This window comes from Nitrospira sp. (genome assembly GCA_024760525.1).
Lineage (GTDB): Bacteria > Nitrospirota > Nitrospiria > Nitrospirales > Nitrospiraceae > Nitrospira_D.
The window spans coordinates 3,721,892-3,837,234 of record CP060499.1 but is presented as its reverse complement, the minus strand read 5'-3'; the positions used below and the strand labels follow the sequence as shown (position 1 = coordinate 3,837,234).

At 57.1% G+C, this 115,343-nt stretch carries 102 protein-coding genes (2 of these 102 running past the window's edge); 52 read left to right on the top strand and 50 right to left on the bottom strand.

The annotated features are described in order from the left end of the window. The 8 genes from H8K04_18015 to H8K04_17980 form a co-directional block, all read left to right on the top strand. Window positions 1–513: the 3' portion of a hypothetical protein gene (locus tag H8K04_18015; GenBank protein UVT15674.1), read on the top strand. Its footprint begins 303 nt before the window's first position; only the last 513 of its 816 coding nucleotides appear in the window; its start codon lies off the left edge, out of view; it ends in the stop codon at window positions 511–513. A gap of 94 nt (window positions 514–607) precedes the next feature. Then, window positions 608–1,672 (top strand): PhoH family protein, encoded by a 1,065-nt coding sequence (locus tag H8K04_18010; protein UVT15673.1) that lies wholly within the window; start codon window positions 608–610, stop codon window positions 1,670–1,672. Further along, a complete protein-coding gene (gene ybeY / locus H8K04_18005) occupies window positions 1,672–2,166 on the top strand; it encodes an rRNA maturation RNase YbeY (protein UVT15672.1) in 495 nt (164 codons plus the stop codon). Before H8K04_18010 ends, ybeY begins: the two co-directional genes overlap by 1 nt. After that, window positions 2,163–3,104, top strand: a complete 942-nt coding sequence (gene ftsY / locus H8K04_18000) for a signal recognition particle-docking protein FtsY (GenBank protein ID UVT18035.1) — start codon at window positions 2,163–2,165, stop codon at window positions 3,102–3,104. The genes ybeY and ftsY overlap by 4 nt, the downstream gene beginning before the upstream one ends. A gap of 89 nt (window positions 3,105–3,193) precedes the next feature. Then, window positions 3,194–3,979 carry a response regulator gene (locus H8K04_17995; GenBank protein ID UVT15671.1) on the top strand — a complete coding sequence of 262 codons (786 nt, stop codon included), beginning with the start codon at window positions 3,194–3,196 and terminating at the stop codon, window positions 3,977–3,979. An 11-nt stretch (window positions 3,980–3,990) separates the two neighbouring features. After that, window positions 3,991–6,174, top strand: coding sequence for a hypothetical protein (locus H8K04_17990; protein UVT15670.1), 2,184 nt, complete (start codon window positions 3,991–3,993; stop codon window positions 6,172–6,174). Next, window positions 6,158–7,285, top strand: a complete 1,128-nt coding sequence (locus H8K04_17985) for a PD40 domain-containing protein (protein ID UVT15669.1) — start codon at window positions 6,158–6,160, stop codon at window positions 7,283–7,285. The genes H8K04_17990 and H8K04_17985 overlap by 17 nt, the downstream gene beginning before the upstream one ends. 6 nt (window positions 7,286–7,291) lie before the next feature. After that, window positions 7,292–8,449 carry a phosphatase PAP2 family protein gene (locus H8K04_17980; protein UVT15668.1) on the top strand — a complete coding sequence of 386 codons (1,158 nt, stop codon included), beginning with the start codon at window positions 7,292–7,294 and terminating at the stop codon, window positions 8,447–8,449. A gap of 67 nt (window positions 8,450–8,516) precedes the next feature. Here H8K04_17980 and H8K04_17975 read toward each other — a convergent pair whose 3' ends face one another. The 4 genes from H8K04_17975 to H8K04_17960 form a co-directional block, all read right to left on the bottom strand. After that, entirely contained in the window at window positions 8,517–10,277 is a 1,761-nt protein-coding gene (locus H8K04_17975) for a glycosyltransferase family 39 protein (protein ID UVT15667.1), read from the bottom strand. Between the two features lie 63 nt (window positions 10,278–10,340). Next, window positions 10,341–10,631, bottom strand: a complete 291-nt coding sequence (locus H8K04_17970; GenBank protein UVT15666.1) for a lipid-A-disaccharide synthase N-terminal domain-containing protein — start codon at window positions 10,629–10,631, stop codon at window positions 10,341–10,343. A gap of 73 nt (window positions 10,632–10,704) precedes the next feature. Further along, complete coding sequence (locus H8K04_17965; GenBank protein UVT15665.1) at window positions 10,705–11,439, bottom strand: glycosyltransferase family 2 protein; 735 nt, start codon at window positions 11,437–11,439, stop codon at window positions 10,705–10,707. Window positions 11,440–11,561: 122 nt separating this feature from the next. Next, the gene (locus H8K04_17960; GenBank protein UVT15664.1) at window positions 11,562–12,125 is read right to left on the bottom strand and encodes a hypothetical protein; all 564 of its coding nucleotides are present in this window, start codon (window positions 12,123–12,125) and stop codon (window positions 11,562–11,564) included. A gap of 141 nt (window positions 12,126–12,266) precedes the next feature. On the opposite strand from H8K04_17960, the gene H8K04_17955 reads away from it, so the two are divergent. After that, window positions 12,267–13,706 carry an SAM-dependent methyltransferase gene (locus H8K04_17955; GenBank protein UVT15663.1) on the top strand — a complete coding sequence of 480 codons (1,440 nt, stop codon included), beginning with the start codon at window positions 12,267–12,269 and terminating at the stop codon, window positions 13,704–13,706. 59 nt (window positions 13,707–13,765) lie between these two features. On the opposite strand, the gene H8K04_17950 is transcribed toward H8K04_17955, so the two are convergent. The 3 genes from H8K04_17950 to H8K04_17940 all read right to left on the bottom strand — a co-directional run bounded on the left by H8K04_17950 (window position 13,766) and on the right by H8K04_17940 (window position 15,912). Then, window positions 13,766–14,185 carry an SRPBCC family protein gene (locus H8K04_17950; GenBank protein UVT15662.1) on the bottom strand — a complete coding sequence of 140 codons (420 nt, stop codon included), beginning with the start codon at window positions 14,183–14,185 and terminating at the stop codon, window positions 13,766–13,768. 254 nt (window positions 14,186–14,439) lie between these two features. Continuing rightward, window positions 14,440–15,468: a hypothetical protein gene (locus tag H8K04_17945; GenBank protein ID UVT15661.1), complete on the bottom strand. Its 1,029-nt coding sequence runs from the start codon at window positions 15,466–15,468 to the stop codon at window positions 14,440–14,442. A 129-nt stretch (window positions 15,469–15,597) separates the two neighbouring features. Then, window positions 15,598–15,912, bottom strand: coding sequence for an HPF/RaiA family ribosome-associated protein (locus H8K04_17940; protein UVT15660.1), 315 nt, complete (start codon window positions 15,910–15,912; stop codon window positions 15,598–15,600). Between the two features lie 436 nt (window positions 15,913–16,348). On the opposite strand from H8K04_17940, the gene H8K04_17935 reads away from it, so the two are divergent. From H8K04_17935 to H8K04_17870, 14 genes are all read left to right on the top strand, one after another. Further along, window positions 16,349–16,585: a hypothetical protein gene (locus H8K04_17935; GenBank protein UVT15659.1), complete on the top strand. Its 237-nt coding sequence runs from the start codon at window positions 16,349–16,351 to the stop codon at window positions 16,583–16,585. A gap of 293 nt (window positions 16,586–16,878) precedes the next feature. Beyond that, entirely contained in the window at window positions 16,879–18,528 is a 1,650-nt protein-coding gene (locus H8K04_17930) for an AsmA family protein (protein UVT15658.1), read from the top strand. A gap of 15 nt (window positions 18,529–18,543) precedes the next feature. After that, on the top strand, window positions 18,544–19,347 hold the full coding sequence (locus H8K04_17925) for a mechanosensitive ion channel family protein (GenBank protein UVT15657.1): 804 nt from the start codon (window positions 18,544–18,546) through the stop codon (window positions 19,345–19,347). A 320-nt stretch (window positions 19,348–19,667) separates the two neighbouring features. Continuing rightward, the gene (locus H8K04_17920; protein UVT15656.1) at window positions 19,668–20,771 is read left to right on the top strand and encodes a DUF481 domain-containing protein; all 1,104 of its coding nucleotides are present in this window, start codon (window positions 19,668–19,670) and stop codon (window positions 20,769–20,771) included. Window positions 20,772–21,046: 275 nt separating this feature from the next. Then, window positions 21,047–21,466, top strand: a complete 420-nt coding sequence (gene mscL, locus H8K04_17915; GenBank protein ID UVT15655.1) for a large-conductance mechanosensitive channel protein MscL — start codon at window positions 21,047–21,049, stop codon at window positions 21,464–21,466. 71 nt (window positions 21,467–21,537) lie between these two features. After that, entirely contained in the window at window positions 21,538–22,560 is a 1,023-nt protein-coding gene (locus tag H8K04_17910) for an OmpA family protein (GenBank protein UVT15654.1), read from the top strand. Window positions 22,561–22,764: 204 nt separating this feature from the next. After that, a complete protein-coding gene (locus H8K04_17905) occupies window positions 22,765–24,870 on the top strand; it encodes a hypothetical protein (GenBank protein UVT15653.1) in 2,106 nt (701 codons plus the stop codon). Between the two features lie 9 nt (window positions 24,871–24,879). Then, window positions 24,880–28,215, top strand: coding sequence for a hypothetical protein (locus H8K04_17900; GenBank protein UVT15652.1), 3,336 nt, complete (start codon window positions 24,880–24,882; stop codon window positions 28,213–28,215). Between the two features lie 54 nt (window positions 28,216–28,269). Then, on the top strand, window positions 28,270–30,744 hold the full coding sequence (locus H8K04_17895) for a S8 family serine peptidase (GenBank protein UVT15651.1): 2,475 nt from the start codon (window positions 28,270–28,272) through the stop codon (window positions 30,742–30,744). Continuing rightward, on the top strand, window positions 30,741–34,037 hold the full coding sequence (locus tag H8K04_17890) for a hypothetical protein (GenBank protein UVT15650.1): 3,297 nt from the start codon (window positions 30,741–30,743) through the stop codon (window positions 34,035–34,037). The genes H8K04_17895 and H8K04_17890 overlap by 4 nt, the downstream gene beginning before the upstream one ends. 19 nt (window positions 34,038–34,056) lie before the next feature. Further along, the gene (locus tag H8K04_17885) at window positions 34,057–36,675 is read left to right on the top strand and encodes a hypothetical protein (protein ID UVT15649.1); all 2,619 of its coding nucleotides are present in this window, start codon (window positions 34,057–34,059) and stop codon (window positions 36,673–36,675) included. 22 nt (window positions 36,676–36,697) lie between these two features. Continuing rightward, window positions 36,698–37,510 (top strand): hypothetical protein, encoded by an 813-nt coding sequence (locus H8K04_17880; protein ID UVT15648.1) that lies wholly within the window; start codon window positions 36,698–36,700, stop codon window positions 37,508–37,510. Between the two features lie 21 nt (window positions 37,511–37,531). Beyond that, window positions 37,532–42,850 carry a hypothetical protein gene (locus tag H8K04_17875; protein UVT15647.1) on the top strand — a complete coding sequence of 1,773 codons (5,319 nt, stop codon included), beginning with the start codon at window positions 37,532–37,534 and terminating at the stop codon, window positions 42,848–42,850. A 2-nt stretch (window positions 42,851–42,852) separates the two neighbouring features. Continuing rightward, entirely contained in the window at window positions 42,853–44,589 is a 1,737-nt protein-coding gene (locus H8K04_17870; GenBank protein ID UVT15646.1) for a hypothetical protein, read from the top strand. Window positions 44,590–44,631: 42 nt separating this feature from the next. Here the strand turns inward: H8K04_17870 and H8K04_17865 are convergent, their stop codons facing one another. Further along, entirely contained in the window at window positions 44,632–45,252 is a 621-nt protein-coding gene (locus H8K04_17865; protein ID UVT15645.1) for a pyridoxamine 5'-phosphate oxidase family protein, read from the bottom strand. A 70-nt stretch (window positions 45,253–45,322) separates the two neighbouring features. Further along, a complete protein-coding gene (locus tag H8K04_17860) occupies window positions 45,323–45,697 on the bottom strand; it encodes a DsrE family protein (protein ID UVT15644.1) in 375 nt (124 codons plus the stop codon). 149 nt (window positions 45,698–45,846) lie between these two features. On the opposite strand from H8K04_17860, the gene H8K04_17855 reads away from it, so the two are divergent. Next, complete coding sequence (locus H8K04_17855) at window positions 45,847–46,461, top strand: ABATE domain-containing protein (protein UVT15643.1); 615 nt, start codon at window positions 45,847–45,849, stop codon at window positions 46,459–46,461. 42 nt (window positions 46,462–46,503) lie between these two features. On the opposite strand, the gene H8K04_17850 is transcribed toward H8K04_17855, so the two are convergent. Continuing rightward, on the bottom strand, window positions 46,504–47,586 hold the full coding sequence (locus tag H8K04_17850; GenBank protein UVT15642.1) for a HEAT repeat domain-containing protein: 1,083 nt from the start codon (window positions 47,584–47,586) through the stop codon (window positions 46,504–46,506). A 245-nt stretch (window positions 47,587–47,831) separates the two neighbouring features. Between H8K04_17850 and atpH the strand changes: the two genes are divergently transcribed. From atpH to H8K04_17825, 5 genes are all read left to right on the top strand, one after another. After that, window positions 47,832–48,371 carry an ATP synthase F1 subunit delta gene (atpH, locus tag H8K04_17845; GenBank protein ID UVT15641.1) on the top strand — a complete coding sequence of 180 codons (540 nt, stop codon included), beginning with the start codon at window positions 47,832–47,834 and terminating at the stop codon, window positions 48,369–48,371. Window positions 48,372–48,380: 9 nt separating this feature from the next. Then, window positions 48,381–49,898, top strand: coding sequence for a F0F1 ATP synthase subunit alpha (locus H8K04_17840; GenBank protein ID UVT15640.1), 1,518 nt, complete (start codon window positions 48,381–48,383; stop codon window positions 49,896–49,898). A gap of 146 nt (window positions 49,899–50,044) precedes the next feature. Further along, window positions 50,045–50,923, top strand: coding sequence for an ATP synthase F1 subunit gamma (atpG, locus tag H8K04_17835; protein UVT15639.1), 879 nt, complete (start codon window positions 50,045–50,047; stop codon window positions 50,921–50,923). Window positions 50,924–50,953: 30 nt separating this feature from the next. Continuing rightward, complete coding sequence (atpD, locus tag H8K04_17830; GenBank protein UVT15638.1) at window positions 50,954–52,402, top strand: F0F1 ATP synthase subunit beta; 1,449 nt, start codon at window positions 50,954–50,956, stop codon at window positions 52,400–52,402. A 148-nt stretch (window positions 52,403–52,550) separates the two neighbouring features. Continuing rightward, window positions 52,551–52,973 (top strand): F0F1 ATP synthase subunit epsilon, encoded by a 423-nt coding sequence (locus tag H8K04_17825; protein ID UVT15637.1) that lies wholly within the window; start codon window positions 52,551–52,553, stop codon window positions 52,971–52,973. A 175-nt stretch (window positions 52,974–53,148) separates the two neighbouring features. Here H8K04_17825 and H8K04_17820 read toward each other — a convergent pair whose 3' ends face one another. The 4 genes from H8K04_17820 to H8K04_17805 form a co-directional block, all read right to left on the bottom strand. Continuing rightward, window positions 53,149–53,745: a DUF3365 domain-containing protein gene (locus H8K04_17820; protein ID UVT15636.1), complete on the bottom strand. Its 597-nt coding sequence runs from the start codon at window positions 53,743–53,745 to the stop codon at window positions 53,149–53,151. Between the two features lie 416 nt (window positions 53,746–54,161). Then, window positions 54,162–54,929, bottom strand: coding sequence for a peptidase (locus H8K04_17815; GenBank protein UVT15635.1), 768 nt, complete (start codon window positions 54,927–54,929; stop codon window positions 54,162–54,164). Then, a complete protein-coding gene (locus H8K04_17810; protein ID UVT15634.1) occupies window positions 54,926–55,906 on the bottom strand; it encodes an alpha-E domain-containing protein in 981 nt (326 codons plus the stop codon). Before H8K04_17810 ends, H8K04_17815 begins: the two co-directional genes overlap by 4 nt. Before the next feature lie 73 nt (window positions 55,907–55,979). Continuing rightward, a complete protein-coding gene (locus H8K04_17805) occupies window positions 55,980–57,404 on the bottom strand; it encodes a circularly permuted type 2 ATP-grasp protein (protein UVT18034.1) in 1,425 nt (474 codons plus the stop codon). Between the two features lie 270 nt (window positions 57,405–57,674). Between H8K04_17805 and H8K04_17800 the strand changes: the two genes are divergently transcribed. The 3 genes from H8K04_17800 (at window position 57,675) to H8K04_17790 (ending at window position 59,851) form a co-directional block, all read left to right on the top strand. After that, window positions 57,675–58,679, top strand: coding sequence for an RluA family pseudouridine synthase (locus tag H8K04_17800; protein ID UVT15633.1), 1,005 nt, complete (start codon window positions 57,675–57,677; stop codon window positions 58,677–58,679). Further along, on the top strand, window positions 58,673–59,098 hold the full coding sequence (locus tag H8K04_17795) for a hypothetical protein (protein UVT15632.1): 426 nt from the start codon (window positions 58,673–58,675) through the stop codon (window positions 59,096–59,098). The genes H8K04_17800 and H8K04_17795 overlap by 7 nt, the downstream gene beginning before the upstream one ends. A 321-nt stretch (window positions 59,099–59,419) precedes the next feature. Next, window positions 59,420–59,851, top strand: coding sequence for a GNAT family N-acetyltransferase (locus tag H8K04_17790; GenBank protein ID UVT15631.1), 432 nt, complete (start codon window positions 59,420–59,422; stop codon window positions 59,849–59,851). Between the two features lie 82 nt (window positions 59,852–59,933). Here H8K04_17790 and H8K04_17785 read toward each other — a convergent pair whose 3' ends face one another. From H8K04_17785 to H8K04_17770, 4 genes are all read right to left on the bottom strand, one after another. Beyond that, window positions 59,934–60,563: an outer membrane beta-barrel protein gene (locus tag H8K04_17785; GenBank protein UVT15630.1), complete on the bottom strand. Its 630-nt coding sequence runs from the start codon at window positions 60,561–60,563 to the stop codon at window positions 59,934–59,936. Window positions 60,564–60,737: 174 nt separating this feature from the next. Beyond that, window positions 60,738–61,568 carry a metal ABC transporter permease gene (locus H8K04_17780; GenBank protein ID UVT15629.1) on the bottom strand — a complete coding sequence of 277 codons (831 nt, stop codon included), beginning with the start codon at window positions 61,566–61,568 and terminating at the stop codon, window positions 60,738–60,740. Window positions 61,569–61,584: 16 nt separating this feature from the next. Beyond that, on the bottom strand, window positions 61,585–62,376 hold the full coding sequence (locus H8K04_17775) for a metal ABC transporter ATP-binding protein (GenBank protein ID UVT15628.1): 792 nt from the start codon (window positions 62,374–62,376) through the stop codon (window positions 61,585–61,587). Between the two features lie 48 nt (window positions 62,377–62,424). After that, entirely contained in the window at window positions 62,425–63,366 is a 942-nt protein-coding gene (locus H8K04_17770) for a zinc ABC transporter substrate-binding protein (GenBank protein ID UVT15627.1), read from the bottom strand. A gap of 167 nt (window positions 63,367–63,533) precedes the next feature. Here H8K04_17770 and H8K04_17765 point away from each other — a divergent pair, with 167 nt between their 5' ends. Together H8K04_17765 and H8K04_17760 are read left to right on the top strand one after the other, a co-directional pair. Beyond that, complete coding sequence (locus H8K04_17765; GenBank protein UVT15626.1) at window positions 63,534–64,724, top strand: anhydro-N-acetylmuramic acid kinase; 1,191 nt, start codon at window positions 63,534–63,536, stop codon at window positions 64,722–64,724. A 6-nt stretch (window positions 64,725–64,730) separates the two neighbouring features. Beyond that, window positions 64,731–65,240 carry a DUF2726 domain-containing protein gene (locus H8K04_17760; GenBank protein UVT15625.1) on the top strand — a complete coding sequence of 170 codons (510 nt, stop codon included), beginning with the start codon at window positions 64,731–64,733 and terminating at the stop codon, window positions 65,238–65,240. Window positions 65,241–65,277: 37 nt separating this feature from the next. On the opposite strand, the gene ybgF is transcribed toward H8K04_17760, so the two are convergent. Further along, window positions 65,278–65,769, bottom strand: a complete 492-nt coding sequence (ybgF, locus tag H8K04_17755; GenBank protein ID UVT15624.1) for a tol-pal system protein YbgF — start codon at window positions 65,767–65,769, stop codon at window positions 65,278–65,280. Between the two features lie 276 nt (window positions 65,770–66,045). Here ybgF and H8K04_17750 point away from each other — a divergent pair, with 276 nt between their 5' ends. Then, the gene (locus H8K04_17750; GenBank protein ID UVT15623.1) at window positions 66,046–66,837 is read left to right on the top strand and encodes a right-handed parallel beta-helix repeat-containing protein; all 792 of its coding nucleotides are present in this window, start codon (window positions 66,046–66,048) and stop codon (window positions 66,835–66,837) included. Window positions 66,838–66,872: 35 nt separating this feature from the next. On the opposite strand, the gene H8K04_17745 is transcribed toward H8K04_17750, so the two are convergent. Both H8K04_17745 and H8K04_17740 read right to left on the bottom strand, forming a co-directional pair. Further along, window positions 66,873–67,793 carry a GGDEF domain-containing response regulator gene (locus H8K04_17745; GenBank protein UVT15622.1) on the bottom strand — a complete coding sequence of 307 codons (921 nt, stop codon included), beginning with the start codon at window positions 67,791–67,793 and terminating at the stop codon, window positions 66,873–66,875. Between the two features lie 716 nt (window positions 67,794–68,509). Further along, the gene (locus H8K04_17740; GenBank protein ID UVT15621.1) at window positions 68,510–68,707 is read right to left on the bottom strand and encodes a hypothetical protein; all 198 of its coding nucleotides are present in this window, start codon (window positions 68,705–68,707) and stop codon (window positions 68,510–68,512) included. A gap of 283 nt (window positions 68,708–68,990) precedes the next feature. Between H8K04_17740 and H8K04_17735 the strand changes: the two genes are divergently transcribed. Both H8K04_17735 and H8K04_17730 read left to right on the top strand, forming a co-directional pair. Further along, on the top strand, window positions 68,991–70,220 hold the full coding sequence (locus tag H8K04_17735) for a hypothetical protein (GenBank protein ID UVT15620.1): 1,230 nt from the start codon (window positions 68,991–68,993) through the stop codon (window positions 70,218–70,220). Window positions 70,221–70,294: 74 nt separating this feature from the next. Then, window positions 70,295–70,858: an OmpA family protein gene (locus H8K04_17730; GenBank protein ID UVT15619.1), complete on the top strand. Its 564-nt coding sequence runs from the start codon at window positions 70,295–70,297 to the stop codon at window positions 70,856–70,858. Window positions 70,859–70,905: 47 nt separating this feature from the next. Here the strand turns inward: H8K04_17730 and rsmA are convergent, their stop codons facing one another. Genes rsmA through larC form a run of 5 tightly spaced genes read right to left on the bottom strand, consistent with a single transcriptional unit; the run spans window position 70,906 to window position 75,310 of the window. After that, window positions 70,906–71,709, bottom strand: coding sequence for a ribosomal RNA small subunit methyltransferase A (rsmA, locus tag H8K04_17725; protein UVT15618.1), 804 nt, complete (start codon window positions 71,707–71,709; stop codon window positions 70,906–70,908). A 3-nt stretch (window positions 71,710–71,712) separates the two neighbouring features. Continuing rightward, window positions 71,713–72,033, bottom strand: coding sequence for a hypothetical protein (locus H8K04_17720; protein UVT15617.1), 321 nt, complete (start codon window positions 72,031–72,033; stop codon window positions 71,713–71,715). Then, window positions 72,023–73,105 (bottom strand): 4-hydroxythreonine-4-phosphate dehydrogenase PdxA, encoded by a 1,083-nt coding sequence (gene pdxA, locus H8K04_17715; GenBank protein UVT15616.1) that lies wholly within the window; start codon window positions 73,103–73,105, stop codon window positions 72,023–72,025. The genes H8K04_17720 and pdxA overlap by 11 nt, the downstream gene beginning before the upstream one ends. After that, window positions 73,095–74,096, bottom strand: a complete 1,002-nt coding sequence (locus H8K04_17710) for a sodium:calcium antiporter (GenBank protein UVT15615.1) — start codon at window positions 74,094–74,096, stop codon at window positions 73,095–73,097. The genes pdxA and H8K04_17710 overlap by 11 nt, the downstream gene beginning before the upstream one ends. Further along, a complete protein-coding gene (larC, locus tag H8K04_17705) occupies window positions 74,093–75,310 on the bottom strand; it encodes a nickel pincer cofactor biosynthesis protein LarC (protein ID UVT15614.1) in 1,218 nt (405 codons plus the stop codon). The genes H8K04_17710 and larC overlap by 4 nt, the downstream gene beginning before the upstream one ends. A 210-nt stretch (window positions 75,311–75,520) precedes the next feature. On the opposite strand from larC, the gene H8K04_17700 reads away from it, so the two are divergent. Further along, on the top strand, window positions 75,521–76,072 hold the full coding sequence (locus H8K04_17700; protein UVT15613.1) for a hypothetical protein: 552 nt from the start codon (window positions 75,521–75,523) through the stop codon (window positions 76,070–76,072). Between the two features lie 22 nt (window positions 76,073–76,094). Here the strand turns inward: H8K04_17700 and larB are convergent, their stop codons facing one another. Both larB and H8K04_17690 read right to left on the bottom strand, forming a co-directional pair. Continuing rightward, window positions 76,095–76,850: a nickel pincer cofactor biosynthesis protein LarB gene (gene larB, locus H8K04_17695; GenBank protein UVT15612.1), complete on the bottom strand. Its 756-nt coding sequence runs from the start codon at window positions 76,848–76,850 to the stop codon at window positions 76,095–76,097. After that, window positions 76,847–77,866: an NAD(P)-dependent glycerol-3-phosphate dehydrogenase gene (locus tag H8K04_17690; GenBank protein UVT15611.1), complete on the bottom strand. Its 1,020-nt coding sequence runs from the start codon at window positions 77,864–77,866 to the stop codon at window positions 76,847–76,849. The genes larB and H8K04_17690 overlap by 4 nt, the downstream gene beginning before the upstream one ends. Before the next feature lie 241 nt (window positions 77,867–78,107). On the opposite strand from H8K04_17690, the gene H8K04_17685 reads away from it, so the two are divergent. After that, entirely contained in the window at window positions 78,108–78,902 is a 795-nt protein-coding gene (locus tag H8K04_17685; protein UVT15610.1) for an outer membrane beta-barrel protein, read from the top strand. A 71-nt stretch (window positions 78,903–78,973) separates the two neighbouring features. After that, on the top strand, window positions 78,974–79,330 hold the full coding sequence (locus H8K04_17680) for a hypothetical protein (protein UVT15609.1): 357 nt from the start codon (window positions 78,974–78,976) through the stop codon (window positions 79,328–79,330). A gap of 78 nt (window positions 79,331–79,408) precedes the next feature. Here H8K04_17680 and H8K04_17675 read toward each other — a convergent pair whose 3' ends face one another. The 3 genes from H8K04_17675 to H8K04_17665 form a co-directional block, all read right to left on the bottom strand. Then, window positions 79,409–80,209, bottom strand: a complete 801-nt coding sequence (locus tag H8K04_17675) for a hypothetical protein (protein ID UVT15608.1) — start codon at window positions 80,207–80,209, stop codon at window positions 79,409–79,411. Then, window positions 80,206–81,450 carry a TIGR00300 family protein gene (locus H8K04_17670; GenBank protein ID UVT15607.1) on the bottom strand — a complete coding sequence of 415 codons (1,245 nt, stop codon included), beginning with the start codon at window positions 81,448–81,450 and terminating at the stop codon, window positions 80,206–80,208. Before H8K04_17670 ends, H8K04_17675 begins: the two co-directional genes overlap by 4 nt. Before the next feature lie 70 nt (window positions 81,451–81,520). Beyond that, window positions 81,521–82,564, bottom strand: coding sequence for a tRNA pseudouridine(13) synthase TruD (locus H8K04_17665; protein ID UVT15606.1), 1,044 nt, complete (start codon window positions 82,562–82,564; stop codon window positions 81,521–81,523). A gap of 122 nt (window positions 82,565–82,686) precedes the next feature. On the opposite strand from H8K04_17665, the gene H8K04_17660 reads away from it, so the two are divergent. After that, on the top strand, window positions 82,687–83,520 hold the full coding sequence (locus H8K04_17660; protein UVT15605.1) for a metallophosphoesterase: 834 nt from the start codon (window positions 82,687–82,689) through the stop codon (window positions 83,518–83,520). Window positions 83,521–83,586: 66 nt separating this feature from the next. On the opposite strand, the gene H8K04_17655 is transcribed toward H8K04_17660, so the two are convergent. Continuing rightward, window positions 83,587–83,784, bottom strand: a complete 198-nt coding sequence (locus tag H8K04_17655) for a DUF1902 domain-containing protein (GenBank protein UVT15604.1) — start codon at window positions 83,782–83,784, stop codon at window positions 83,587–83,589. Between the two features lie 120 nt (window positions 83,785–83,904). Beyond that, the gene (locus H8K04_17650) at window positions 83,905–84,540 is read right to left on the bottom strand and encodes a HEAT repeat domain-containing protein (protein UVT15603.1); all 636 of its coding nucleotides are present in this window, start codon (window positions 84,538–84,540) and stop codon (window positions 83,905–83,907) included. 175 nt (window positions 84,541–84,715) lie between these two features. On the opposite strand from H8K04_17650, the gene H8K04_17645 reads away from it, so the two are divergent. The 3 genes from H8K04_17645 (at window position 84,716) to H8K04_17635 (ending at window position 91,227) form a co-directional block, all read left to right on the top strand. Beyond that, complete coding sequence (locus H8K04_17645) at window positions 84,716–86,800, top strand: universal stress protein (protein ID UVT15602.1); 2,085 nt, start codon at window positions 84,716–84,718, stop codon at window positions 86,798–86,800. 246 nt (window positions 86,801–87,046) lie between these two features. Next, window positions 87,047–90,448, top strand: a complete 3,402-nt coding sequence (locus H8K04_17640; GenBank protein UVT15601.1) for an AAA family ATPase — start codon at window positions 87,047–87,049, stop codon at window positions 90,446–90,448. A gap of 56 nt (window positions 90,449–90,504) precedes the next feature. Beyond that, complete coding sequence (locus H8K04_17635) at window positions 90,505–91,227, top strand: MBL fold metallo-hydrolase (protein UVT15600.1); 723 nt, start codon at window positions 90,505–90,507, stop codon at window positions 91,225–91,227. Window positions 91,228–91,413: 186 nt separating this feature from the next. On the opposite strand, the gene H8K04_17630 is transcribed toward H8K04_17635, so the two are convergent. The 4 genes from H8K04_17630 to H8K04_17615 all read right to left on the bottom strand — a co-directional run bounded on the left by H8K04_17630 (window position 91,414) and on the right by H8K04_17615 (window position 94,836). Next, a complete protein-coding gene (locus tag H8K04_17630; GenBank protein UVT15599.1) occupies window positions 91,414–92,274 on the bottom strand; it encodes a hypothetical protein in 861 nt (286 codons plus the stop codon). A gap of 112 nt (window positions 92,275–92,386) precedes the next feature. Further along, complete coding sequence (locus H8K04_17625) at window positions 92,387–93,166, bottom strand: ABC transporter permease (protein ID UVT15598.1); 780 nt, start codon at window positions 93,164–93,166, stop codon at window positions 92,387–92,389. Window positions 93,167–93,175: 9 nt separating this feature from the next. Next, entirely contained in the window at window positions 93,176–94,147 is a 972-nt protein-coding gene (locus tag H8K04_17620) for an ATP-binding cassette domain-containing protein (protein ID UVT15597.1), read from the bottom strand. Continuing rightward, window positions 94,147–94,836, bottom strand: a complete 690-nt coding sequence (locus H8K04_17615; GenBank protein UVT15596.1) for an LON peptidase substrate-binding domain-containing protein — start codon at window positions 94,834–94,836, stop codon at window positions 94,147–94,149. Before H8K04_17615 ends, H8K04_17620 begins: the two co-directional genes overlap by 1 nt. A 189-nt stretch (window positions 94,837–95,025) precedes the next feature. Between H8K04_17615 and H8K04_17610 the strand changes: the two genes are divergently transcribed. Further along, complete coding sequence (locus tag H8K04_17610; GenBank protein ID UVT15595.1) at window positions 95,026–96,156, top strand: carotenoid 1,2-hydratase; 1,131 nt, start codon at window positions 95,026–95,028, stop codon at window positions 96,154–96,156. Between the two features lie 32 nt (window positions 96,157–96,188). Here H8K04_17610 and H8K04_17605 read toward each other — a convergent pair whose 3' ends face one another. Further along, window positions 96,189–96,797: a M15 family metallopeptidase gene (locus tag H8K04_17605; GenBank protein ID UVT15594.1), complete on the bottom strand. Its 609-nt coding sequence runs from the start codon at window positions 96,795–96,797 to the stop codon at window positions 96,189–96,191. 184 nt (window positions 96,798–96,981) lie between these two features. Between H8K04_17605 and H8K04_17600 the strand changes: the two genes are divergently transcribed. Further along, window positions 96,982–98,040, top strand: coding sequence for a hypothetical protein (locus H8K04_17600; GenBank protein UVT15593.1), 1,059 nt, complete (start codon window positions 96,982–96,984; stop codon window positions 98,038–98,040). On the opposite strand, the gene H8K04_17595 is transcribed toward H8K04_17600, so the two are convergent. Further along, on the bottom strand, window positions 98,034–98,519 hold the full coding sequence (locus H8K04_17595) for a hypothetical protein (protein ID UVT15592.1): 486 nt from the start codon (window positions 98,517–98,519) through the stop codon (window positions 98,034–98,036). The genes H8K04_17600 and H8K04_17595 overlap by 7 nt on opposite strands. 62 nt (window positions 98,520–98,581) lie before the next feature. On the opposite strand from H8K04_17595, the gene H8K04_17590 reads away from it, so the two are divergent. Then, window positions 98,582–98,926 carry a hypothetical protein gene (locus tag H8K04_17590; protein UVT15591.1) on the top strand — a complete coding sequence of 115 codons (345 nt, stop codon included), beginning with the start codon at window positions 98,582–98,584 and terminating at the stop codon, window positions 98,924–98,926. Here H8K04_17590 and H8K04_17585 read toward each other — a convergent pair. Then, window positions 98,919–99,542 carry a hypothetical protein gene (locus H8K04_17585; protein UVT15590.1) on the bottom strand — a complete coding sequence of 208 codons (624 nt, stop codon included), beginning with the start codon at window positions 99,540–99,542 and terminating at the stop codon, window positions 98,919–98,921. The two genes, H8K04_17590 and H8K04_17585, sit on opposite strands and share 8 nt — an antisense overlap. Before the next feature lie 288 nt (window positions 99,543–99,830). Here H8K04_17585 and H8K04_17580 point away from each other — a divergent pair, with 288 nt between their 5' ends. Then, complete coding sequence (locus H8K04_17580; protein UVT15589.1) at window positions 99,831–100,568, top strand: methyltransferase domain-containing protein; 738 nt, start codon at window positions 99,831–99,833, stop codon at window positions 100,566–100,568. Window positions 100,569–100,591: 23 nt separating this feature from the next. Here the strand turns inward: H8K04_17580 and H8K04_17575 are convergent, their stop codons facing one another. The 4 genes from H8K04_17575 to H8K04_17560 all read right to left on the bottom strand — a co-directional run bounded on the left by H8K04_17575 (window position 100,592) and on the right by H8K04_17560 (window position 104,276). Continuing rightward, a complete protein-coding gene (locus H8K04_17575; GenBank protein UVT15588.1) occupies window positions 100,592–101,533 on the bottom strand; it encodes a hypothetical protein in 942 nt (313 codons plus the stop codon). 91 nt (window positions 101,534–101,624) lie between these two features. Next, window positions 101,625–101,924: a type II toxin-antitoxin system RelE/ParE family toxin gene (locus H8K04_17570; GenBank protein UVT15587.1), complete on the bottom strand. Its 300-nt coding sequence runs from the start codon at window positions 101,922–101,924 to the stop codon at window positions 101,625–101,627. Continuing rightward, window positions 101,921–102,139 (bottom strand): addiction module protein, encoded by a 219-nt coding sequence (locus tag H8K04_17565; GenBank protein ID UVT15586.1) that lies wholly within the window; start codon window positions 102,137–102,139, stop codon window positions 101,921–101,923. The genes H8K04_17570 and H8K04_17565 overlap by 4 nt, the downstream gene beginning before the upstream one ends. Window positions 102,140–102,320: 181 nt before the next feature. Continuing rightward, window positions 102,321–104,276: an alpha-amylase gene (locus H8K04_17560; protein ID UVT15585.1), complete on the bottom strand. Its 1,956-nt coding sequence runs from the start codon at window positions 104,274–104,276 to the stop codon at window positions 102,321–102,323. 121 nt (window positions 104,277–104,397) lie between these two features. Here H8K04_17560 and H8K04_17555 point away from each other — a divergent pair, with 121 nt between their 5' ends. The 4 genes from H8K04_17555 (at window position 104,398) to H8K04_17540 (ending at window position 107,895) form a co-directional block, all read left to right on the top strand. Then, window positions 104,398–105,084, top strand: coding sequence for a type 1 glutamine amidotransferase (locus H8K04_17555; GenBank protein UVT15584.1), 687 nt, complete (start codon window positions 104,398–104,400; stop codon window positions 105,082–105,084). Window positions 105,085–105,208: 124 nt separating this feature from the next. Next, entirely contained in the window at window positions 105,209–106,384 is a 1,176-nt protein-coding gene (locus H8K04_17550; GenBank protein UVT15583.1) for an LL-diaminopimelate aminotransferase, read from the top strand. Window positions 106,385–106,450: 66 nt separating this feature from the next. Continuing rightward, complete coding sequence (gene folK / locus H8K04_17545; protein UVT15582.1) at window positions 106,451–107,005, top strand: 2-amino-4-hydroxy-6-hydroxymethyldihydropteridine diphosphokinase; 555 nt, start codon at window positions 106,451–106,453, stop codon at window positions 107,003–107,005. Beyond that, window positions 107,002–107,895 carry a pantoate--beta-alanine ligase gene (locus H8K04_17540; GenBank protein UVT15581.1) on the top strand — a complete coding sequence of 298 codons (894 nt, stop codon included), beginning with the start codon at window positions 107,002–107,004 and terminating at the stop codon, window positions 107,893–107,895. Before folK ends, H8K04_17540 begins: the two co-directional genes overlap by 4 nt. On the opposite strand, the gene H8K04_17535 is transcribed toward H8K04_17540, so the two are convergent. The 6 genes from H8K04_17535 to H8K04_17510 all read right to left on the bottom strand — a co-directional run. After that, entirely contained in the window at window positions 107,878–108,324 is a 447-nt protein-coding gene (locus H8K04_17535; GenBank protein ID UVT15580.1) for a PilZ domain-containing protein, read from the bottom strand. The genes H8K04_17540 and H8K04_17535 overlap by 18 nt on opposite strands. A gap of 62 nt (window positions 108,325–108,386) precedes the next feature. After that, on the bottom strand, window positions 108,387–108,818 hold the full coding sequence (locus tag H8K04_17530) for a hypothetical protein (GenBank protein UVT15579.1): 432 nt from the start codon (window positions 108,816–108,818) through the stop codon (window positions 108,387–108,389). A gap of 10 nt (window positions 108,819–108,828) precedes the next feature. Next, window positions 108,829–110,178 (bottom strand): DNA recombination protein RmuC, encoded by a 1,350-nt coding sequence (gene rmuC / locus H8K04_17525; protein UVT18033.1) that lies wholly within the window; start codon window positions 110,176–110,178, stop codon window positions 108,829–108,831. A gap of 132 nt (window positions 110,179–110,310) precedes the next feature. Beyond that, window positions 110,311–112,956: a hypothetical protein gene (locus tag H8K04_17520; protein ID UVT15578.1), complete on the bottom strand. Its 2,646-nt coding sequence runs from the start codon at window positions 112,954–112,956 to the stop codon at window positions 110,311–110,313. A 15-nt stretch (window positions 112,957–112,971) separates the two neighbouring features. Continuing rightward, complete coding sequence (locus H8K04_17515; GenBank protein UVT15577.1) at window positions 112,972–114,309, bottom strand: glycerate kinase; 1,338 nt, start codon at window positions 114,307–114,309, stop codon at window positions 112,972–112,974. A gap of 11 nt (window positions 114,310–114,320) precedes the next feature. After that, a protein-coding gene (locus H8K04_17510; protein ID UVT15576.1) for a lytic transglycosylase domain-containing protein crosses the window boundary here: on the bottom strand, window positions 114,321–115,343 show its 3' portion. It continues 27 nt past the right edge of the window; 1,023 of the gene's 1,050 nt are visible here — the last part of the coding sequence; the start codon falls outside the window, past its right edge — the gene reads right to left on this strand; its stop codon occupies window positions 114,321–114,323.

Here is a 115,343-nt window from a genome sequence, read left to right as displayed (position 1 = left end):
AAGCTTGAGGCACAGGTGGATGCGAACGATCCAGATCATGATCGAGTCGACTTGGCCTTCAAATGGTTTCGCAACGACTCTGTGATCAAAGAGGGAGAAGAACCGTTTCTCGATACGACCGGATTTTCCGCTCGCGACATCCTCACGGTCGAAGTGATGGCCTCTGATCCCACAGGTTCGGGGACTTCCTTAAAATCCAGCCCGCTCATGCTAGGCAACAGTGCTCCAAAGATCGTATCGACTCCTCCTCCATCCGCTGCGCAAGAACGGTTTGATTACGCGGTGAAAGCGCTGGACCCGGATGGCGATCAGGTAACCTACTATCTGGAAATGGCGCCGCCGGGCATGACCATCGGCTCAGAGTCAGGTCATATTGGATGGCTGATCCCAACCGATCTACAAGGTACATTTCACGTCAAGGTCGTGGCGAGGGACGGGCAGGGGGGACTAGCCTCGCAGGAATTCGACTTGACCCTGACGGCCGCAGCCCCTCCTACCCCTTCCGGAGCGTGAAGTTTCATCAAAGATAATACATCTGCTTGTCTCCGAGTTTTCCTGTCTGTTACAATTGCACCAATGACAGTGGGAGGGAGACCACCCCGCGCTCGTGCGTAAGCTCAAATTACGAGAAGGCACCAATACCGCCGTCCTGTTCGGTCATCACGACCGACATCTCAAGTTAATTGAAGACGAACTGGGTGTACGGCTTTCCGCACGGGGTGAAGAACTTACTTTGGATGGCCTTCCTGAAGCTGTCCGTCAGGCAGAACGTATCCTCCTCGAACTCGCATCCCTGACGAACGAAGGTGTTACTCTGCAAGCCGAGGATGTGACTCACGCCCTCAGCGCCTTGCGCCGAACTCCCGAGGCTTCACTCAGAGATGTGCTCGGCCAATCGGCGATGATCGTCACGAAAAAGCGATTCGTCGGTCCCAAGTCTCCGACTCAAAAAATTTACATCGAAGCCATCGAACAGCACGATATTGTCATTGGCATCGGGCCGGCGGGGACAGGTAAGACTTATCTGGCCATGGCTATGGCAGTCAGTGCCTTGATGAACAAGGAAGTGAGTCGGATCATTCTTGCCCGGCCTGCGGTCGAGGCAGGGGAGAAACTCGGCTTCCTGCCGGGCGACATCTATGAAAAAGTGAATCCTTATCTGCGGCCTCTCTACGACGCGCTGTTCGACATGATGGACATGGAACGGGCTAACCGGTTGATCGAGCGAGGCGATATTGAAATCGCGCCGCTGGCTTTCATGCGCGGGAGAACGCTGAACGATTCCTTCGTTATTCTGGATGAAGCGCAAAATGCAACCGCTGAGCAGATGAAGATGTTCCTCACCCGGCTGGGCTTCCATTCGAAAGTGGTGGTGACCGGGGATATCACGCAGGTGGATCTGCCGACCGACCGAGTCTCGGGCCTTATTCAGGTTAAAGAGATACTTCGCGATGTCGAGGGGATCGCCTTCGTCTACTTCGATGAGACAGACGTCGTGAGACATCGACTGGTCCAAGAGATTATCAAGGCGTACGATCGTCATCAGTCGATGAGTGGTGATCCTCGATCGACTCGCGAGCCGGGTCCCGCGTCGCAGCGTCAACCCTCAAACCCACGCAAGTCTCCCGCCACCAGCCCGTCGTCTCGCGACCTCTCCGGAAGTTCTCATTGATGGCTGTCTATCTTCGCGTGAGCCTCACGCGACTTGCCGTCCGGCAGGCTTCCTTGGTACATCTGGCCGAGCGTGTGTTGAAGGCGGCCGGAGAGCCGAAGTCGGAGTTGAGCCTAGAGTTGGTAGGGGACGTACGCATACGCCGATTGAATCGTGAGTATCGCAAGCAGGATCGAATCACGGACGTGTTGGCTTTCTCTACCCGTGAGGCCGTCTTGCCCGGAGGCGTGTGTCCTGCGACCGGTATGCTCGGCGATGTCGTGATTTCCTTACCGACTGCGGTTCGCCAAGCAAGGGAAGGCGGACGATCGGTCGACGATGAGCTCGCCATGCTCTTGGTACATGGAGTGCTTCATCTTTGCGGATACGATCATGAACGAAGTGCGCGCGAAGCGGCGCGAATGTCGCGTCGTGAACGAGCCGTTCTTGGAATGATTGCTCCCGTGCCTTGCCTCGTAACCGGGCGTGCCGGACGGCCCACAAAGGATCGCTGAGAATGGGATGGTTTCAACGACTGAGCGAAGGACTCGGCAAGACACGACATATCGTGCAGCAGTCGCTGGATCGCTTTCTTGGACGGGCGCCGGACCAAGAGCTTCTTGAGGATCTTGAAGCGGCCCTCCTCACTGCTGATCTGGGCGCTCGGGTCGTCGATCGCGTGATGCGGCAGGTCAGTGAGGAAACACGCGGGGCAGAGGCGAAGACCTCGGAAGGGCTTCAGAATGTCCTGAGCCGGTCGCTTTACGGCATATTGAAGACGGGATCGGGGCCGACACTGGAACAGCTCATCAATGAAGGCCCCAGACCGTTTGTCATCCTGGTCGTCGGGGTGAATGGTGTCGGAAAAACGACCACGATCGCCAAGATCGCACAGCGGGTGACGCAGACTGGGCGTCGCTCACTGCTCGTAGCCGGGGATACCTTTCGGGCCGCCGCCATTGAACAATTGCAAGTGTGGGGCGATCGGGTCGGAGCGGAGGTGATTCGCCAGCGCCACGGCGCCGATCCTGCGGCAGTTGCGTTCGATGGAATCGTCGCGGCCAAAGCCAGGAAGGCGGACGTGGTGTTGATCGATACAGCCGGCCGCTTGCATACGAAGTCAAATCTTATGGATGAACTGCGGAAAGTGAAACGGGTGATTGGCCAGGAATTGCCCGGTGCCCCACATGAAGTGTTGTTGGTGTTGGATGCCACCGTCGGGCAGAACGCGCTGTCCCAAGCCCGTCAGTTCCATGAAGCGGTGGGCGTCACGGGGCTGGTTCTGACGAAGCTGGATGGGACTGCACGAGGCGGGATCGTCGTGGCGATTGCCGACGAATTGAAGCTTCCCCTTCGTCTGATCGGTGTAGGGGAAGGAGCCGAGGACCTGCAAGACTTCAATGCCGAAGCGTTTGTGGCGGCTCTGTTCGGACAGCCGGCTTCCTGCTCATAAACCACGCCTTTTCTTCTCATTGTCCCCGGTGTCGTGCTATTCTTTTTTTCGCGGTGAGCATCGTTTCAACTTGAAGAGGGTCGGCAGCGATGAACAAACTCTTGATCGTGGACGACGATCAAATGAACTGCGATTTGTTGCAGAACGTGTTCACCCGCCTAGGGTACCGAGTCATCTCGACAACCAGCGGACGAGAAGGCCTTGGTCTATTTCGCGCCCATCGTCCGAGGGTCACCCTCCTGGACCTGCGGATGCCGGAGATGGACGGATTGACTATTTTGAAGGAAATCCGGGCAATCGACCCCCATGCGCCGGTGATTATCCTGGGGGGCGGCGCGACGGAAGTCCAAGAGAATCAAGCGAGAGCCCTGCGGGCTACCGATTTTATAAGGAAAGGGTTGTCACTGGACGTTCTTGTCGAAGCCGTCAATCGAATCGCACAGCTTCCTCCACAATCGACCAGCGCGCCACTCCAGCATGATAACGGAAGCGTGATTCAGCAGATCGATGAGTCGATCTTGGTGGTAGACGACGAACCGCTCGTGTGTGATCTGCTTGTCCGGTTCCTAAGCCTGCGCGGCTATCGAGCACTCGGTGTCAAGGATGGGCATGATGCTCTGCGGATGGTAGAAGATATGCCGCCGGATGCGATCCTGCTCGACATGATCATGCCCGGACTGCCGGGAATCGATGTGCTCCGTGCTCTGCGTGAGAAAGACTACTCGGGTGGCATCATCATTATGACCGGCAGCCAGAACGAAGAGTTGCTCCAAGAAGCCTGGAAGCTAGGTCCCCAGGAGATTCTTCTGAAGCCGGTCGATCTCGAACGCCTCCTGACCGCGATCCAGCTTGTACTCGTCTGCCGCGAGTGTTAAAAAGTTTCCTGATGTCTATCGGGAAACTGGCCGTTCGATCTTGCCTCATTAGTCTTCTGTTGATTTCCGTCGTCTCAGTTCGGGACGCTTCGGCCCTGCCATCCAACGAGGATGTCGCACTCGTTCACCACGATCTCTCGGTCCAGATCACCCCCGCTGCTCATGAGTTGGCCGCGAGTGATCGGATCGAACTCGAGGTTGATCCGCGTGTAACGTTCGTCACATTCACGCTGGCTCATACGCTGACCATCGAGTCGATTGCGATGGGAATGTCGGGCGACGTCGTTCCGTTCACGAGGAAACAACTCCATGGGACTTCCGCCCAGCATGTCAGTGTGACGCTTCCCAAGGACCATAGCCGGAAGCTGACATTGGTCTGGACGTATCGAGGCCAGATCAATGATCCGCCGAAGGAGCCGCGTCACTTGCGGTTTGTCACACCCAGCGAAACCGCGGGACATATCGGCTTGGAGGGCGTGTACTTGAGCGGTGAAAGCCAATGGTACCCCGATGTCACCGGCTTACTCAGTACGTATCGGGTGACGACTCGGATCCCCCAGGACTGGAGCGTGGTCGCGTCGGGACGGAAGGTCGCGGAAACGACGAACGCAGGCATGGTCTCCTCGACGTGGGTCGTCCAAGATCAAACTGAAGCGTTCACGTTCGTCGCCAATAAGTTCGTGGTCAAATCCCGGGAATGGAACGGTCCGGTCGGGCAGCGGGTGGAACTCTTGACCTATTTCTTTCCCGACAATGCCGGCTTGGCGGATGAGTATCTCGAGGCGACGGCAAAATACCTCGACGCGTATGTCCGGATACTCGGTGACTATCCTTTCGAGAAATTTGCGGTGGTTGAAAATTTTTTCCCGAGCGGGCTTGGTATGCCGTCGTTCACCCTCCTCGGCAGCGGCAGCATCAAGCGGCACTACGTACAACCCTATGCGTTGGGCCATGAGATCGTCCATTCCTGGATCGGGAATTCGGTGTTCAATCGCGATGATCACGGCAACTGGGTTGAGGGATTGACGACCTACCTGGCCAATTACTACTGGCACGAGTTGGTTCAGGATCCCACGCAGGCGTTTGAGCAAAGACGAATGATGCTGCAAGGGTACAATCTCTACGTGAAACCGGACGAGGATTATGCCGTGGCGCAGTTCCTCAGAAAACACGACGAGAAAGACAACGCCATCGGATATCAGAAATCGGCCTTCGTGTTTCACCTCCTTCGGGGAGAGATCGGGGATGGGCCGTTCTGGCGAGCTGTGAAGACCTTCACCGGCCGATATCGCAATCGCCCGGCTGATTGGAGCGGACTCGAGGAGGTCTTTTCTCAGGAAAGCGGCCGAGACTTGCGCTGGTTTTTCGAACAATGGGTCGAGCAACCCGGTGCCCCGGCACTCTCTTTGGGAGATGTCCATGCCCAACGTGTGAAGGGTGATGGTGAAAAAGAAGCTTGGAAGCTGACCGTCCGAATTCAACAGACTGGAAAGCCTTTCCGGATGGCGATTCCCATCCGCATCGTGACGAAGGACGCAGTCGAACTCAGGTCGGTCACACTGAGTCCTTCGCAGACGAGCGCCGCCGAGTTCGTCCTTCCGGATCAGCCTCTACGGGTGGAACTCGACCCACAGTTGATGACCTTTCGCCGGTTGGCGCGGAGCCAACTGCCGCCGATGCTGAACGGCTACGTAACCGACCCGCACAAGACAGTGATACGGGCGTTTTCCGACCCGTCCTCTCCGTTGCAGCAAGTCGTGTCCCGCATCGCGGATCGAGAACTGCCGGAATCGAAAAGAGCGAAGGTCCTGTCCATGAAAGAGAATGCTCTTCCGCGTGAAGGGTCGGTCCTCGTGCTGGTTGAGGGGGATCAGTCTCAAACAGCTCAATCGGTCGTGCAGGAATCCTGCGGCGACCGGGTAGCCCTCAAGGATGCCGGTTTCCGGATCGATGGCCAGGCCTATGACGGACCAACAATGGCAGTGCTGTTTTCCTGTCCTCGGGTGAATGTGCCGGGTAGCGTCATCACGGTCATGTATGGTGCCACATCCGGCGCAGTCGAAAAAGTTGCGAGACTCTTGTTTTATTATGGCTGGCACAGCTATGTGATTTTCCAGGATGGAACCGTGACGAAACGAGAGGTGTGGCCCGGTGAATCGGACGTGAAGGAGGTCAGGATTGAAACGACGTCATAAGGCTGGAACAATTTGGGTCTGGAGTCTTTGTGTACTGGTCGGCATTCCCGCCTATGGGCAGACGGCTGATCAAGAGAAGACAGCCTCGGTTTCATCACGGTCCGTAGAACGCCACCTGGCCAACATTCGTCAGCTTACATTCGGACGTCAGAACGCCGAAGCCTATTTCTCCTTCAGCGGCACCAAATTGATCTTTCAATCGACAAACAATTGGCCGAAGAATTCGCAAGCGGCCACCTCGAAGCCGGCCGATACCGGGCTGGGATGCTATCAAATGTATGTGATGGATCTGGAAACCGAAGCTGTGCAGCTGGTCAGTACCGGTGCGGGGGCGACGACATGCGGGTATTTTTTCCCCGGTGACGGGCGGGTGCTTTATTCGTCCACTCATGCCGCCGGCCCCGGTTGTCCTCCGAAGCCGAAACGGGACGGAGCGTATCGCTGGGCGCTCGATGACTACGATATCTATGCCGTCGGTCTTGACGGACAGCAGACACAGAGACTGACATCGTCTCCGGGATATGACGCGGAGGCTACCATCGCGCCCAATGGGAAAACCATCGTGTGGACGTCGGTGAAGGACGGGGATCTCGATCTCTATGCCATGAATCTCGACGGTACGGATGTTCGACGTCTTACGGATGACGTCGGCTACGACGGCGGGGCATTTTTTTCACCCGACAGCACACGAATCGTCTATCGAGCGGCTCATCCAACCGACCCAATGGAAACGGCGAAGTATCAGGACCTGTTGGCGCAACGGCTGGTTGAACCCGGTCAGCTTGAAATTTTTGTCATGAATGCCGATGGGTCAGGAAAAAAGCAGGTGACGTCGACCGGCGCCTCGAACTTCTCTCCTTATTTTCACCCGGACGGCAGACGCATCATCTTTTCTTCCAACATAGAGACGAGAGGGAATGGAGGCCGGCCCAGTTTCCATCTCTATCTGGTGCGTGACGACGGAACCGGGCTGGAACGTCTGACCACGGACGGTCACTTCAATAGCTTTCCCATGTTTTCACCGGACGGAAAACGCCTTGTGTGGGTATCCGATCGCAATGCGAAAGCACCGGGCGAGTTCAACGTGTTCCTGGCCGACTGGGTTCCTTGAGGCGCGGTGATCGGCGATGAGCGAGTCGTGACCGGCTCCGGGGATTTCAAAGTCCTCGTTCCAGATCGCATTCCGATGAACGTGCTGTCTCAACCATCCTGGAAAACCGCTTCATCGCTCGCTGCATTCGGTTGCGCAGGTGCGGCACTGATCATCAGTTTCCTCGGCTTGGCTCAGTTTGATCTGCCTATCATCCGCTATGTGCGATCGGTGACGATTCATCTCCCCTGGGATCAACTCACTGTTCCGTGGATGGCCTTCACCAGTAATACGGGAGACTGGATCGGCCAAGGATGGCATCTGGCGGCCATGAGCATCATGCTCCTCGCCGCCGCATGGGCCTTCGAAAAACCCACCATCAAGATAGCCGCCGTCCAGTCGCTGATCGCCCATGGGATCGCGGCCGTACTGGCGAACGGGATCAAGCATCTCATCGGGAGGCCTCGACCGAAGTTCGTCCATTCGGGCGATTGGCAGATGACCTTTTCATGGACATCGGGGCTCGACTCCTTTCCGTCGGGGCACAGCACGGCCAGTTTCGCGGTTGCGACGGTTCTGGCCAAACGATTTCCCCTCTTCGGGCCGTTGTGTATCGCGGCGGCGGCTTTCGTGGCCCTCAGTCGTGTTCTTCGCGGATCACATTTTCCGACCGATGTCGTCGGAGGGGCGATATTGGGCGTCCTCAGCGGGTTCCTTGCCGCTGCCCCGTGGCAGCAGTGGCGCACCTCACTGCAAGATGGGCTACGGCATGCGGCGATTGGAACCTCAACTCTATTTGCCCTACTCTGGGCGTTATCCCACCGAATGGACGATGGAATCGTCGGTGTTCTATTCGTCGTTCTGGGTGCAGTCGCAATCGTCGGTGGCTTGTGGCTCAGGCGAACCTATTGGTTCGGCGGGAAAGCATCGGTAACAAATCGGCACATGAATACCTCCACGCTGATTATGGCATATGGCCTGGCCGCGATGACGACGTCGCCGCTTGTGCTTTCGTCTGTGGGATTCTCCTGCCTCGCGTCCTGGTTCCATGCAAGAAACCGTTTCCATGAGTCCGGCGAGAAATCGCCTGGCTGGTCGGTGATGCGGGAAGGCGCCCTGCTGGGAGGGCTGGCCCTTGCCGTTCTGATTCTCGTTGATGCCCGCGGAGTCCTGCCTTTTCAGTGACTGCTGCCGAGAAAGCGATCAGGAGGTTTCTACTCTCTCATCTGAGCGATGACGCCCTCGTCAGAGGCTAGTGACCGAGAGTTTTTGGCGGGGTCGGCGAAACTGTATCTGCGCCCTGGGGAACGGTGACCATCTGTTGATTGCCCAACAACACATAGCCATAACGTTTCAGAATCGGCTGAAAATTTGCTGCCTCTTTCGGCAAGGCGTCTTGAAACGATTCCGGCAGCAGGATCATCGTACGACCCTCTTTGCTCAAGGCCGTGCGTAGCCGGGCGGTTTCGCCGGATGGGATGAAGATCACCGGCCGCCTTGCGTAGAAGGCGATGGAGGGCCTCGTTGTGCCGAACGTGACGAGCTGGTCGGTTGGATTCAGGTTGAGTCCTGCCGCATAGGCCAACTCTTGCGGCGGAGCGATGGCATATCGATTGAGACCGGGCACAACCGCCAGGATAGCGAGTAGAAAGACACTCGCAAGCGCGCCTCCGGCAACCCCAAAGGCCAAGCCGCGTCTGTCGTCGTTCAGTCCGAAATATCCGATCAGTCCCATGGCCACCACAACGATGGCTGCGCCGATATAAGGACCGATACCCAAATCGAATTGAGCGGCGAGAGGAAACTCTTTAATCATCTTCCCGGAGAATGTGTGGAACAAGGACGGGGCGCTTGCCAACGCGAGGGCGACCAGATAGCCGATCCCCATCATGAAGTGGATCGACCCGCGGAGTCCTTTTGTGGAAGGTTCCTTCAAGCCTTGAGCCCAATACAATGCAGCCAGAAGCGCGCAGGCCGGAAACAATGGGCCGATATAGTGGGGCAGACGGGTGGATGAGAGACTAAAGAAGATGAACACTCCGACAATCCACAGTGCCGAGAACCATTCCAATTCGTTGCCGGACCCTAGTGGTTCCCTCGCTTCAGGGGAATCGTCCTTGTGGTTTCCAGTCGAACGGGATTCCCGCCAGCTCCCATACGCGCGATAAAACGCGGCAGGCAGAAAAGCGCTCCAAGGGTAAAAGCCGAGCAACAAAACGGGAAAATAGAACCACCATCCTCCTCCGTGCCCTTCCATCGGACTGAGAAATCGTCCCACCGTGTGGACCTTTGCCTGAGAGGAGTAGGCATCTCCATGGATGAGGAACATGGCGGCGTACCACGGACCGGCCAAGACGACGAACAGCAAGGTGCCGAGGATGGGCGCGCCTCTTTGCCAAAAGAGCAACCATTGCCGCGTCGCGGCGAGGTAGAGCAGGGCCGTGATCAGGGGTACGGCGAATCCCACCGGTCCTTTCGTCAAGGTTGCAAAAGCCATCCCGGCATAAAAGCCCCAGATCCAATGACGTCCAGCGCCTGATTCGTGGAGGCCGAGCCAAAAGCCGTAGAGCGCCATGGTCGTAAAGAAGATCAAAACGCTATCGGTGATCGCCATGCGTCCAAGCGCCAGCATTTCGATGTTCAGCAGCAACATCAACGCGCCGAACAGACCGACGGTTGGGCCGCGCAGCCGGGAGAGAAATAGATAGTGCATCAGGATCAACGCCACCCCAAACAGGGCCGATGGCGCGCGTGCGGCAAACTCGTTCACGCCGAACAGATGGTAGGACACCGTCATCAGCCAGTACACGAAGACCGGTTTGGCGACGCGCAACTCGCCATTGAAGGTCGGGGTGATCAGATCACCCGAGGCAAACATTTCACGGCCGGCTTCCGCATTGCGGCCTTCGTCTCGATCCGTCAGGCCCATACTGCCGAGGCCGATAAAAAAGAGCAGCCCCGACAGGAGCAGAAGCAGCAGCAGCTGTACTGATTGAGAAGGGGTACGATCCATGGAGACGTGGTCGCTATCCGTGAACGACGGAACGGGTCCGCCTGCGGCTGGTGGCCCGGTTTCTCATGTCTGAGGCCCGGACTGGTTCTTGGTTTGATCCGCGCGGTAAATCAGGGCCAGGTTGCGCAGATACACAACCGCCCCAAGCCCTTGTCCGGAAATAAACACAGGGTCCATTCGATAGATCGCATAGGCAAGCGTGATCAGTCCTCCAATGAGACTCATATACCAAAAGGAAATGGGCACGCGGCTTTCCGAGCTTCGCTCGGACGCGATCCACTGCACCAACCAACGGCCAAAAAAGAGCCCTTGGCCGAGGAAACCGATACCGAGCCAGATTGTTTCAGTCGTCATGAGGTGTTGGAACGGCAGCCATCATCGTCGTTTCTGACCGCAAAGGCGTTCGGTTCGGTCGTGGTGGCTCACATCACTTGTCACGAAATTTGTAGAGCAACACGCGGTCCTGCATCCATCGCACCGCGATCAGATCATACAGCGACTTGATCAGACGGTTGCCCATGCCGTACTTGGATACCCCATGGAGGCGCGGATAGTGCCTGACCGGCACCTCCGTCACCGTGAATCCATGCATCAAGGCAAGCGCAGGAAAGAACCGGTGCATCCCTTCAAAGAGCCGGATCCGCTCCAAGACAGGCCGTCGGAAGATCTTGAGCGGACAGCCAGTGTCGTGCATGCCGTCATGGGTAAAGATATTCCGCACCCGATTCGCAATCTTGGACGAGAGTTTCTTCACCATGCCGTCTTGCCGCTGTTGCCTCCACCCACACACCACGTCATGCGATGCCGTATAAGGGAGGAGTTTCAAGATGTCTTCGCTGTCTTGCTGGAGATCGCCGTCGATCTGGATGATGATTTCCCCGGACGATTGGTGAAAACCGGCTTCCAGCGCGCAGGTTTTGCCATAATTTCGGTCGAAGTGGAACACCCGCACATTGGAATGTTCGCGCGCCAACCGGTCCAGCTCGTCGCTGCTGCCGTCGCTGCTGCCGTCGTCCACGAAGAGGATCTCGTAAGGGCGGGAGCGCGACAATTCATGAGAATCCATGACTTTTAGGAGACCGGTGATGAGGGGAGACAGGTTGTCTCGTTCATCCTTGATCGGGATGATCACTGAGGCCCAAAGGCGGGATGGCGGCGTCATAATCCACAAAAACTCCAAGAACGACCGGAGAGTCGGTTATTCAGGCGCGCATTCTAACGGAAGGTCAAAGGGAGGGTCAAACATGGGAGTGCGATCGGCCTGACGCATGAGAATCGGTCCAACTACCCACCGGATACCACGACGGTGAACCGCATCATGCCCATTAAACTGGTTTCGTTGACTTGCTCGCCCGTATGGATCTCTACTTTGTATCGGCCAGGTTTCCAACCTCCCTCCGGGGGCGACAATTTGAGATAGCCGCTGTCATCCTCCAAGGCGATGCGCATGGCGTCCTCGCTGACGATCGTGTCCGGTGCGACATCGGCCACCGCTTCGGGCGTGCAACGGCCGAACACGGTGAAAGACTGATAATGCTGATGCAGAGAGAACACAATAAAAACGGCCGGCACATTGGGGACAAACTGTTCAGTCGCTTTGATCGGCACGATTTCGTGGGTCCGGCGCCAGCTCAGCTGCTCTTCAAATCCTTCTGCCATGGTAATCGAGCGAAACATGCCCTGTGGGGGTGCGTCGAAATCATACGCTTTCACGTCTTGTGAGCGGTTTTGAAACTCGGAGATCGGGGTGTTTCCGGTCAGAGGCAGGTCTTCAGCCACAGCGGCTTGGTACCACAGCAGGCACCCTGCGATCACAATTCCGCCAAGACGGAAGCCCTTGTTCCTCATGACTGTCTGCTACACCTCTTGAGGCAATGCTGTCAATCGGCCATCGGGCGAGTTGCCCATTGCGGCGTTTTCAAGTCATCTGTTAGGATTTCGCCCACTGTACAACTCATTCATCAGACCAATCGCCGGGAACCGTGTAATATGTTGCAAGATGCCGACGCCCTTCCACAGCTGATCGGGGACTTTAAGCCGCTCGATCAATGGCAGACCCATCTCAACCAGCTCTTCTACGGGCTGCGCGGGGACAAGCTCCGATCCTATTATCAGACCTTCGCGTCAGCGGACTTCCGTCTGGCGCATGCGCTGGCGGCCGATTACTACGAGCGCGTCGTAACGCGCGACGAAGCGGAGAATCGTCAACCGTCCTCTGTCGGTAGGGTGACAGAGGACTCAAGACGCTTGACCGTCCTGGAACTGGGACCCGGGAACGGGAATCTGGCTGCGTGCTTTCTCACTCATCTCAAGGCCCTCGATGAACAAGGCACGATCTATCCACGTGTGCGGTATGTCATGGTCGATTGGCAACAAACGGTGTTGGATGGGGCTCTGGCCCATCCTGACCTGACAGCCCATCGGGATCACGTCGACACCTATCGTGGGTCGAGTGAAGATGTGGCGGGAATAGGTGATGGAACCGTCGACCGCATCATCTGCAATGAGCTGTGGAACGATTTGCCGACGAAATTGTTGGCAAAACACGGCGGTGAGGTGGAGGAAGAGTTTATCCGTCCCAACCTCAGCGAGTCATTGCATGCCCGGATTCAGGATTGGTCGACCTTCGTGCGGGCTTTTCAGGACCAGGATCTCGAAGCGCTCAAGGCCCTTCCTCCGTTCCTCGATGGATTGGTCTGGGAAAAAGAGTATCGCAAAATCGAATGGAAAGACGTTCCCTATCGGAAGATCATTGTGGAATTTCTGCAGTCCATCGATCAAGACGTCCTGGTGCCCGTGAATGTCGGGGCATTCGCAACCCTGAAGGAGGCCAAGCGGATCCTGGCTCCGGGCGCCATCGGGTTCAGCGCGTTCGATGCGGGCACGGCCGACATGAACGTCTTGAACGATCCGGAAAAACCTTGCTATGGCCAGTTCGGTGGCCAATACAGCTTCATGATCAACTTCGCGTTGATCGAGGCCGTGGCCAAGCATGTGGGGATGAAGCAAACGACATTCGAACCGCAGCGTGAATTCGTGGGGCGATCGTTGAATACCAACGTGATCACACTGATGGATCTGCTGGCGACCCATCCCTCCGCGGGACCGAAACTACAACCCTGGGAGCAAGATCGGCTCGTGCTGAAGACGATACGGGCGTTGAATGACACATTTGAGAGTCCCTATCGTCGACGGCTCGAATTTCCGTTGGGGACCAACATTCCGCCTGAAGAACGGGACACGTTGGGCGCGATCTTGCGCGCACTCAAAGACAATGGTATTCCCGACACTGTGGCCTATCTGACGGAAGAAGAACTGCGCGATGCACAAACGGATTTGGAAGAAATCGGCTACGACCGACACACGATGAGGATGGCCTTAAGCGCCCCTTCGGGTCCCATCGAGTACCAGCACTTTGCCTGCCGGTAATGTGAGACCCCATTGTCCGTCTCCTGTCTCACCGAAGCGCGAATATGAAATAGCTGATGTCATGCAGCGTAGGCCTCGACCTTGCCACCCGTTCCTTCGCACAAGTTCCTGATTGATGCTAATGCATTCTCCAAACCTTCATGTATTGAGGGATCGTAGTCCCGGTTCGGCTCGAACGTTAGATGAACAGTGACTGTGGCAGTCGTATCGTTCCCCTTCACTTCTAACCAACCGCTATACTGATCGTCGCTGTCAGAGCCCCATTCCATTCGTTTACGGATGTAGTCCACATGGTACATGCCGTCTGAAGCATATTGACGCCCTCTCGCCTCGCCCTGCACACGGACATGCTCGCTGCCTTGTCTGATGACGTTTCTGACGGTGGGCAAGTAAAGAGGAAAATTCCTCACGTCAGAGGCAAACTCGAATACCTTTTGTGCGCGACAATTGATGGTCGCTGTGTGCTCATATTCACCCATAGGTCCTCCTGTGTAATGCCGACCGGTGGACGCCGCCGCTGCTCATCAGCATATCGAGTCCTTGACTCCAGCATCACTCGGGAGAGCCCTTGCTCTCTCATATGCACCTGCCTTCGGTTCTCGGTTCACGACAAACCAAGGAGGTTGCCGGTGGCATGACGAGAGGTGATTGGATGCGATCAAACATAGTCGGCGGTCGAGGAGCTACCCCGACATCGTCATCGGGACAAGGGCGAGAAGCAGACCGATTGTGGTCAGCCCGTCGGCGTGAGCGGAGCAAGCAGCAGGGAACTTAAAGGGCTGGCAAGCAGCGGAGCGAGCATGAGGCCAAATTGAGGGAAGTGGTCCTGCAGGGACAGAAACAGCCCATGATCTTTGAGCCATTGCTCCGGTTCCGGCACCGCTTGTTTGGAGGGGCTTTCTTGCAGCAGAGCCTGTGCCCGCTTTGCCAGGAGAAGCGCAGCGGGGAGATACGTTGAAACCAACATCAAGGTAAAGGTGACGCCCCAAAACAGCGTGATGGCCAAGGCTGCGCCCAGCACCGCTTCGTGAGCTTCCTTCCCGGACATCAATGCCGCCGGCCACCGCAGCCAAGCTCCCATGTGTAACACCCCGGCGACGAGAATCGCCGAAGCCGCCGTCAGCACCTCCTTCAACCGTTTCATCTGCGACGCGCAAAATTCAGGATTGAGCTGCTTGCCCGTGCGTGGCGGCGCGAGTGTGCTGCAAGCAGCGAGCAAAGCCACCACCGGTACCACCATGGCTTGCACGTTCACGGTAGACACAACTGCCATAATATAGCGCAGGAGGTCCTCGCTGATCCGGTGGGGCCCGGCCTGGCGCAGGTTGTCGTAGCTAAAGCTGAAGACGGCTCGATAGAGCGCATGTCTCTCATCGAGCGCCCAGATAAAGACCACTCCGATCGAGGCAAAGACGATCCCGATGCCCGTGATTACGAGCAGTCGGGGTCGCGGATGAGACTGGTAGATGATGAGCCCACACAGGATCAGGGCATAGACCCCGGCCACCAGCGCCACGACCACGGTGGTCAGCCAGATATACCGGGATTTGACCTCCACGAGAAAATGGGTGGGATTGAACACCTGCTCCGAGGGCGCTGCGGTGGGGTGCATGAGCCCACTCGTGAGATTGTGGAAATTATCCACCGTGATGTTGGAGCTGAATTCAAACAGACTCGTCGAGAGCAGGAGAATGCACACCGGGGGGATGATAAGGAGCAGGAAGCCATAGTCGGAGGAACGTGTGGCGGTCGAGGGCGTCATGGCAGTCAGGCTGAAACGATGCGAATCTGATGAGGCAAGCGCACGGCGCGCATCCTAGCACAATCGTTCCAATGGGACGAGGTAAGACTCCCGGTCCACCATGGAAAAAAGAAGAGTCCTTGAGGGGGGTTATCGATCTTTGAGCCGCCCAAGCGTGCTCTCGATCGACCGTTCGAGTTTGTCCGCAGCTCCGCTGAGGGCCAGCTCGACAGTCGATGCCTGATGGCTCACGGCGATGGGCTGGTGACCGGCCAGTCTGGCTTCAAGCACACACCGGATGTCATCACCCTTGGTTTTGTGGCTGTTGGTGTCGCTGAGATGCGTCTCGACGCGGGTAATCCGATCACGAAATCGGCCTACCGCGCCCTCAATGCTGGTGTGGGCCAAGGCAACGATCGCTTCTCGCCCTCTGAGGTTATTGTCCGTATTGACTTGAATCTGCATGGGGTCACCTCCCTCACGTGATCACCGTTCAGATCGAACCTAATCACCAGGCATAATCAAAGTCAACCGCACTGCGGCTTTCCATCGCTCATCTCCGGTCGTCAAGTCCGGCAGTTCGGATGTGATAATTACGTGACGACTCTGTCGACATGAATTCTATGCCTGCTGCAAAAAGTCTTACGAAGGTGCTGTCTTGATTCCGGCTTGCGCTCGGATTCCCTTTCTGGCGCCAATCGCCTGTTCATTGTCCAATCAGCCAGACATTCTCGCTGGACACGTGTTCCGTCCTGCCACAATTCGAACAAGCAATACAGTTTGTAAATCAAACGAATCAATGCATTAGGACACATTGTCTGAACACATGAGAACGGCACGATAGCTGCTGTGCGTGTTGGCAGTCATTGTTCGCGCTCACTTGATCACACAGGAGGGATTCATGAGAGGGATGTGCAGTGTGGCTGTAGGAATGGTGGCGTTGTTGGCCGTCACTGGAATCGTAAGCGCTCCCGAGAGCTTTGCGGATTCCCACAGGGTGGATATCATCGAGACACTGAAAGGGACGGCGACGCAATCGGACAGTAATCCTCAAGGACAACAGGGGAGAGTAGATGTCATCCAAAGTAGCGGGTCCGGAGGCACGCAGTACGCCTACGCCAAGCCGGTGAACCACTGAGAATTGAGCCGATTCGAGACTGAGGAGGACTCGTTGTCCTCCTCAGTCAAAAGGCAGTCAATGCATACATTCGCCTCTGCATTCTCTTCCACCAGACTCGCCAGGTAAAATCGACAGCGCCGGAGCAGTCCTCCTGGCAACCTTTCCGCAGGCCCGCAACCGTTTCATCAGCCGAAGCGACTTCCTAAACAGTCGATACTCTGGGATGTTATGCGATCGTTGTCTATGTTGCTGATCGTTTGACTCACACGATATCCGTTTATATACTCAATTTTTACCTGGAGGCGATCAAGATGAAAATCCTGATAGGCTTGCTCGTCCTAGTCGTTCTCCTCGTCGGCGTTGTGCTCGCGCTTCCCTTCCTCATCGATCTCAACAAGTATCAAGATCAATATAAGCCCCTCATCGAGGATGCCCTCAATCGTAAAGTTCAGTTGCAAGACATCCGCTTGACGGTCTGGCCGAGGATCGGCGCGCGCGTGGCCGGCTTTGCAGTGCTGGATGACCCATCCTTCGGCTCAGGCCCCTTTGCGTCACTTTCCTCGTTGGATGTGGGTGTGAAATTGATGCCGTTGCTGAGCGGCAAGGTCGAGGTGGAAGAAATCACGCTTCGCGATCCCGACATCACGGTGATCAAGAACAAGAAAGGTGTCCTAAACGCGTCGACGATTGGCCGCAAGGGGGTGGGGGTCCCTGAAACGCCCTCTCGTGCCCCGATTCCTTCGACCGAGGGCCCCCTTAAAGTACTGGCACTCTTGGCCGTTGACCGAGTCTCAATCGACGGCGGGAAATTGACGTATCGCGATCTGTCCGCCGCCAAACCGACTGAGTATGTGTTGCAGGATATGGAGTTGCTTCTTCGTGACGTTCGGCTCGGCCAAACGCCGACCTTGCACTTCCTCTCACTCGTGCAGCCGTTCAACATACCGGTGAAACTCGATGGTACGTTCGGACCGCTGAAAGAGACGATGGATATTGACGCAATCAATTTTCAGCTCGGTGTAGGGAAGACGGACTTCACGATTACGGGCAAAGCCGCCGGGAATGACGCCAACATCAATATCACTTCGCCGGTGATCAATACGGCGAACCTTCCGGTGGCGCTCCCGCTCAAAAAGCCGGTCGACGTGAAGAATTTTCAGATCGCGGCGGAAGTGAGAGGACAGGAAGCTAAGCTGAATGCCCTGTCGTTCCAATTATTCGACGGTCAGATCAAAGGGCAGGGCAAACTGATCGCCGGGTCCGATGCGCCGCCTTTCAAGGGTGGCGTCACGGTTCAAGGAGTACAACTTGGCCCGGCGTTCACTGCTGTCGCGGAGACACCGATCTCCGTCAGCGGGACGGCCGGCGCCGATCTTTCGTTGCAAGGCCAAGGGTTCTCCATGCCGGATCTGACAAAGGCCTTGGAAGGAACCGGTCACATGGCGGTGAAGGATGGGAAGATTGAGGGGGTGAATCTGCTTCAGGAGGCAGTCTCCGCTCTTAAGGTTGTCGGCATCTCACTCGGCGATCCTAAAGCAACAGCGTTTTCGACGATCGAAACGGATCTTGCCATCAAGCACGGGATCATCAACGTAAAGCGTCTCCTAATGGACAGTCATGATTTTCAGGCGACCGGCGGCGGGACCATCGGATTCGACCAGCGGTTGAATCTGCTCGTGAATCTCAACCTGTCTCAGGAGGTGAGTCAGAAGCTCGCCGGAGTGTCACCCGTCATCAAGCTCGCGTTGAAAGACGGCCGATTGAGCCTGCCGCTCGCGATTACCGGCACCGCGCAAGCACCGTCGTATGGAGTTGACCTCAAAGGCGTCACCGGGAAAGTGCAGGAGCAGGTGAAGAAGAAGGTGGAAGAAACTGTCGGTGGGCTGCTCAAGGGCACCACCAAACCCGAGGACTTGAAGAAAGAGGGACAAGAGCTGCTCAAGGGAATTTTCGGCCGTTAACGAAAGCTGACTTCTATGAATGTCGTAGATACGCTCACGCAGTATGCCGTGCAGTACGGGTTGCAGGCCGCGGTTGCGCTCGGGATCTTCATCGCCGGTGTCATGGTGTCTCGCTGGGCCGGGAATTTGGCACAGCGAGCGCTCGAGAGGCAGACCCTTGATCCGCCGGTGCGTCTGCTCCTCGTTCGCATCGTCAAGATCGTGGTGCTGCTCTTTACCGCCATGATTGCCCTTCAGACGCTCGGTGTGCCCATCGCCCCGCTAATTGCCGGCGTCGGAGTCGCCGGCGTAGGGATCGGGTTGGCCTTGCAGGGGGTGCTGAGCAACGTAATGGCCGGGCTCTCGATTATCTTCAGCAAGCCTTATAAGGTCGGCGAACATATTTCGTTGCTCGGGGTCCACGGCGACGTCGTAGTGATCGACGTCTTCACAACGACACTGATGCACGCGGACCGCTCCCGCGTGATCATTCCCAACAGAAAAATCGTCGGAGAGATCCTGCACAACTTTGGAACCATCCGTCAGATGCGGTTGACCATTCCCGTATCGGCGAATGCGAATCTCGATGAAGCCCTGGCTCAAGTTCGGGATGTTCTCAATCGGCATCCATCGGTCATGAAAGACCCGGTTCCTTCGGTAGGAGTGTCGTCTCTCGGGGAGTCATCCCTGGCCGTGGTGATCGCCGTAGAGCCGTGGACGGCTGTGGCGGATTACAGTTCGACTCAGGGAGAGCTGAACAAGTTAATCCTTGAACGATTCCAGGGACGAGGGATTGCGCTACCTGCTGCGAGTCTTACCGTCCACTTAGTGAACGGATAAGAGCGGTCGAGAAGAAACCCACGGTGTGGATGTGAGCGACGTGAAGTCTCGGCGATCGCTCTTCTGAGTTATTGCCGGCGTCAAGGTGCGCCTCCATCTCGAGCCTGAATGGAAATTATGCAATAAGAGGTACGCGAATTCGGATATGCCTACCAGTGTTATAACCACTCGTCTGTAAGAATCCCTACGCTTGAGAATCTCCGGAAGATCCGAAGCGGCGAGTGCTGCCCGCGGCATCCATCTGCTGCGGTGTCATGGCAAACACGGTATAGCCCTAAGATTGACAGCTCTGTGGGGACGTTAGTGACGAAGGAGGATACATGAAGCAGTCGGTTCTGTTTACCGTAATGATACTTCTCTTCATGATGGGGAACGTCGCTTCCGCTGCCGATCAGTCCGCCTCAGCACCTCCGGATTCAGCTCCGGCGCTGGACGTCGTGACCTTGAAAGACGGCAGTGTGATTTATGGCGAAGTGATAGAGATGACGGGCGGGATACTTCAGATCAAAAACTCCATGGTGAGCGACATCATCAAGGTGAAGTGGGAAGCGGTCAGTAAACTGGCCGTCTCTCATCCCATTCCTTTTCATTTGAAGGAAGGATCCGTTCTGGTCGGAACCGTCGAAGAGAGCGACCCTGGAATGATGAAACTTAAAGGAGGGCCCACAGTAAGCACGATGACGGTACCGATGGATACGGTGACTCAAGTAAACCCTATGGTCCAACCTCCGGTCATTTACACCGGCAGTTTGAATGCCGGGTACTCACAAGCCACAGGAAATAGCCAACTCCGGAACATCAGCGTGCTGGGCGATCTTGTGGCTCGAAGCGAGCAGCTTCGGTTGACATTGCTGGGCCGCTACGTCTATGGCGACAATGCCGGCAGCCTGATCACTCGGAATGCTCGAGGGACGATCAAGCTCGACTTCTTTATCACTAAACGGTTTTTCTGGTATACGTCGGCCTATTTTGAGAACGACCGATTACAAAACTTGAAGTTGAGAACGGCGATCTCCAGCGGTGCGGGGTATCAATGGATTGAGCGCGGAGACTACAACGGCATTTTCAAAGACATGACCTTGTACACTGAAGCGGGTCCGTCATATTTCAATGAAGACTTTCGTGACCCGTTTCCGGATAAGGCAAGTTTTCGTGGGCGCGTGGCCATGAAATTGGATTGGCCCCTGTTCGACGGCCGTGTCACGCTCTATCACTACAACGAAATTTTCCCGTCTCTCCAAACCTTCTCGGATTTCTACTACACGATGGATAACGGGTTTCGCTTGAAGATTCTGGGGAGTCTGGCGAGCGGATTCCAGGTGACCACGCGTTTCAATAATCGGCCGCCTGCCGGCACCGGCGATACGGACAATTTGTACCTGCTCACGCTCGGCTATGCCTTCGATACGACGCGTAAACGATAGCTTGAGGATACAGCAAGAGATCCAGAGTCGCTTTCGCAACGTGTAAGGTCTCAACGCATCAACGGACAAGAGCGGCCAAGGCAACTCAAGACAGGTGGGTGAGAAAGATTACGCCTCGACCGTTTCTTCCGTGCAGCCTCACCGGACGAGATTTTCAGTATCCGTCGAGCCAATCGTTCTGCTTGCCTTGAAACTTTCACCGCAAAGGTCGAGAATTGAGAGTCTGAGGCTATTTACGGTGTCGCACTGATCGGCTTTCTCAAAGGAGGAGCAGCATGCTGAAAGAGTTCAAAGAGTTTGCCATGAAGGGCAACGTCCTGGACATGGCGATCGGTGTCATCATCGGTGGAGCGTTCGGCAAGATCGTGTCGTCACTCGTCAGCGACGTCCTCATGCCCCCGATGGGACTGCTGATGGGGAAAGTTGATTTTTCCAGTCTCTTCATCGATCTGTCTCGAACCTCACCTCCATCCTTAGCCGCCGCAAAAGCCGCCGGAGCTCCGACGCTCAATTACGGAGTCTTTCTCCAAAGCGTGTTCGACTTCATCATTATCGCTTTTGTCATTTTCATCCTGGTCAAGCAGGTGAACCGGTTTAGGCAAGAGGCGCCGCCGCCACCGCCTGCTCCACCCGCGCCGACCAACGAAGAGAAATTGTTGATGGAGATCCGTGATCTGTTGAAAACCCGGCAGTAGCGTGACAGCGATACACGGAGCGTCAAGGTTGCGTGGTGTATGTCACGTGCTTGGAAGGTAAGGAGATCATCATGGGAACACTTAAGACGGCAATAGGTATGGCGATCGTGGTCGCCTTGATGGGTTGTTCATCATTTCTGAAGCAGCACCCCGATGCGTATATCAAGCAGCCGACCGTGTGTATCGACCGATGGTACGGCTATCACCAGGGCAAAGGGTGCCCCTCCACGGCGAAAGCGGTGACTCCCGATCCATCTCAAGAGCTAGCTGCCCGTCTGGCGGCACTGGAGCAAGATCGCGAACGATTGTCCCGCGAGTTGGAGGCTGCGCGCAGACAAAACGGAGCGTTGAGTAGCCGTGTCAGCGACTTGGAACGGCAGCTCGCTGAGCGTGATCGAGAAATTGCCGCCTTGCGTTCCAGCGCGGGCGATTCTGCGAATCTTTCCAGTCAACTGTCGGCAGCGCAAATGGAGAGGGATGGCCTCGCGACGGAACTGGCCGCCTCCCGTCAGCACAGTGGCGACAAGGACAGGCTTGCCGCAGAACTCGCAGCCGCCAACCAGCGTATTGCTGATCTGGAAAGCCGGCTCGCCGATCGTGACAAGGAACTCGCCGGTCTGCGGGGCGACTTGTCCGCTGAAACGGCCAAGTTGCAAGAGGCGCAGCGTGGGCTGATCCGGGCTCTCCGTCCCGAGATCGCCAAGGGTAATATTGCGATCGATTTAAACAGCGAGCGTCTTCTGATCAACTTGGCTTCCGGTTATCTCTTCGACTCAGGCGAAGATCAACTTAAGCCTGCCGGAGCCGATGCGTTGCAACGAGTGGGCGGCGTCCTGAAAGACTTTCCGGAAAAGCAGGTCCATGTGGCCGGCTATACCGACAATGTTCCGATCAAGAGTGCCTTAAAGAAAAAATATCCGACGAATAAGGAGCTATCGGACGCTCGTGCTGAGAGCGCCGCCCAGGCTTTACGTGGCGGGGGGCTCACCAGCAACCTGTCGGCTGCTGGTCATGGAGAAAGCAATCCGGTTGCGAGCAACAAGACGGCTGACGGTCGATCCAAAAATCGCCGGGTTGAGGTCATCGTCAAGTAATCGAGAAAAGTGTGTCCACTTCCCGTTGGTTGAAGGGGCTCTCCTGTGGGAGAGCCCCTTTGTCATTCAGCTCTCCAACTTCCGACATTTGTTATCGCCCCGAATGTACCTTCTGGAATTTGGGACACGATCGGTTGACATCATCCATCGACCAGAGTAGTTTCCGGAAATCAACACATCCGCATTTCCTTCTGGGCCACCAACATGGCCAATACAAGCGTTCAGGGCCGCGTCTTCTACGCCGGAACGGATAAGGGGATCAAAGGCCTCGCGATTGTCGCGGTGGATTTCGATCCGCTTTTTTCCGAGGAGATCCTCAATAAAGACTCCAAGCCTGTCTTCAGCGACGACGATGGATTTTTCAGCATTGCGTACACTCCTGACCGATACCGGGCCTGGGTGCTCGACAGAAATCCCGACATCGTCGTGAGGATCTATGGGCCTGGGTTGCGATTGTTGCATCAAACCGCCGAACACGACGACGTAACCGACAGCACGCTCACTCTCACCACGATCAACATCCATCGGGTCAATATCGAAGGCTGGCTCGTGACCAACGCGACGCTCGACCCCACTAATCCCAATCTTCGTGCCGATGGGACTCCCATCACCTGGACCACCGGCAACGAGGTGGTCATTTTGAAAGACGGGGAGAAATTGTTTCCTTTGCTGACCGATGACATCAATAAAGCCGGCACGTCTATCCATTTCATGAATATGAATTTTTGGCTGGGGAAGAATTTGATCACTAAATTCGTTCCAGACCCGCCGCCCGAGAATGTGCCGGTCAATGGGTTGAGGGTGCATGAAATCCTCAAGACCAAAGCCGCCACGCTCGCGTCCATCAACATTCTTGTTCAGGATGTTCCCCTGTTCGGCAGAATCTTCGGCGCCGACACCGACGGCTTGGTGGAGGATTTCTTCAAGACCAGCAACGCCGGCGTCCGTTCGTTCCCCATTTTTCTTTCGCCCCTCAACCTACCGTCCTTCATGCATGCTAAGGCGGTCATCCTCGACGGAACAAAAGCCTTTGTATTGGGCTCTACCATGTCGCAATCATACTTCGGGGCTTCTGACCACATGATTCAAGACCGTCGCCATCGAGGTTCCTTGATTCATGACATCAGTGTGAAAGTGGAAGGGCCGGCCGTTGAGCATATCGACCGTACATTCACGACCATATGGAATGCGGCGGACTCATCAGCATCTGCGCTCTCTCCCGCTACGGGACAGGCCACGGCAGCCCAACCGGGCATCGGTGTTCAGGTCATTCGTACCCTCCCGGGCGGAACATTTACGACTTCACACACGGGCGGTCCTGCGCTTCCCCATGGAGAAACCGGCGCGCTGGAGGCTTACCAACGCGCCATTGCTCAGGCCAAAAACTTTGTCTATCTCGAAGACCAGTATTTTACCGCGCCGGAGATTTTCGACGCCTTGCTCGAGCGAATGCGGATGCCGGAAGCGGCCAAGTTGGAAGTCATTCTCGTCATGAACGCCAAACCGGATGTTTCAGGTTATCCGGAAAAGCAAATCCAATTGATCAAGCAGTTCCGCTCCGATCTCGTCAAAGCATTGGGAGAGCCGCTGGTCAAGAAGCGCCTGGGCCTCTTCACCATCTGGAGTTGTCAAGAAACTGCTCCGAAATACGAGATCATGCCCATCTATGTTCACAGCAAAGTGGCGATTGTTGATGATGTGTGGGCGACGGTAGGTAGCGCTAACTTGGACGGCGCGTCCCTGAACCAGATTCAGCTGTCCACTATCGTGGAAGAGAAGCTGGCCGATCAGATCGAGGAAGGGAAATGGTGGAAGAAACTGATGATGGGCATCGTCATCTGGCTGTTAAGTCCGCTCGTCATCGCTATCGTCGCAGCCGTCAAGATTGGAACAGCACGGCCGACACAACATGCCAATCCTGGCCAGGCAAGGCAGCCGACTCGCTCGACGGAGTTGAACGTGGTGATATGCGAGAAGCAGCCTGATTCGGCGGTTCCCAACCAGACCGTCACCGCGTTTCGCGAATCACTCTGGAGCGAACATCTTGGCCTCACGTCACTGCCTCCGACTCCAGGGTCCGGCTGGATTGAGTTCTGGAATCAGCGCGCTGAAGACAAATCGAAGAATCTTCAGCTCGAACCATCGAAACCGGCCACCCAACGGACGAAACATCCGGCCAAGATTCTGGCCTGGCAGCCGGAAAAGGAGTCCGAGCCCTATCTCCGCGCGCTGGGTGTGAAGACGAATGATCTCAAGATACGTTCTGCGGCCGATAAGTTCGACTTCGCAACCGGGACGTGGGAGCCGTAGGTGTCGAGTATGGGAAATACGGTCACCAATTCGGCGGTCGGACTCGGTAAGGCTCTGTCGATCCTCAACGAAGTCGCCCGGACTTCCGCCTCGGCCAACGCATTCGTCAATTTTCTGGGATGGAAGCTCCCGCCCGGACTGGAAGAGATAGGGCTGACCGGGATCGACCTGACCAACTTTCTTGCCAAGCTCCATCTCGTCTTGGAGTCTTCCGAATCCGAATGGGAGGATGAGGTGTTGATGGCGGTCCGCATCGGGGAACTTGCGAGCGCCATGGCAAACCTGGTCCAGGACATCAATCGATATTCGGACGAACTGCCGACGCGACTCGCTGCGCAAGGCGATTATATTTCCCGCACCAACATTCATACGCAGCTTCCTAGACGAATCTTCGATTTGCTGCTGACCGGCTATCTCTCCAGTACATCTCCGCTAGCCTCAGCCGTTCTCCATCTGATGAACATTTTCGAGTTCAAACATTTCGAAGCCGATGACAGCATCCATCAGGTCGAGCACATTCGCGCCATCGTTCATTACAATCATCTGAAGGCATTCCTGTCGGATCCATCACGACATCTGCGAGAAACATACGGGTGGGGCACTTCCCATTTTGCCGTCGAGGATCTTCTTAACCGGATTGGTCAGGTGTTACGTGCACTCGGCTCGACGGTTCGGTTTCAAGCCATGGAACGCCGCGCCGAAGAGATTCTTCTCGGTCGCCGGCTGCGCGACGATGAAACAGATCCATCCCTCCAACTGATCACTCATCTCTACGAACAAGTCGGCGATATCGGGGGACTGATTGTCGGGCTGTCGTTGTTCGGCGCGAGGCCGACCTCACCGAATGCCGAGGACGGTGGCATTGGACTGTTGCCGATCATGCGTGGACAAGTGGATGGCGAAATCCCTCTGCACATATTCGAGGATACAGTCATTGAACTCTCAGCTCATGCCGACGTGCTCAGACGTACGGCGATGATTCTCCGGCCCAACCTGCCGTTGGACGTTCGGACCGCTCCCAGCTTGGGAACGCTCGCGAACGGCCGCGTCATGCTAGGTTTCCGTCATGGTCGCCCCGACGGCACGCCTCTTACCTTGGTCTCATTTCCCGGCGGTTCGGATCTGACGGTCCGACAGATCTCGTTCAAAGGTGGGTTTGACAAAAGCACGGATACCAGCCACGAAAGTTTTTTCGAGCTTGCTCTCACCGGCGCTGACGTGGTGATGCCGTTGTCCGAAGCCGACGGATTTCTCGTCGGAACGATTGGTCGAAATCGAATCAACACGCCATTCGATCTCCTGCTCGGCTGGACGAGCCAACGAGGCATCTACTTCCAAGGAGCCGGCGGAGTGGATGTCACTCTATCTCTGAACAAGTCGGTCGGTCCATTGCGTCTGCAGGCTCTCCATCTGGGCTTCGACGTTCAAGAAGAAGGATTCGAGACAGAAGCGAGTATAAACGGAAGCCTCACCATCGGGCCGATCACTGCCACGATCGAGCGACTTGGCGTGACCGTCAGCGTGTCTTTCAAAGACGGCAACCTTGGCTTGTTCAACCTCTCTCCGAGCTTCAAGCCGCCGAGTGGGGTGGGGCTGGCGATTCAGGGGCCGGGGGTGGCGGGAGGCGGGTTCCTGTTCTTCGACCCGGCCAAGGGCGAGTACGGCGGCGTGCTGCAACTCGAATTGGGGGAGCGTATCGCCGTGAAGGCGATCGGGCTCTTGAGCACCCGGCTGCCCGATGGGAGCAAGGGCTACTCCCTCGTGCTGCTCATCACCGCCGAAGGGTTTACACCCATTCCCCTGGGCTTTGGCTTTACGTTGACCGGCATCGGGGGCCTGCTGGGCGTCAACCGCACGGTGCGCACCGAGACCCTGCGCCAGGGACTCAAGACCGGCACTCTCGATTCCCTCCTGTTTCCCCGTGACCCGGTGCGGAACGCGCCGCAACTCGTGAGCGACCTGCGGGCCGTGTTCCCACCCGCCCCCGGCCGACATGTCCTAGGCCCGATGGTCCAACTGCGCTGGGGCACCCCCACCTTATTGACCCTCGATCTGGCAGTGCTGCTCGAACTACCGACGCCGGTGCGGCTGATCGTGCTGGGCCGGCTGCAAGTTCTGCTGCCCAACCAGAGTCATCCGCTGGTCCAAATCCGCATGGACGCCTTAGGCGTGCTCGATTTCAATGAAGGCACCGTGGCCCTCGATGCCACGCTCTACGACTCGCGCATCCTGGACTTCACCCTGACCGGCGACATGGCCCTGCGCGCCCGCTGGGGGAGCCGGCCGAACCTCGTGCTGGCCATCGGAGGAGTGCACCCGCGATTTCCAGCACCGCCAGGCCTCCCCGTGCTCAGCCGCCTCGCGCTGACCCTGGCCGATGGCGCCAACTTGCAGCTGCGCTGCCAGGCCTATCTCGCCGTCACCTCCAACACCGTGCAGTTCGGGGCGCGGGTGGATTTGCATGCGGCGGGCGGCGGCTTCAGCTTCGACGGCATGCTGAGCTTCGATGCCCTCGTGCAACTCGCGCCGTTGGCGTTTCAGGTCGATGTCGCCGCGGCCATTGCGTTGCGCTACCGGGGCCGCCTGCTGATGGGGATCTCGTTCAGCGGGATGCTCGCCGGGCCGACGCCCTGGCACGTAGAGGGCAAGGCCACCATCAAAATTCTGTTCTTCAAAGTGTCCGTGCACTTTGAGCGGCAGTTCGGCGCCCGGACCGTGCCCCCGTTGCCCGCCGCCGTCGATGTGCTGGCCTTGGTCACCGACGCCCTCCGGGACCGTCGCAACTGGAGCGCGACACTCCCGCGCACCGAGCCCGCCATCGTCACCCTGCACGAGACGACCCCCGCGGCCCAAACCCTGCGCGTGCATCCGTTAGCGGAGCTGACCGTGCGCGAGCGCGTGGCCCCGCTCAAGCGCCGGATTACGAAACTCGGCACCGCGCCGCTGCGCGGCGGCCCCACCACCGTGATCGTCACGGCCACCCATCGCAGCGCGATCCCGCAACCGGTATCCACCACCCCGGTGCAGGAGCCGTTTGCCTTGGCGCAATTTGAGGAGTTAAGAGACGACGAGCTGCTCGCGCGGCCGGCCTTTGAGACCCACGAGGCGGGGCTGACCTTCACGCCGGACACGGTGGCTTTTGACGAGGACCCGGCGCTCACCGGCCCGCTGCGGTATGAGACGCTCCTCCTCGATCCGACGCGGCCGCCGCAACCGGCGCAGCCCGGCTATACCCTGTCGGCGGCGGTGGTGACGCGGGCGGCCGTCTTTGGGGCGGCGGGCCAAGCCGTGCTTCGCCGCCATGGCCGGGCCCGCTATCGCGCCGCTGAACTCGTGGCTGCATAGAAAAGGGCGACCAATGGCCGCATGTGGGGCCAAAAACTTCGAGCGGAGATCACAATGAACAAGAAGCTCGATCCTGTACTGCGAACGAAATTACGCAATGCAGGGCTAGGTATACCGGAACCGACGGCAGCGCGGAGGCCTCGCGGACTTTCCCGAGATCAACAAGTTGGAGTCATCGTTGAGTTCACGGGGAGTGTCGATGATTTGACTCGTGTCGGCTTTGAACGACACAGTTTAGTGCAGCATCCCACGAAGGGCTACAAGATTGCCACGGGTCTAATTCCGGTAGAGCGGCTCGAGGAACTTGCTGGACTCCATCACGTAGTCACGGTTGAAGGCCCACGGAGGATGCATCGGGAGCTGAACTTTAGTCTTCCGGAGATTGGTGCGACCACGGTCCATACGGGCACTCATTCGCGAAAGGGCGATGGAGTCGTGGTTGGTATCATCGACAGTGGTATCGACTGGCGTCACGGGTCCTTCGTCAACGAGGACGGGACATCAAGAATCCTCGCTATCTGGGATCAGATGTTGACACGAAGAGCCGGCGAAACCAGTGGTCCCAATGGTGTCGGCGTCGTCTATAACCAGGATCAGATCAGCCAAGCCCTTAAAGGTCGGGCGAGGGTCAGGACCAGGGATGTCGATGCCAGAAATGTTCACGATGGACACGGGACCCATGTGGCCGGAATCGCCGCAGGCAACGGCAAACCGCCTACCTGTTGCCACGTCGGCCGCACGTATGTGGGCGTCGCACCGCAGGCAAATCTCATTGTCGTCCGATTCGATTATACAAATCTCGAGGAGATTGGAGAAAACCAACGACTGGTCGAGGCCATCGAGTTTATCTTTAGCTTCCTCGACGCAATCGATAAGCCGAAGGTCATCAATATCAGTATGGGAGACAATCTCGGTCCTCATGACGGCACCAGCGCCGTGGAGCGAGCGATTGACGCTCACGTTGAAACGGGCGATTTCCTGCATCATCCGCATATTGTCGTCAAATCGGCGGGGAACGAAGGCGGGCAACTGCGGCATGTGCACGGGAGTGTTCCGGGGAACGACCGGCTCGATATTGAGGTTGAGGTTCCTAAAGATGTCACGAGGGATGCCTATCTGGATCTGTGGTATGAACGGGCCGGCACCCTCAACTTGACGATCACTGCTCCGGGAGCAGTTACGAGCCCGCCCATCCCCCACGGAACTGATCTTCCGGCAAATGCCGCCGCTCCGCCGTTTATTGCCAATCCTACTGCGGCGGCGAATCGTCAATCTCAAGTCGAGGTCGATGGGACCATCAATGGAGAGCACAATCGCGATAATAATTTCCGTATCACGATTCACGATCCCGTACGAGGCGCTCTTCCACACGGTACTTGGAGATTGACACTGGTCAATCCGAACGCCGGTCCTGTGGCGTTCCATTGTTGGATCGAGCGCGGGTCCAATACGCCGACGTTTCTTCCTCCAACATCTCCAGCTGACGGCAAGATTCGCGCGACGCTCGATTCGACGCTGAGCATTCCGGGGACTGCTGCGCAAGTTATCGCCGTCGCCAATCACGAGTCCCGCACCAGCCGCTGCGATTGCTGGCCTTCAAAGGGCATTGTCTCATCTTCGAGCCGCGGTCCCGTGGCCAAGGGCCCAGCCACCAACCAAAAACCGGAGATTGCTGCGCCTGGCTTGGAAATTACATCGGCGAAGGCTGACGCGGCCAATTTCCGGGGCCGTTGTTGCGATTGCTGTCCCGATGCCTGTTGCTGCCTCTATGAGGATCTGACGGGGACGAGTATGGCGGCGCCGCATGTGACGGGAGCGATCGCCTTGCTTCTTGAGGAGAATCCACGACTCACGAGGGCGGATATCGTCCGACATTTGCAGAACACGGCGAGGGACAGACCGGCGGGAGGATGGGATGCGACGTGGGGGGGAGGAAAGCTCAACATTCAAGCGGCAATCGACGCCGTTCGTGCTGCGGCAGCCGGAGGCGGTGGAGGGGCGGGCGGCGGCGGGCCAATCATGCATCCTCCGTTCAGCCTCGAGGATTCAGCACTGAGCGGGAGCGAAGCCTCGAACTTCCGCTCCATTCGTCCTTCCATTACGCCTCGCTTTACTCGTGAACAGTCAAATCACCGTGCGCCTTCCGCGCAGCCGTATGCATCGTGGCTGCAAATCATTCGTGAGAGACTCGCAGCGTTCCCCGAAGGCGAGTACGTGGCCGCAGCCATTAGCAGACACTTCACTGAAGTCCGACGCCTTATTAACAGCAACCGTCGGGTCGCGACTATGTGGCATCGTGCAAGAGGACCACGCCTTCTTCGACGGCTTCTACAAGGAACGACGACTGATGATGGCCGGATGTCTGATGAAATGTCAGCACCTTATTATCTCGAACGCTGCCTGGGGTTAGTCGCTCAGCAGGCCAGTCCCCGACTTCGAATGAGTCTTGATCGCTATCGAGCATTTGTGATTAAGCTGCTGACCAATCCTGAGACTTCCGTAATGCCAGGAAGAATTGGACAGATATGAGCGGTACGGTCGGCACACTCGAGCAATTGGCGGGTGAACTCGCCCTCGTCTTCGAGCCACTGGCTCGACGGGCAGAGGAGGGTACTCTGGACGAGTTGTTGCCGTCGCTCGGTCTTCGTTCATTCGATATTGATGCTGAGGCGAATCCTCTCGTTGATGGACTTGCCGCTAGTGCGTCGGCTGCCGCCAATCTCGAACCCCTCATCGACGATCTGATTCAAGCCATAAGCCAGGACGATCGAGCGGCCATCATCGGGTCCACCGCCGAATTGCTTCAGCAGATTCATGCTCTTCTCGAAGCAGTACGGAACATGGTGGAGATTCTCCGATCCCTTGGCACAGATCCTGGACTTCCTCCGCAACAACGCGCTGATCTAGCAGCCTTTGCGAGTGTCTTTATTGAACGGCTTCTGAATCAATTGCTTGTCGAATATGTCGAGAAGCGATTTCCTCATATAGCCCTGCTCCTCATCACCACTGGTGTTATTGAAATCGTTCATGAGCCGAGTGTGTCAAACCAGTCACTCCAAGGACCCTACGTCCGAAGAACCTTCCACTTGGGACGACTTGCCAAGCTGTTCACGGAGCCGATCGTGCTCCTGCGCGAGGTGTATCGATGGGGAGATCCGACATTCGACGGGTTGGTCCTTTTCACGACGTTGCAGACCTTGCTGAGCCAAAAATTTGGGATTCCCGCGGAAATCATCCATCCACCTGGCGAACCGGCCTTGCTGGAAGCATTCGGATTCAACCTGGAGGTCAACCGAAGTTTCACGCCGCCCGGCCTCGACTTGGCGCTACGTATGCCGACTGCCATTGATCGCGCCGAGACGATTGAAGAAGGCGACTGGCGAGCGACCTTCGAAACACTCATCCGTGTCCAGAGCGACATTTCGGCGACGATTCGTCCGCCTTTTGATCTCGAATTCCATCTTCCCGGAGGCCTGAGCGCGGATTTTCGTCTGGCAGCGGAAGTCGCCCGCTCAAACGCCGCAGCCCCGTTTGTGGTTGTGGGAACGGCGGGCGGGTCTCGGCTGGAAATGCAGAGCGTGCAAACGCGTCTGCGTTTGGATTTGCACTTCGATGCCGGTGGACCAACCCGTGCGATCGTTGATCCCGCAATCGAGTTCAAGGTCGATCGCGCTCAGGTGGTTCTGGATTTCTCCCAATCTGACGGTTTCCTTGCAAGTATCTTTTCAGGAAAGGGATTCAGCTTCCCCTTCGATATCGCCGGAGAATGGTCGCTGGTGCGTGGAGTCCATCTTCGGGGCGGAGCTGGGCTTGAGACGACGATAGCGATCCATCGTAATCTCTTCGGAGCCCTGACGGTCGACTCACTGTATTTCTCGCTTCAACCGACGGCGCTCAACGGGAGCAGCGGAATTCAACTGGTGGCTGCTGCAACCGCCACCGCACAGATAGGTCCAGTGGCTGCGACGGTGGAACAGGTGGGACTCGTTGGAATACTCCGCTTTCCTCCACAAGGCGGCAATCTTGGTGTAGCCAACCTGGAACTGGGCTTCAAGCCGCCGAGTGGGGTGGGGCTGGCGATTCAGGGGCCGGGGGTGGCGGGAGGCGGGTTCCTGTTCTTCGACCCGGCCAAGGGCGAGTACGGCGGCGTGCTGCAACTCGAATTGGGGGAGCGTATCGCCGTGAAGGCGATCGGGCTCTTGAGCACCCGGCTGCCCGATGGGAGCAAGGGCTACTCCCTCGTGCTGCTCATCACCGCCGAAGGGTTTACACCCATTCCCCTGGGCTTTGGCTTTACGTTGACCGGCATCGGGGGCCTGCTGGGCGTCAACCGCACGGTGCGCACCGAGACCCTGCGCCAGGGACTCAAGACCGGCACTCTCGATTCCCTCCTGTTTCCCCGTGACCCGGTGCGGAACGCGCCGCAACTCGTGAGCGACCTGCGGGCCGTGTTCCCACCCGCCCCCGGCCGACATGTCCTAGGCCCGATGGTCCAACTGCGCTGGGGCACCCCCACCTTATTGACCCTCGATCTGGCAGTGCTGCTCGAACTACCGACGCCGGTGCGGCTGATCGTGCTGGGCCGGCTGCAAGTTCTGCTGCCCAACCAGAGTCATCCGCTGGTCCAAATCCGCATGGACGCCTTAGGCGTGCTCGATTTCAATGAAGGCACCGTGGCCCTCGATGCCACGCTCTACGACTCGCGCATCCTGGACTTCACCCTGACCGGCGACATGGCCCTGCGCGCCCGCTGGGGGAGCCGGCCGAACCTCGTGCTGGCCATCGGAGGAGTGCACCCGCGATTTCCAGCACCGCCAGGCCTCCCCGTGCTCAGCCGCCTCGCGCTGACCCTGGCCGATGGCGCCAACTTGCAGCTGCGCTGCCAGGCCTATCTCGCCGTCACCTCCAACACCGTGCAGTTCGGGGCGCGGGTGGATTTGCATGCGGCGGGCGGCGGCTTCAGCTTCGACGGCATGCTGAGCTTCGATGCCCTCGTGCAACTCGCGCCGTTGGCGTTTCAGGTCGATGTCGCCGCGGCCATTGCGTTGCGCTACCGGGGCCGCCTGCTGATGGGGATCTCGTTCAGCGGGATGCTCGCCGGGCCGACGCCCTGGCACGTAGAGGGCAAGGCCACCATCAAAATTCTGTTCTTCAAAGTGTCCGTGCACTTTGAGCGGCAGTTCGGCGCCCGGACCGTGCCCCCGTTGCCCGCCGCCGTCGATGTGCTGGCCTTGGTCACCGACGCCCTCCGGGACCGTCGCAACTGGAGCGCGACACTCCCGCGCACCGAGCCCGCCATCGTCACCCTGCACGAGACGACCCCCGCGGCCCAAACCCTGCGCGTGCATCCGTTAGCGGAGCTGACCGTGCGCGAGCGCGTGGCCCCGCTCAAGCGCCGGATTACGAAACTCGGCACCGCGCCGCTGCGCGGCGGCCCCACCACCGTGATCGTCACGGCCACCCATCGCAGCGCGATCCCGCAACCGGTATCCACCACCCCGGTGCAGGAGCCGTTTGCCTTGGCGCAATTTGAGGAGTTAAGAGACGACGAGCTGCTCGCGCGGCCGGCCTTTGAGACCCACGAGGCGGGGCTGACCTTCACGCCGGACACGGTGGCTTTTGACGAGGACCCGGCGCTCACCGGCCCGCTGCGGTATGAGACGCTCCTCCTCGATCCGACGCGGCCGCCGCAACCGGCGCAGCCCGGCTATACCCTGTCGGCGGCGGTGGTGACGCGGGCGGCCGTCTTTGGGGCGGCGGGCCAAGCCGTGCTTCGCCGCCATGGCCGGGCCCGCTATCGCGCCGCTGAACTCGTGGCGTAACAGGAAGGGACCAAGACCCATGCCCGATCTGCCGCAGGCTACATATCGCTTCTTTTCCTGGTTGAGACAGGGACTTCTCGCGGACTTGTCGAATTTTGGAGGATCACCTGCTACGAACTCCGGGCGCCTTGTGTATCCCGTCCGTCTGCGTGTGAACGACGGCCAGCCCGTTGACATCGACGCGCAGCTTTATGGACCCGGCGATGTAACGGGTATGGACGCTCGAGAAGTGATTCGGCTCGAGCCGCCTCGCTTCATGACCGATTTCGAGCCGAACTATTTCCCGAGTATAGAATTCGATCGGCCGGATTTTCCATGGCTCTTCACTCCCACGAGCGCGGACAGCAATCGACGACTCCGTCCATGGATTTGCTTGATTGTCGTCAAAAAAGACGGAGCGACACTCACGACAGATGCCGGTAAGCCGCTCTCGGTACTCGAGTGCTCACGAGCGGAGTTACCCAATCTCGAGGAATCTTGGGCCTGGGCACACGCGCAAATCGTGTCGAGCGACCAAGCCCCTCCCGATCCGTTGCCGCATCCCGCCTTAAAGCAAATTTTGAAACAACACCCCGAGCGAACTCTGTCACGACTTCTCAGTCCGCGTCGTCTCGATCCCAACACCGCGTACTACGCTTGTCTGGTGCCGACCTGCGAGGTCGGTCTGAAAACCGGCCTTGGCGAGGCCGTGACGCCCGACGAGGAACAGGCCATGAAGCCGGCCTGGTCTGTCAGTTCAGGAGCGGGCACAACCGCTCCCATCACGCTGCCGGTCTATTTCCACTGGGAATTCCGTACAGGGGTTGAAGGCGATTTTGAATCGCTTGCCAGGCGTATCGAAGCGAAGCCGCTTCCCGAGACTATCGGGTTGCGTCAACTAGACATCAGCGCGCCGGGTTGGGGAATGCCCTCCAAGCCGAAGGGGTCTGAGGGGACTGTGCTCGATCTCGAAGGAGCGCTGCGGACGCCCGAAACGAATCCGCGTGACTGGCCGGAACCGGCACGCACCGCGTTTCAAGACTCCCTTCGTACGATTCTCAATATTCCGGCTTCCTTGAATTCGACCGGGACAATTGCCGCGTTGGGCCCGCCGCTCTACGGTCAGTGGTACGCGAAACAGGAAACGGTTCCACCGGCAAGCCAGCCGCCACATTGGTTTCGCGAACTGAATTCGGACCCACGGTATCGTGTCGCCGCCGGTCTGGGCACCTCTGTCGTGCAGCAGGATCAAGAACAGCTCATGGCATCGGCGTGGGATCAGCTCGAAAAAAAGAAGCAGGACAATCTGCGGTTGAAGCGTGCGCAGTTGGCCGAAACGGTCGGCGGCTCGCTGGTGAAAAAACATCTGGCGTCCCTCGATCCTTCGAAGCTGCTTCAGTTCGCCGGTCCTACACTCGGGGGCCTCAAAGATTTGGCGCCGCCGGCCGGGTTACCGTCCGATCCTCGGCGTCTGGTCGGACATGCCGCGCTTTCGGGCACCTTTCGTCGTTTGAATCGGCCTCGCGGGCCGTTGGCCACACGGCTCGGCCACATCGATGCCGCACGTCTGAACAACCGGATTCCTGCTCTATTCAGCAGACGTGAGGCGGACACGTCCCGTCTGTTTGCCGCCGCAACGCTGAGCGAGACGCATCGACGCATTCAGTTGGCCGCCGACTGGGCCGGACTGAAAGCGAATATCCTGACGCAGCTCGATCCCAAGGCAACCGTACTGACGGCAGTGCGTGAAACGGTTCCTTCCGCGGAAAGCATCGACGTCGCACTTTTTGCCCCGACCTTTCCCCAACCCATGTATGAACCCATGCGGGATGCGTTCCCCGACATGCTGCTGCCCGGCATGGATCAGATCCCCGCCAACAGTATCGCGTTGCTCCAAACGAATCCCTCATTCATCGAAGCCTATATGGTCGGCCTCAACCACGAAATGAGCCGTGAGCTGCTGTGGCGGGGGTTTCCAACCGATCAGCGCGGCACCTACTTTCGCCAGTTTTGGGACGCCCAGGGTGATCTGCTCGAGGGCAGCGAGCAAGAGCGTGAGGCCCGCCGGGATATCACGGCAATTGCGACATGGAGTGACGAAAGCCATCTTGGCAGTCATGGGGCACAGGGATCGAGTGAAGGCCAGCTGGTCCTCTTGATTCGAGGAGATTTGCTCCGCCGCTATCCTCGTGCCATGGTCTACGCCGTAGAGGGGATCTGGTCGACCGACGGCACCCGCCGCGAGTTGGGTGCCACTGAGCTGTATCCCATGTTTCGAGCGACACAGGCACCGGATATCACCATGCTTGGGTTTGCGTTGACCAAATCCCTCGTCCGTGGTGCGGACAATAGCCAGAACAGCGGCCATGCCGGCTGGTTTTTCGTGCTCCAAGAGCAACCGACGGAACCGCGATTTGGATTGGATGTGGCCAAAACGTTCGGCGGCACACCGGACCATTGGCCCGATCTTTCGTGGGGCAACTTGGCGTCAAGTGAAGATGCATTCAAGCAACTTGTCTATGTACCTATTGATGGACTGTTGAAAAACGTCGTGCGGGACAACATCCTCTGGGGAAAGAACTCGGCCCATATGGCATCGATCACGCGGCAGCCGCCCTTCCGCGTGGCCATCCACGCCAGAACGTGGTTACGTACGTAGCGCAACGACGGGAGAGCGCATCATGCCCTACTTGGAAGAGGAACGAACGCGACTTCAGGCTGAATTACAGGCTGCCGTTGTGGAGCAATCCGCTCTGACCACCAAGCTGAGCGCTCAACAGCAAGCCGTGACCGCCGCCCAGGCGCCAGTGACTGTGGCGCAGGCACAGCTGGCCCAGAGACAAGCGGAAGTCTCTCTATTACAGGAGGCTGTCAACGAAGCGGACAGTCGGGTGGCTGAGGCGGATCAGCAAATTCTCGACGCCTCCGAACCTGAGCCGGGCATCTCACCGCTGGAGCGGCGGCGAGTGCTTGCCGCTCTCAGGCGACAACGAGAGCAGGCTCGAGCGCAGGCCGCGGCGGCGCGTGCGAGATTGGACGCCGGCCGGGCCGTTGTGGCTCAGGCACGGGCGGCCGTGCAAGCGGCTGAGCGCCAGGTGAACGATGCACAAGCGGGAGTCGTCGCCACACAGACGGCAATTGCCGAAGTCCAGGCACGTCAGCAGACGCTGCAACAACGGATTGCGAGCATCGCCGACGTAAATGCAGAGATCGACCGAGACCCGCTCGACCGTATGACGGTGGAGCAGTTGGCCGCCGAACTTTCGGTACGTGTTTTTGAGTTGGAAGATGCGCACGTTCAGGCGCGTCTGGAACAGGAAGATGCCGAAGAACAGTTGCGCGGCCTCATCGCTCGCCGTGATGATCTCATGAACCGAATCGCGGACGCGACGACGAGACTTCCCGATGCCCAAACGAGACTCGAATCGGCACGACGCGCATTGGCCGAAGCCGAAGCCAACATCACAGCCGCATTTGAAGAAGGGCCTCTCTAGAATGAGGAAAGGAGCACTCGCGTGAAGCCGATCGGTGAGGGGCCTGAAATTCCGGATCGTGTCCGCCCCGCGGTGCTGCGCGCCTGGAGGACACGGCTACTGGGACTTCAGCGGATACATAGCCGTGCTGTCATGAATGCCCAAGCGGCCCAGCGGCTCGTGACCAAGCTGACGAGTGATCGGGCACAATGGCAGAGCGAGCTGGCGCAGGTGCAGCAGCACATTCCTGTGGCGCAGCAAGCGGTGGAGCAAGCGAAGAACAAGGTCGCTACCATATCGTCCCGGCTGACCGATCACCGAGCCGCCCGCGATGCCGCGACCGCGCGACTCCTCGGGACGGACCGCTTGAGTGGGAGAGTGGCCACCTCACAACCACTCTTATTGTTGCCCGTCCGCCTGGAAACCAGATTCATGACGAGAAGCGGTGAAGCCGGCACCGACCTCTTGGTGCGCGTCTATCCCGATGATATCCACGTCGATACGCATGAACCGGAGCTGACCGTCGATGAAGAACAATGGGGACGGGAGTACTGGAAACGTATCACGACCATTCCCCAAGGCCAGGATACAGCAGAGGTAAACCGGCAAGCCTGGCGGCAACTCGCGGATCGATTCGGCTCTCCACGCGCGGCGTGGATTGCCACGGTGTTGGACCCCGGTCAATCGAGATCTCCTGGACGGCGAGCCGATGTGTGGACCCGTGCTCCCCATACGCGAGCCCTACCAGACCGGTGGGTCGTACTCGCCTATCGCGGCGAACGCCCCTTGATTACTGCGTGGGGCAGTCAGATTCCCGATCAGTTGTCGGTTGGTCCCGCTCCGCAAGAGACCGGGTCTCTGCCTGACGATGGCAACCTGCCCATCGATGAAGGCATGCGTTGGATGATCGATTTTGCAACGGCTGAATCAGTCGGTATGGGGGTTCGAATTTCCCTCACGGAAGAACAGGCCAACGCCGGCTTTGAACGTGTGGTCGTCCTTGGAATCAAAGCTTCGCTGGATGCTCCGGCGACCGCTACGCGACTCGTGGATCTTTTCGATGCGCACCATTATACCGACGGCGTAGCGTTCATCGGGCAGAACACACCGACCAATAACACGGCTGAAGGCTCATCTGGATATCGTTCCGGCCGAGATGCCGAAGTGACGTTTGCCATTGAACGGGGAGCCTCGCTGGTCCAAGCCGGATCCGACGGGCAACTGACGGCGCAAGCCTTAGGGCTGACCCCTGCCGTCTTCGCGCACGTTCGTGGAGCAGATGGTACGGATCAACGTCACGCCGAGGCCATGAACGCGGCGCTTTTATCTCTCTGTGACAGCGCCATGTTGCGGCAACTGTCTGCTTCGATCAGTCAGGATATGCTCCGCGAGCACTTCATGGGGTTTGTGCGAGCACGCGGTCCTTTTCCGGTCTTGCGGGTCGACACACAACCATACGGCATCTTGCCCGTAGCCGCGTTCAACCGTTGGTCCTCCAGCGTGACCAATGGTCCCGAACCCGGATTGGCAAGTTGGTGGCTCGCGCAGCGTCAGATACGCCGCCAACTCATCCCCCGCGCACTCAGCACACTGACGGAGGACAACCCGGTTGCGTTGTTGGCTCAGCAGGCGACCTCGGCTGGGTATGCTCAACGAGAATTCTCGGATGCGAGCCGGACTCCGCCTGTCCCGCTTCCGCTTATCGCGACGTCGCTTCGAGATCTGCTGCTTAAACAAGCCTTGGCCGCTCGTCCCGATCCAGATTTAAATTTTCTGTTGACCTTGCCGGATGATGTACGACAGTCGTTGCTCGCCGAAGTGATCGACCTCACAACGTTGCGGCTCGATGCGTGGGGTACCTCGTTGGCCACCAGACGGCTGGCCGCTCTCCGAAAGTCTCAGCCGACAGGAATTCGCATCGGAGCCTATGGCTGGGTGGAGGACGTGCGGCGTGCGGCGGTTCCGCTGGAAGCAGTCTCCATGCCTCCTGGAGGGGTTGAGGGTCCTCTCTTCTTGGCGAACGGCAACCAAGGCCATGTCCATACGCCCTCTCTTGACCACGCGGCGACGGCTGCGATCCTGCGAAGCGGCTATCTGTCTCATAAGCAGACTGGTGATGGAACGGACAGTCCTTTTGCAGTCGATCTCTCGTCCGATCGCGTGCATCGAGCCAAATGGATGCTTGATGGAGTCCGCCAAGGGCAATCGCTGGCCACCTTGCTCGGGTATCGCTTTGAGCGAGGGCTCCATGAGAACCGGCTCGATCGCTTCATCCACCGATTCCGGGCGTTGGCGAGCCTGAAAGAGGATGACCGGCTTGCCGATGCGCGCCGGAAAGTCGTGTTGGCCGAAAGGCTCGCGCAAGAGGTGGCGGTGTTGCGGATGAAGCGGGATCAGTCGGCTCAAAGCGCGAAGGATGTGAGGGCCCTCAAGGCCGAGCGGGAAGGGCTGCTGCAGACCTATCGCATCGAGCTCACCACCATCGCAGCGACAGCGCAGCAGGCTCAGAATGCCGAGGCACTCGTTGGACAGATTGCTCAGACCTTGACCCAGCACGAGAGCGCGAAACCGGAGGGTCGTGTAGGCGAGGTGGTGAGCGGTCGCCTGACCGTTGAATTACTTGAACAACGGGACGCGGACCAGTGGGTCAATCGCCTTGAAGAACTCGATCACAATCGATCTACGGCTATGGCCCAGGCTGCTGCAGCCCGCGCTGTGGTGAACGCCCGTGACACAGCCCACGCCCACGCAGAACAAGCAACGGCGAGACTTCTTAACGCCACGGTTCTCGAGTCAATTCCTGCCGCAGAGCGCGCGATCGCGCACAACGAGGAACTTGCCGCCCAATTTGAGCGGCAGGCGATCGACATGGAAGGAGGGCAGTTCGGCAGGGCCGAAGCCGGCCTGGCGGCGGCGAGGAATGAATTGGCGACACTGCTGGCCCAACGGTGGGACCAAGCCCTTGAGGCCTTGCCGGCCAACAATGTCGTGGACGGCCTCGATCTGCACCGCCGATGGAAGGACAGTCAGTCAAGTTCCTCGGGTCAGCCGCGCTGGGACGTTACGACCATTCCATTCGGCAATACGACGCTCGGCTTTCCGAATCCGGGCACAACCGATTTCAATTCATTGATCGAACAGCTGAAAAGTTTGGACGACCTTGTCGATGCCGTGGGTGACACGGTGGTGGCGGAAAGCGTGTACCAGCTCGTGCAAGGCAATCCGCTTCGTTCCGGGGCGACGCTGGATGCCATCGCCACGGGTGAGTTGCCGCCTCCAGAGTTGGACGTCATTCGCACCCCACGAAGCGGCATCGGCTTGACACATCGTCTCTGCGTGCTGTTTCCTGCGACACTCGGGGGAACGATCTCGACGTGGCCGACCGGCCCTGAGCAGGTGCGTGCCGTTGCCGAACCGACACTCAACGCCTGGGCCGCCACGCTTCTGCCGAATCCCGCCAAGGTCCGCTGTCGAATTGATTACGTCGATCCGGCGAGCGGCACCATTGTTCACACGCTCGAAGCTCCTCTCACGGCGCTGAAGCTTTCGCCGCTCGACGCGGTGTTCATGGCGGAAGGACAGGCGCACGCGCAACGGGCGGAATTGGAGCAGCGCTGGTCGAATCACATGCTCCGTACGCGACCCGCCACGATCCCCGCTCAGGCACAGGTTCGACTGCATTTCGAGCGCGACTTCGATTGGCCGAGTGATGTCGTCAGCGTGGGGGAGTTTCTCGAAATGACCCGCACTCTGCGTCGATTGTTCGCCAACGCGCGGTCGATCGATGGACGTGATCTCTCGCTTCCGGAGTCACCGGCTGTGTCAGCCGTGCAGAGTGTAGAGCTGAGTCGCCGAGTGGATCAGGCTGTGCGGTCGTTCACAGAAGCGAGCCAAAACCTCCAGCGGATGATTCCGCCCAGTGGGGGCGCCGAGACCGCAATCGATCTCGAAACACTTCGCACGGGATTGATGCGAAGCGCGGCATTCGGCATTCCGGCAGCCGTTCCGTTGGACGTGGTGGGATCTGGCTTGGCCGTGCAATCGCTCTTGCTCACGCAGGTGCGTTCCGTGGCTGCGGAGATGCAAGGGCGTCTGTCTCGTATTGCCGATGCCGATCGTACGTTTGACCGCGCACATGCGCTGCCTGAGGAGCAGCGGGAGCATGACCTTGCTCGATTGAAAATTGTCTTCGGATCGGATTTTCTCGCGCTCCCTCACATCACACCGGCCAATGCCGCTCAATTGACTGAAGCGTTCGACGCCAGTCTCTCCTTGCAAGGCAACGATCCGCTGGCAGCCGTCACCTGGCTCCAACGCGTGGCTCATGTTCGCCAGGGTGCGATGCGCCTGGAAACGGCGATGCTGTATGCCGAGACGCTCGGAGAGGAGGCGCACCTCAATCTTCAGGTCGGCCAACTGCCCTTTGCAGGGCAGGATCGATGGGTGGCGTTGCCAAGCGGGCCCAATCAATCCATTCCTCGGGGGCGTCTGTCGCTCGTGGCACAAATTCCGTCCGCTCAAGCGATTCGATTCGATCAGCCGCTTACGGGACTACTGATCGATGAATGGGTGGAGGTCGTTCCAAGCCCGCAGGAGACCACAGGCGTCGCGTTTCACTACGACGGTCCGAACAGCGCTCCCCCGCAGGCGTTGCTTCTCGCCGTCTCCGCCGATCAGCGAGAGGTCTGGGATCTGAACAGTCTCGAGGCCATCATGCAGGAGACGACCGATTTGATGCGCTTACGAGCGGTCGCGCCTGAGAGTCGCGGAGAAACGGTTTGGGTTGACGACGAGCTGCCTGCCGGTGCCAGCCCATTCGGAGACGGGGAAGGCTGGACATGGATTCGTGCCCACCCGGACCCTCTCTTGGGAAGAAAATCCCATCAATCGGCTCTTGTGCCGGAGCTCCATCAACATTTCTTTCAAGGCGCGAAGTTTCCGTTGTTCGTCAGTGTGGGCGATCGATTGTTCGCTCACGTGTACCTCGATCCGCAACGCCTGCCGCGTCAGGTCATGCTGCAGTGGCACGACGGTACATGGGAACACCGTGCCTATTGGGGAGAAAATTTGATCTCGTGGGGAAGCGACGGCACGGTGAGCCGTCAATTCATGGGACTCCTTCCTCCGGCGGGCCGATGGGTGCGTTTGGAAGTTCCGGCCGCCTTGGTGGGATTGGAAGGACGGGCAGTGGACGGTATGGCGTTCACTCTGTGGGACGGAACAGCAACATGGGACTATGCGGGCAAGCGGTCATCGGATCCCGTCGGATCGGCGGCCACCGATCTCTCGATGCCGGCCCTGCTCTTCGATGGGGCCGGCATTGATTTTTCCAGCGTCCTGGACCGTTCGACCGGAGAATAGCGATGGCGTCACAGATTCGCATTGAGCCGAGTACGACAAATCCTGATTTGCAGGATGGCCTGCAAGCACGCATTCACGATCCACTCTGGATGCTGGCTCGACAATGGCAATTCGGTGAGTTCAAAGGTGAAGATGCCGGTTCAGCGGCATCCGCGCAAGTCATGGGAGACACCACTCTGCTGACTCGTTATCGTCCCGGCGCTCCTTCCGAAACCCAGCCGGCGAGCAACTATGAGGCTTCCGCAGTGCCGCTTGAGACCTTGGTGGAAAGTGAATCGGTCGTCTCCGAGAGAGCACGCAACTGGAGGCAATCCGTCAAGACGGGACAGCACTTGCTTCGATTGCTTGATCTCAGTGGAGCGGGCCTCTCGCGCTCCGTCTGGTTGAGCAGCGAATATGTGCTTGCCAAACCATCCGCTGAGCAACGCCATCGCCTGGACAGTGACAGTCAGCAATTTCTTCAGGTGGTAGGGGGGCGTGCCTTGGACGGAGTTCGACTCCGTACGCGACTCGCCGCACTGCGTACGCGCAATGCCCTGGATGAGTTCTTTCAGGAATCTCCGTTCGATCAAATCACCGGTAATAACCGGCAGAAGGTCATCCAGGGCATCACTGCATGGCTCACCTGGTACGACACCTTGCTTCACCAACCTGCGATCCCGGCGGCGTGGATTCCTGAAAGGATGGAATATGAATTTGCTGTCTCCGGCAAAACCGGAGAGGGAGAGGTCGTACTCGCAGCGCCGGAATACTTCGAGGGCGCGCTCGACTGGTTTTCGTTCGTCGTCCGTCCGGGCGAAACTCTGGGAGCCGGCGAGGCGCGAACTTCCATCTCCCGCGCGTTTCTACCGGCCCCCGTGACGTTTCGTGGCATGCCGTCCTCCCGATTCTGGGAGTTCGAAGACGGCGCCGTCAATTTGGCGCAAATCAATGCGGCGCCTTATGACTTGGCCAGGCTGCTCTTGGTGAAGTTCGCCCTTGAATACAGTAACGACTGGTTTGCGGTCCCGATCGAATTGCCTGTCGGATCTCTCTGTCAGATTCGAGCACTGGTCGTCACGAATACGTTCGGCGAGCGCATCCTCATTCCTCACACAAGCCAGGTGGAGGGACCGACATCGCCATGGCGGATGTTTGGGCTTACTGAAGATTCTCAACGCCTTTTCTTCCTCCCCCCGGTGTTGGGTCCCAGCTTGCACAGTCAGCCCTGCGAGGAGGTGTTGTTTCTGCGAGACGAGATGGCCAATGTCGCATGGGGAGTTGAGCGAATCGTCGAAAGTGAAGCAGGACACTCTCTAGACAGGCATGAAGCGTACCAAGAGGCTCAGCAGAAGAGGGAACAAGAGGCCACGACCCGTCCTGAAGGGACGGAGACCGATACTCTGATCTACCGGTTGGGCACGACGGTGCCGGAGTATTGGATCCCGCTGCTCCCCGTTCTGGCAGGCGATTCCATTCGACTCAAGCGTGGTGTCATTCCGGAGAGAGAAGCCGGAGAACTGGGTCGATTGCTGGAACCGCTCGGACGCATCCTTGAACCGGGGCGAGAACTGCTCCTGCAGGATGAAGAGGTTCCCCGCGAAGGGGTCCGGGTCACGCGTACGTACCAATATGCCCGATGGATCGACGGCGCGACGTATCTGTGGATCGGGCGACGGAAGCAGCCTGGACAAGGCGAGGGGTCGAGCGGCTTGCGCTTCGATTCGGCTCAATCGCCAGGAGATTCGTCGCCGTCATAAGCGATTCGTCGAGGAAGTGGAACAAGACTCACAACTCGATGTTCATCCCGCAGGGAGCGCCGATCCCATTTTTGCCGCATGGAGAGCGGTTTCCAATTCGGCGATGTGCGCTCTTAGAGATCCAGCGAGCGCTTCGACTTCTTCTACCGAATATCTGGGCGTGATGTGCTTTGAGCAGTTCCAGTCGAACGACACGACGTCGATCGCTACGAGTCGCTCCGCATTCGGCCGCGGGGTTACGGTCGAGAGTTGCGACACGAGTTCCGGATGCGACCGTGCATCTTCGACGCGGGCATGTCCGAATATTTTGAGCCGCTCCCGATTCCTATAGTCCATAAGGAACAGCGACACGCGGTTGTTGACCGATAGATTACCCGTGCTCAAGAGTTGTCGATTGCCCCGGTAGTCGGCAAACACCAGCGTGGTCGGGTTGAGAACGTGCAAAAATCCTTTCGGCCCTCCTCGATGCTGGACATAGGGCCATCCGTGTTCGTTGACGGTGCCCAAGTAGAAGCTGTCTCTTGCCGCAATGAACTCGATCTCCGCTTCGCCGAGTGGATCGCGTTCCGGCGCGTCGGCGATTCTGGCCGCATGGCCATAATAGTGCTTCTGTGCTCGGCGTACCGACTCCGTGATCGCCAGATCCAGATATTTCATTGCCATCGTCTCTTCCTCCGTCACATCGATATGCAACGCCGCTTGGGCACACGTCGATCTTCCCGCTATGTCCGTCTCAGAACACCACGGTGTTCCATCCATCCGCGACATACCGTCGCAGGCTCAACAGGCCGGCTGTTCCGGCCAGCGCATGATCGTTCTTGAGCGGCACACCGCAGGATTCGGCCCCTTCCTTCGCTCCAAACACCTCGGCACACCCGCATGAGACGCCTTGTACCGCATCGCGAACCGAATTGTAGAGCACGTTGGCCGGATGCGTGAGCTTGGCGAGCTCGACGGGCCATCGGGTGCCCGTCCCGTTGAACACCACGGCGACTTCATCGCCCTTCTGCTTGCATTCGGAGGCGAGCGCAAGCGCGTTGAAGACTCTCCCGAGCGCCTCTTCTGAACCGCTCTTTGGATCGGACATAATCACCACGACCGTTTTCATACATCCTCCTTTGAAGTTGGCCGCCGTTTTCATAGCGACGTGGGAAGTATAGCTAACCATCTAAATTATAGATAGAAGGTTATATCACTCGAAGGCTAACTTGTCAACAAGCCCTTTGTAGGTTATCTATGAATTGGGGGAGGAAACCGATGGAGAACAGATCGCAGAGGTTTCTGTTTGTGGGAAACCACCCGTGTCTGGATTTGATCAATACCCAGTTGGTGGTGAAAGGAGAGCCAAGAGATCTACTCGAGACTTTTGATGATCTTTTCGTGTGGCTGATACGAGTAGGACTTCTTTCGGTGTCCCAGGCCAAGGCCGCTAGGCCTCACCTGAACAGTGAGGAAGCCGCGTCGCTGCTTGAACGGGCAAAGACCTTGCGGGCAACGCTCCGATCCATCGCCGAACAGGTTGCGGCAGGCGGCGCTGTGCCCGGTTCAGCCATCAACGCCATGAATCAGTTCTTGGCGCAGCGTCCCGGCTACCCCGAGCTTCTCCGGACCAAGGAAGGCATCACACAGCGCTTCCATTCACTGGCAACGCAGCAGGTGGAGTTTCTCGCTCCCCTTTTAGAAGCAGCGTGCAATCTGCTCACCTCCGACCGTTTGCGTTTGATCAAGAAATGCGCCAATGCCGCCTGCGTTCTTTATTTTTTAGACACGACGAAGAATCACACACGGAACTGGTGCAGCATGCAGATGTGCGGGAACCGGATGAAAGTGGCGGCGCACTATCGAAGAAGTCGGGCTAAGGTTGGTCTCTAAGCAGCCTTTCCAAAGCACCGAACCTCATACCGGCAAACAAGCTTAGCTGTATTGATCCCATGTGTCGCATTGTTTGATCGCCCAAAAGACGGCTTCCTTGAGCTTCTTGAGGACTACATTGTCGGGGTCTCGGATGGCTTGAAGCTTCTTATCAATATCATAGAGAGGTTGGATCGACCGTTTATCCGGGATCTTTCCGAGTGCCCACGCCACCTCTGTCAGGACTCCCCAATCACTCTTCGGGTCCTGAAGCTTTGCCAACAACGGGGGCACGACCGAGGCGTCTCCATTGATTCCTCCGATCTGCCCCAGTCCTTTCGCTGCAGCCGCCTGAATTTCCAGCTGAGGCGAGGAATTCATCATGTCGATGAGGAGTGGAATGCCATCTCTCCCGAGATTGCCCATGGCGACGAGCGCCTGCTTTGCAAGATCCCGGTCTTTCAGCGCTTCTTTCAATTTTGGTAGAGCCTCGTCGGCCTGCATCTCTCCCAGGAGGGACATGATCTTGATTTTCCGAGCCTGGCCCGTATCCGGCGAATCAAGCATCTTGAGAAGGCGATCGGCGTGGCCCCATTCCGCGGCTAGGAGCAGAGGAAACTCATATTTCTCCAGTGCCTCCTGCAGCTTCGCCATGGCATAGATGCCGGGATCGGCTGCCTGCGCCGTCTGCGCGGCAGCCACGGCATCCTCAAACTCCGTGCGTACTTCTTTCTGCCACTTGATCTTCATACCTCCGAGGACATAGGTCAGCTGGCAGGCCGGACCTCTCCAGAGGCGCGACGGGGCATCGGGAAGATCTGCATCTCCGCCGGTCGCCGTTGTGCCCTCCCAGGTCTTGCGCTGCTCGCACTTCACGCGAAAAAGGACATCATTTTTCGTGGCCGGATCCCGAACAACCTCGTAACCGGCCTCCCGCAGCCGTTGGGCGACGACGTCGGCCATGACGCCGGAATCAGCCCTACCTGTATCTGTAAGTGTCATCACTTCAATCAAAATAGTTTGGATCTTATCGAGCTGAGCCCTCTGTTCCGTTGTGAAGTATTCTCGGTAGGCCAGCGCCGAAGAATGAAGCCCGCCGAGTATTAGGCATAGCGTAAAGGCAGACAATGCCCAGTGTTTTCGCATCGAGCACCTCCAGCCCACTCGTATCGGCATCCAGACGTGGGCGAGACCGTATGAATGACCGGAGTCTAATCCCTAATCAGCTCTCAGTATACACCCGTCGTATTCAACCAATAAATTTGAGAACATCTTGTCCCCCTAGATCGTATTGACAGCTCATGGCTTCCGATGCTAGTTTTCACCGCTCTACTTCGTGGCCCGCACGAACCCTTTAGGTTTGTCCAAATAACGAATGTGGATCTGGAACGGTGATTAAGACAACAGTTGCGCGACGTTACGCTCAAGCCCTCTTCGAGCTCCTGGATCAATCGACCATCGAAGTAACACGGGCGACGCTCACGGGCCTCGGTGAGGCCATCAAGGAGTCGGATCAACTCCGCCATGTCGTGACCTCGCCCGCATTTGGGGTGGAAGAGAAGATTGCCGTGTTGACCGCCATCGCGGACAAACTCGGATGCCCTCCGACCGGCAAAGCGTTTCTCGGACAATTGGTGAAGAAAAATCGAGTGGGGTTTCTCCCGGAGATCGCCGGTGCATTCGGGAAACTCGTTGATGAATCCAAGGGGACTCAACCGGTGATGGTTTCCTCGGCAACAGTGCTATCCTCCGGTGAGCAAGATCGTATCAAAACGCGCCTGCGTGAAACGCTGAAGCGCGAAGTAGATGTGACGTTTCAGACCGACGCAGGCCACCTCGCAGGTTTGCAGATCCATATCGGCAGCACGGTGGTGGACAGTACCGTCCGAGGTCGCTTGCGCGATTTGCAAGTCGTGTTGACGAGAGAATAAGGAGCAGCCATGCAGATCAGGGCAGAAGAAATCAGTGCGATCATCAAGGAGAAGATCAAAGGCTTCGACCAGCAGGTCGATGTTAAGGAGACCGGCTCTGTCATTCAGGTCGGCGACGGGATTGCCAAGGTCTATGGTCTTGACGGGGCCATGGCCGGCGAGATGCTCGAGTTCCCGGGCGGTCTGTACGGGATTGCGCTGAACCTCGAAGAAGATAACGTCGGCGCCGTGTTGATGGGCGACGATGTGGGGATCAAAGAAGGCGATCCGGTCAAGCGAACCGGCCGCATCGCGGAAATTCCGGTCGGTGAAGCGTTGGTCGGCCGGGTTGTGAACGCGATCGGTCAACCGATCGACGGGAAGGGCCCGATCAAGTCGCCGCATTCCTCACGTATCGAAGTCGTCGCCCCCGGTGTGAACACCCGCCAGTCCGTCCGCGAACCGTTGCAGACGGGTATCAAGGCTATCGACGCCATGATCCCAATCGGCCGTGGCCAGCGCGAGTTGATCATCGGCGACCGCCAAACCGGGAAGACTGCCATCGCAGTCGATACGATCATCAATCAAAAGGGCCTCGGCGTATTCTGTATTTATGTGGCGGTCGGACAAAAGCGGTCCACCGTCGCCCGCGTCGTGAAGACGCTCGAAGAGAACCATGCCATGGAATACAGCATGGTGGTCTCCGCCAGCGCCAGCGACCCGGCTCCGATGCAGTTCCTCGCGCCTTTTTCCGGCGCCGCGATCGGCGAGTATTTCCGCGACAACGGCAAGCACGCGCTGATCGTGTACGACGATTTGTCGAAGCATGCGGTGGCGTATCGTCAGTTGTCGTTGTTGCTCCGACGCCCGCCGGGACGAGAAGCCTATCCGGGCGATGTGTTCTATCTGCATTCCCGGTTGTTGGAGCGCGCGGCCAAGCTGAGTGACAAGCTCGGCGGCGGCAGTCTCACGGCGCTCCCCATCATCGAGACCCAAGCCGGCGACGTGTCGGCGTACATTCCGACGAACGTGATCTCGATCACCGACGGCCAGATCTATCTCGGTAGCGATCTCTTCTACTCCGGTATCCGTCCGGCGATCAACGTGGGTCTGTCGGTGTCCCGAGTCGGCGGATCCGCGCAGATCAAAACCATGAAACAGGTGGCCGGTACCCTTCGACTGGACCTCGCCCAATATCGGGAGATGGCGGCGTTCTCCCAGTTCGGGAGCGAACTGGACAAAGCGACCCAGATGCAGCTCGCGCGAGGGGTGCGCATGGTGGAGTTGCTCAAGCAGGGCCAATATAAGCCCATGCCGGTGGCCGACCAGGTGCTCTCGATCTACGCGGGTACGCAGGGTTTCTTGGATGATGTGGCGGTGGACAAGGTGCAGCAGTTCGAAAGCGATCTGCTCCACTATATTCAACAGAACCATCCGGAGCTGAAGAAGGAAGTCACGACCATCGGCAAGATTGACGACAAGGTCGGCGGCCGCCTGAAAGAAATCATCTCGACCTTCAAGCAGAAGATGGGATTCGGAGCGAAGTAACGGATCAAAGATTTCTCCTTGCGGCTGATCAAAACGGTCAACCAACGAGGCCGCAGGGAGCCCGACGACTGAGGCGTACGGTGCATGTACGTCGCAGGGAGGAGGGCGACTGAGAACAAAGTTGGGGACCGTTTTCATCGGGACGCATGCCAAGTCTACAAAGTCTGCGCAGGAAGATCGCAGCGTTTAAGAATACCCAGAAAATCACCAAGGCCATGAAGATGGTGGCCGCGGCAAAGCTCAAGCGGTCGCAGGACCGAATTCTGGCCGCCCGTCCCTATGCGCACAAAATGCGCGGGGTGTTGAGTAATCTGAGCCAACGTGTGAACCGCTCCTCTCATCCACTTCTGCAGAAGCGCGACGGGAAGAAAATCGAGGTGCTTGTTGTCACGAGCGATCGTGGGCTGTGCGGTGGCTTCAACGGCAACATCGTCCGCAAAAGTGCCGAATTCGTGCGGCAATGCGAAGCGCGTGGTCTGCAAGTCAATCTGAGTATCATCGGCCGGAAGGGCCGCGACTACTTCCGTCGCCGTGCCTGGCCGATCCGGCAGGAATGGACCGGGATCTTCGACAAGCTAAGTTTCGAGCATGCGCTCGATATCGGCGGTGATCTGACGGATAACTTTGTGAAGGCGACGTTCGACGAGCTGTATGTTGTCTACAACGAGTTCAAGTCCGCCATTCAGCAGCGTGTGATTGTCGAAAAGCTCTTTCCAGTCGACGCTCAGGTGGAGTTTGGTGCAGCCCAAGCCGACGGACCGACAAGCGGCAGTTATCTGTACGAGCCGGATGAAGCCGAACTGTTGAGCGCCCTGGTACCGAAACATTTCCAGGTGCAGACGTATCGGATCTTGTTGGAGTCCGCAGCCGCCGAACACGGCGCCCGCATGGCTGCCATGGATGGCGCCACGCGCAACGCCGGACAGCTCATTAAGAAAGTGACGCTCTACTACAACAAGACTAGACAGGCTGCGATTACGAAGGAACTGATGGATATTGTCGGCGGCGCCGAGGCGCTGAAGTAGCCGACTCCGTTTCGTCGAAAGGAGTTTCCCGTGGCGACTGCAACAGGCAAAGTCATCCAGGTCATCGGACCGGTGGTGGACGTCGAGTTTCCTCCCGGTCAGCTGCCGAACATTTACAACGCGATCAAGGTCTCGCAGGAAGAGGATAAGGTTGCGGGCAAGCCGGCTGTGAGGATCACCCTCGAAGTCGCTTCGCACCTGGGCGAAAACCGAGTCCGTAGCATCGCAATGTCCACGACCGATGGTCTGACGCGCGGGATGGATGTGCAGGATACTGGAGCCCCGATTTCCGTACCCGTAGGCCGTGAAACGCTCGGTCGCCTCATCAACGTGCTTGGCGAGCCAGTCGATGAACGCGGTCCCATCAAGGCGAAGAAGACGTATCCCATTCACCGACCTGCTCCAAAGCTGGAAGACCAGGAAACCAGGACAGAAGTGTTGGAAACCGGTATCAAAGTCGTTGACCTGCTCGAACCCTACAGCAAGGGCGGCAAGGTCGGACTGTTCGGCGGCGCCGGCGTCGGTAAAACCGTCATTATCATGGAGCTCATCAACAACATTGCCTTGCACCACGGCGGCTTCTCCGTTTTCGCCGGTGTCGGTGAGCGAACCCGTGAAGGGAACGACCTGTGGCACGAAATGCAGGAGTCAAAGGTCATTGATCCGGACGACTTTACGAAATCCAAAGCCGCTCTGGTCTATGGCCAGATGAACGAACCCCCTGGAGCCCGTCTTCGCGTGGCATTGACCGGCTTGGCCGTCGCCGAGTTCTTCCGCGATGAAGAAAATCAAGACGTGTTGCTCTTCGTGGACAATATCTTCCGGTTCACTCAGGCCGGTTCCGAAGTATCCGCATTGTTGGGACGCATGCCCTCCGCCGTCGGCTATCAGCCGAACCTCTCGACTGAGATGGGTGCCTTGCAGGAACGGATCACTTCGACCAAACGGGGCTCTATTACTTCTGTGCAGGCCATCTATGTGCCTGCCGACGACCTGACCGATCCGGCTCCGGCAACAGCCTTTGCGCATTTGGACGCGACCACGGTGCTATCCCGTTCACTCGCCGAGTTGGGTATTTATCCGGCAGTCGATCCCCTGGACTCGACGTCGCGCATTCTTGATCCGCAGATCATCGGGGAAGAGCATTACAAAATCGCGCGCGGCGTGCAGTCCGTTCTCCAGCGCTACAAGGATTTACAGGACATCATCGCGATTCTCGGTATGGACGAATTGTCGGAAGATGACAAGATGGCCGTGGCGCGCGCCAGGAAGATTCAGCGGTTTCTCTCACAGCCCTTCCATGTGGCCGAAGCGTTCACCGGTGCGCCGGGCAAATATGTCAAGCTGAAGGACACGGTCCGCAGCTTCAAAGAGATCCTCGAAGGGAAGTATGACCATCTGCCTGAGCAGGCGTTCTATATGGTCGGCCCGATCGAAGAAGCGGTGGCGAAAGCGGAGAAGATGGGGGTGAAAGTCTAATCTGGCGGGTGCTCTTGTGCTCGCCGAACGCGGCACGCCGGAAGTGATCGTATTCTCAAGTTAAGGGCGGTGCTCGTTCGATGCGCGCAGTTCAGAGCAACCCGCCAGCTTATCCTTGATAGGGTGCGGAACAGGAAGAAGTAGGAAAATGGCGGGAAAGATTTTGTTAGAGGTGGTCACGCCGGAGAAACAGCTGCTGAGTCAGCAGGTGGATGAAGTCATTGCACCTGGGTCAGAGGGAGAGTTCGGGGTGCTCCCAGGGCACTGTCATTTCCTTTCTTCACTCCGGATCGGTGAACTCCGGTATCGCAGCGGTGACCAGACCCATTCCATGGCTATTCTGTGGGGTTTTGCCGAAGTCACACCAACAAAAGTCACCGTGATGGCCGAGATTGCGGAAAAGGCTGAAGACATTGATGTTGAGCGGGCTACAGCCAAAGTCGCCGAAGCCGAGCGACGACTCCAGGCGGGCGGCTTGCCATCGGAAGTGAAAGAAGCCCACATCACTCTTGAGAAGGCTCGCCTTCGCAAGAAGGTAGCTGAACGCGCGAGAAAGACCAGCCACCCCTAGCTGATTCGATTCTCCCCCATATCTTTTCAGATGGTCGATGAGCCGATGCCCTCGTGCAAAGGTGATCTCGTTCGCCCTGGCCATTGACCGGCAGAGCTGAACTCACTCTGCCGGTTGGAATCGAGCCCATCGCTCCGAAGAATCGATGCCTGTTCCGGTTCGTGCCTCCGGACGGTTACTGCCCTAACTGAATACTGATCACGATGGCACCCATGACATCGTTGAGCTTGAAGTCTCGCTTCGGGCTGTCAGGATGGGCATTATGGCACCCGATACACGCTTGTGTGACGGCCAGATCGGCGTACACCGCCTCATAATACCGCTTGTCACCTACCTTCGTGACTCCGGTGTACGGCCTGTCGGGTTGAGTCAGAATGGTCCCGAGCCCGATACTTTGAAACGCGTTCGTCGCAATGTTTCGTTTGTTGATCGGCCACAAGCTGATCAGCCGGTACTGCATCGCTAAGCCTTTCTTGTTATTGAACCGTCCTGATTCCAACAAGAATTGGGCGGGTAGCGGTAAGGTATTCTTCTCTTCCCAGTTTTCCGATGCAACCACAACTCCCTTTGCCTGCATGCGTTCCACAACATGCCTGGTATAGACATCTCGGTCCGCCTCGATCACGGCGTGAATGTAATCGGCCACCGTATCGATCGGGAGATTGATGGATGTGGTTTCAGACCAGGTGCGAGCCGGCCACATGACCGCCGCGCCCCCAATTGCAAATCCAAGCAGAGCGGTTCCCCACAGCAGTCTCTTAGAGGAAGCCATAGATACCTCCCGGTTGTGCGCGCGGGTGGATCGGTTAGCCGGTCGCATCCTGCGAGCAAATGAATCGAGCTATGATCAGAACAACGGGCAGTCGTGGATGGAGAGAGCCGGATCGAAGGAATCTCGGCAGCAGTCTGAGAAATACGCTGAGTAGGCCGGACGAGTGTGCTTGGTTTGTATGGGCGGATAGCGAGGCGAGTATTACCGGTCGTTTCTCTGGGGGGCAAGCCATCGTGGGAAAGTACCAAAGACATGGCTCCGTTCCCTCGCTCGCATGAGATGGTGCGCGCACACGGTCATACGATCCAGAAGCATACTCTCCGATACCCACGTTGTCCAATCGACGCATACGATGGTCATCTTTCCGGTCCTTGACTCTGGAGTGAGCAGCGCACGCGGTTGGCTTCGGCTTAAACCTAAGACGCTGTATCCGAGCAGTTTTTAGCTGCTCTGGTATCACGAGGAAGGGAGTCAACCAGGCGGTCGATCCACTTTGACGGTAACTTCTCCACCGATTCATAGATGCGGGATTGCCACCACGACGCGATCTCGGCGAGGTCCTCCTTCTGAAAGCGATGCTCGACGATGTCGAATGTATCGTGCCGGTACAGGACAATATCGAGAGGATATTCGACGCTCGTCGAACTGGTACGGGTGGCATCGAAGGCGAGAAATCCTACCTTCAGCGCGAGGTCCATGCTGGAGTGATATCGCAGCACGCGATCGAGGAGCGGTTTCCCATACCCCGTCTCGCCGATGATGCAGTAGGGAGTGCCTTCACTCACTTCCACCCAATTGCCCTGGGGGTAGATCAGAAAGAGCTTGTGCTCCTGGTCGTTTTCCAACTGCCCTCCTACCAGCGCATGGAGGTCGAAGATCAACCCAGCCCTATCGAGCGCGGTCTTATCCTCCTCAGCCACACGGCGAATCTGAGCCGAAAACACGTTGACGGCTTTGAACAGTTTATCGAAGGTCTGATCGCTATCTCCAATAGCCTCGTCGAAATAGGTGACGGCCTTGTCGCGCACGGAACGCAGCCCCGATGTCATCAGAAACATCGAATGTCGTCCGTGTTGATGGATGGAAACTTTCCGTGCCATGGTACATTCCGCGCCGGTCGTGACTCGCGTATCGGCGATGCCGACGAGCCCGTCTTCCACTTTCATCCCTAGACAAAAGGTCATTGTGCCTCCGCGCCGGTGATTGTACTGTGGATGGGGCGAGGGGCGAAGAAAGTTTCAAAAATAGCGTCCCCCACGCGATTGAGCTGTGCTTGAAAGAGATCCAAGAATTCGTGCAGACCGCCGGCTAGGCAATCTTCAAGATCGCCAAAGTCCAACTCGGCGCGCAGCCGTCCAAGCCGTTTCTCGGCTTGGTTCTGATAGGACCCGTGTTCAGACCCGGAGATGGCATGTAGCGAACCTTCGCTCTTGATAAGACAGTACCGAATGGCTCGAGGGAATGTGGAGTCGAGAATCAGGAATGACGTGACGTCGTCCGGCGAAATGCGACCGAAGCGCTTGTAATACATTTCAAGGGCGCTGGCGGATTTCAGCAATGCGGACCACTGGATGATATCGAATGGTGTCCCCACCTCGGCGATAGTCGGAAGCAACATGAAATATTTCACGTCCAGAATACGCGAGGTCTTGTCCGCTCGTTCCAGCAGACGACCGAGTCTGGCAAAATGCCAGCCTTCCCCGTGTGACATGGTGGCATCGGTAATGCCCAGAAAGAGGTGGCTGTTTGCTTTCACGTCCGCCAAAAACGTGTGGAGATTTTGGCTGGACAAACCGTTCGCGGTAGCGCCTCTCACCATGAGGTAAAAGCGGTTGACTTGCTCCCACATGTCGCTGGAGATGACTTCTCGAACCGATCGAGCGTTCTCCCGTGCAGCGAGGAGGCAAGACAGAATCGAATTGGAATTCTCCGCATCGGCCAGGAGAAACTGGATCACGGTTTCCTTCGAGGCCTTTCCATAGCGACCGGTAAAACTTTCATGATCTCCCGTCGTAGCCACCAACGGCTCCCACTGCTCCGTGGTGCCTCTGGGAAGATCGAGAGAGAGGTTCAGGTTCACCTCAATGAATCGGGCATAATTCTCCGCCCGTTCGATGTAGCGGTTTAGCCAATAAATGGAACTGGCGACTCGGCTCAGCATCGTTGACCAGACCCTGCTTGTCTACCAGATATTGGACCGTTGCCGGTGTCCCGCTCGCTCGTAAAGAAAGCGCTTAGGAAAGGACCCATGTGTCTTTGTTGCCTCCACCCTGCGATGAATTCACTACCAGCGACCCTTTCCGCAACGCCACGCGCGTCATGCCTCCCGGCAGGACGTAGACATCACGTCCATGTAAGACGTATGGCCGAAGATCGACGTGGCGCCCCTCGAGGTGGTCGTCCACCAATGTCGGTACTCGAGAGAGGGCCAGAGTCGGTTGAGCGATATAGTTGCGCGGGTCTGCTTCAACGCGACGGGCATATTCTTCCCGCTCCTGCTTCGAAGCATGGGGACCGATCATCATGCCGTACCCACCGGCTTCGTTGGTGGCTTTCACGACCAGTTGATCCAAATGCTCCAAAACATAGGTCCGATCCTGCCTATTCGAACAGATATAGGTCGGCACGTTCGGGAGTATCGGTTCCTCCGCCAAGTAGTAATTGATGATCTTCGGGACATAGGCATAAATGGCTTTGTCGTCGGACACACCGGTGCCGGGCGCATTGACGAGCGCGACTCTGCCTCTCTTGTAAGATTCCATGAGACCGGGGACACCGAGGAGAGAGTCGCTGCGAAATACGAGCGGGTCCAAGTAGTCGTCGTTGATCCGCCGGTAGATCACGTCTACCCGCTGAGAACCTTTCGTCGTCCGCATATGCACGAATCCGTCCACCACGACGAGATCATTGGCTTCGACTAATTCTACCCCCATCTTTTGTGCGAGCAAGGAGTGTTCATAGTAGGCGGAGTTAAGGATTCCGGGCGTGAGAATCACGATGGTCGGATCGGGAAGATCGGTAAGATATTGGAGTGTTTCCAGCAGGTGGCTTGGATAACCGTCGACCGGCCGCACGCGATAGGCATCGAAGAGCTCAGGGAACGTTCGCTTCATGACCTGCCGCGCCTCCAAGACGTAGGCCACGCCTGACGGGCAGCGCATGTTGTCTTCGAGGACGTAGTACCGGCCATCATTAATTCGAACCAGATCGATCCCGGCAATGTGGCACCAGATACCTCGTGGGGGACGGAGCCCCATGCAGGGCAGCAAGAAGCCCTTGCTGGAATAAATCAGTTCGCTGGGAATCACCCCGTTCTTGAGAATCTTTTGATCGTGGTACACATCGTCGATAAACAAGTTCAAAGCGCGCATGCGCTGACGAAGTCCGGATTCGATGCGTTCCCAATCCGATGCCGTGACGATTCGCGGCACGATGTCGAAGGGAAAGATCTGTTCATGGCCATCATCGCTCCCATAGACACCGAACGTCATTCCCATGTTGAGGATGACGCGCTCGGCCGCTTGTTGGCGCTTTTTCAGTTCCCCTTCCGGCAGTGATGCAAACTTTCGCAGCAAGAGAGCGCTGCCAGGCCGTGTTTGGCCTGCACCCTCGTACAGCTCGTCGTAGAACCCTTCCGGGTCGTAATGGGAAAACCGTATACCCATGTGAGTGACTCCAGGGAGCACCCTAACAAAACACCCGCCTGGCTTCAATCGCTCCGCTGAGAGAGCAGCCGAAGGGCATTGTCGGTTACTGCCACCGAGGGAATCTCAGTGCCCTAATGCCCTTCTCCATCGCCTCTTTTGAACTCCTGCTTAGGATTGGGCGGACTGTCGACCTGGTAATATGATCTTGCCAAACGAAAGAAGCAAACCGGCGGCATTGACCGATTGCATTTGACCGGGGCTCTTTAGTAGCGTGAGCTGCCCATGATTACAGAATTTATCATTACGTCCGGAGAACAGCCCAAACGGCTGGACCTCTTCCTCGTCAATCGGGAACGGGATATCTCGCGGTCTGCGTTACAGCGGCTGATCGAGCTGGGTCGCATTCGCGTCAATGACCGAGTCGTGAAAGCCAGTCACAAGATCAAATCCGGCGATAGGATCACCATGGACGTACCCAAGCCGGAACCTCTTTCAATCAAGGGGGAGCCCATCCCGCTGGAAGTCCTGTTCGAAGATGAATCTCTTCTCGTGTTGAACAAGCCAGCCGGAATCGTCGTCCATCCTGCCCCTGGAAATTGGACTGGGACACTGGTGAATGCCCTGCTCCATCACTTCCAGACATCGGGTGGTACGATTTCGACTATCGGAGGGAAAGAGCGGCCAGGGCTCGTTCATCGACTGGACAAGGACACATCCGGTGTGATGGTGATTACCAAGACAGACGTGGTGCACCGCGGACTTGCGGCACAATTCAAACACCACACCATCACGAGAGTGTATGAGGCTTTGATCTGGGGCGTACCCAAAAAGGGCCGTGGTCGAATCGAGCTGGCCATCGGCCGTGATATTAAAGACCGAAAGAAATTTTCCGCGAGAACGACGAGTCCAAAGGAATCCGTCACAGAGTACGTTGTCGATCGCCGGTATGGGAAATTAGCGGCGCATGTTTTACTCTATCCGCAGACCGGCCGGACTCACCAGCTCCGAGTTCACCTCGCATCATTGGGACATCCCATTCTCGGGGATCAGACCTATGGTGGGCGCAAGGTCTGTATGATCGACAATGTGGAGATTCCCCGGGTGATGCTCCATGCCAGGACGCTCGGTTTCATTCATCCAACGACGGGCAAAGTGGAGGAATTTACGAGGCCGGTCCCCGGTGATATGGAGGAAGTGACGAACGCACTTGAACAGTTGATAGTCACCGACCCCGGTAGAGTGCGTGCATCGGCCATGGGTCTTTCCTTTTCTGAGGATGCATGCTGACCGCCGAAATACTCGACGCCATAGGAGGGTTAACCGCTCACATCAAGACGTATGCGGCCAAACTCCCGCCCGTTGTGCTCTTAAGTGCAGTGCCGTGGGGGGTGAAACCCTCCGTAGAGGCCGTGGATAGTTATGAAACCCTCGTATCCCGAGTCCGAAGCCAGAGTGCTGGAACACCGTACAAGGGGCTCAATGAATCGTTTGTTTCATCGCTGGAAGCGTTTGAAATGGGGAATCTGATCGGCTCCGTGCAGCCACTCCTGTCGGTGCTTGATCATGTGGAGCGGATGCAACGGGATAACGAAATCGAGGTCAGGCCGATCGACGAAAAGCGGCTTATGGACTACCGCGCGATGCTGCACAAGGTCCTTCCAGGAAATAAGCCCGAGTTAGATGGCGCGGGTGGAGGAGTGTCGTGACCGCCTCTCATTTTTCAATCAGCGGCTTTTGGATGATGCCACAGGCTCAGCACGCCATCTCACAAGGTAGAACTAAAACCGCTCCCAACCATCAATGCCCCATCTTGGGTCCCAAGGCGTTTGGACCGGTCGTGACAAGTTGAAAGCGAGCACTCGCACCGCAATGCGGGCATTTTGCGCGGATCGTTTCGGCGTCGAGTATTTCGTACTCATCCGCTTTCAGCCACATGAGCTGGAAACACTTTGGACAGCTACGGACTTGCGTTGACATCGGTTTCCCCGTACACTTCAGGTTAATCTGGGAGAATACTCTAGTATAAGATGCCTCCAACCCTCAAGTCCGCCGTCACGTACGCTCACAAGGAACCCCCCGAAGCATCTCAGCTCCTCCGGCTGTTCCATCAGGCACCTTGGGCCAAAGACCGATCCCTCGATGACGCCAAGGATATGCTGCGCAACACCGATCTGACCCTCTGCGCCTGGGATCGTGATCAACTCATTGGGTTCGGCCGAGTTCTCACCGATTTTGTCTATCGTGCCACCATCTGGGATGTGATCGTCGACAAAGCCTATCAGGGGCAGGGGATTGGGACCGAAATTGTTCAGCGAATCCTCAACCACCCGCGCCTCAAGCGGGTCGAGCTCTTTTGGCTCTGCACCAGACGGCCGGGGTTTTATGAAAAGTTGGGATTCAGCTCAAAGGAGCAAACCGGCATGGTGTGGAGTCGGAACAAGAACAGCCGGCTTGAGTAAGGCGGGGCTATTCCCAACTTTTCCTCACCCTTCTACTCCATAGGAGTAGAAGGGTGGTGATGATGCCCGCCGATGGATGAACTCAGAAAAACATCTTTCCGCCAAAGAGGAAGCCGAACGAAGAGGCATTCCAGTCATCATTCCGACCTCCGGTACCGGTCGTATGCCCGTCATTTCGCTTATAGGCCCATTCCGTATTGAGGGCAAATCGTTCATTGAGCATGTAATCGGCTCCCCAGCCTAAGCGCCAGGCAAAGGTGTTGCTCGGACTGATGCGAATAGGTGTATCTTCGCCAAAGCTGTTGATGTTGACGCCGAAGCTCATATTCACATACGGAGTGATCCGGCCCAGTTTCACGGGACGCACTTCGACGGTCGGCAACACCGATACCGTATCTTGATGCCCCAGGTCGATGTCAGGGCGCTCCAGGCTGACTCCATGCCGTTCCCATTCGAGCATCATTCCGACCAAGAGCCAGTTATTCACGCTGTACAAGCCTTGAAAATTGACGAGTGGTCCGATGGACGTTGACGTATTTTCCGAGAGCTGCTGGGTCAGTGGAGCAAATCCAGCCCGAAAACCAAGTATCCATCTGCCCGGTTCAGTTCCGCCGAATTCTTCCGCCAAGGCCCCGTGTGACATGGGGAACATCGTCGCCATAGCGACGAACAATACGCCGATTAAGCCTGGTCTTAACGTGTGCCCTCGCATGAAACTCCTCCTCTCATGTATTGGGGTGTCTCGCCTATAAGAAAGCACCGCGATTATCGCCGATTCCGGTATCTTTCTGCCACCTCGACAGCGGGTGCAAGCTTGGGCACCTCATATCGGAGGTCGTGTAGTACACATAGCATTCTGAGATTGGGAGGAGCAAGGTGCGTGTGGTTAATGAGAGTGCGCCAACCGTGTGCTCTTCACGCGCTTTGGCGAGAAGAAGACAGAGATGAAAAATATTGCGGTGGCGAGAAGAACGATTGCCGGTCCGGAAGGGACGTCCCACACGGCAGAAATCAAGACGCCTGTTACGGAGGTCATGACTCCGATGATTGCGGAATACAGAGTCAGCGTTGCGAGGCTATGCGTGAGCTGGTAGGCGGTCGAGGCTGGAATCAGAATCATCGCAAACACGAGGATCGCACCGACCGTCTTCAATGAGACTACCACCGTCAAGGCCACCAGTGACAAGAGGAGAAAAAAGATCTGTCGTGCTGGAACGCCGGAAGCTTCAGCCATCTCTTGATCGAAGGCGATAAAGTAGAGCTCTTTTGCAAACGTCAAGATGAGCCCCAGTACGAGAATGCTCAACCCTCCGATGATGCTGAGCTCCTCAGTGGTGACCGACAGGACGCTGCCGAACAAATACCCATACACTTCGGCATTATAGGTCTTCATCAGCCCGATGAAGAGGATTGCCAGTGCCATCGTCGTGGTGTAGAGAATGCCGATCGACACATCCAGCTTCATGCGGCCTCTTTCCTCGACCCACCCGGTGATCCATACCGTGGCGAGTCCGAACAGGATCGCCAGCAATAAGGGAGGCCAACCCATCAAGTAACCGAGTGCGACGCCCGCGAAGGCGGCATGCGACGTGCCGGCTCCGACAAACGCCAGTCCGCGCAACACGACAAATACGCCGATCACCGAGCACAATCCGCCGACCATCGCCGCGGCGAGCAGGGACCGTTGCATGAAATCGTAAGTGAGGAGATCGAGCATGGAGTGGAATTAACTCCTAGTGGTGATGGTGATAGTCTTCCACGATGACGAGGTCTTTCTCGGTGATGACCAGCTCTTTCCCGTACACTTGGTGAAGAATGTCCGCTTTGAGCACTTCCGCAGGAGGACCCGCGGCGAAGAGTCTGGTTTTGAGAAGAATCAATCGATCCACTCGTGAGCGGATCATATTTATGTCGTGCGTAATGAGGAGGACCGTCAACTTGAGCTCGTCATGAAGGTGTTGCACGAGCTCAATGACATTGTGTTGCGTGGTGATATCCAGGCCGGTCGTCGGTTCATCCAATATCAGGACTTTGGGTTGCTGCGCCAGGGCTCTGGCAATGAAGACACGCTGTTGTTGACCGCCGGAGAGTTGCCCAAGAGCGTTATCCTTATGTGATTCCATTCCGACCTGACTAAGAGCTTCCAGTGCGATAGCACGATCCTTCCGACTCGGGCGCCTAAACAAGCCTAAGGCCCCGTAACGTCCCATCATCACTGTTTCGAGGACTGTCACCGGGAAATTGCGATCGACGACCCCTTTCTGCGGGAGGTACCCGATTTTGGCACGATGGTGGCAGCGGAGCTCATCGCAGGCACAGTCGAAGATATGGAGGTGTCCTTCCATGGGAGCTAAAAGTCCTAAGACTGCTCGACACAGTGTCGTTTTCCCTGACCCATTTGGACCGATCACCCCGACGAACTCGCCTTCGTAGATGGTCAGCGAGATCTCCTTCAGGGCCGTGAGCCCTGGAAATCCGAAGGAAGCGCGCTCAAAACGAATAATTGGCTCGCGGGGGTCAGACACGGATTCCCAAACTCCTTCCGACGATAGAAACGAATGTCCTAACTGTTGTTACGTCGTTTCCAGCGCGCCGGCTAATTGGAGCACATTATAACGAAGCATGTCGAGGTAGGTCTCAGTTCCCGATACACCTCCCGGCATCGTCGTCAGGACCACGACGCGGGCGTTGGTTTCTCTCGCAAGCAGTTCCGGGAGGCGTTGGCTGAGCTGAATCTCGGAGACGATAACCCTGATATTCTCCTTCCTGATCTTTTCGATGAGAGATTGCAGGTGAAAAGCCGATGGTTCTGTGCCGGACTGCATGTGAATCGTGCCGACAATTTCGAGGCCAAATCGCTTCGCTAAATAAGGCCAGGCCGAATGGTGCGCAATGAAACGTCGATCGAATAGCAGCTGAGTGCGATCAGAAAGTTCTTTTTGCAACCGGCTCAACCGGTGAAGATACGCCGCTTGATTTGTTCGGAATTCGGCCGTGTGACCCGGATCAACCTCAATCAGGGCATCAGTGATGTGGCGCAGCATGATGGCGACGTTCTCAGGGTCCAACCAGATGTGTGGATTCCCGCCTGGCTCGGCTTCTTTTTCGCCCTTGTGCAGTTCGTCATGAGAATCCGAACCATCGTGAATCAGCCCCACCCCCTGGGATGTCGTAATGAGGCGTAACGACGGACTCCCGGCATTCTTGACCAGCGACGAAACCCAGACCTCGAGTCCGAGGCCGATCTCGAACAGCACCCTGGCCTTCCGGACTGCGATCAGATCGGTGGGTTTCGGCGAATAGGTGTGTTCGTTCTCGTAGCCGCTCAACAAAGATGTGACCCGTACATGGGGGCCGCCGACCTGTTCGGCCAAATCCTTCAGGACAGGAATCGTGACGACGATGGGAATCGGGTCGCGAGCTTCTGTCACAGGGGTAAGGGAGGGAACGAAGCCGGCCAGAAAGGCGATGAGAACGGAGATGGGTCGTTTCAGCACGTGGTTGACCAAAAACATCGGCGGGGACGGTAACATCCAAGTTTTGCGGTGTCAACGACATCGTGACGGCGGCACCCCCTCATAGGCCCTGTCCATTCGCCTCCTTGACCATACGCGCCAGTTCGATTAGCGTAGCGCACCCGCCGGTCTCGGCGGATTCGTATGGTTGCGAAAGGATACTGCAGATGAACGTTGTTGGATTGATGTCGGGTACTTCAGCTGACGGAGTCGACGCTGCCCTGGTCTCGATTGATCGTCGGAAAGCCGGCATTCACGTCGAGATGGTTGCGTTTCATTCGCTTCCCTATCCGCGCTCGCTGCAACAACGAATTCTCTCGGCATCGGTTTCCGGGACCGTGACGGATATTTGCCACCTGAATGCGCTGTTGGGCGAGTGGTTCGCCGACGCAGCGTTAGGCGTCATCCGTGCGGCTCATCTGACCGAAGAGGACGTGGCTCTGATTGGATCCCACGGCCAGACGGTGCACCACCTTCCCAATGGCATCAAGGATACCGGTGTCGGCTCGATACGCTCCACCCTGCAGATTGCTGAGCCCGCCGTGATCGCCGAACGCACGGGGATCACGACGGTGGCCAATTTCCGTCCGCGCGACATCGCGGCCGGAGGGCAAGGAGCGCCGCTTACACCGGGAGTGCATGCCTTGCTGTTTCAACATCCTCGCCGGGCGCGACTCATCGTGAATCTTGGCGGCATCAGCAACGTCACCTACCTGCCACGTCGATCAGGAACCGTAACACTGGCCGCATTCGACACTGGTCCGGCGAATATGGTTCTGGACGGCATCATGGTCCGAGCCACAAATGGCCGGTCCTCGATGGACCGTGAAGGGCGGCTGGCTGCCCGAGGACAGGTTGATTCGAGATTGTTGGCCAAACTGCTTGCGCATCCTTATCTGTCTCAGGCGCCACCGAAATCCACAGGGCGTGAAGCGTTCGGCGCAAAGATGTTGGACGACTTGCTCAACTGGCAACAAACCCGCAAATTGCCGATCGAGGATCTGCTGGCCACATGCAGCCGCTGGACTGCGGAGGGAGTTGGCACGGCGCGGCGATGGGTCAAAGGTGGCATCGATGAAGTGATCGTCGGTGGAGGAGGCGTCAAGAACCGGGTGATCATGGGACACCTGACGGAAGTCTTTGCGCCGGTTCCGGTCACGACCTTTGAGGCGCACGGTTGGGACAGCAAGGCGCTCGAGTCGGTGGCCTTTGCTGTTCTAGCGTATCAGACCGTGATGGAGGAGTGTGGGAATGTCCCTTCGGTCACAGGAGCGGCCTTCCCTAGGCTGTTGGGATGCATCGTCCCAAGCGGCCCGCGGTGGTTCGAGCGACTACACCCACGTAAAGGGCGAAAGTAACGGGCGATGAAGATCGTTCTCGTCGGGGCGGTGGCCCTTGCAGTGATCGTCGGCATTTGGTTGTATCGGAAGAGATTCCGTCGAAGCAGCCGGCAGCTCGTGCCGTTTATGATTCCTCCGGACGCCATCATCAGTTCCGCCCCGTTGATCGTGGAAGAAGAGGTGGCTCTGTATAATCTGCTGCGGATGGTTGTCCAGGAGCAGTACCTGGTCTTTACTCAAGTACCGTTATGGTCCTTCATAGCCGTTGATGCCTCTGACACGGTGCGTTCTCATGTTCTGCGCCATCTCGCGCTCAAACGAGTCGATTTTGCTTTGGTCCATCCAGGATCCTGCCAGGTCGAGCAGGTCGTGCAGATTGAACAGGAGTCACCGCAACCCCATCAAGCAGAACGGCAGCGCGTCATCGAATCGGTCCTCGATGCGGCAGGAATCAAGCTGATGAAGTTGCGATCGAAGAAAAACTACTCTTTGCCAGACCTCGCCGCCCAATTGGGGATGAACGCAGAGGAATAGAAAACAAGCGATCCGCTTTCATCGAGCGGGCCGGTCTCTACGGCGATGCGGCGGCGGCTTCGTCGGCGCGCGTTATTGCCTCGATGGTTGTTCGGGCAAGTTCCGCTTCGGAGCTATCCGGGTATTGATCCACGACACGGTCGAACATGAGCCTCGCTTTTTCGTGATCGCCCAATTTGGTGTAGGTCTGGCCGAGCTTCAATGTGGACGCCGCCAACTTCGGACTGAGCGGGTAATTTGAGACGACGTCATAGAACGACTTCAGCGCGTCGCGGTATCGCCCCATACGATACTGACATTCTCCGATCCAATACTGTGCGTTGGCTGCGAGTGCGGACTCACTGTGCAACTCGATAAACAGTCGAAAGCCTGCCATGGCCGCTTCGTAATCGCGGTGTTTGAATTCATCCATGACACGATCATAGAGGTGACGGGTCGTATCCTGCCTCTGGGTGGGAGCAGCGAAGGATGGGCCTGCTGATAAGAACATTGATAGGAGTATGAGAATTCCGATACTGTTCTGTGCCATAGATGGCCCTCCAACTGCTCAAACCAGAGTCGAGGGGTCTATGCACGCAATCGGTATGCCATGGTCCAGGTCAGTCGAAGATCAGAACCGCTTGAATAACCTGATGTTCAATGGGCATGAGATCCATCAGTTTCAGGAGGTTTCAATAGGCGCGCAGACGAAAGACACAGATTTGTACGAAAAGCGCCCTTACATCGACGGGTATGTCCAGTGCTCAATAAGGTCCGTTGATCTTCAGAGTTGTTGGAGATATCAGTATTCCGGGGAGAGAATGTGATGCATGAGGAGTCAGTTCCGGCCAATCCATTGGGAGGCAGAACCTTGATCGTCGACAGCATCGATCAAGGTTGCTATCCCCTGCCGAGCGCAGCGATTAAGGATATGGGTGAATCGGATCAGGTATATGTTCGTCCGGGGATCTATGAGGATAAGGTTTTCGTCAGTCAACGGCCGGTCCGGCTGGTTGGAGCCGGACGAGACCGGGTCCATATCTTCTGGCGGCGTGGAGGGCCGCTCTATCTCCAAGAGGTGCCGGAAGGATTGATAACCGGCATGACATTCCGCTATATCGGCAGCGACCAACATTCAGCCATCAACGTGCTCAATTCCACATGTCTCATCACCCAATGCCGGGCAATGGAAGGCATCTTGTCCGGTGTCGTCCTGTATGGATCCGAATGTCGTGCGATATTCGCGGAAAACGAGGTGTGCCGCAATCGCGAGTCCGGCATATTCGTGTTTGCCGGTGCGCAACCACGAGTGGCCGATAACCGTTGCTTCGACAATCACCATTTTGGGATCGCGGTCCGCGATCAGGGCAGCCGTCCTGAACTGGTCCGGAATCAGTGTGAAGGAAATATGCTGAGCGGCATCCTGCTGTTCCACCACGGCGGCGCATTGATGGCGGACAATATCTGTCACAATAACCAGCACTGGGGGATTCTTCTGACACCCGATTCACAGCCCAACCCGTCGCCGTCTGAGCTTCCCATGATGAATCGACTCGAACCCAACCCCCTTGGGGCCTATTCAGTCTCCGATCAACCGCTTGCTCAGATCGGCCGGTAATGACAGTCCGGAACCGCAAGGAATCGCCCTATTGGCTAAAGCAGAGTTGAGGAAGGGGAGTCGTTCGGAATGTGGAACTGAAACGCGCTTCCACCCTGCTGTTTCGCCCGATACATTGCGGCATCGGCATGCTTCAGCAGCTCATCAATGTCGTGATCATCGGTCGGATAGACGGTAATGCCGATGCTGACTCCGATCAAAGCCTGATGGTCTCCAAGATGAAACGGTTCCGCCAAGGATTTGGTGATTCGCTGTGCGACCAGCGTGATATCTTCTTCGCACGTCAGACCTTCAAGGATAATCGTGAATTCATCTCCTCCCATGCGTGCCACGGTGTCAACTTCGCGAACACAATCTTGTAATCGCGTGGCGACAACTTTCAAAACCTGATCCCCGACGTCATGGCCAAGGGTGTCGTTCACCGGCTTGAACTGATCGAGGTCCAGCAACATGAGACTGAGCGGTTGTTGGAGCCGTTTGCTCCGGGCCATGGCTTGGATGAGGCGATCGCGAAACAACGTGCGGTTCACAAGACCGGTCAATTGATCGTACTGGGCAAGGTATGTCAGCCGCTCCTCGGCTCGTTTGCGTTCGATGGCGTAACGGATGGAGCGAGCCAATAGCTCCGATTGCCCCTCTCCCTTGACGAGATAATCCTGCGCACCGTTCTGGACAGCCTGTAGTGCGAGCGTCTGATCACTGAGCCCGCTGAGCACGATGATGGCAATCGTAGGGTTCGCGACATGCATTTGACGCACGGTTGATAACCCATATCCGTCGGGGAGCGACAGATCCAAGAGGACGGCATCAAAGCGTGCGCGCGCCAGCTGTGAAAAGGCGTCGCTCAAGCGGGTCACATGGGTGACATTGAATTCCTCAAGGTTCCATTCCGTGAGGATGTCCTGTGTCAGGCGTGCGTCAATATCGTTGTCTTCGACCAATAGGATCTTGATCATTGCGCTTTCGGTGCGACCTCTTTCCTCGACCTCTAATAAGTATAGCCTAAGACCATGATTCAACAAGCGAATCACCGAAGTGGTGACATGCCCTTGGAACGACTGGAAAGACACAATGGAAGGAAACTAGACCTTCAGCGCGTATACCGTACCAACTCGCTCAACGGCGGAAAAGGGGTGGGCAGTCGAACTACTCAATCATGAACCGGGAGAAATGGTGGGCAGGCCACCTGGGTAGGTGCCGATCGGACCCTGCTCCGGGCCTATCGCCGCCTCACAGGCGTATCCAGGTTCAAAGGGCCACATGAGTGAACGACCAACGGCGGTCCCACGTATATGAACATACCGCAACGTGACGCCCAAGCGAGCGGCGTCGTCCTTAACCTTCTCGGTACATTCATCGGGTGTATATCCGCGGCGTGAGAGCAAAAGAGGATCTCCCGCTGCGCTGAAAACAGTGAATTCGCTGGCGCATCCGGTTATCCCCAACAACACACAGATGACGCCGGTAAGTCGACCCATTCTTGAGGTCATTGGAATTGGCGCTCCTTTTTGCCGCATTTCCCAGCGTGCAAACACAGGAAACACAACTCAACCATAGCACGAAAACCATTCTTCAATCGAGTGTGACACATTTGTCCGGTGAATCTGGAAAGGGGCTGGAGGCGGCACCGCGCCGAGAAACGAAGAGACCGGCCGATAGGCTATGGGTATGACTAAACCGGCTTCTCTGCGACATATTCAATGTACTTCCAGAACAGCTTCGCTTCCTCTTCATTGAGGACCACGGGAGTGTTATTGGCCGATCCCGTCATGAAAACCTTGACCGACACGGTGTCATGCCAGATCTGCACTTCACAGTGAGCGACGAGATCGAGATTGACCGCACGGTTTCCGATTCGGACGAAGTGCATGGCGCTGCCTCCCCTCGTCTGACAAAGCCAGGTGATCATACACCAGGGTCGATCCCCCAGAAAGCAACTTGCAGTTCTGCTCCGACGACGAGCACTGTGCCGTGCTCCCGATAGAATTTGCCGCGCTTTCGGCAAGAATTTCCTAGGAGCTGCCGTATTCTCTCAAGAATGCGACGACACCGGGCCATCTATCGACCGCTCTCTCTGGCATGGAAGTTGAGGGAGATGAGCATGTTTTCCAATCCGGCGCCCTGGGGACTAGCGAGACCGTGAGGTCAAATCAATGAATGAATTGAGCCTGCTCGCCGAGCTTTGGCGGCTTCTCAGTCAGGATGTTGCGATAGTCGGTGGGCTTCAGAGCCCCATGCTGAGCTGGATCGGCGCGGCCTCGATCATCGTCCTCTGTCTCTGGCATAGTGCGGCCCTCATACGAGGCTTGGTGCGGATTCGTCATACACTCTTGCGATTCCACTCGTCCGTTGCGCCTCTGGCGTCGGCACGGCAACGGGTATCTGCAGATTGGCTGGTGGTCCCGGCCTTAGCCAAACGACAGGCACGTCCCGATCAGTCGCCGGAAGCTCGCCGTGATCTGGATGATCTTGCAACGCTGGATCGCGCGATACGATCGGAGCCGGCCTTCTCAAAAGAATGGCTTTCATACCGAAAGTCCCTCACGGTGGAGCAAACTGCCTGGTTTCTCGAGCCGACTGTCCATAGCCAGCGTTCCGCGGCTGACTTTTTTTCGTTCGAAGCGCTCTGCGCCAGCCATCTCAATGTCCGCTTCTTGAGGCAACTCCCTTCCTTTCTGACAGGCATGGGCTTGATGTTTACGTTTTTTGCCATTTTGATCGGTCTCAGCAAACTACATGCGAACGGATCACAGATTGATGGAATCCAAGGGCTCATCAATGGCCTCTCCGGTAAGTTTGTGACATCAATTGTCGGCTTGGCGTGCGCGAATGTTTTTACCATCCTCGAAACCTCGATCTGGTATCGACTGGACAACCGGTATCGGGAATGTCTGTCGCTCCTTGATGAAATGTTTCCTCAGAAAGCTGACGGCCAGGAAGCACGACCATCCTCGTTGCCGAATGGATCTCCGGCCGCCATAGTCAGCCCCATCCAATCCGACACCGCGAACCAGTTGGTTGAAGTTGTGCAGCAGCGACTCGGAGCGACAGTTGCGGCCCTGACTTCAGCCTCTCAAGCGCTCACAGGGCTGAACGCCAAACATTCGCCGCTGAAGCTCGACGATTTGCCGGGAGAGATCGGTCACGAGGTTCAGCGGGCGTTGAAGCCGATGATCAAGCCGTTGATGGAAGCGATTCAGGAGCTCAATCGTTCGATTAAGGGACAGCCGTCTCCGGTACAGCTGTCTCAACCAGAAATTGAAACCATGTTCAAGGAACTCAGAAATCACATGACTAATACAATTGAGCAGGCGCCGCGACAACAGAAAGCGGACGATGCTGAGCGACGGCAAGTTCTACATAAAGAGGCGCCCACCCGATGAAGCAGTTCAGGCCAATTTCTGGGCCCGAATCCCGTGAAGGCTCATCTGCGTTGACAAACGGCGTCGCAGACCTCATGACGTCGCTCGCCGTCATCTTCATTCTACTGCTAGCCGCCTATATCACTCGCATCGAGGATGGAAATGCCAAGCCACCCCCGAACGGCATTCCTTCCACACAACAAAGGGCGACCCTTGAACCGCTTACCCCGAAGGTGGAAGCCAAGGGGCCTAGCGTCCTCACCGTCACGGTGCCGGATACGGCGCTCAACTTTGAGTTTGGGAAAAGTACGCTCCTTCCATCTGCCGAAACCTTCCTATCCGAGGAGATGCCGCATTATGCCGGAGTCGTCTGTGGACATGGCGGACAGGAAGTGGAGGCCTTTGTCATTGAAGGGTACACGGACGATCTCGGCGACGACGTGCGCAACTTGCGATTGAGTCAGGACCGTTCATTCGCCGTTCTGGCGAAAAGCTTGGAAGTCATCCGTGAGAAGCTTCCGTGGGCCTATGAGTGCTTTTTGCAAAAGGCTACGGCGAACGGGCGCGGGAGGCAGAACTTGTTGAGAAACGAAGCAGGACACCTCGACCGCGACAAAAGCCGCCGGGTCGTGTTCAAGATCCACTTACGTCCCACATAAAGTGCCGGGCACTCAAGATTTGAACCCTTGAATCATTCTAGACCGCATCAGGTCGACCGATGCAGGCTGCGGGTCAATTCGAGGAACTGCTCGAGGGAAAGGATTTCTGCCCGGACGGAAGATGAGAGATGATGTGCGGTCAATGCTGTACCCACCACTTTCTGATCATAGCCCTCATCCTTCAACGAGTTGATCAGCGTCTTGCGGCGGTGTGCGAAGGCGGCCCTCACCAATGCCGTGAATGTGTGTTCTTCCTGAGGGCTCAGTTCGGTTCGTGCTTTAGTCCGCAGCAGGACGACGGCAGAGTCGACCTCCGGCTTAGGGCGGAAGCATTGTGCTGAGACCTTGAATGCCTTGGTCATATTCGCCGAGTACTGAGCCGTGACGGACAGGACGCCGTAGTCTGAACTCCCGGGTTTGGCCACGAGTCGGTTGGCCACTTCGTTCTGCAGCATGAGCACCATGCGCGGGAAACGGCCGCGCTGGCCAAGAAGCCGAAAAAGGAGAGGGGTAGACAGATAATATGGAAGATTGGCGACGACGATGGTCCCGATCGGAAGCTGCTCGATCGGATAGGTCATTGCATCGCCGAGAATGAGCGTCAGGTTCTGAAACTGCGGGTGGTGTTCGGCTAGATAACCATGGAGTCGTGGATCGACCTCGATCGCCGTTACACGACCCGTAGCGCGACACAGAGATCCCGTCAGGATACCGCGGCCAGGTCCGATCTCTAGAACGGTATCATTCGGGGTCAGTTCAGCCAGGGAGATGATCTTGCGTACGATGTTGGGGTCGATAAGAAAATTCTGGCCGAGACGTTTGATTGCAATGGGCGGATCGGAGGCGCTCACCCATCACCTCACGTGAGGGGGAGGGGATTGATCCAATCGTTCGGCCAATGCCACCAGCGGGGCACGGTAGCATTCGATAAGATCCGAAAATTCTTCGACCAGGTCGTTGGTGAATGATGGTCCTGGCAGGACACTCGAAAACTTCTGCCCTTCTTGCGGGCTCACCGTGTCGGTTATGAGTGCGACCGTGCGTGCTTTCCATTTTACCACTCGTTCAGCCCCGGCGACCGTGTTGAGATCTTGAAGGGTCTGCTTCGCAAGTGCATCCAGTTCTTGTATTTGCTGCCGGACTACGGCACGGCTTTTCGAGACATCAGGTGCCATGTCTGCTTCCTCTCTTCTTGCCGTCACTTCGTCCATCCTTCGTGCGGGCAATCTTGGCGGCTAGTTTGATAGCTTCAAACAAGCTTCCCGGATCAGCAACGCCTTTCCCAACGATGTCGAATGCCGTTCCATGGTCAACCGAGGTGCGGATGATGGGTAAGCCCACAGTGAGATTCACGCATGTTCCGAAGGCGACCAACTTCAGCGGAATCAAACCTTGATCATGGTACAGGGCGACGATACCGTCATACAGCCCCTTCGCAGCTTTTCCGAACAGCGTATCGGCCGGCAACGGATCACTGGCGAGAATGCCCTCTCGCTGTGCTGCACGGGCAGCCGGGAGAATCACGCGGGCTTCCTCATCGCCGAATAATCCATGCTCTCCTGCATGCGGATTCAGGGCGGCCACGCCTATCTTGGGCCGTTTAATTCCGAACAGTGTGGACAGGGCGAGTTGGGCCAAGCGGATCGCCTTTTCGATGTTCGCCTGGGTGAGCAGCGAGGAAAGATCTCTGATGGCGACGTGCGTCGTGACGAACATGATGCGTAACGGACCACCCACGATCATCATGCCGGACTCGTTCGCGCGGGTCAGATCAGCCAACAATTCAGTATGACCCGGATACCGGCAGCCGGCCATATTGATGGCTTCCTTGTTGATAGGGGCCGTCACCATTCCATCGATACCACCGAGCTGGGCCAATTCAACAGCCTTCTTGATGAAGGCGACGGATGCTGCGCCGGTCTCTGCGGCGGCGATGCCAGGTTTGAACTTTCGGAGAGGTGTTGCCAATGGGTCCAGCACGACGACCATTCCTCTGCGCGGCGGAGGCGTGTCACGGCCATCAACAGGGACGACTCTCAGTTTAAGTCCAAGATCCGTAATAGTCTGCTCCATTATGGGAAGTGATCCGATCACGATCGGCCGGCAAACGTTGCGCAGGTGACTCCCTGAAAGGGCCTTCGCAATCACTTCCGGACCGATACCGGCTGGGTCTCCCATCGTGATTCCCAGCACCGGGAGCTGTGGCGAATGGGAGCGTGCGCGAGAGGAGATCGATTCAGTTGACATAGAGATGCAGCGTATACCCAATGTAAAAAACGGCTCCGGCTGCCAGCAACCACGGCCGCCATTGACCGCCTATGAGAATCTGCAACAGGCAGAGTCCCACGGCCTGCACAGCTAAGACCATGGTGGTCAATGCAGACGGCGCGATCATCCATTCGGTTCCGATCAATCCCAGAGAGACCGGGAGAGTCCCTTGAAAGACCATGGCCCCTGTGACATTGGCCACGGCGAGGCGGTCTTTCTTGCGATAGAGCCAGAGAAAACTGTTGGACATCTCCGGCAGCTCGGTGGCGAGTGGCGCAATCAGCAGGGCCAAAATCAGCGGCGACATCGCGAACAGGCCGGCCATCGATTCGGCAGCCGTGACGAACAGGTGGGCCCCCAATATCAACCCACCCAAACCCAAGAGAGCTTGAAAGCCGATCATTGCATGCGAAGGGACGGCTGCGTGCTTGTCGAAAATCAGCGGATCCAACTCACCGCTTTCCTCTTCGCCCGACGGGGTGAATTTAAGTTTCATGTAGTAGATATACAGTGCGATCAACCCGCAGGCCGCGATGAGATGAATCAGCCTCGAAGGCACGAAGGCGCAGCCCAAGGCGATCATGTATCCGATCATAAAAAACGTCAGATCCGTGAGGACTTCACGATAGTTGAGATGAAATCGCGCGGTCCGTTTGCCTGCCCGTGCATAGAGCACGACGAGAAGGGCCAAAATGGGGAGCACCAGTGTGCTGAGCATGAACGGCGCTCCCAAGATGGCTCCCAATCCAACCTCGAGCTCCTCGTGGCTTTCACCGAAGAAAATGGCGATGATCGGGATTGACGTTTCAGGCAAGGTCGTGCCGATTGCGGCAAAGACACTGCCCACCGCGCCTTCGGAGATCCCCATCCGTTTGCCCAGCCATTCGATGGCATTGGTAAAGAGCGCGCAACCGCCAAGTGTGACTACGACAGAGACGACAAAGAGGAGAACGTAGAAAAGAACGGTCACGCCCGGCCTCGCACGTGTGCCGTTCTGCGCTTGGTGAGTCCTTGTCGATAGGCCAGCATCGCTTCCTCCATGACGGTCTTGAGCGGGCGACCGGTTCGTTTTGCGATATTCTTACAGTCCATATACTCCGGTGCTGCTTTTCCCCATCCAGCACCGACTTCGGCGACCTTCATACGCACCACGCCACCCTGCATCGTGACAGAGACGAACCGGCGGGGAAGGATCTGCCGGGTTACCTCTTGAAGCCGTATTCCGAGAGTGGAGGTTTCCTGGAACAGGACTTCAAGCACGGCCTCGGTCTGGTCTTGCGTGGCAAGGCAGCTCAGGACGACACCTGGGCGACTCTTTTTCATCACGACGGGAACCAGTGCGACATCCACGGCTCCCACGTCGAACAGTCGCTCCATGATGTGCTCATAGAGCTGTGGATTGAGGTCGTCAAGATTCGTTTCAATCTGCATCACCCGTTGAATTCGGCGCCTATCCGGAACCGACTCCTCCTGCAAAAACACGCGCAAGGCATTCGGCCACCCTTCTGGATCTCGGTCGCCGGCTCCGTATCCCACCGCCACACTGTTCATCATCGGCAGGGCGCCGAATTCCGATGCCAACGTCCGAAGTAAGGCGACACCGGTGGGAGTCGCAAGCTCGACGCGTGGACCGTCGGAATAGATCGGCACACCGTTCGTCAGCGCCGCCACAGCCGGTCCTGGAACGGGCAGGAGCCCGTGGGAAGTCCGAATCGAACCGGCCCCCACGTTGATGGCCGAGGAGGTAATTCGGGTCGCGTTCAAGAGATGGCAGCCCAAGACCCCTCCGACGACATCGATAAAAGAATCCACGACGCCGACCTCATGAAAGTGAACATCTTTGACTTCGACTCCATGGGCGTGGCTTTCCGCCTCCGCCAGTCGGTCGAAAATCGACCGGCTTCGCTCCTTGACGAGATCGGGCAACGTGCTGGAAGCAAGAATTTGCCGAATGCGCGAGAGGGTCAACGGCCGTTGAAACCCCTTCTGAATGATCACATCGACCTTTATCGCGGGCAGTGTGCCGCGATGCACATCACGTTTACGTAACCGATAGCCGCTGAGCTTCAGTCGTTTGAGGCCGTTGACCAATTCAGCCCACGGCAAACCGGCGCTCACGAGCGCCCCCAAGACCATGTCTCCGCTCACTCCGGAGAAACAATCGAAATGGAGATGTCGGCCCACAAGGCTCCTCACTGGGTGACGCGAAAAAAGACCGGTCATATTACCCAAGGTGTCGGCGAAACGGCAATCATTGTTATCGTGATCAATCAGAACCGTCTCACGGAACATTGTTGAAGCTTCATTGACACCCCAGGAATGCTATGTTATCCCCCTAACAATACGGTTACGCTGTGCTGACCGTACATTTTGGCGAGTGTTCCCGCGTCACTCATGAAAACACGGTTCCCGTTCTCGTTGACGACTTCAACCCACGTACGTCGTACGAGGTTTGTACTGGCGCTGCTGACCCTGTGTGGCAGCCTTGCAGTGTTTCTCCCTGCGGACAGTCACTCAAAGGTTAAGCCGACTCGCATTCCTCGCCCTGAACCGGAGCTCAAAATCGTCAACCTCAATATCGCCCCGACTCCCTATACCTTGGGCAACGGACCTCTTCAGTTTTCCGTGACGGTCCAGCTTCCTAAAGAGGTGGACAGGGACATGATTCTTGAAGTGACCTCTCTCATCAGTTCTCCTTCGAAAACATCACTTCGGTTTCTCACGCATCGACAGGCCGTCCCAATCTCATCAACCACGGACGGAGAAACGGAACGATCGAAGGTTTCCGTCGAACTGGCCTGGGATGGGCAGAACCACCGCAAGCAACTTTCCGGCGTGGGGACCTATTCCTATGAAGTGCGCACTAAGCTGTTGGCCAATGGAGAAAAAGGATTGCGCACAGTGATGGTCGCGTGGCCGAAACGTGGAACGCTGGAAGTGAAGTGACGCTCGATAGCCTGTCTCGTGGCTAACGCCTCGCACCCAACATATTGATTCGATGCGCGAGACATGCCGCGCCGAATCCATTGTCGATATTCATCACCCCCACCCCCGCTGCGCAAGAATTGAGCATCGTCAAAAGAGCAGCCAGTCCTCCGAAACTCGCCCCATAGCCGCGGCTGGTCGGGACGGCGATGACCGGACACTGCACCAAGCCACCGACGACACTCGGTAAGACGCCGTCCATACCGGCGACGACGACCACCACCTGCGCATCAAACAGCCGGTCTTTTTTCCCAAGCAGCCGATGGATCCCTGCGACGCCGACATCGTACAGTTGTTCCACATGGCTCCCCATGACTTCTGCTGTGACACGGGCTTCTTCGGCCACGGGCACATCGGCAGTCCCCGCGGTGACCACAAGTATATGCCCCAGATGTTTTGGTTTTGAGGGATGAATCGCCACGATGCGCGCGTCCGGATGGTAGCGTGCCCGGGGGGCCATGCGGCGAATGGCGCGCGCGACTGTTGGGTCGGCGCGAGTGGCGAGAAACGGTCCCTCTTTTTTGATAAGAGCCCGAGCGATCGCGATCACTTGTGCGGTAGTCTTCCCCTCGCACAAGACGACTTCGGGAAATCCTTGACGGAGCGACCGGTGGTGATCGAGCGAGGCAAAGCCGAGGTCCTCAAAAGGCAGGGACCGCAGGCGTTGGAGTGCCTGTTCCACCGTGACCTCTCCCCGATGGACCTCCCGCAGCAGCCGTTCGAGTCCTTCCGGATTCATGCCCATTCCTTCTCTGGTTTGGCATCCCGTTCCATGAGATCACTCACGGCCTTCCGACACGACTTATCGTCGTACAGGACGGCGTTGATCTCTTGTGTGATCGGCATATCGACCTGATAGCGGCGGGCCAATGCGAATGCCGCACGAGCCGTCCGTACGCCTTCTGCGACCGCCTGCATCCCGGCCAAAATCGTCTCAAGTGTTTCCCCTCGACCAAGCCGGACACCGACTGAATGGTTGCGGCTCAGCGCCCCCGTACATGTCAATACCAGATCGCCGACACCGGAGAGCCCATAGAAGGTCCGTGGATCAGCTCCCATCGCGATGCCAAGCCTAATGGTCTCAGCCAGACCGCGTGTAATGAGGGCTGCCCGGGCATTGAGGCCGAGCTCCAACCCATCAATCACGCCGGCGGCCAGCGCCATCACGTTCTTCAGTGCGCCGCCGAGTTGAACACCGATCATATCGGTATCGGCGTACACACGAAACGCGGGTGTCATCAACGCGCCCTGAAACCGCCTGACCAATTCCCCATCGGTGCCGGCCAAACACACGGCCGTAGGTCGGCCCGCACTGAATTCCGATGCGAAGCTGGGGCCGGAGAGCACCATGAATGAACGGTGCATAGAGGGCGGCAACTCATCTTCCATGACCTCAGTCATCAGTTTGGTGGTGTGTTCCTCGATGCCCTTGGTTGCGCACACCAACGGTATGGAGCCGGGGAGAGCGGGGGCCATCTTGTGCAATACGGATCGAGTGGCATGTGAAGGAACGGCAAAAACAATCCCTTCGCAACCCGTTACGGCTTCAACGAGAGAGTGAGTTGCCGTCAAACTTCGAGGGAGCGTGACCCCTTTAAGGAAAACGGGGTTTTCGTGAGAGGCGTTGATCGCGCTGACGACATCGTGTTCATAAGCCCAAAGACGAACGGCGAACCCTTTCTCGGCAAGGTGTTTGGCCAAAGCAGTACCCCAGGCACCGGCTCCGATAATCGCGATCGCGTTGATGGCTGGCATCAGAAGATCAGCGTAATGGTAAGAATCGCGCGTGTATTGGCACCGGCGGATTATATAGGAAGCTATCGAGTATCTGTCAACGAATTGAGGAGCCATCCGTCTGAACTTGTCGATGCCGGCTCACTCTCGGCCGAGTGCGTGTCCTGTGGACGCACGTATGGCGTGCTCTTCTTTCGTCAAGATTTCAGAAATGATTTCGTGATCCCTGCTTCAAGCAATAGGATAGGTGAGGATAAGGAATATGAGCGATCCCGGAGGATTGCCAATGGAACCACACGCTCCTGTATGGGCTCACTCGGGGATCTTTACAAAGACGTTTCTGCAAGTATCCTTTGCGCTGATTCTGATTGTGCCGACTGCCTATTCGGAAATATACATTGGAGGCCAAATCGGAACCACACTATTCGGCGACAACAACAAACTGGCTAGAGTTGATCTTACTGATCTCGGTGGTCCTCCCGGATCCACACTCTCTCCTCCAGGATCTATGTCAGGCCGTGACTTAGCCAGTTCTCCAATGCTGGGCGGGAAAATCGGCTACTACTTTCCGCAAGTGCCGTGGTTTGGTCTCGAGGCGGAGGCATACTATAGGACACCTCACATTGAGGAACAGTCGACAAGAGTTAGCATTCTTCAGGGATCGATCTTAAACGGGGTTGGTCCTGTGCCTGGGGGCGATATCATAGGCAGTCTGCCGGGTGATCATTTTCGAGTTATTACTGTCGCCCCCTTCAATCTTATGTTGCGGTATCACAAGACAAGGCTCCAACCCTACCTAGGAATCGGCCCTGGAATATTTTTAGCTCGTGTAAAAACCACAGTTTCTGGATTTGAAGGGACGCAGAGCTCAACCAGAGTGGGTTTGAACGTCAAGTTTGGAGGAGAGTATTTCTTTACACGCCATATCTCAGGATTCGGAGAAGTCCGGTACAACTATGCGGCCCTCAATTTTGATGCGAATGACGCCGGAGCTTTTGGATTTCGAGCCATTTATAATCCGATTATCTTTTCGTTTGGAATCAATTACCATTTCTAGCGTGGCAGCTCCCCTCTAGCATCTTTAGGACATTTCCATGTATGTAGACGAGACACAGGGAATGCCCAAAGATGCAAGTCTGCCCTGCCTGCAGCCGGTCGCAGCCGGAGATCAACCGATTCTGTATCCAATGCGGGCAGCGGCTCGACGGAAGTACGGATACTCCAGCGCCTTCTCGCTCCGATAATTCTGTGCCGGAACAACTCAATCTCCCGGTGCTCTACGGAATGGTCGTGTTTCTGATTGTCGCCGTGCTGTTCCCTCCATGGGAGACGCCACCGACTCAGACGCCTGAGTTTCTCGGCATGTATTTCATCCTTTCTCCACCCGCGCCGGAAGCCGTCGTGAGCCGCATGCTCCTGACTATCGAGCTGGTTACGATTGCGATTGCAGGCCTGTACGGAGCATTCCTGTTCCGGAAGAAATAAGCCTAACCGTCATTGTCAGGCAGACAGCATGATGGGAAGCACCGCTTTCCGCAGATGGCCCCTATTGAGTGATTGCTACTAGTTCAGCGCCAACGTGAGGCACTTAGCCGAGCCGCCCGACTTCATGAATTCATCAAGCTGAACGGGATGAGTCTCGTATCCTCGCGCGACGAGCCAGTGCTGAGTCGTGGGACATCCAGTGGGAAGCACGACATGCTTTCCGACACAGACGGCATTGCACGCGAACTTCAAGGCTTCAACTTCCGGAACAGTCAGACGGAAACGGTCGGGAACGCGTTCAGCAATAGCCGTCCGGCCATAGACGTCGAATGCGGCTTCGAAGTACAGGAGCTCGCCTCCGCTTAACGGACAGAAACAGGTATCGAGGTGATAGAAGCGAGGATCGACGAGTTCAAGGGGGATAATCTCCCGTTGGAAGTGTTCGCTCAAGACCGTGAACGCACGAATGTCCGATCGCTGACGATATCCCCCGTACCAACACTCCGGAAAGCCCAGGAGGTCCCCCGCGCCTTCAAAGAAGAGTCCCTCCTCGAGCGTGGTGATGTCGTACGCGTGTCCGCGAAACCAATGCTCGAAATACGCCTCTTCCCGTTGCCGCTGAGGGTAACGGAATCGGCTCACCACTGCCCTGTGTCCCACGACGACACCGGCATTGGCGGTAAACACCAAGTCCGGCAGCCCGGCGATCGGCGTCATGCGCTCAAGCGCGACACCCACATCCTTCTCGAAGACCTGCATGAGCGCATGCCACTGTCGCATCGCCTGTTCGTGATCCACCCGATTGCTGAGCCGCATCCAGGGGTTGATCTCATACTCCACCCCGAAAAAATCAGGAGGGCATACGAGCAGGTGGTTCATGCCGGCCGTCCTAGGAGTCTGGCCAACTCGGACAGAAACGATGCCGCGTCCATCACGAGCCCCACAGCCTGAAAACTTCCGCGATCGGCGAGCTTGGTCGGTACGGAGGGATTCACGTCCACACAGACGGTCGGAACCGTTGCCGGCAAGAGATTCCCGGTTGCCACGGCATGCAGCGTGGATGCGACCAGCAATGCCAGCCCGACACCGGGAACTGCGGCACGCATGGCGCTTTGTGCGCGGACGGAATCCGTGATCACACCGGGAAGCGGGCCGTCGTCGCGGATCGTTCCCGCCATCACGACCGGAATGCCTTGTCGGACGCAGGATGCCATAATCCCCTGCTTGATGACGCCGGAGGTGACCGCCGATTCAATACTGCCGATTGCCCGAATGCGGTTGATCGTCCGCAAATGATGCTCATGGCCATGCGGGACCGCGCGACCCGCGGTCAGCCCAAACCCTAATGAGGTGCCGTACAAGTCCGCTTCCATGTCGTGAGCCGCGAGCGCATTCCCGCAGAACAGGATGTGTACGAATCCTTCCTCGATGAGCCACGCCAACGCGTCTCGTCCTCCTGCGTGAATGATCGCAGGCCCACCCGCGAGCAGGACCTTCGAATCCGCCTGCCCCCGTTTGTGCCGTTCACGCAGTTGGCGCATCCGCGCAGCAATGTCGGCAATAATATGGCCGTGCGGGCGTTCGGCCGACACCTGCGATTCCATGAAGCCGAAGACATCCCGTTCAGGCGGACGTTGCAGGGGAATGACACGGACGCCTTCACGGCCCACGACGATTCGATCTCCCCGTCGAACGTCGCCCATCGGGAGGGCGTGGGCCGCTGAGCCTTCTTCGTTGACTACAATCGCCAGATCCATCTCGATACAATCCACGTCCAGCCATCGACCATTGAGACGGATCTGGGTGGGTAAATGCGTCGTGGCGTAGAACTCATCGGGTAACACTCCGTCGGCGGACGCGCTGGCGGTCCGGCAGTCTACCTCACACTTGACCGACGCGCCGTGTGGTTGGATCGCCTTGAGGATGTCGCCTAAGAGCGATTGCGAGGCTGTTCGAATGCGAATGAGTGCGTGAGATGGTTCCTCCCGGGTCTTTCCAATATGTACATCTTCAAGGTCAAACGTACCCCCCATCATCAGGATGAGATCCAACACCTTCGCCAGTACGAGAGAATCGATGATGTGTCCTTGAAGGTAGACGCTTTCCTGGTACTGGTTCATAGCCCCGCTCTCTGCTTGTGAGCTATTGTACCACCCGGGTTTGTGGGCGAAAGAGAATGAGGATTGGGAACTAACCCGCTGGAGATACTTTCATCAGCTCTCTGAGTAAGCTCGTGGCATAGGCGCCTGGAGGCAGACTGAAGGAGATGGTGAGGGCATCCCCGCTCAGCGACCATTCCAGGTCGGCAAGGGGGACGCGCAGCGCGCGGCGTTCGCCGCGGAATCCGCAGGCCTTTGCAGCGGCAATGAGGGCGTCTTTGGTTGTGCCTGCCTCCGCGATGACAGCTTCCTCGACTTTACCGGGTTCATTACTTGCCCAGGACACGCGCGACCCGAAGAGAATTCCCGTCGGGCTGATCTCAAAACGGTCTGCTCGCGGCTGCTCATTGTCGGCATTGTCGACATGGAAACAGGCGCCGTTCTCCAACTTCATGGCCCAGTCGCCGACAAACATTCGGTCGATCTGATCGATTCGCCGTGCCAGCATCCGATTGAACAGAAACGACTGATAGGCATTGAGATACCAGATACGCGTGCTTCGATTCATCTTCTCGCGTCGACGCGCATCATGGAGCAGCGCGGCCCCGACCTGGTAATTGTCGCCGGCTTTCCCTTGCCGCTGTGGCCCGAAGTAGTTGGGCACACCACGCGCACGCAGTTGATGGAGAACGGCCGGCACCGCTTCAACGGCATGGTCGGCGACTTGGCGTATGACCAAGCGAAACCGGTTGCCCCCATGATGGCCGGTTCGCAGCCGATTACGATGGCGTCCGAGGATCTGTAGGCTTAGAAGTGTGTCATCGATCTTTACGTTGGGGACTTGGTCCGGTGTGATTCCTTGGAGGGACACCATCTGCGTGGTGACCGCCCGTGCGTCCTTGAGCCCCGCGACACCGATTGCCTGTGCCTTGATCCCCAAAGAAGACGAGAGCCGGCGAACGAGATCCGGCGTGGAAAGATTACGTTTCGTAATCGCGACGTACAGATGCTCTCCCTCCCCGCATGGGAGATAAAGCGGCCGTTCTTCGACTTGAAAGTCTTCGGGTGTGGCGCGGATATGCCCGCCGATTCCAGGAATGTTGCCTGTGAGGAAGGGATCGATCACTTGCATCATACAACTACGCGTGTTGAAGGGTCACGTTCTGCTGAATTCTATCGTCAAATCGTCCGGAAAGAGGGCCTGGTATACTTTTTCTAGACCATGTGGGAGCGATCAAGCCAATCATGAGTTGGGTCATGAGCACGCGACGAACGGTGTCATGGCCGGATCGCGCGCGATCATTCGTCGGCTATTGCTTAAGCGAGCCACTCTATCGAATCTTCAGCCTCGTCCCTCATTGGGAATGGGGTCTATCCGATCACGAGATCTCCACCCTCACCCATGCACATCCTTCTCTGGCCGGCCATCGTGCCGTCCATCTCACGGATCTGCATCTTGATCGATATCACCCGCGCCATGATGGGATCGTCGAAGCGGTGAAAGGGATTGCCCCTGATTGGATTTTCATCACCGGAGATCTGCTCAACGTACCCGAAGGCTTGCCCCATCTCTTCCGTTTCCTCGAAGGCCTGCGAGCCATCGCACCCGTGTACATGACGTTAGGCAATCATGACCATTACAGCGGGGTGCCGGTGGCACAATATGCCGAATTGGCTGATCGGCACAAGATCACGCTGTTGGTCAACCAAAGTACCATCGTTTCAACGGGCGGGGGAGAATTGGCGATCGTGGGTGTTGATGATCCCTCCCTCCATCGTGCCGATCTTCGATCTGTCCCTCCTCGAGCCGACCGTCGCTTTACGCTGCTCCTGGCCCATGCACCGAACATTCTGGACCATATCGAAGCGCATCATGCCGTCGACTTGATTCTCTGCGGACACAGTCACGGAGGGCAGTGGAGAGTACCGGGAATCCCCACGTTTTGGCTTCCTCCTGGGTGCAACGGCCGTGTGGCCGGCTGGCACGAATCCGGCCGGCACCGGCTGTACGTCAATCGGGGGCTGGGTTGGTCCTTCCTCTCGTTTCGTTTCAACTGTCGGCCTGAAATTGCCGTGATTGAGTGGGTCTAGGAACAGGCTCACCTCCATACTCAAGCTACAAACCTAACCTGTCCACAAGATGGTAAGATCTAACTCTCAGTGAGCAGGTGGCAGCGGGGAGTCTCCTTCAGGTTCCTCTTGTGCCTTAAGAAGTTTTTTGGCGACATCACGAGCGATGTCGATCGTTTCTTGAATCGTCCGCCCTTGCACGACAAGACCTTGTACGGCGTCCGATGTCGCGAGGTACATCCCTTCAGGTAGCTTTTCAATGTGAAGATTGACAATTCGTTCCATCGTGACACTCTTTGAATAAGACCTGTGTGCTGTGTTGGGGCCAACTTACGTGATGGCGCGATGCGAAGTCGAGAAGAGTCACAATCATTGCGGATAGTGCTCGTCAGCATGCCGAAGCCGTTATTCCCGCATCCGTTCCAGTGCTTCCCGGGCCCGACTTCTGACGGTTTGGTCCCAATCATGTTCCATGACCGTCTTCAGACGTTCGCGTGTTTCGGCTGCCCGTAGTCGTCCAAGCCCCAAGGCGGCGCAGGAACGCACGTACGCATGATCATCTTCCAGTGCTTTGACCAGGAGCGGGACCACCGACAGATCTCTTAGCGCGCCCAAATGGCTGGCCGCCATCCCTCGGATACGATGCTGCTTATCCCCCAGCGCCCGTTCTAAGGTCGTGGCCAACAGTTCTTTCAAGGCAGGGACGGCTGATTCAAGCCCGTCGATTTGGTACTCGTTGAGTTCAAGCAAGGTAAAAGCAAGGTCGAGCCGTTTATCACGGGCGGTTTCTTGCTCGAACAGCCTCAGAAGCTTGGTTCGTTCCCGGGTTTTCGCGCGCTGGCGACGGAGCGCCCTTATCAGAATGAACAAAAGGACCGCAAGCACCAAACCGATCGCAGCCATCGGCACCGCCTGATCCACAATGTAATCCTGTGTGTCAGGCGATAAGCGTTTCCAGATCCATACTGCGCTCACGAAGAGACCGACCAGCAGGGCAAGCATGGTGAGGTTCGCCTGCCCATGGTCGCTACGGTCCGACATAGAGGCGGATCATACGAACGTGACCGATGAGTCGTCAATGAAGCGGTTTGGCTCTGCATGACGGGCATCCATCACGCCGGGCCTCGGCTTGCTGTCGACTATGCATAATTGACTTGCGATTGTGGCAATGGTCATACTCGATCCCCGATTGTTGTGAGTAAGCCGCGAAACGATTATGGACGATCATCCTCAGAACGGCGCCATTCGACGGGTCATGGTCGGAACCGACCGTTCGCACACGGCGGATCAGGCCGTTCGTTGGGCCGCGCAATTCGCTGAACGATATGGCGCGGAACTGTTCGTGGTACAAGTCATTCTCCCGCAACACCCCGCCACCACCGAGTTCGGCGCAGCTGAACACACCCGGGCAGCTGCCGCCAAGGACGAACTGGAAACCTTCGTGAGACAGCTCGCCGGAGAGCGCGGACATTCAGTCGTTGTCACTGTTGGTGATCCGGCATCGGCAATCCTGCGCGCCGCTGAGCAGGAACAAATCGACGTCTTGGTCGTCGGCAATTCGGGAATGGCCGGCCGAAAGCAGTTTTTGCTCGGCAATATCCCGAACCGTATCAGCCACAATTCCCGCTGCACCGTTGTGATCGTGAATACCCAGTCAGCGGCGGCTGGGTCAGCCCAAGAATCCGTGCGCATCCACAAGCCACAACCGGAATCCCAGATCACTGAACCGCATCTGGGAGCACGGGCCGTGCGAATCGCAACGGTGATGGCGAAGCATGGCTTGAAGGAGCTGTTTGGACAACCGGAGACAGCGGATGTTTCCATTCGCCGTCAGCAGGCGAAGCGCCTACGGGCTGCGCTGGAGGAGCTGGGTCCGACCTTTTCAAAGCTCGGCCAAGTGCTGTCCACCCGTCCGGATCTCCTTCCGGCGGAATACATCGAAGAACTCGCGATGCTCCAGAGCCACGTTCCACCTATGCCCGAAAGTGAAGTCGTCAAGGTTGCTGAGCAAGAATTGGGTGTTCCGTGGGAGGACGTGTTCGAGTCGATTGACCCCAAGCCGCTCGCGGCCGGGACGATCGCGCAAGTTCATCGGGCCACGCTTGAAAGCGGTGATCGTGTGGTCATCAAAGTTCAACGGCCCACGGCGCGCGCCGAAATCGAACAAGATCTTGCCCTGCTCGAAATATTCGCCCAGAAAGTCGGCCAACGCCCTGCCCTCAATCAAGTGGTGAATATGGAGGCGGTCTTCAAGCATCTCTCCACATCGCTGCACCGTGAGCTCGACTTCCATCAAGAAATCGAGAACATCGACCGCATGCAGACGGTACTCGTGGACTATGATCATCTCGCCGTCCCCTCCGTGCATCACAAACTATCGACATCCCGACTGCTGGTGATGGAGGAGATTCAAGGTGTTCCGGTCACGCAGGCACCGGAGGGTCCGGAGCGTATCGAAGCAGCCCGTCAGCTCATGGAAAGTTACTACAAGCAAATCATTGCCGAGGGTTTTTTCCACGCGGATCCGCACCCAGGCAATCTGATGTGGTGGAAGAACCGTATTTACATTCTCGATTTCGGGATGGTCGGCTCCGTCGATGCCAACGTGCGCGAGCATCTCCTGTTATTACTGATGGCGCTCTGGAAGGAGGATGTCGGTTTTCTCAGCGACGTCACGCTGATGATGACCGGCTCTCTCGACCGCAGCGATCTGGATCTGCCCCGGTTTCAAAGTGAGATCGGGGAAGTCATGACGAAATACCGCAAGGCGGCTCTGGCCGAGATGCAGATCGGGCCGCTTCTCCAGGAAATGAGCGCGATCGGGTTCCGCCACGGCGTTCCGCTGCCGGCCTCGCTCACCCTCGCGGCCAAAGCGCTCGCGCAAGTGCAACTGGCGACGGCGAATCTTGACCCAAAACTCGATCCATATGACGTGGCAGGGAAGTTCCTCATGCGGCTCATGATCACACGCATGGGAGCCACGCTCGATCCAAAGGCACTTTTGTATCAGTCACAGAAGCTGAAGGTGAGGGCCGAACGAGTGTTCGAGGCGATCGAACATTTGATCGGCGCGCGCCCGGGCCAGAAGCTTGTCGTCAATTTCCGGGCCAATTCGCTCGAGGAAATGGTCCGCCGTACAGGGCGGCGTCTGACATTGGGGCTGACCGCGGCGGCCGGCATTCTTGCCAGTGGGCTCACAGCCACGTCAGGAACAGTCGCCGGCTGGATCCCGATCACATTCGGCATCGCGGCCGGTCTGCTGACGGTCGGGCTGATCCTTGATCTGATACGCGGTCGTTAGGGTTTGCTTCGCCGTTCTTGATCGAACGTAGAATCACTCTCTCGAGCAGATATGCGATCACCGACATCCCAAGAGAGATGATCCAATATTCCGCTTGCTGAACCAAAGGCTGGTGAAGAGGCTTCGTGGTATCGCCGGACATACAATCATTATCGACGACGGCTCTATCGGCCGCAAGAGGGAATCCGTCCCTCTCGCGCGCTCCATCGGTCCGCGCACGTTCATTCATCATAGACCTTGTTGAACATGGATGATCGCGTATCAGCGTGGCTGGAAGGCCTTGGCCTCGGCGTCTATCGAGAATCATTTCAGCAAAACGCCATTACCTGGGATGTTCTGCCCGAACTGAACGATGACGACTTGGAGTCGCTGGGTGTGTTGCTGGGCCATCGGAAGAAGCTTTTGCGTGCCATCGCGCAGTTGTCACAAACCGGTGAGGGTGGCGGCACGAAGCCCCAACCGGCTGGAACCGACCGGGGAATAACACCGTTCGATTCCGATGGAGAGCGAGCAGAGCGTCGCCAATTGACGATCATGTTTTGTGACCTCGTGGGTTCGACAGCGCTCGCGAGTCAGTTGGATCCTGAAGACCTCCAAACGGCCATCCGACGTTTTCTCGATACCTGTAGCCAAGCGATCAGCCGATTCAACGGCTATATCGCAAAATACATGGGTGACGGGGTGCTGGTGTATTTCGGATACCCTCAGGCCTACGAGCATGACGCGGAACGAGCGGTACACGCCGGCCTGGCCGTGCTGGATTTAGTCAAGGCTCTTCCTTGTGAAAACACCGTCCAAAAAGGCTTTGAAATTGCCGCACGAATTGGAATCGCGACAGGCCATGTCATCGTCGGCGAAGTCATTGGACAGGAAGCGGCGAAGGAGCGGTCTGTTTTCGGCGAAACTCCGAATCTCGCCGCGCGCCTGCAGGCGTTGGCCGAACCCAATCAACTGATTGTTGACTCGACGACGAAGCGCCTGGTCGGAGATGAGTTCGAGTTTGGGGATCGAGGCGCCTTTTCTCTCAAGGGATTCGAAACGCCGGTGCATGTCTGGCAAGTTCTCAGCGTCAAACCATCGGCCAGCCGGTTCGAGTCCTATCGATCAGGGCGATTGGGCCGTTTCATAGGGAGGGAGCACGAAACGGCGCTTCTCCTGGGGCGATGGCACGAAGCTGTCTATGGTGAAGGCCAGGTGGTCATCCTTTGCGGTGAGGCCGGTATCGGCAAGTCGCGCATGGTCCGTAGTTTGTGTGACCGGCTTGCCGAAGAGGGATACCAGACGATTCAATTTCAATGTTCGCCGTATCACACCAATACAGCACTCTATCCGGCCATCACGTATCTCCGACAGGCTGCCGGACTGTGCGGTGAAGACACCTCCTCGGTGCAACTACGGAAACTCGAGGCACTGGCCGTCGATAGCGGCATCAACGACCGGGCCACGGTGTCATTGCTGGCGGATCTGCTCTCGATCCGCGCAGATGGCCTGTCTCCGCTACCGCACGTGTCACCCGAAAAGCGGAAGGAAATGACCCTTGAAGCACTTGTACAGCAACTCCAAAGACTGGCCGCTCGTCGCCCGACACTCCTTATCGTGGAAGACGCCCATTGGGTCGATCCGACAACGATGGACCTGCTGACACGGATTATCGACCGCATCCAGCCGATGCGCGCGTTGTTGATCATCACCTTTCGGCCTGACTTTAAACCGGTTTGGGCGGAGTACAGTCACGTGACGTTTCTGACGTTGAGCCGGCTTCCCCGGCGCCATAGCGCAGAGCTTCTTGGATCGATGACCGGAGGAAAGGCACTTCCGCTTGAAGTGGAACAAGCGATTCTGGCCAAGACCGATGGGATCCCTCTTTACATCGAAGAGTTGACGAAAAACCTGCTCGAGTCAGGATTGCTGACTGAAGAGAAAGACGCATTCACGCTGAAGGCGCCATTACGAGACCTGTCCATCCCTGACTCTTTGCAAGCCTTGCTTATGGAACGAATAGACCGATTGGGTCCCGCCAAGGAAATTGTCCAGCTGGGGGCCTTGATCGGGCGGGAGTTCAGCTATGAGCTGTTACGGGAGACCGTTGATGTCACCGAGGGAGAGTTGAAAACGGCGCTCCACTTGCTGAAAGCATCGGGGCTCATTTTTCAAGAAGGGGATATCCCTGCTGCGAAATACCTCTTTAAACACGCGCTCATCCAAGACGCTGCCTATAGTACGCTGCCGAAAAAATCACGCCGAGCCCTCCATGCCCGTATCGCTCAAGCGTTGGAGAACCGATTCGCAGAGCGTGTCAAAGCGGAACCGGAGTTGCTCGCCTATCACTATGAGCAGGCAGGCGTCATCAGCTCGGCTGTTCATTATTGGCATCTTGCGGCGCGCAGAGATGCGGCGCGATCCGCGGATGCGGAAGCGCTCAGCCATTTTGATCGAACCTTGCATCTGCTTGAGACGCTGCCGCAAAGCCCGGAGCGTCATGCGCTGGAGTTGGAACTGCTCATCGCGCGCGGTGCCCCCTTGCTGACATTGCGAGGGTATGCGTCCGATGAAATCGAGCACAACTATCTCAGAGCAAGAAGTCTCTCACAGGAGAATCCCGGTTCTGAGCAATATTTTCTCTCTATCTGGGGACTATGGGTCTTTCATCTCGTCAGAGGGCCCCTCGCCAAGGCGTGCACGCTGGCGGAAAGTCTCCTCTCGTGGGCAAGCCGGCAGCAGAATCCAGATTTGCTGATTCGAGCGCACGAGAGTGTGGGCTCGACGTACTCCTTCCTTGGCCGGTTTGGCGAAGCCAAGGCACATTTACGGCAAGCAAGATCGCTCTATGATCCGGATCGACACCGTTCGCAAGTCTTACCCTATACCCAAGATCCCGGCATCACGGCGAGAATCATGCTGGCGAGAACGTTATGGATATTGGGAGAGGTAGACCAGGTCGAAGCGCTGGTGACGGAGGCCATCGTCATGGCAAGAGAGCTGGAACATCCATACACGTTGGCATTTACGTTGGCGACCGCTTCATGGGTCGGTTCGATTCTTCGTGACACGAATAGGACCCTGAGCCTGACCGAAGAAGCCATCATGCTGTCCACCAAGCACTCGTTTGAAGTCCCGTTGGCATGGGCGATGTCCTTTCAAGGCTGGGCGTTGGCCGAGCAAGGAAAGGAGAACGGCGTTGAAAGGTTGGTAGAAGGACTCTCGGCCGCACAGAGAGCCAAGGCGAGTCTCAACAACACCTATACGTTGGCGTTACTCGCCGAGAATCATTTACGGAATCAACATACGGCGGAAGGCTTGGTCGCCGTTCAGCAAGCACAGGAGCTTGCTGTAACCCAGGGAGAGCTGTGCTGGCAGGCGGAGCTGCTTCGACTGAAAGGCGAGCTTCTACTTGCGCAACCTGACCCATCAATTGGTGCGGCAGAGCAGTGCTTCTCCGAAGCCCTGCAGATTGCGCATGATCAACAGGCACGAATGCTCGAACTGAGAGCCGCGACGAGCTTGGCAAGGCTCTTGCGCAAACTGAACAAACCAGATATGGCTAAACGCACCTTGGATTCAGTCCGCTCCAGATTTAGTGAGCAAGGCGCCAATCCTGACTTGATTGAAGCGCAAAAACTCCTTGATCAGCTGAGCGTCGCGTCTTAACCCATGGCTGATATTTCCAGCTCATGCGCTTGACGATTCTTGGTTCCGGGACGAACATGCACCCCGCGCGTGCTGCCGCGGGGTATCTTGTGCGCACCGATCAATACATTCTCCTTGATTTCGGCCCGCGCACCTTGACGAACATGATCAAAGCCGGTGTCGACCGACACCGGATCACGCACATCTTGTTCTCCCATTTTCATGCCGACCATTTTTCCGACTTCATCACATTCTTCTTCGACGCAGTGATCTACACCAAATACGGAGGAGGCCATCGCCCAGGGCTGACCCTGATCGGGCCGAAAGGCACGATCCGTCTCTTACGATCGATCATGCGCAGCTTCCCCAGCTTTTCCTCGGCCCCGTTCCGCGTGGTCATGAAGGAAGTCGCCGGCAAACCCTTTTCGATCGGGGACACACGTATCATTCCCAAGCCCGTGGTCCATGTTCCGGACCTCTCGAGCGTCGGCTATCGGATCGAGTACCAAGGTAAGGCGGTCGTGTATTCAGGAGACACTCAATATTGCGACGCACTCGTCTCGCTCTGTGCGGAGGCCGACCTGGCCGTGCTCGATTGCTCGTTCCCGGCTAATCGTCCCGGCCCCGCCCATCTGCACGCCGGGCAGTGCGGCCAGGTGGCGAAGGAGGCCGGTGTGGGGCAGCTCGTGCTCTCGCACTTCTATCCGATCGCTGATCGATACGACGTCAAAGCACAGGCGGCGGAGCAGTATCGGGGAAAGATTTGGAAGGGGAAGGATCTGTTGACGATTCGAGTCTAGCCCACCAATTGATGCCATCAATATGGTCGGAACCGTCGGGGCTGAGCTCAGGCCAGAATAACTTCAGGATGCTCAAAAAGGCCGTCCAGCAAGACCGCAGCGAGCGAAGCGGCGAGGCGTACGCTTCGGTACGTTGAGCCTCTGAGCGATGCGAGAACGCCGCTGGCGGACTTTTTCAGCATCCTGCTACAACCCTTCTTCGCGAGGCGCACCGCCAAGGATCTCGATGAATTTGGTCAGGCGGGCGGTTTTGACGGAATCCCCTGCCTTGGAATAGATCGCTAAGAGGTTTTTGACCATGCGGGACAATATCGCCGGAACCGGACTTTTTTGCAGGTACTTGTCGTCGAACCCGTAACCGGCCTCGGTTAAAAACCGGGCACAGTTTTTTTCCGTCAACAGGGCGCCGTGGTTGAAACAGTCGATGAAGATTTTGTACCGATCGGACTCGTACTTCACCAAAAAATGACCTGGCATGCCGATGCCGAACAGCGGCAGCGCCAAGCGCTGTCCAATAAAGAGATACACCGCCGACAGGCTGATCGGGATGCCGACTCGCCGATCCATGACACAATTGAGGTAGCTGTTCTCGATTTCATAATAGTTTTTGGTGTTACCTTTGAACCCTTGCTCGGCAAACAAATAGCGGTTGAGCGCATTGACGGCTTCCTCCCCGGAAGCTCGATAGCCGATCCGTGCTCGAACTTCGTCCGCCATCGTATCTAGCTGTTCACGATAGCGAGCGACATCCAGCGCCGGATAAGCGTAGCGGGCGATGAGGAAGGCGCCGGTTTCCAGGCTCATGCCTTCGTTCGGCAGGGCGACCAAGTGCGCGAGCTCGTCCTCCAGCTTTCCTCCTCGGATTTCCTCCAAGACAGAGGCGATTCGATCGGCCATTTCGGGCTGCTCGATTTCCGCTTCTTGGAGAAGTGGGACGGCCGATGGACCGATATCGATGAGTCTTCCGCTGATGGTACGGACAATCTTGTCGTCCTCATCAGATAGCAGACGAATGAGCGCGCGAATTTGACTCTCCGGAATCAGCATGCTTAAAAATTCTGAGTTGTCCGCCACAGTGCCGAGTCCGAACGATACAGCAATGACTCAATGATCCGACGGATTCAGGCGTCAGTCAAGCGATCAGCGCTTCACGGTGCCATCACCCCATCGCCCGGCGGAATGCCTTGGCGCCACCGTACAAACACAATGCATCGAACACGAGCATGACGATCACCACCATCCCCACATGCGGTAGGGCTTCACCCCAACCGGAGAGGATCAAGGGGCGTACCGCGTCGATGGCCCAGGTCATCGGATTGAACTGGGCGAGAAAACTCATCCAACCCGGCATGGCTGCTAAGGGAACCAACGCAGAGCTCAGGAAAATCATCGGCAGCGACAGAAATCCCAGCACGGAGAAGAAATCACCGTGGCTTTTCACGGAAAAGGCCATCGCCATGGAAATCGCGGTTAAGCCGATGCCGAACATCATCCCGATCAATAGAATCGTCGCCACACCGAGGATGCCCGTCGCGGGATGAACGCCGAAGAGGTAGGAGACGCCAAGAATCACCAGGACCTGCATCGACGTGATCCCCATGACGAAAATGAAGCGGCTCAGAATGACGGAAGTTCGGTGGATGGGCGTGGACATCAGGCGTTCGAGAAACCCGTTTTCCTTATCGAACAGCAGATCGACCCCGCCGGCCAGACCGTTGTTCAGGACGGTCATCACGACCACACCGGCAGCGAGGAAACTGATATAGTTCGGGGCTTGCATGACCTGGGTGTCGGCGGCCCGTTGGAAGAGGTTCCCAAAGAAGATGAGCCAGAAAAGCATGGGCTGCACCAGCGTGAAGAGCATGCTGAACTTTTCCCGGCTCAACCGTCGGACCCATCGCATCGTCAATGCGCTGATTTCCTGCCAATAATGCGCCACGTGTCTCCTTTAGGCTGGCTCGGCGTCCGGGATCGATTCGGTGATCGCCCGCCCCGTATGCGCGATGAACACATCGTCCAAGCGTGGACGGTTGTACTGAATAAACTCGATGCCGCAACCCAATCGATTGGCCGATTCAAGAATGGCCGGTAAGGCTTTCTCCGGTGATTCCACCCTGATGTCCAAGCCCTTTGCTGTTGCCCGGACGGATTTGACTGCCGGACGGGTTTTCAAGTCCGCTTCGAGTGATGAGATCAGGTTGGTTTCTTTCAGGGTCAGGGACACAATGTCCCCACCAAGAGCAATCTTGAGCTCAGCCGGTGCGCCCAGGGTCTTGATCCTGCCGCCGTCGATAATGGCCAGTCGATCGCAGAGCTGATCGGCTTCATCCAGGTAGTTGGTCGTCATGACCACCGTCATCCCGCGAGCTTTGAGCATTCGGACGTAGTCCCAAATCCGCAGACGACTTTGCACATCGAGCCCGAGTGTGGGTTCGTCGAGGAACAGGATTTTGGGGTCTGGCAGCAGCCCGCACGCGATATCCAGCTTCCGTTTCATGCCACCGGAGTAGGTCTTGGCCGGTCGGTCCGCATGGGCTTCCAGCTCAACCAATTTGAGCAGCTCGGCGATACGTTTGGCCGCCTCATTCTTCGTCAAGTGATAGAGGGCTCCCAATAATTGAAGGTGTTCACGCCCGGTGAGGAACCGGTCGATCGCTCGTTCTTGAGGCACATACCCGATCAGCGTTCGTACCTTATCCGCCTCGCGCACCGTGTCGTGGCCCATGATGGTCGCGGTGCCTGACGTCGGATGCAACAGGGTGATGAGGGTGCGAAGCGTCGTGCTTTTGCCTGCGCCGTTCGGCCCGAGGAGCCCGAAGATTTCTCCTGCGTAGATCTGAAACGACAAGTCATCAACAGCCTTGTGACTATCATACGTTTTGCACAGACGGCTGACGCTGATGGCGACGGTGCGATCCATTATTCCCAGCCCTTCGCCCCGCGACGCTCGTGCAGCATGAATTGAACCAAATCGTTCAATCGACGCGCCCGCTGGTGGAGTCCGTCCGCTTCCAGTAAAAATTGTTTCTCCAAAGGTGTGCAGTCGAGGTAGGTCGAGAGGGTGTTGACCAAGACTTCGTCGCTGACTTCCTCACGAAAAAACCCTTGCCATGCCGTGCTGTCTTCTCTCGCTTGGAGGTAGCGCCCGAGTACATCGATCAGCCCGCTCCGAACGTCTTTCGTCAGCCCCTCGTCCGATCGGAGAGGTGTCACACGAATCGTCGCTTCACGGTACGGCTTTTCGAAGTGCTCTTCGGCGATCTCGCAACGTTCGAGACCCTGCAGCAAGATGTTGGAACGGCCGTCCGGCAAGGGCTGCACACTCACGATCCGTCCGATACAGAGCGCGGGATAGATCGCTGGATTTCCATAGTAGTCCGATTCCCATCCCTCCTTCAGCAGCGCCATGGCAATACATTGGCCACCCATCGTTGCGTCGCCGACCATCCGGCGGTAACGCGGCTCAAAAATGTGGAGCGGCAGGTATGTCTTCGGAAAAAAGACGACGTTGGGCAATGGAAACACTGGAAGCCGGTCGGGAATTGGAAAAGGTTCCGCATGTTTGGACGGGCCTGTCGTCGACGTCCCACGTTCACGATCGATTTGCATGACTCACGATAGCTGAGACGTGTGAAAATTGTCAACGCTGCACGTCGACCGGCAAGTTGCTGAGAAATGTGAAACGCCGCTCACAGACGGGCGATTTGTTCGTGGAGCGGGCGCGTGTTATAACCGAGACAATTGGGGCACACAGTACTGGTGCTCCTCTCCAAGTGTGTTGCTGAAACGAGCCTGAGCATGAAAGCAGGGATGCGAATCGGGATTGTCCTTGTTGCCGTACTGAGCGTCAATCTCTCGATGACGTTCGGCGCGAGCCCATCCCCGACACCGTTTCAATATGCGACCGCCGGGTATCGATACGACTTTCCGCAGGACCACGGGTCGCACCCGCGCTATCGCACCGAGTGGTGGTATTACACGGGCCATCTCCAGTCGAAGAACGGCCGGTCCTTTGGCTTTGAATTGACCTTTTTCCGCCGAGCCGTTCCGCCGGAGGATATCAAGACTCTGCCGTCGAAATGGTCGGTGAGCCAGCTGTATTTTGCCCATTTTGCTGTGACCGATATCACCGGACGGCGGTTTCATTTCTCCGAAAAACTCAGCCGTGAAGGGTTGGGGAAGGCAGGCGCCGATGAATCACGACTCCGAGTCTGGATCGATGATTGGCGCGCGGAGGCTTCGACCGATTCGACCGGCTCCCATACCGTGACGGCTCGCGACGATACCCACACCCTGACCCTCACGATGCAACCGGCCAAGCTGCTCGTCACCCATGGTTCGGACGGCATCAGTCGAAAAGGGGATGCCATCGGACAAGCCTCGCACTACTATTCGTTCACCAGACTCGCGACAATCGGGCAGTTGACGATCGACAACGAAACATTCGATGTGACCGGCACGAGCTGGATGGATCATGAATTCGGATCGGCCGATCTTGGGAACGATCTGGTCGGGTGGGATTGGTTCAGCCTTCAGTTGGACGACAACAGCGAGCTCATGTTGTATCGCATGCGTCGGAAAGACGGCATGTCCGACCCGGCCTCCAGCGGCACGGCAGTCTCACCGGACGGTCAGGCACGACACCTTCCGGTGACCGACTTTCAGATCGAGTCGACGGCCACATGGACCAGCTCCGAAAGCAAAGCCACGTATCCCGCGAAATGGCGGCTGACCGTTCCATCCCTCGACCTTACCCTGGAGCTGGCGCCATTGCTGGCTGATCAGGAACTGCGGACTTCGCGGACCGCGCAAGTCACGTATTGGGAAGGGGCGGTCTCAGTCGCGGGCACCAAGCGAGGCCGGCCTCTCAAGGGCCAAGGTTACGTTGAGATGACGGGCTACGCGGAACGGATCAACCAGAAGTTGTAGGGGAGAGTCGGGTTAGCCCTCAATCGTTCGAGCTATGCATAGAAGGAGGCTCCACTCTCTTTGCGCTCTCGGAGCCCCGCCAGCATTTCAGATTCCGTGATATCCACAGCCCATCCCGGACGAAGTTGGAAATGAGGTTCATCGACCAGCGTTTTCCAGTTGCCACCCCATTCGAGACCCAAGTCCATTCCAAGGACGCCGACCGCCTTATACTTGACGGATTCGCTGAGGTACTTCGTACCCTCGAAGACTCCAACATCAAAGGCAATGCCGAAGTTATGATTCGAGTACCCACCGCGTGCGTTCGTGACTTTGGCTCCTGGCTTTGTGCGACCTTGCGCGTATAAGTCGTCCTGTTCGGCATAGCTTCTCAAACCACTGATGATCTTTATGTGAATCCCGAACTGAGCCGCCTTTTGCACCAATGCGCGGGCGATGGGTTGCACTTCCGGAAGCAGCGTCACGATACTCCTTTCGCTGCGTGCATCGACGTCTTCAATCGCCTCGGCGGGAGCTTCTCCTTGAATGGTTGGTTTGACGATGTGGGCATAAATCGCTCCCCAGGTCTCGGTTCCGGCTCGACCATCTACCTGAACGCCCAGCTTCTTCTGCACCGCAGAAATCATGTCTTCCATATCCATCGTGAATCCTCTTTCTCATAGGCTTCGATAGGGAGCTAGATGCTGGAAGCCCTCTGTCTTGATTCCTGTCGAGTGAAACTCGTGCGGATTGTTATCCTTTGCGAGAGATGTGTCAAACATCATTAGTAGAAAACTGTCCCTCGCAGCGTGAGACGTCTTCATCCTTGACTCCTCGCTGAATCCTGTGTTTAGGTCTGCCGCCACGATCGCCATGCTGCGTCTGTCCAACATCAAACTCCTGCTGGTGGCATCGCTTCTCGTCGCTCTTGGCTGCCAAAAGGAGAGTGAGGCGATTGTTTCGATCGCGCTCCATCCAACCAATGCGAATATCCTCTACGTGGCCACGAACGACGCGGTCTACAAGTCTCGAGACGGCGGTGGGACTTGGGAGCGATTCCCGAGCTTCAGCGCGCGCCGAGTGACGACGCTTGCGATCGATCCGCAGCTGCCGGCCACGATCTATGCCGGCACGATGGGAGATGCGGTCTACAAGAGTCCGGACGGCGGACAACATTGGCTTCCGCATAACGTCGGATTGAAAGAACATGTCTCGTTTGTGAATCAATTCGTGTTTCATCCCGCGTTGAGCGAAAAGATCTATATCGCCACGACCGTGGGCGCGTTCTCTACGAAGGACGCGGGGCGTGAATGGGAAGAACGGATGAACGGAATGAAGGAAGTCCATATTGTGACATCCATTGCCATTAGCCCTAAGGATCCCACCATCCTGTTTGGTGGAACAACCGGCGGGATCTATCGTTCGGAGGATGCGGCGATGTCGTGGAAGAAGATCAACAACGGACTGATTCCTGAGAGCGAGCTGATGGCATCCATGGCGCTGGGCGTCAATGCGATTGAAATCGATCGGACGAATCCCGACGTCGTCTATGCAGGGACGACGAAAGGGCTCTTTCGTACGGTAAACAAAGGTGAGCAGTGGGAGCGGATCGGACAATCGCTTCCTGATCCGTTTGTGAGCAGCATTGTGATCCATCCGACGGAGCCGTCGAACCTGTATGTCGGCGGCCCCGCCGGGGTGTGGAAAAGTCCTGACGGCGGGAAGACGTGGCAAGAAATGAATCAAGGCTTTGCGACCCGGAATATTCGAGCTCTAGTCATGGGCCCGAAAAACTCGCAAGTGCTCTATGCCGGGACAAACGGCAGCGGTCTCTATCGTTCCACCGACGCCGGCGCGACATGGGCCGCTGTGCCGCTCAAAGCCGCGCCGGCTGCAGATCAATAGCCGGTCTTTGCCCCCGCATCTCCGTGCTGGTACCGACCGCTATACGACAGCATTTTATCGGTCAGGGCCTTCCATTCATCGGCGGTCATCAACTCTTTCATCTTGAATCGCAGAGCGAGAACCTTCGCTGAAGTTTTCGTTCGTTGAGTGCTTGCCTCGTCGAGGACCTTGGAAAACTCTTCGGGCGGCGCTGTATAGCTGGCATTCAATGTATAAAGTTGCCGGTGATAGGCACGTTCCTGCTCTCGGCCTGTCTTCAGTTCGTTGACGATTTCGCCGGCGATGTTCTTGACCTGCTGTGCTTTATCAGGATCTTTCACAGTTTTGTCGATCAAGGAGGCCATATCTTGCTGGCCCTTCTGCCAATAGGCCTCGCTTTTGCCGCCTCCCATCATGCCATGGTGATGGTGGGGCGAGGAGCAGCCGACCATCACGATTGCGGTGAACAGACCAAGTAACCCGACAAACATCCGCTTCATACGTCCTCCATTGAAGAGTTGTTCCGTTCCGTCTTCATACCGTATCATTCACCTGACTGACCATGGAAGGTGCTGAACTGATTTCCAGCGACCCGCTCCAGTTCCTTAAAGATGAATTCCGCCGCCACCTGGAGTGTTTCTATACCCAGCTCAAATTGGCTCCACCCTATGAGAGCGTGGAAAAAGCCATTCGAACCTTGACGACAGCCGTCCATGCGCTGCCGAAGGACGAACAAGTTCGGATTGTAAACGATCCCACCTTGCGATGGCAGCAGTTCCGGCACGCCTTTAAGACCTCCGGTCTTGTCAAAAAGCATCGGGGGATCATCGCCGGCCTTGCCCGCAACCGATCTGCCTTGGACTTGCCGGCCGAATACGATCATTTTCTAGACTTGTTTCTCAGCTAGCTGGGTATCCAGGACCTGCAATCGCGTCGCGCAACTCGTCGTGAACTTTCATGAGACGGCTGTCTTCCAGCCGGAAAGAAAACGTGACCGTGATGAATCCGAACAGCACGACCATGCCTGCAAGGCCGACAATGCCGATCCCCAAGAACGTCCCCCCCAACGACGTAAATCCATCTTCCATGGTGTACTGAATCACGAAGGTGAGAGACCCCAGCAAGACGACCGCAAACCACAACAATGTGATGAGCGCCGACGACCATGGAATGCGCTTTACGCAGAACGTTCCCAGTGCTTGATCTTGGGGAGCAAGATGGATCAGCCCCTTCACCGGCCAGGCGGTACGGAAATTCTTCGAGAAGAATCGGTACTGAGGGCGGATCGCAATCTGGGATAATTCCGGGTAAAACCGGGCGACTCCGTGCGGAAGCATCAACAGGCCGTCAGGCGTGAAGCGATCGCGCACGGTCGCGAGCACCGTTCCGGGCCATTGATCTTGATGCTTCGCGATACGGCAGCCATACCGGATGGCGTCAGGGGTCAGCCGGATAAAATACAACCAATCACCGACGATCAACCCGAGACACAAGGCGCTTGCAAAGAGGCCGGCCAGGATCATGGCTGTAGCTATCACATAGGAACGACGCACGAATCAAGGCAGCCAAGGCCATGAATCACTCATTTTTTCCAAGCGGGGGCCTAGGAATATACCTACTTCACTATTCCTCCAAGAATTTGTTGACTGATGAGGATGAGTTGGCTACAGTACGGCGGGCTGCGTTCCGGCGGGCCTTGCACCACAGGTTCCCCGCCATAATTTAAATTCTATCCCGCGTCGGCATAGCTGTCTGCCACTCTGCAGCTTGAGGCACGCAGAGAGTAGGTCGTTTGAGGTTTGGAGGAAGGCATGGATCTCCATAAAATTGAACGTGTTTATACCTCCTACGCGGGGTTCTACGATCACGTTTTCGGCAAGGTCTTCCAGGAAGGGCGAGAATCAGCCATTCGCAACCTCGATGTGCAACCGAATGAGCAGATTCTCGAAGTGGGCGTGGGAACCGGGTTGGCTCTTCCGATGTATCCCCGACATTGCCGCATTGTGGGAATTGATTTGTCAGAGGGTATGCTTGCAAAAGCGAAGGAAAAGGCAGAAGCCCACCGCCTTGATCACATCCAGCTTCATCGGATGGATGCAGGAGCGATGGAGTTCGCTGATGACAGCTTCGATACCGTTGTCGCAGCCTATGTCGTGACGGCGGTTCCCGACTATCGCAAGGTGGTCAATGAGATGATTCGGGTCTGCCGACCAGGGGGCCGCATCATCATGTTGAACCATTTCAGCAACGGCAACAAGGTGATCGCAGCCGTAGAAAAAGTGCTCTCTCCTTTGACCAAGCATCTAGGCTGGCGGACGGATTTGTCGCTCAATACCGTGTTAGAGGGGACATCGTTGCATATTGCCCGGAAGCAGAGTGTGAACCCGCTACGGCTGTGGGCCTTGGTCGAATGTGTCAATGGAAAGGGTAAACAGACGAACGGAAACGGCACGGCTCACAATGTTTCAGGCTATGTAAACGGCAGCGGCACAAACGGCTTTTCAAATGGGAACGGTAACGGACGGTATTCCCCGGAACACGCGCACTGATCCGCCCTTCAGATTCCTTCTTCTCACCCATTTCGTCGTGAATAGTGTTCTCGAATCAGCCAGGTTTCCCATTCGCGGCCCGGTATGATCGTCGTGCCGACGAGACAATTGCCGGGAAAATGTTGAGTGATGTGATCGGCAAGGATCTCGAGAATACGGCTCATCTGCCGGTCCTGCATACCAAACACTCGTAGCATGAGACCGAACCCGTGCCCTTCCAGTGGGCCATAGGCCATGACATGAACCATGTTGTCCTCATTGGCCGTAGAATCGCCTGCCGGGATCAGATCACCCTCCCACTGCACCGCCGGATGGACGGCAACCGCCCGCTTCGTTTCTCGCCACACGCAAGGCAAACCGGCCTGGTCCAGCTCGTTTAACAGCCACTGGACCGTGGGACCCTCGGCAGTCCGACCTTGGAAGGTCCATCGAGCGAGTTCCGCAGCCTGTTGGGCCGTCACGAAGGGCGTCGCGACTTCCTCCAGATGCGCCTCATCGCACACGACATACAATTCCCCCTGCGGATCAAACCAGAAACGCAGTTTCCCGGCGCTGAGTTCCGTCTGGATAATGCTGAGTGATGAGCAGTCGGCCCCATCCTGCTCGAAGACCGAAAAATCCGTCACGCCGGTCATGGTGAGCTTGGCCACTCGAATCAACCCGCGCACCTCGTACCGGATGGTGACTGAGATGGTCGTACCGGCCGGGATCTCACGTCCGGATCCTTCGTCGAAGAGGCGGCGCTTGGATATCTGTATGTCGGTCACATAGCCGGAGCGGAAACCGCCCGTATGGCCGATCAGCCAGCGTAGATCATCGGCGTCCTTGATGGAGCGTTTCACGATACGCCGATTGTAGCGCAGGCCTGGACGCACTGCCAGCGGTGCAAGAGTATTCGACTTGTCAGATTGGTCGGATGGCCCCGCATACCCCACCGCCGGGACGCAGAGACTCGTTCGCCGCATTGACGATCGCATCAACGTGAAGTGTGGTGATGTCGTTGCAGATGGTGCGAAGGGTGGTGGGCATGGTTCGCTAGCGGTTGACCGGAACCGGCTACTTATCACCCGTCAATCTTGTCCTGATCCAGAACGGATTTCTCCGGCAGTCGAGTACTGCCTGAACACGAACGATCTCTCCCTCTCGGCTGTAATAGATCGCAAACGGAAACTTCCTGGAAAGAGCACGATGATAGCCGTGCACGACTTGATGAATCCCGGCGTGCGCATGAAGGGAATCGATGTCGGAGTATAAACAGTCGAGGAAGTACGTGCCAAGTCCGGCCTCCCGTCCTTCATAGAAGCGGAAGCCATGAATCAGATCCTCCTGAGCCTCGTCGAGGATCTCAATTCTCACGACAGCTTGTTGCGGATATCCTGCTTCGCGGTTTCCCAATCGACGAATCGAGTCGTTCCATCAGTAACCCGCTGACGGCGCTCATCGAGGATGGTCTTGTGCCAGGAAGGAGACTCAATGGCTTCCGGAGTTCCGGCAAGGTCTTCCCACAAGGACTCCATCACTGCCAGTTTCTCCTGGAGTGTCATACTCTTAAGAGGCAGATTGATCGACATGATTCAAGTATACCTCAGCCCCTGTGTGAAGCAAACCCTGTCGTCAGACGATAGGCTTGCTGTGTAACAGTGAAGCAGTGCATCTATCGGACGGAAAGGTACGAGGACTTCTTGCCGATTGTCAACGAGGCACGATCGGGTGCGCTAGGGATCTCTAGTTTCCTTGCCAAGGTCCCAGCGCTTACGGATGATTGATCGCGACGATCACGCCGGAAGGAGCAATGTTACGAATCTCGACGAAGGACGTGCCGTCGGCGCGTCGCGTGATTGGAAGCTGTGATCCAACCGGATGAGCTATTCCCACGGACGTTCCACTTCCCGCTTCCATACTGTTCGCAACAACCGTGAGCGTCGAACCCTCCGGGTTCAGATCCGCATCCACCACCACATCGCCGCCTCGAACTTGCGTCCCATGGGCATTCATCACGCATAAGGCTTCTTCATCACTGAGAATTCTCGACCATGCGACGAGTTCACCCGGCCCTCGAAAGAGAAATGGCCCATTGAATAGCGAGATCGGCCGCGAGTATTGCCGCCCCACCCGCAACACCGGGAATTGTGCGCGAACTGCCGTGAGCGCTGCAATCCTGCGATAGGTGTGAAAATGAGGGTCGAAGCAGTGTGCGCCTGCCGTCCCAAATGGACCGAAACCTGGAAGGCTCTGGTCGAGACCATTGGTCGCTGACAAGCCTGCACGTCCAGGGGCTCGAGGATGCTCCGGGCCGAACATGGTCTCGCGCAGATACCGGTCGGCATAGTCGCCGCCCTTCCAGCCGGGGAGAAACCGACGCTCGGACTCTTCCGGCCCGGCGAAGGATTGTTCTGTTCCATAGTACACGCATGGAATGCCCAGCGTGAACAACTGCAGCGCCACGCCGGCAACCACTTGCTCTTCCGACGCCGCTTCGCTGGAGAAGCGGATCTTTTGGCCAAAGACATGGTCGTGGTCATCCAAGATGGAGACATGCCGTTGGCCGATATTCCGATGTGATCCCATCTCTGCGTTGCCCGCGTCGAAGCCGTCGAAGTATGCCTGTGGAGAGTCCAGCCCTTTGGCGACCTCATGAAGCGCAATCCGCATCTCGCCGATATCCAACGCCGCATCAAGGTTTCGTCCAAGTACATCCAGGTAGCGATCCTGCGCAAAGTCGCCCCCGGCCACTTCACCGACCAGCAGGAAATTGGCCTTGCCAAGATTGGCGGCAAACTCCTTGATCGCACCACAGAAATTCCGTCCTTCTTCGAACGACACATGCTTCAAGGTATCGATGCGAAAACCATCGCAGTCAGTGAGGGCGATCCAGTAGCGATAACACGCAGCCAGGTGATCGAGCACTCCGCGCGAGCTGAGCCCGAAGTCTCGCAAGGTAAAAAAATCTGTTCGCTTATGTTCCGCGTTGGGGTCGTCCAGACTGCCGGCCCCGAGATTTCCCATGCCCGCTCTGGTGTAGCAATCGATGGCCTGCAGTTCAGTCGGCCAAACACCGGTTTCAAGGTCCGTGATGGTGTCACCGATCTCCTCACCCGTTCGTCCCAACCAGGAACCAAAGGCGTAGCGATCCGGAAACGGTTTGTATGGAGGCTCTTGAACACCTCCCGGATAGACCCAATTGAACCCGGAATGGTTGAAAATAATGTCAAGGATGATGCGGATGCCGTGCGAGTGGGCGGCTTCGACCAGCGCAACCAGATCGTTCCTGGTTCCGAATCGAGGATCTACATCTAAGAAATGCTGAATCCCATAGCCATGAAACGTGTCGAGGTGCCCGCGCTGTTTGAACACGGGACTCAACCACAGCGTGGTGACACCCAAGTCATGCAGATAGCCGAGCTTGGACGATACACCGCTGAGCGTTCCTCCCTGCCATCGATGCGCACCCGATTCGGCCCAGCGATCCCACCGCCACGATTGCCCATCATGCCCTTGAGGTCGAAACGACGAACGACGGCTCCGATCGAGAAGCGGTCTGGATGATTCTTTCCCATCGCTGAACCGATCGACGAGGAGAAAGTAGAGGACCTCGTCGCGCCAATCGCCAGGTGAGGTGTGAAAACGCTGACGCCGGGGAAAACTGACATCACTGAGGTTTTGAGGTATTGGCCGGCTGAGGATTGTTTGCGCCGCGGGGGGTGGCATACGTTTCTGACCCGTTTTGCCGGGAGATTCTTCTCTTGCTGCCTTCGTAGGGACAGTGTATGTATCCACCGACCGAAAGTCCAGGTCGTACCTCTCGTCGTTTCTGCCAAGTCGGACGAAGATGCCGAAAGCTTTCTGCCTCCAACATGTTCCCTTCGAAGGTCCCGGAGCGTTCGCAACGGCCCTCGCCAAGCGCGGCGTGAGCCTTGAATATTCTCTTGTCCCGAAGGATGGCGTGCCCAAAGATGCGGGGGACTTGCTGATCGTCATGGGCGGTCCGATGTCGGTGAATGATCCGGGAATGTGGATCCATGAAGAAACCGACTTCATCAGAGCTGCGCTTCACGCTGGTAAGCCGGTGATCGGGGTGTGCTTGGGAAGCCAGTTCATGGCCAAAGCGCTTGGCTCCTCCATCCGACCTGGCAAGGCCTTGGAAATCGGCATGACACCTGTTCGCCTGACTGATGAGGGGAAACAGGATCCCGTGTTTGGGACGGGTCCCGAGGCTTTCGACGTCTTCGAATGGCACGGTGAGATCTTTGATCTGCCAAAAGACTGTGTGCCTTTGGCGGGATCCGAGATTGCGCCCTTGCAGGCATTTCGGTATGGGGATCGTGCGTATGGCCTTCTGTTCCATTTGGAGATGGAGGAAGGCGGAATCGATTCGTTATGCCGTGAATGTGCCCAGGATTTGATGAAAGCGCGTCTTACGGCTCCTCAAGTGAAAGCAACGGCAGTTCCTCACCTTTCCCCATCGCATGCTGTAGCGGACCGGCTTGTTGCCCACCTACTGAATTCCGCACGTTGATTGCCGACGCTGCGCTGAAGTAACCTAGCATCTTGATTCAACTGACTCAGAGCAGCCGCTAGACCTCCGGTTGAACCCCGATCGTCGTCAGCTGGCTGATACGCATGAAAGGAGCGAGACCATAATGGCCGGTTTCCCGATTGAAGTCGCGACGCGCATCAAGACCTTACCGCCGTACCTCTTTGCCGCTATCGACAAAATGAAGCAAGAGGCCATCGCCCGCGGAGTCGATATCATCAATCTCGGTATCGGCGATCCTGATTTGCCCACGCCGGCCCCAATTATCGACAGTTTGGCCGCAGCAGCCAAGAACCCCAAACACCACCAATATCCCTCCTATGAAGGGATGTTGTCCTTCAGGAAAGCCGTGGCTGGCTGGTACAAACAACGTTTCAATGTGACGCTCGATGCCGCCAACGAAGTTCTGACTTTGATCGGCTCGAAGGAAGGGATCGGACACATTCATCTGGCCTTTGTCGATCCCGGCGATGTCGTGCTGGTTCCGAGTCCGGGCTATCCGGTGTATCCCGTCGGCACCGGTTTTTCGGGGGGCGTGTCTCACTTCATGCCGCTGACGAAAGCGAACGGGTTCCTGCCGGATCTGAATGCCATTCCCAAGGACGTGGCCAAGAAAGCCAAGCTGATGTGGCTCAATTCGCCGAACAATCCCACCTCGGTGATTATGACCAAGGACTACTTCAAGCGCGTCGTGGATTTCGCCCAGGAACACCAGGTCATCGTGTGCCATGATGCGGCCTATTCAGAGATTTACTACGACGGGCGTCGGCCGACGAGCTTCATGGAGGTTGACGGCGCAAAGGATGTGGGAGTCGAGTTCCATTCGCTTTCCAAGACGTACAACATGACCGGATGGCGCATCGGCTTTGCCGTCGGCAATAAAGATGTCTTGGGCGGACTGGGCAAGGTGAAGAGCAATCTGGACTCCGGCTGTTTTGAGGCGGTTCAAGAAGCCGGCATTACGGCCTTGGGCCTGGACGATTCTGTCACCGACAGCTTGAGAAAAACATACCAAGATCGTCGAGACACGCTGATCCCCGGCCTCAAGAACTTGGGGTTAGAAGTGAATCCGCCGCCGGCGGCGTTCTATGTGTGGGTGACGGTCCCGAAGGGCTATACGTCGACCTCGTTTACTGCGCATTTGTTGGAAAAGGCCGGGATCGTGACAACGCCCGGCAATGGGTTCGGAGCCCCAGGGGAGGGGTACATCCGCATGACGCTCTGCACATCCAAAGAACGGTTGGCGGAAGCGGTGGAACGGATTAAGAAGGCAGGTTTCTGATCTTGTCGTTCGTGAGGCGTCGTTCGCGTTCTGACGATTCCCGAACACGCGTCACGAGATACGCCCATGAAAGAGACCGTCTTCATCGGATTCGGGTCGAATGCCGGCGATCGAGTCGATTTTTGCGATCGGGCCGTGACGTTGCTGAGTCTCCTGCCGCATTCACGGCTCAGTGGCGTCTCACTGCTCTATGAGACGGAACCGGTTCGCGACGGGACCGATCCTGGCGAGGAGTGGTTTCTCAACGGGGTGGTTCAGCTTGAAACCGACATTACGCCGCGGAGTCTCCTCACGATGCTTCAGGAGATCGAGCGTGCCCTCGGACGGGATGATGACTGTCGATCCGGACCTCGCACGATGGATCTGGACATTCTCTTCTATGGTCAACGTGTGATCAATGAACCGGGTTTGACGATCCCGCATCCTCGTCTCCATCAACGACGCTTCGTCCTCATGCCTCTGAATGAGCTCGATCCGCTCTGGGTCCATCCAACGCTCAAACACTCGGCGGCTCAGTTACTGGCAGAGACCAAAGATCAGTCGCAAGCGTCTCTGCTCTTCCCCCAGCCTTCAACGAGATACGGTTCGCGTCCAGCCTGTAGTTCACCATCCGACACATGAAGATCATTCGTTCCCCCACTGCCATGGCAGCCTGGAGCGAGCGATTCAGGCGAGAAGGAGTGAAGATCGGGTTGGTGCCGACCATGGGGGCGTTGCACGAAGGCCATCGGGCGCTCATTCGAGCAGCGCGATTGCGATGCGATGCCCTCGTGGTCAGTATCTTCGTGAATCCCACGCAATTCGGTCCTCAGGAAGATTTCACCAGATACCCGCGTCCCATCACGCGCGATCGTGCGTTATGCAAACGGGAAGGTGTCGATGTCTGCTTTGAACCCTCTGCCACTGCCATGTACCCGACGGGATTTCAAACCTCGGTGATGCTGCCAGCCATTGCTCGCCGGTGGGAAGGGGAGGTGCGCCCCCATCATTTTCCCGGTGTGGCGACGGTCGTGACGAAACTCTTCGGAATCGTCCGTCCTCAGCTCGCACTCTTTGGCCAGAAGGATATTCAGCAATCGGCGCTGGTTCAACAGCTGGTGATAGACCTGAATCTCGGTGTTCAGATTGTCGTGTATCCGACAGTGCGTGAGAAGGATGGACTGGCGATGAGCTCGCGCAATGTTTATCTTTCGCCGGACGAACGGGTGCGTGCCTCCACGTTGTATGAAGGTCTTCGTGCGGGAGCCCAGGCCATCCGGAAGGGCGTCATTGGTGGAGAAGCTGTGCGGTCAGCGATGGCTCAGATTATCAAAGACGAACCAATGTTGACGATCGACTATCTGGCGGTCTGCGATCCCGCAACCCTTGAACCGCTTTCGACAGTCACGCAGAAGGCGGTCTTGCTTGGAGCTGTGCGTCTCGGCTCCGTGCGCCTTATTGACAATCTGCTGGTGGCCGCTCCACGAAGGCCTTCCACGCGTCTCGAGAGATCCTCACGAGAACAGGTGTAGGTTGGCGCTTTGTCCAACCAGCAAGCTCAGGATGACCTGGCTGAGGCGGTTCTTGTCTTCTCCCACCATTTCAAGGAAGCGGATGCCCATCGACTCCTGGCGAGAAGAACACACCATGGCCGTCTCGATCTTGATAGGCTCTTCGTCGGAAGCGGGCTTGATGACCAACTCAACAAACGTCCCCTGAGGCAACGTTGTCGATGTCTCAAGAGTGCACCCACCCATGGAGATATCTGTCACGCGGTTGTCCATCCGCACGGCGGACTCTGAGAGAAGGTTCGCACGGAACGACACGGCCAATCGTTTGTATTGCCGGCGATCCGTGACCGACTTTTGATCGGGTGCATGGCTCCGAAAGACTCGGAAGCGCGTGGTACAGAGTTGACACCGGAATGGGAATATCCCGAAGCGGTTCAATATCCGCTCCATGGTTCCTTCGTCATAAATCACACGGACGAAGGGGGTTCCACAACTTGGGCAGCGCGGGTCTCTCATGAATTTCGAGGAGAACCGGCCTCGTCATGAGCAGATATTTGCCCCGCCAGCAGGCGCTCCCGTTGAGTCTCCACAATCGATTCGATGTCGGCGGGCGAGTAGGTGGGGGGTTTCACCCATTTCCCATCAGCCCGCTTATAACCGCCGACTTTGCTGAGGTTCGATCGATGCACCTCCTGGAACACCGGCTCCATATCGATTCCGTAGGAAACCGCGGTCCCATAGGTGACATAGAGGAGGTCCGCCATTTCTTTTGCCACGGCGGCGAGATTTCCGGTGGCCATCGCTTCTTTCAACTCATCGAACTCTTCCTGAATAAGACGGACACGAAGTTGTTTGGTGTCTTCGTTCAGATCGGTCGGGATCGTCCGTACCAAAATCTCGAACTTGCTATGAAATGCTTCAACCATGGCTTGTTGGTCAGTCATGCTTGCTCCTTCATTCAATATCAAACGGCAAGCTCTTGCGTGGAACGACCGCCGTCGGCTCAAGGATGGGGATGTCCTTCTCAGACGACACTCCCAATTCTTTGAATCGCCGCGCAGCCGGGAGAATCCGTGTCTCAAGGGAACCGACGGCGCGGTTATACGCCGACACGCTCTTGCCGAGGGCTTGTCCTACATCGTTCATATGTTCCGTCAGCACCGCCATGCGTTCGTACAATTCTTTGCCGAGCCGGCCGGCTTCTTCGGCATGGGCGTTCAGTTGCTCTTGCCGCCATCCGTATGCAACCGCACGAAGCAAGGCGATCAGCGTCGCCGGCGTGGCCAACACAATACCGCGCGCAAATCCCTCTTCAATGAGATGAGGGTCCTGATCCAACGCCGCTCCGAGAAACTGCTCACCAGGAAGGAACAACACGACAAATTCCGGCGCATGCTCGAACTGCGTCCAATAGGCTTTCAGCGACAGTTCATCCATACGGCTCTTGACCTGAGCGGCATGGCGGCGCAAGGCTTCGGCCTGTTGGGTCTCGTTCTGAGCTTCATGGGCATCGAGGTAGGCCGAGAGGACGGTTTTGGCGTCCACGATGATCTGGCGCCCCCCCGGCAGCCGAACGACCATATCCGGCCGGAAACGGCCGTCGTCGCCGGTCACGGAGTGTTGCTCGACGAAATCGCAGTGCTCAACCATCCCAGCGAGCTCGGCCACTCGTTTCAACGTCAATTCGCCCCATTGGCCCCGTATGGTCGGAGCCCGCAAGGCCTTGACGAGGTTCCCGGTCTCCTGCTGCAACCGTTGCTGCGATTCCGCGAGTAATTTCAGATGGAGATCCAATCCCCCGTAGGCCGACTGGCGTGATTGTTCGAGCAGGCGCAGCTGCTCGTCATAGCGTTGAAGTGATTCGTGGAGCGGGCGAACCAAGGCGTCGATCGCTTGTTGTCGCTGCGCTAAATCTCCGTCGGCTTTGACGTGAAGGGTTTCAAACGACACGGTGGCAAGCTTCAAGAACGCCTCGTTGTTCTGCTTTAAGGCTTCGCCGGAGAGGGCCTGAAATGATTCCACAAGTTCATGACGTGTATGGTCGATCAGGGATTTTTGCTCCGTGAGCTGTCGTGCCGCTTCTTCCAAACGAGTTTCGGCGGTGACCCGGGCCCGCTGAGCTTCGGACAGTCTTTCGTGGAGGGAAGCGGCGGCAGCACGTTCTACGTCGAGCTGTGTTCGCAATTCATCGACGGTTGCTTCCGCTCTTTGAGACTGGGCGCGTAAGCGACCGGTAACCCAGAGCCCTACCAGCAGGCCGCCCAAGAGCAGTCCCGCCCCAAAGCCGGTGAAAAGTGGGATCATTTCAGTCATCGGATGATACCCCTGAAAACAGGAAACCCAATGAACTGAACTCCTGCATATAGTGTCAAAAGACGAGAATTGGCGGCAGACTACGCAAGGAATTGAAAAAGGTCAAGGAGCAGAAGGCCCCAATCAATTGGATCTAGTCGCTCCAACATCTGGCGATGGCAGGATGCAAATGGTTCCTGAGTCGGCATCGACCATGACGCATTGGCCATCCGAAAGATACCCCATCGCACCCTCGACATTCGCTATGGTTGGCAACCCATATTCGCGAGCGATGATGGCTCCGTGAGACAGGGTGCCGCCCATTTCCGCGATCAACCCTCCCGCAATGCCAAAGAGTGGCGCCATGCCCGGATCGATCACCGGAACCACCAGAACCTCGCCAGGCATCACGTTGCCCCAATCCGTCGGCGAGCGGATGATCCGAACCGGACCTGTTACGGATCCTGTGCTGATCGGCATGCCCGACATCATTCCGGAGCCGTCAAGCTGACCGGATGTGACACTTGATTCGTTCACGGATGCCCAGTCATGGATGGTGTCAGGGACCCCGACCGTTGCGTTATGCTCCCGTTCAGCTCTCCGTGCGTGGATCACGCTGTTCCAGTCTCTTGTGCCGCCGGTCAGAAGGTCAGTCCGATCGTTGATGGTCAAAAAAAAGATGTCGTCACGCTGGTCGAGCTGTCCGCGCGCCACCAAAATTTCCCCGAGACGCAGCAAGAGGGTGCGGATCGCCATTGAGTAATACATCAGATGGTGCCGATTGGCTTCACGTAGCGCGAAGAAGCGGCACAGTCTGCGATAACACCACAAGAAGACAGCCCATCGATCGAGGCGCCAGCCGAGTCGGTGTTTGATTTGGGCCAGCGAAGCGGCTCTCGTTTTCTCCTGACGCGAGAGAATGGTTTCCCGTGAAGGACAGCCGGAGATCAGCTGGACACGCAGAATAGCGAGAATTGATTCCGGGTTATCGGCGAGACGGGGAGACATGACGTCCGATTCGCCGACTCCCCGATGGCCATAGTTCTCCAAATACGAGTCGAAAACATGCAGAAACTTGGTGCCGGCGAGAGCCGATCGAAATTTCGAAGGTTCCCATGATTCCGATGTGAGAAATGCTCCGGTTAGCGGCTCCTCTCGGGCGATGTCCACGAGCTCAGCGAGGCGCACGATCTGCTGCGCGCTGATCACAGTCCCTTGTCCTTGGAGAGCGGCGTTCAACAAGCCTCGCCAGTCCGGGCCGAGCCAGCGAGGCAGGAGTTGGCTGAAAATCTGTAAGCACTGCCCAACCCCTCCCGCGATGCCGAATGTCACTTCACGGCCCTCAAGCCAGGGACCGAGCTTGTCGAGCTGAGGGACGAGTTCCTCCATGGAAAGATGTAGAATACGATCATAACGATACGTTGCGGCCAGCGCTTTCATTTCTTCGAACAATCGCGGGCCTGACCGTTCGACTCGCTGCATCTCCGCCCACATCATGAATCCTGCCCGAACAAAGGCCAGCCCTTTGAGCGGCTGCACCTGTGGCAAGGTTTGCAGCGGTTCACCGCCCATTTGTTCGGTGTTCAGTGAAGGGTCTCCACGAAGCTGAGCCACCAAAATATGGAAGAGAGTAACATTCAAGTACGGGCGCCCGTTCAGCACACGGACGGACGTGAGTCCATGAGGGACGCGGCATCCAAGTCTTCGATAATGAGCGACGATATACGCGTCCATGAATCGTTCAAGAAACGAGAGGCTCAACGGACTCGGCAGTTCAGGCAGTGTCTCTTTGAAGTTGGTGCGCGACCATTCGCAGTCATCATTGGTGAGATCGGATGAGGGCCGGACGGTGGTAATTGGTCGGGCTTGGAGGAGCCATAATTGACGGGCATCGAATGCCCATTCGAGATCCACTGGGCGTCCGTAGGCCTGTTCTATTTGTTTGGCCGCCTGTGCGAGAGAAAACAGCTGAGCATCTGTCAGCGACGATCGCCTTTGGCTGGCATCGTCGAGAGGTTCGGTGCGCAATCCATCACTCGAAATCAACAACCGCTCGGACTTCCGAGCTAGGATGCGTCGGCGAATCCGAACCGGTTGCCCTTCGTCGGTCATCTCTACCACATACTGGTCCGGCGCGGCCGTGCCGTCGACCAGCGGCGCGGCGAGCCCGGGAACCGCGTTAATCGTCACCTGATTGGTTCGTCCTGTCACGGGGTGAATGGAATAGGCCACGCCGCCCGTCTGTGCCTCGATCATTGGTTGAATGACCACGGCCATTCTTGGAGCGGTTTGGTGGCTCTGCCGAGCCATGTAACTCACCACGCGTTCTTCCCAAACCGAGGCCCAAAGGTCCTTGAGCGCGGCATCAATTTCTGAAGGAGCGACGCCGAGGTGGGTGCGATAGAGTCCGGCGAAACTGGTCTGACCCGAGTCCTCGTTCGTGGCTGACGACCGGACGGCCCAGCGTGCATTCGATGGCCGGCCGAGAGTCTGGAGAGTTGTCAGCCATTGAGCGCCAAGGTGGGACGTCTCTGCCAGTTTGATGCGATCTCGGCAGCCGGCCAGGGCCGATGATCGTTCATGTCCCGACAAGGCGCAGACCTTTTGCCATTCTTCCGTATCTATGAAGCCTGACGCGCAGAGGCTCTGTGCGTATGCCTCCGTCGTGATGCAAAATCCTTGAGGGACTGACAAGCCGGTCGCGATGAGCTGGCGGAGCCCAACGGCCTTTCCACCTGTGAGATCGAGAGCATTACACTCAGACAGCGGAAGGATGAAGGGACGCGTCATGGGGTGCGATAGTAACTAGAGAAGAAGGAGAAGGTAAAGGTCATTGACGTTCGTTCCAGTGGGACCGGTATGGATATGACAGCGGAGGGTTTTCAGGGCAGGATAAGTGTCATGTCGTTTCAGTGCCAAGCGGAGATTCACACCGACTTGCTTGGCCAATAGAACCGTTTCTCCGTTGACGATCCCGCCGGCCGCATCGGTCGGCCCGTCGGTTCCATCGGTGCCTAATGCCACGACCCAGGTGTGTGGAAGGCCGGCGATCTCCAATGCGGCCGCCGTGGCGAATTCCTGGGCTCTCCCGCCCGTCCCGCTGCCCGTGACCGTCACCGTGGTCTCACCTCCCGCTATCACGCAGCATGGCCGCCTCAAAAGGCCTTTTCCCACAACAATTGAGTTGAGGAGATTGGTCAGCTGCTTCACGGCCGTGCGCGCTTCACCCGTGATCGCGGTAGGAAGGAGTTTGGTGTGGAGACCTGCCCTTTTTGCAGTGCTCGCGACGGCTTCGAGCATCATCTGATTATTGCCGATGAAGTGATGATGCACGGAGCGCAAGCGTCGTGAACCAGGCTTCATGGTCTCAGCGACGGTCCCCTTCTGCCCTTGTTGCATATGGGTCCGGACGGCTGTTGGTACGGCATGCCACATTCTATACCGTTGCAAGACGCCTATAGCCTCGGCAAAGGTTGACGGATCAGCTACTGTGGGGCCGGAACCGATGGAACCGAGATCATCCCCAATGACGTCCGAAAGGATGAGCGTGACGATCCTCGCACGGGTGGAAGCGGCCAGCCCGCCCCCTTTTGTCAGTGAAAGATGCTTTCTGACAACATTGATCTCGTTGATGGTTGCACCGCTCCGCAGCAGCAATCGCGTGGTACGTTGCTTATCGGTAAGAGTGACGCCAGGAACGGGAGCCGGGAGCAGGCTTGATGCCCCTCCCGACAGTAAAACGAACAGGAGATCCCGAGGCGTAAGATCATGGATCAGGCCCAGGAGCCGCTTCGTGGCATGAAGACCCGCCTGATCAGGAATCGGATGGCCGGCCTCGAGAACCACGATCCGCCTTGTAGGGAGTTTGTGACCGGTCTTGACGACGACTAGTCCATCATCCACTCTTGGTCCAAGAGCCTGTTCCAATGCCTGGGCCATCCTAGCCGATGCCTTGCCGGCACCGACTGCTATCACTCGGTCCACGCGTGAGAGGTCATAGGTCCGACGCCCTACTCGCAATGAGTGTTCGTCGACCGAGACACTGTTGAGCAGGGTTTCGTAGGGATCGGCCGCCTTAAGCCCAGCCGCGATCAACTTCTGAAGGAGTGGTCGGGCAGGAGAGGGGGGAAGACGAAGCCGCATGGGTATGAATGCTATGGAGTCTTTTCCTGTTTGAAGCACCGACTGGGACAGGTTTGCCTGGGCACGCGGATTTGATAGGTGCCATGAGGGAGCACATCTTTCTTGAATTCCGGATTCAACATCTTGAGCTCGAGCAAATAGGTGCCGAATTCCTCGGCGATCGAGGTTAATGCACGCTGAGATTCTTTCACGTTGACCGTGATAGTTTCTGTCTCGAGCGGCATGTACAGGTCCTTCTTGGTCAGTCCCAGGTACTTCTCAGGTTGGGAGTAGATTTCTTTTGCGGCAATGATACGAGGGACATAGCGCATGGTCTCGCGCGGGCCGTGCATCTTCCAATAGTCGGAAATTTTTTGTTCCTTAAGCAATTTGCGGACTCGCTCCTCGCCGGCATTATAGGAGGCCATTGCCAAGAACCAGTCATTATCCTGGAACTCTTTGAGATACTTCAGATATTTGACAGCTGCCTCAGTCGACATTTCGAGATTCCGACGCTCGTCTCGGACCGCGTCGCTCTTGAGCCGATATCGGCGACCTGTAGAGGGGATGAACTGCCAGGGGCCGGAGGCTTTGGCTTTCGAGTAGGCGGCTGAGATGCATTTGCTTTCGACCAACAACATATACTTGAGATCATCCGGCAGACCGGTTTCTGCCAGCTGTTTTTCTGCGGGAGGGAAGCAACGCCCGGTACGTTTGGCGAGAATGATGCTTTCGCCTTGATCTTCCAAAAATTGGTAGAACTCGTATTCGATCCGCTCTCTCACTTGCCAGTTGTCCAAAGGAACCGGCACTCCCGCAAATGTGATCTTGTCGGGCAGTTTGAATGAGCTCAAAAAGAACCGCTCTCCCTCTCGTTTGATTTCAGGCAGAATGACCAGCCGGTCTTCTGGTTCGGGCTGCAGATCCAGTAAGTCGGGGACGAGAAGATCTTTCTCAGTCTCGGATTTCTGTCCGTTATTGTCGGTTGTATCCGACGCAGCCGGTGCTGACACGTGCATCAACAGTAGAGAGAACGCGATTCCGATTGCACAAAA

Bases quoted from the DNA above. Each gene is read 5' to 3' on its own strand.
- ybeY (UVT15672.1), top strand. From the start codon at position 1,672: ATGGCTGTCTATCTTCGCGTGAGCCTCACGCGACTTGCCGTCCGGCAG.
- H8K04_17995 (UVT15671.1), top strand. From the start codon at position 3,194: ATGAACAAACTCTTGATCGTGGACGACGATCAAATGAACTGCGATTTG.
- H8K04_17990 (UVT15670.1), top strand. From the start codon at position 3,991: ATGTCTATCGGGAAACTGGCCGTTCGATCTTGCCTCATTAGTCTTCTG.
- H8K04_17975 (UVT15667.1), bottom strand. From the start codon at position 10,277: ATGGATCGTACCCCTTCTCAATCAGTACAGCTGCTGCTGCTTCTGCTC.
- H8K04_17970 (UVT15666.1), bottom strand. From the start codon at position 10,631: ATGACGACTGAAACAATCTGGCTCGGTATCGGTTTCCTCGGCCAAGGG.
- H8K04_17965 (UVT15665.1), bottom strand. From the start codon at position 11,439: ATGACGCCGCCATCCCGCCTTTGGGCCTCAGTGATCATCCCGATCAAG.
- H8K04_17960 (UVT15664.1), bottom strand. From the start codon at position 12,125: ATGAGGAACAAGGGCTTCCGTCTTGGCGGAATTGTGATCGCAGGGTGC.
- H8K04_17955 (UVT15663.1), top strand. From the start codon at position 12,267: ATGTTGCAAGATGCCGACGCCCTTCCACAGCTGATCGGGGACTTTAAG.
- H8K04_17950 (UVT15662.1), bottom strand. From the start codon at position 14,185: ATGGGTGAATATGAGCACACAGCGACCATCAATTGTCGCGCACAAAAG.
- H8K04_17945 (UVT15661.1), bottom strand. From the start codon at position 15,468: ATGACGCCCTCGACCGCCACACGTTCCTCCGACTATGGCTTCCTGCTC.
- H8K04_17940 (UVT15660.1), bottom strand. From the start codon at position 15,912: ATGCAGATTCAAGTCAATACGGACAATAACCTCAGAGGGCGAGAAGCG.
- H8K04_17935 (UVT15659.1), top strand. From the start codon at position 16,349: ATGAGAGGGATGTGCAGTGTGGCTGTAGGAATGGTGGCGTTGTTGGCC.
- H8K04_17930 (UVT15658.1), top strand. From the start codon at position 16,879: ATGAAAATCCTGATAGGCTTGCTCGTCCTAGTCGTTCTCCTCGTCGGC.
- H8K04_17925 (UVT15657.1), top strand. From the start codon at position 18,544: ATGAATGTCGTAGATACGCTCACGCAGTATGCCGTGCAGTACGGGTTG.
- H8K04_17920 (UVT15656.1), top strand. From the start codon at position 19,668: ATGAAGCAGTCGGTTCTGTTTACCGTAATGATACTTCTCTTCATGATG.
- mscL (UVT15655.1), top strand. From the start codon at position 21,047: ATGCTGAAAGAGTTCAAAGAGTTTGCCATGAAGGGCAACGTCCTGGAC.
- H8K04_17910 (UVT15654.1), top strand. From the start codon at position 21,538: ATGGGAACACTTAAGACGGCAATAGGTATGGCGATCGTGGTCGCCTTG.
- H8K04_17905 (UVT15653.1), top strand. From the start codon at position 22,765: ATGGCCAATACAAGCGTTCAGGGCCGCGTCTTCTACGCCGGAACGGAT.
- H8K04_17900 (UVT15652.1), top strand. From the start codon at position 24,880: ATGGGAAATACGGTCACCAATTCGGCGGTCGGACTCGGTAAGGCTCTG.
- H8K04_17895 (UVT15651.1), top strand. From the start codon at position 28,270: ATGAACAAGAAGCTCGATCCTGTACTGCGAACGAAATTACGCAATGCA.
- H8K04_17890 (UVT15650.1), top strand. From the start codon at position 30,741: ATGAGCGGTACGGTCGGCACACTCGAGCAATTGGCGGGTGAACTCGCC.
- H8K04_17885 (UVT15649.1), top strand. From the start codon at position 34,057: ATGCCCGATCTGCCGCAGGCTACATATCGCTTCTTTTCCTGGTTGAGA.
- H8K04_17880 (UVT15648.1), top strand. From the start codon at position 36,698: ATGCCCTACTTGGAAGAGGAACGAACGCGACTTCAGGCTGAATTACAG.
- H8K04_17870 (UVT15646.1), top strand. From the start codon at position 42,853: ATGGCGTCACAGATTCGCATTGAGCCGAGTACGACAAATCCTGATTTG.
- H8K04_17865 (UVT15645.1), bottom strand. From the start codon at position 45,252: ATGGCAATGAAATATCTGGATCTGGCGATCACGGAGTCGGTACGCCGA.
- H8K04_17860 (UVT15644.1), bottom strand. From the start codon at position 45,697: ATGAAAACGGTCGTGGTGATTATGTCCGATCCAAAGAGCGGTTCAGAA.
- H8K04_17855 (UVT15643.1), top strand. From the start codon at position 45,847: ATGGAGAACAGATCGCAGAGGTTTCTGTTTGTGGGAAACCACCCGTGT.
- H8K04_17850 (UVT15642.1), bottom strand. From the start codon at position 47,586: ATGCGAAAACACTGGGCATTGTCTGCCTTTACGCTATGCCTAATACTC.
- H8K04_17840 (UVT15640.1), top strand. From the start codon at position 48,381: ATGCAGATCAGGGCAGAAGAAATCAGTGCGATCATCAAGGAGAAGATC.
- atpG (UVT15639.1), top strand. From the start codon at position 50,045: ATGCCAAGTCTACAAAGTCTGCGCAGGAAGATCGCAGCGTTTAAGAAT.
- H8K04_17825 (UVT15637.1), top strand. From the start codon at position 52,551: ATGGCGGGAAAGATTTTGTTAGAGGTGGTCACGCCGGAGAAACAGCTG.
- H8K04_17820 (UVT15636.1), bottom strand. From the start codon at position 53,745: ATGGCTTCCTCTAAGAGACTGCTGTGGGGAACCGCTCTGCTTGGATTT.
- H8K04_17815 (UVT15635.1), bottom strand. From the start codon at position 54,929: ATGACCTTTTGTCTAGGGATGAAAGTGGAAGACGGGCTCGTCGGCATC.
- H8K04_17810 (UVT15634.1), bottom strand. From the start codon at position 55,906: ATGCTGAGCCGAGTCGCCAGTTCCATTTATTGGCTAAACCGCTACATC.
- H8K04_17800 (UVT15633.1), top strand. From the start codon at position 57,675: ATGATTACAGAATTTATCATTACGTCCGGAGAACAGCCCAAACGGCTG.
- H8K04_17795 (UVT15632.1), top strand. From the start codon at position 58,673: ATGCTGACCGCCGAAATACTCGACGCCATAGGAGGGTTAACCGCTCAC.
- H8K04_17790 (UVT15631.1), top strand. From the start codon at position 59,420: ATGCCTCCAACCCTCAAGTCCGCCGTCACGTACGCTCACAAGGAACCC.
- H8K04_17785 (UVT15630.1), bottom strand. From the start codon at position 60,563: ATGCGAGGGCACACGTTAAGACCAGGCTTAATCGGCGTATTGTTCGTC.
- H8K04_17780 (UVT15629.1), bottom strand. From the start codon at position 61,568: ATGCTCGATCTCCTCACTTACGATTTCATGCAACGGTCCCTGCTCGCC.
- H8K04_17770 (UVT15627.1), bottom strand. From the start codon at position 63,366: ATGTTTTTGGTCAACCACGTGCTGAAACGACCCATCTCCGTTCTCATC.
- H8K04_17765 (UVT15626.1), top strand. From the start codon at position 63,534: ATGAACGTTGTTGGATTGATGTCGGGTACTTCAGCTGACGGAGTCGAC.
- H8K04_17760 (UVT15625.1), top strand. From the start codon at position 64,731: ATGAAGATCGTTCTCGTCGGGGCGGTGGCCCTTGCAGTGATCGTCGGC.
- ybgF (UVT15624.1), bottom strand. From the start codon at position 65,769: ATGGCACAGAACAGTATCGGAATTCTCATACTCCTATCAATGTTCTTA.
- H8K04_17750 (UVT15623.1), top strand. From the start codon at position 66,046: ATGCATGAGGAGTCAGTTCCGGCCAATCCATTGGGAGGCAGAACCTTG.
- H8K04_17745 (UVT15622.1), bottom strand. From the start codon at position 67,793: ATGATCAAGATCCTATTGGTCGAAGACAACGATATTGACGCACGCCTG.
- H8K04_17740 (UVT15621.1), bottom strand. From the start codon at position 68,707: ATGCACTTCGTCCGAATCGGAAACCGTGCGGTCAATCTCGATCTCGTC.
- H8K04_17735 (UVT15620.1), top strand. From the start codon at position 68,991: ATGAATGAATTGAGCCTGCTCGCCGAGCTTTGGCGGCTTCTCAGTCAG.
- H8K04_17730 (UVT15619.1), top strand. From the start codon at position 70,295: ATGACGTCGCTCGCCGTCATCTTCATTCTACTGCTAGCCGCCTATATC.
- H8K04_17720 (UVT15617.1), bottom strand. From the start codon at position 72,033: ATGGCACCTGATGTCTCGAAAAGCCGTGCCGTAGTCCGGCAGCAAATA.
- pdxA (UVT15616.1), bottom strand. From the start codon at position 73,105: ATGTCAACTGAATCGATCTCCTCTCGCGCACGCTCCCATTCGCCACAG.
- H8K04_17700 (UVT15613.1), top strand. From the start codon at position 75,521: ATGAAAACACGGTTCCCGTTCTCGTTGACGACTTCAACCCACGTACGT.
- larB (UVT15612.1), bottom strand. From the start codon at position 76,850: ATGAATCCGGAAGGACTCGAACGGCTGCTGCGGGAGGTCCATCGGGGA.
- H8K04_17690 (UVT15611.1), bottom strand. From the start codon at position 77,866: ATGCCAGCCATCAACGCGATCGCGATTATCGGAGCCGGTGCCTGGGGT.
- H8K04_17685 (UVT15610.1), top strand. From the start codon at position 78,108: ATGAGCGATCCCGGAGGATTGCCAATGGAACCACACGCTCCTGTATGG.
- H8K04_17680 (UVT15609.1), top strand. From the start codon at position 78,974: ATGCAAGTCTGCCCTGCCTGCAGCCGGTCGCAGCCGGAGATCAACCGA.
- H8K04_17675 (UVT15608.1), bottom strand. From the start codon at position 80,209: ATGAACCACCTGCTCGTATGCCCTCCTGATTTTTTCGGGGTGGAGTAT.
- H8K04_17670 (UVT15607.1), bottom strand. From the start codon at position 81,450: ATGAACCAGTACCAGGAAAGCGTCTACCTTCAAGGACACATCATCGAT.
- H8K04_17665 (UVT15606.1), bottom strand. From the start codon at position 82,564: ATGATGCAAGTGATCGATCCCTTCCTCACAGGCAACATTCCTGGAATC.
- H8K04_17660 (UVT15605.1), top strand. From the start codon at position 82,687: ATGAGCACGCGACGAACGGTGTCATGGCCGGATCGCGCGCGATCATTC.
- H8K04_17655 (UVT15604.1), bottom strand. From the start codon at position 83,784: ATGGAACGAATTGTCAATCTTCACATTGAAAAGCTACCTGAAGGGATG.
- H8K04_17650 (UVT15603.1), bottom strand. From the start codon at position 84,540: ATGTCGGACCGTAGCGACCATGGGCAGGCGAACCTCACCATGCTTGCC.
- H8K04_17645 (UVT15602.1), top strand. From the start codon at position 84,716: ATGGACGATCATCCTCAGAACGGCGCCATTCGACGGGTCATGGTCGGA.
- H8K04_17640 (UVT15601.1), top strand. From the start codon at position 87,047: ATGGATGATCGCGTATCAGCGTGGCTGGAAGGCCTTGGCCTCGGCGTC.
- H8K04_17635 (UVT15600.1), top strand. From the start codon at position 90,505: ATGCACCCCGCGCGTGCTGCCGCGGGGTATCTTGTGCGCACCGATCAA.
- H8K04_17630 (UVT15599.1), bottom strand. From the start codon at position 92,274: ATGCTGATTCCGGAGAGTCAAATTCGCGCGCTCATTCGTCTGCTATCT.
- H8K04_17620 (UVT15597.1), bottom strand. From the start codon at position 94,147: ATGGATCGCACCGTCGCCATCAGCGTCAGCCGTCTGTGCAAAACGTAT.
- H8K04_17615 (UVT15596.1), bottom strand. From the start codon at position 94,836: ATGCAAATCGATCGTGAACGTGGGACGTCGACGACAGGCCCGTCCAAA.
- H8K04_17610 (UVT15595.1), top strand. From the start codon at position 95,026: ATGAAAGCAGGGATGCGAATCGGGATTGTCCTTGTTGCCGTACTGAGC.
- H8K04_17605 (UVT15594.1), bottom strand. From the start codon at position 96,797: ATGGATATGGAAGACATGATTTCTGCGGTGCAGAAGAAGCTGGGCGTT.
- H8K04_17595 (UVT15592.1), bottom strand. From the start codon at position 98,519: ATGAAGCGGATGTTTGTCGGGTTACTTGGTCTGTTCACCGCAATCGTG.
- H8K04_17590 (UVT15591.1), top strand. From the start codon at position 98,582: ATGGAAGGTGCTGAACTGATTTCCAGCGACCCGCTCCAGTTCCTTAAA.
- H8K04_17585 (UVT15590.1), bottom strand. From the start codon at position 99,542: ATGATCCTGGCCGGCCTCTTTGCAAGCGCCTTGTGTCTCGGGTTGATC.
- H8K04_17580 (UVT15589.1), top strand. From the start codon at position 99,831: ATGGATCTCCATAAAATTGAACGTGTTTATACCTCCTACGCGGGGTTC.
- H8K04_17575 (UVT15588.1), bottom strand. From the start codon at position 101,533: ATGCGGCGAACGAGTCTCTGCGTCCCGGCGGTGGGGTATGCGGGGCCA.
- H8K04_17565 (UVT15586.1), bottom strand. From the start codon at position 102,139: ATGTCGATCAATCTGCCTCTTAAGAGTATGACACTCCAGGAGAAACTG.
- H8K04_17560 (UVT15585.1), bottom strand. From the start codon at position 104,276: ATGCCACCCCCCGCGGCGCAAACAATCCTCAGCCGGCCAATACCTCAA.
- H8K04_17555 (UVT15584.1), top strand. From the start codon at position 104,398: ATGCCGAAAGCTTTCTGCCTCCAACATGTTCCCTTCGAAGGTCCCGGA.
- H8K04_17550 (UVT15583.1), top strand. From the start codon at position 105,209: ATGGCCGGTTTCCCGATTGAAGTCGCGACGCGCATCAAGACCTTACCG.
- folK (UVT15582.1), top strand. From the start codon at position 106,451: ATGAAAGAGACCGTCTTCATCGGATTCGGGTCGAATGCCGGCGATCGA.
- H8K04_17540 (UVT15581.1), top strand. From the start codon at position 107,002: ATGAAGATCATTCGTTCCCCCACTGCCATGGCAGCCTGGAGCGAGCGA.
- H8K04_17535 (UVT15580.1), bottom strand. From the start codon at position 108,324: ATGGAGCGGATATTGAACCGCTTCGGGATATTCCCATTCCGGTGTCAA.
- H8K04_17530 (UVT15579.1), bottom strand. From the start codon at position 108,818: ATGACTGACCAACAAGCCATGGTTGAAGCATTTCATAGCAAGTTCGAG.
- rmuC (UVT18033.1), bottom strand. From the start codon at position 110,178: ATGATCCCACTTTTCACCGGCTTTGGGGCGGGACTGCTCTTGGGCGGC.
- H8K04_17520 (UVT15578.1), bottom strand. From the start codon at position 112,956: ATGACGCGTCCCTTCATCCTTCCGCTGTCTGAGTGTAATGCTCTCGAT.
- H8K04_17515 (UVT15577.1), bottom strand. From the start codon at position 114,309: ATGCGGCTTCGTCTTCCCCCCTCTCCTGCCCGACCACTCCTTCAGAAG.